We start from the raw sequence: 115343 nt of genomic DNA on the forward strand, positions 1-115343 counted from the left end.
TGAATCTTGATTTCACGTACCACCATAGATAATGTTTTCGAAACCGCCCGTGTTGAGGAGGTGATTGGTGATTTTGTACATTTAAAGAAATCTGGCAGTAACTTTAAAGGCTTGAGTCCTTTTAGCGATGAGCGTACTCCAAGTTTTATGGTCTCGCCTGTTAAGCAGATTTGGAAGGATTTTTCCAGCGGAAAAGGAGGAAATGTAGTGGCGTTTTTAATGGAGCATGAGCATTTTTCATATCCTGAAGCCATTAAATACCTGGCGAATAAATACGGAATTGAAATCGAGGAAACCGAACAAACGTCCGAACAAAAAGAACAAGCGAACGAAAGGGAAAGCTTGTACCTGGTGAGTGAATTTGCAAAAGAGTATTTTCATAAAACCCTTCTTACTACCGAAGAAGGAAAAGCAATTGGCCTAAGCTATTTTAAAGAACGCGGTTTTACTCAAGAAACTATTGATGCCTTTACATTGGGATACTCCCCAGATAGCTGGGATGCTTTTACGAATCATGCGATTAAGAAAGCGTACAAATTAGAATTCCTTGAAAAAACAGGGCTTACGATTGTAAAAGGCGAAAAACAATTTGACCGGTTTAAAGGTAGAGTGATGTTTCCTATCCTAAGTATGAGTGGAAGGACCTTAGGTTTTGGAGGCCGCATTTTAACCAATGATAAAAAAGCGGCTAAATACCTAAATTCGCCCGAAAGTGATATCTATCATAAAAGTAAAGTGCTGTATGGAATTTATCATGCTAAAAAAGCGATTGCCAAAGAAGATAATTGCTATTTGGTTGAAGGATATACCGATGTTATTCAGTTTTACCAACGAGGAATAGAGAATGTAGTTTCTTCTTCTGGAACTGCGCTCACACCCGAGCAAATCCGCTTAATCAACCGATTGACAAAAAACATTACCGTGCTGTTCGATGGGGATGCAGCAGGATTGCGGGCTTCTTTGCGTGGCGTGGATCTCATTCTTGAACAGGGAATGAACGTAAAGATTTGTACCTTCCCCGAGGGTGAGGATCCAGATAGTTTTGCGAAGAATAATTCTCTGGAAGAAGTCACGCTTTTCTTAGAAGAGAATGCACAGGATTTTATCGCTTTTAAAGCTTCTTTATTAGCTTCGGAAGCTAAGAACGACCCCATAAAAAAGGCGGAAACCATTAGAGATATGGTGGTGAGTATTGCAAAGATCCCAGATGTGATAAAACGCGAAGTGTACATTAAAGAATGTTCGCGCATTATGGACATTAGTGAAGAAGTGTTATTTAATACACTGGCACAGATCCTTCAGAAAGAAAATAGAGATTCTAAAAAGAAAAGTAAGCAACAACAAGATACACTAGAGGTTGTTACAAAGGAAAAAGAGGTCGTAAAAAAGGTTGATGTTCAATTTGAATTGGAACAAAAAATAATTGAATTGCTTTTGCTCTATGGAAATGAGGAAGAACAATTTGAAGATTTGATACTGGAAGCAGATGAAGACGGTAAAATTTCTTTTAAACCCGAAACAGTGACTGCAAAGGTTTTTGAAAAAATCTACCTTGATTTGCAGGATGATGAGATTGAATTCGCAAATTCAGATTTTAAAGAGCTGTATTACGAAATTATTACAAAACTAAATCAGGAACAGGTCTTCGAGCTTACTTCATTTGTAAATGAACTTCAACCTGAAAAGGCTTCAGCCATCACCCATATTTTAATGGAAGATGAAAAATATCAATTGCATGACTGGGAGCGAAATGAAATTTACGTCAAGGAAAAGAAAAGTTCTATTTCACAAATGGTTAGTGAGACTGTTTTAAATCTTCGGCGTGAACTGCTTGCTCAAAAGATTGGAGAACTTTCAGACGAAATGAATGCTTTAGAAGCTTCAGAAAAAGAAAATAGCCTACAGGATATTGTAGACTATATTTCGCTTAAAAAGGTACTGTCAGAAAAATTGAGAAGGGTTCTTTAACTACCCAAACTGAAACATTCTAGACTGGTGGATCAAATCGGCAAGATTGTCCACTTTTAATTTTTTCAACAAGCGGGTCTTATAGGTGCTTACCGTTTTCTCGTTAATATCTAACGCATATGCAATGTCTTTGTTACGCTTTCCGCTGGAAAGAAGGTTCAATACTTCAATCTCGCGTGAGGATAATTTTTTGTAACGGCTTATAGCACTGGTTTCCCCTACATTTCTACTTGTAAAGGTAGAAGTTAGTTCTTCATTCAGGAAGATTCCGCCTTTCGCTATTTGCTTTAATGCTTTTAAGAATATTTTTGTGGATGCAGTTTTAGGAACATAGCCAGCAGCTCCAGATTTAATAGAACGCAATGCGTAAATTTCTTCTGGATGTGTTGAGAAAATCAAGACGCGCATTTCAGGAAATTCACTTTTAATTCCTCGTAAGGCATTAATTCCGTTCATCTGCGGCATATCAATTTCCATTATTAATATGTCAGGCTGCTCACTATGGAGCGTCTTATATAGCTCTTGCCCGTTATTAACTTTTCCTATGATATTGTAATCTGCATTTTTTTTCAACATACAAGTAATCCCTTTGCGGGTTACTGGATGATGATCTGCAATAATAATTTTCTTCATTTATGTTTTTATAACAATACACTTAATTCAAGTGGGCTTGCTAAAGTGCGAGGTTTTGTAATACAATTACTACAAGGTAAAACTAAAGAAAAAGATTATTGTTTGTGGGATTATTCGTTCAAACACTTATAAATTCGATAAAACGTAGTTTTTATTTTAATTTCGATGGAATTTCACATACCGGGATGGGTTGCATCTTATGTTGATTGGCGCGGTTCCGGCTCATAAATAATTCGAACACAATTTTTTCGCGTCCTTTAAAATTATTTGCAGTTTTTCCTTCCTCTTTCATTTGCATCGCCCACTCCAATTCATCATAGGAAGCCCCTATTTGATCCTCATCTGTTCTGCTATCGCCAAAAAGTCCGTCTGTTGGCGCAGCTTTTTGAATGCTCATGGGTACGTCAAGATATTTTGCTATTTCATAAACTTCGCTTTTTAATAAGTCTGCAATAGGACTCAAGTCGACTCCGCCATCTCCATATTTTGTAAAAAACCCAACACCAAAATCTTCGACTTTATTTCCAGTTCCTGCCACAAGATAACGATGTAGCCCTGCAAAATAATACAAAGTGGTCATACGTAATCGGGCTCGTGTATTCGCTAAACTCAAATCAAGAAATTCATCCCTTGAGGTTGGAGGAATTTGAGTTTTAAATTCTTCGAAAACTGGAGTGAGATCCACTCTCACATCACTAACATTTGCAAAGCGTTTTTTTAATTGTGAAATGTGTTCTTGAGCTCTTGATACCTGACTTTCGGCCTGATGAATTGGCATTTCAACACAGAGGGTTCGCAGTCCTGTTTTGGCGCATAAAGAAGAAGTTACTGCGCTGTCGATTCCACCACTTATCCCCAACACAAAACCTTCCATTTTTGCATTCGTAGCATATTCTTTAAGCCAGTTTACAATATGGTCTACTACTTTTTCGGTCTTCATTTTATAAGGATTTGTGAGTTTATAATGATAAATTTGTACCAAATGTAAATTAAAAACAAAATTTATAAAAACCAATTGCGTTAAACAGTTGCTAAAGTCTTTTTAATGAGGAATTATCTATTTCTATTCTTTACTATTTTATTACTAAGTTGTGAGGATACAAACAAACTTGAAGCTGAGATTGAGGCTATCCCTATGGAAGTGAATATTCTTCGGTTTGATAAAGAATTCGCCGCTGTGGATGCTTCTAATTTGGAAGCTTTAAAAAGGAAATATCCTGTGTTTTTTCCTGAACAATTCCACGATAGCATCTGGCTTGGAAGAATTAACGATACGCTTCAGCAGGAATTAAATAATGAAGTGCTTACGAAGTTTCCTTCAGAAGAATTTTTGGAAGACCAGATTGTTCCACTCTTTCAGCATTTAAAATATTATTTCCCAACTTTTGAAGCCCCTACCGTTGTAACAGTAACCTCCGATGTGGACTACCAGAATAAGGTGATCATAGCAGATAGTTTGTTAGTGTTGTCGCTTGACACGTACCTTGGTACAGATCATGAATTTTATCAAGGGATAAAAAAATACATCGCACAAAATTTAAAAGAATCGCAAGTTGCACCGGATATTGCCGAGGCGTACGCACGTCAGTTGATCCCGCCTCCCAGGACACGTGATCTATTGTCACAAATGATGTATTATGGTAAAGAATTGTACCTGAAAGACCTATTGCTTCCACAGGTAAAAGATTCAGAAAAAATTGGGTATACTGAAGAACAGCTCCAATGGGCTTCTGAAAATGAAATTGATATGTGGCGGTACTTTATAGAAAATGAAATGCTATTTAGTACAAATGATAAATTAGCTGCCCGTTTTATACATCCAGCCCCCTTTAGTAAGTTTTACTTGGAAATTGACAATGAATCACCAGGTATGATTGGTCGCTATTTAGGATGGCAAATAGTACGATCTTATATGAACAATAATGATGTTTCTTTAGAAGCGTTATTACAACTGTCTGCAAAAGAAATTTATACCCATTCAAAATACAAACCAGCAAAATAGTTATGGCAAACCATACCTCAGAAATTAAAATTAAAGTAGCATTAGACGACAACAAAGTTCCAGAAACCTTGCATTGGACGGCTCCCGATGGCGGAATTACAAACTCAGAATCGAAGGCTTTATTTTTATCGGTTTGGGATCATAAAGCAAAAGAAGCATTGCGAATTGATTTGTGGACCAAAGAGATGCCTTTGGATGAAATGAAAATATTCTTTCATCAAACACTGCGTGCCATGGCAGACACTTATATGCGGGCTACCAATGATGATAAAATGACGGCAACCATGATCGATTTTTGCGATTATTTTGCTGAAAAACTAGAGCTAGAAAAAAAATAGTGAAGCTCATCTTTGTCTATAATGCTGCTTCAGGAATTGTTAACGAATTGCTGGACAGCGCTCACAAAGTCTTGAGTCCAAAGACGTATTCGTGTCATCTATGTGATATTACGTATGGTGTATTTTCTGAAAATGCTGAATGGAAATCATTTCGAAAAGCTTCAGAAATAGAAATGGTTTTTTTGCATAAAGATGAATTTTTAAAACAGTACCAGTCAAAGTGGTTACCAAAGTACGATTTTCCCGTCATCCTTTCCGAAGAACAAAATGAGCTTAATATTTTTATGTCTTCTGAAGCATTGAATTTAGTTGAAAATAGCAATCAACTAATTGCTTCTATAGAGCGTAATTTATAAGGGGGCACCTGTTTCTGATTGCTCATGAAACTGCTCATTAATGGTGTTAATATATGCTAGCATCTCGTCACGACCTGTATCATGGCTAGATGAGGTGACAAAATATAACGGCATTTCTTCCCAGGTTTCCAGTAACTTTTGCTCGTAGGCTTCAATGTTTCGTTGTAAAGCATTAGGTTTTAGCTTGTCTGCTTTTGTAAAGGCTATATGAAACGGAATCTGTTGTTCATCCAGATACTGCATGAATTCAAGATCGATAGGTTGAGGCTCATGTCGGCAATCGATGAGAACAAATGCTAAAACGAGTTGTTCTCTTTTTTCGAAATAATTGGTGATAAATTTCTGAAAAGTCTTTTTGGCTTTTTTGGAAACTCGTGCATATCCATAGCCTGGTAAATCAACGAGAAACCAGTTCCCGTTGATTAAAAAATGATTAATAAGCTGTGTTTTTCCAGGTCGTCCAGAAGTTTTTGCCAGACTTTTACGCTGCATCAACATATTAATGAGAGAAGATTTTCCCACATTACTTCTGCCAATAAAAGCATATTCGGGTAAGTTATTTTTAGGACATTTTGCCACTTCACTATTGCTCATGACAAATTCAGCCGATTTGATTTTCATTCTGATGAATTTTATTTCCTAAAACTTTCGCTCCTGCAGCCAGGTATGTAAAAGCTCATTAAAAGTGTGTGGGTGTTCCATCATAGCAGCATGACCACATTTTTCAATCCAGTACAGGTCGCTGTCGGGTAATTTTTCATGAAATTCGTCTGCGACACTTGGAGGTGTAACATTATCGTTTCTTCCCCAGATAATGCACGTAGGTGTTTCCATAGTAGGAAGATCTTTTCCCATATTATGTCGTATCGCACTTTTTGCGATGGCCAGTGTTCTAATTAATTTCTGACGGTCATTGACAGTAGCATATACTTCGTCAACAATTTCTTTGGTAGCAACTTTAGGATCATAAAAAACATTTTCTGCCTTTTTCTGAATATAATCTCTGTCACCACGCTTTGGATAGCTTTCTCCCATTGCACTTTCGTACAATCCGCTGCTACCTGTTATAACCAACGCTTTAATATACTCAGGATATAATTTTGTACATAAAAGACCAATATGACCTCCTAAGGAATTTCCGAGTAAAATGACATTCTTCAATTTTTTATGATCTAGAAATTCCTTTACATATTTTGCAAAGTTCTTAACATTGGTTTTTAAAACCGGCATATCATAAATAGGAAGCTCAGGAATTAGAATTTTATATCCCTTTTCTGGGAAAAAAGTAGCGACCCCATCAAAATTACTTAGGCCTCCCATTAATCCGTGAAGTATAACTATGGGCGTACCTTCGCCAAGCTCAACATACGTAAATTTTCCTTCTTTTTTTAATTGGTCGGTCATGAAATTTCTATGGTTAGAAAGGGCAAAAATACACTTTTTTTTACGGAAGTAATTCTGTCTTTCAATTTTAAAAATAGTACAAATAATGCAACTTTCCATTCATTTAGCTTTTCAATTTGTTGAAAACAGTGCGATCTCTTTATTTTCAAATACTTACCGCAGTTTTTTTTGTCTGAAAAACCTTCTGGTGGTAAAACTTATCAACAAAGTGGGAAATAGTGGTAAAAAGTGGGAAATACTTTTTATATTTGAACGTTGTCACTTTATAAGGTCGCATAGAGTGCATTACGGCGATAACCAAAAGATTTTTAACCTTCTAGAATTAAATGCTCAATTTAATAGGAACATACGAGTGCAAAGCAGATACAAAAGGGAGGCTTTTAGTGCCTTCTCCTTTAAAGAAGCAGCTTACACCAGTAATGACTGAAGGGTTTGTTATAAAACGAGCTGTTTTTCAACCATGCCTGGAGTTATACCCTATGGAAGAGTGGAATGCCTTGATGGAAAAAATGGGGAAGCTAAATCGCTTTAATCGTAAGAACAACGATTTTATTAGACGCTTTACAGCGGGGGTAAAAACAGTAGAACTAGATTCGGCAGGGCGATTGCTAATTCCTCAGGATTTACAATCATTTGCTAGAATTACAAAAGAAGTGGTCCTTTCTTCGGCAATCAATATTGTGGAGATCTGGGATAAAACAAAATACGAACAGGCCATTAACGATGCTGCTAACGATTTTGCAGATCTGGCAGAAGAAGTAATGGGAGATGCAGACCCAATTGATGGAATATCATAATGCGGTTTTATTAACCGAAACAGTCGACGGATTAGACATCCAACCCAATGGGGTTTATGTGGATGTCACTTTTGGCGGCGGGGGTCATTCTAGAGAAATTCTTTCAAGACTTGGAGCGCATGGAAAACTTATTGCTTTTGATCAAGATACAGATGCGCTTGAGAATGCTATCGACGATCCAAGGTTTTTGTTGATTAATGAAAACTTTAGATTTCTCAAGCGCTTTTTACGTTTTCATGGATATAAAGAAGTAGATGGAATTTTAGGAGATTTTGGAGTCTCTTCTCATCAGTTTGATGTAGCAGATCGCGGATTTTCGACTCGTTTTGAGGCCGATCTTGATATGCGAATGAACCAGAAGAGTGCTTTTTCTGCTTACGATGTAATTAATACATACGAGGAAACAGAAATACGTAAGGTGCTTTTTCAGTATGGAGAGTTGAGAGCTGCTGCCGGTATGGCACGTGTCATTTGTGAAGCTAGAAAAAGTGAGCCTATTAAATCAAGTGAACAGCTTAAAAAGGCTTTAGGGAGATTTCTTCCGAAGCATAAAGAAAATAAAATACTGGCTCAGATTTATCAGGCCATTCGAATAGAAGTAAATCAGGAGTTAGATGCCTTAAAAGAATTTCTACTCCAAACTGTGGAGGTGTTAAAGCCAGAAGGAAGACTTAGTCTTATAAGCTATCATAGCCTGGAAGATAGGTTGGTAAAACGGTTTATGCGGAATGGCATGTTTGAAGGAGAGCCCGAAAAGGATGTGTTTGGAAGGGTAGAGGTGCCTTTAAAGCCGGTTGGGAAATTTATAATTCCTTCCGAAGAAGAAATAAAAAAAAATAACAGAGCAAGAAGCGCAAAGCTTCGCATTGCCAAAAAACTATGAAAAAGAGCCTTTCAAATATCATTAAAGGAACCTTTTTGGTGAATGATGACGCTTTTAAAAACTGGCGTTTTATCATTTTTCTAAGTGCTTTGGCTCTTGTGATGATTGCTAGTAGTCATATAGCAGACAAAAAAGTACATGACATAGCCAGGCTTAGCAATGATGTAAAAGAGCTCAAAAGCGAATACTTGGATGTGCGCAAAAAAGTGACACAGATCAAAATGGAAAGTAAAATTACAGCTGCCATGTCAATACGAGGCTTGCAGCCCAGTGAAACACCACCTAAAAAGGTGATTATTAAAAAACAACAATAGCGGTGTCAAAAAAAGAGAAGAACATATTAAACCGCTTATATTTTGTCGCTGGAGGTATGTTCCTCTTTGCGATATTAATTGCTTTAAAATTGGCAGACATCCAATTTGTTGAAGGGGATAAGTATCGTGAATTAGCCGAAAAAAACACTACTAAAAATTTCACAATTCCTGCCAATCGTGGAAACGTATATGCAGATGACGGTAGTCTACTCGCAAGTTCTGTTCCTAAGTACGACATTCGATTTGATGCGATGACGGTCTCTTCAGCCGATTTCAAAGAACACCTCGTACCACTCTCAAAAGAATTGAGTAAAATGTTTGGGAAGCCAGCTTCCTATTATCAAAATCTTTTCAGAAAAGCCCGTGCTAATAAAAACCGGTATTTATTGGTGGTAAAGGATCTCGGCTATTCAGACTATATCCGTGTTAAAAATATGCCTTTGTTTAGAAAAGGCCCTAACCGTGGTGGCTTTATTGCAGAGCCTCGTACCGTACGTGAGCATCCAATGGGAAAGATTGGAGCAAGATTGGTTGGAGATGAAGACCGAAACAACCCTGGATATTACGCAGTAGGTTTTGAAGGAGCATTTCATGAATATTTACAAGGGAAGGAAGGAAAACGCTTAAAGCAAAAGATCTCCAGAGGTCGCTGGAAACCTGTTTACGATGAAAATGAAGTAGAGCCACAGGATGGATATGATGTCATTTCAACCATAAATGTGAACATACAGGATATTGCGCATCATGCCTTACTGAAACAACTAGAATATTACGAAGCAGATCATGGTTGCGTGATTGTTATGGAGGTTGCCACAGGAGAAATCAAAGCTGTTTCTAATTTAGGTAGAAGTCGTGATGGGAGTTTTTATGAGCGTTTAAACTATGCAGTTGGAGAATCGACCGAGCCGGGTTCAACCTTTAAAACTGTGGCTATGACTATTGCGCTGGATCAAAAAGTTATTGATACAAGTACCGTGGTGGATACCAAAAATGGCCGGGATCGTTTCTACGGAAGAACCATTAGTGATAGCAAAACTGGTGGATATGGGAAAATTTCTGCGGCAAGAGCACTGGAGGTTTCTTCAAATATTGGACTTGCCAGATTAATTGATGATGCGTACAAAGACAATCCGAAGAAATTTACAGATAAGGTGCGCGAGTGGAATATACATGAGCGATTAGGTATTCCAATAAAAGGAGAAGCCGCTCCTATTATTCCGCAGGAAGGAGATGATATTTGGAGTAGAAATGCACTTCCTTCTATGGCATATGGGTATAACCTTCAAATGACACCCCTTCAGATTTTGACATTTTATAATGCTATTGCAAATGATGGTAAAATGATCAAACCACGTTTTGTTGAGGAGATAAGAGCGTGGAACAAAAAAATTGAAACCTATGATACAGAGGTCATAAATGAGCAGATAGCTTCTCAAGGTACTATTGATAAAGTTCAAGAAATTTTAAAAAATATCGTAAAGCGAGGCACAGGTTCCAGTCTCTATTCTGAAAATTTCTCTATGGCTGGTAAAACAGGAACCGCAAGAACAGATTACGCGAATATTGAAGAGTGGAATAAGGATCGAAAATATGTATCGTCTTTTGCAGGGTATTTTCCGGCAGAGAACCCAAAGTATTCCTGCATTGTAGTGATTCATAAGCCAAGTACAAAAAAAGGGTATTACGGCGCCGATGTAACAGGGCCCGTTTTTAAACGTATTGCTCAGAAAATATATACCGACAGTCCGCTAAAAACGGAAATTGAAAATAGTATTCCCAACGAAGGTGTGGTTGTAAAAGATTATGAGTCATTTTATGCAAAAGCTCAAAAAAAAACAACTCAGGTTCCAAATGTAAAAGGAATGGCAGGTATGGATGCGGTGTCATTGTTAGAAAATCTAGGTTTTAAGGTAAAGATAACTGGAAACGGGACGGTAATTTCACAATCCATTCCAGAAGGAGAAACACCAGGGCCAGGAACACAAATACAATTAAACTTATCGTGAACTTGCTAAAAGACATACTCTATAAAGTTTCGCTCAACAAGGTGGTGGGAAATACCGCTGTGGCAGTTCGGGATCTTACTTTTGATAGCCGAAAGGTAGGTTTGGATGACGTGTTTATAGCGATTAGAGGAACGCAAAGCGATGGGCATGAGTATATAAAAATGGCAGTAGATAAAGGAGCGATCGCCATTGTTTGTGAAGAAATGCCTGCAAATTTTGTCAACGGAATTACCTATGTTCAGGTAACTGATAGTCAACAGGCACTGGCAATGATGGCAGCTAATTACTTCGGAAATCCTTCAGAAAAATTAAAATTAGTTGGAGTTACCGGAACCAATGGTAAAACGACAATTACCTCTTTATTGTATAATCTCTTTACTGAAGCTGGCTACGAATGCGGCTTACTTTCCACAGTAAAAATACTTGTCGGAAAAAAAACATATAAAGCAACGCATACCACACCTGATAGCCTTACAATTAACAAGTATTTACAAAAGATGGTCGAGGCTGGAGTTGAATTCTGTTTTATGGAGGTAAGTTCACACGGGATTCATCAAAAACGTACGGAAGGCCTGCAGTTTAAAGGAGGAATTTTTACAAATCTATCGCACGATCATTTAGACTATCATAAAGATTTTAAGGAATATCGTGATGTGAAAAAAGTGTTTTTTGATCAGTTGCCTAAACAGGCTTTTGCTTTGGTGAATGCAGATGATAAAAACGGGTCTGTGATGCTTCAGAATACTAAAGCCAAGAAATACACCTATGCCTTAAAAAGGTATGCCGACTATAAAGCACAGATGCTCGAAAATCAATTTTCAGGATTGCTTCTAAAAATTAATAACAACGAATTATGGACCAAACTTATTGGAAGTTTTAATGCCTATAATATGCTGGCGATTTACGCAACGGCAGAATTACTGGGATTGGAGCAGATGGAAACGCTTCAGTTGTTGAGTACACTACAAAGTGTAGATGGAAGATTTCAGTATACCGTTTCTGAAAGTAACATTACTGCGATTGTCGATTATGCGCATACCCCAGATGCATTAAAAAATGTGTTGGAAACCATTAATGCCATAAGAACGGGTAACGAAGAACTAATTACAGTTGTAGGTTGTGGAGGAGATAGAGATACAACAAAGCGTCCTAAGATGGGGAAGATTGCAGCAAGCTTAAGTACCAAGATTATTATTACAAGTGACAATCCGCGTACCGAAGATCCTGAAGCTATCATTGAACAAATTGAAGCAGGGGTTCCAGCAGAGCATTTTAAGAAAATGCTATCAATAACAGATAGAGAACAAGCAATCAAAACTGCCTGCCAGATGGCAGCTCAAAATGATATCATTCTCATTGCGGGAAAAGGTCATGAAACGTATCAAGAAATTCAAGGAAAGCGAACCGACTTTGATGATTTTAAAATTGTAAACCAACTATTAACCGCCCTAAAAAAATAAGATGTTATACTACTTATTCGAATATTTAGAAAGTAATTACCAAATGCCAGGGGCGAGTTTGTTCGGATTTATCACTTTTCGAGCAGCGTTGGCAATTATCTTTTCTTTGATCATTGCGACGTTCTTCGGAAAGAAAATCATTCGGATTTTACAGCGTAAACAAATGGGTGAAACTATTCGTGACCTTGGGTTAGAAGGGCAAAACGAAAAGGCTGGAACTCCAACAATGGGTGGGCTCATTATTATTCTTGCTACGCTAGTGCCTGTGTTGTTGTTTGCCAAGCTTGAAAACATTTATGTAATCATGTTATTGGTAACTACCGTTTGGATGGGGGCTATAGGGTTTATCGATGATTATTTAAAGAAATTTAAAAATGATAAAGCAGGTTTGCCAGGTAAATTTAAGATTATTGGACAGGTAGGATTAGGAGTTTTTGTAGGAGCTATCATGTTTTTTCATCCCGATGTGACTATTAAAAGAGAAAAGATCAACCCAAAATTTGAACAGGAAGAGATCACACAGAACTCACCCATTGAGTTTTATCCGGCCGAAAAGTCCTTACAAACCACCATTCCTTTTGTAAAGGAAAATGAATTTAATTACGAAACTCTCGTAAACTGGTTGGGTGTAAATGCAAAAGACTATGTGTGGCTCATATTTATCCCTATAGTCATCTTTATCATTACAGCGGTTTCAAATGGCGCCAATCTAACCGATGGGATTGATGGTCTCGCGGCAGGAACTTCGGCAATAATTGCCGTTACTCTAGCACTCTTTGCGTGGGTTTCTGGAAATGTTGTGTTTAGTGATTATCTCAATGTCATGTACATTCCAAATACAGGAGAGGTAACCATTTTTATTACTGCATTTGTAGGGGCATTGATAGGATTTTTATGGTACAATGCGTATCCGGCGCAAGTATTTATGGGAGATACAGGGAGTTTGACTATTGGAGGAATTATAGCGGTGATTGCTATCATCATCAGGAAAGAATTGTTGATTCCGTTGCTTTGTGGAATCTTTCTGATTGAGAATTTTTCGGTAATGCTTCAGGTGAGTTGGTTTAAATATACACGAAAAAGGTTTGGAGAAGGACGAAGAATTTTCAGAATGTCACCACTACACCATCACTATCAGGTAAAAGGATTTCATGAAAGTAAGATAGTAACACGGTTTTGGATTGTTGGGATTTTTCTGGCGATACTCACCATAGTGACCTTAAAAATAAGATAAGGCGTGTAAGACTTTTATAAAAAGAGAAATGGATAAAAGGTTAGTTGTTTTAGGAGGCGGAGAAAGTGGCGTAGGAACAGCTATTCTTGGAAAGCAAAAAGGATTTGAAGTCTTTGTTTCAGACTTCGGAAAAATAAAAGAAACATACAAACAAGTTCTTATACATCATGAATTAGATTGGGAAGAGCTAGGACATACCGAAGCTAAAATTTTGAATGCTGATGTGGTCATGAAAAGCCCTGGTATTCCTGAAAAAGCACCGATTGTACAAAAGCTTTTAGAAAAGGGGGTGAGAGTCATTTCTGAGATAGAGTTTGCTTCAGCATTTACAAAAGCCACTATTGTAGGGATTACAGGAAGTAATGGAAAAACTACCACGGCCACCTTGACCTATGAAATTTTAAAAGAAGAATTGAATGTCTCTTTAGGAGGAAACATTGGTAAAAGTTTTGCAGAGCAGGTTTCTTCTGAAGCTTCCGAAGTAAAAGATAAAAAAAATTATGTGTTGGAACTAAGTAGTTTTCAATTAGATGGAATAGAAACTTTTGCGCCACACATTGCAGTGCTAACCAATCTAAGCCCGGATCATTTGGACCGATATGAATACAGTTATGAAAAGTATATCGCTTCAAAATTCAGGATAACAATGAATCAAACTGCTGCAGACTATTTTATATATGATGCAGATGATGTTGAAATAAAAAAATGGATGGAGAAGCATCCTATAAAAGCAAAAAAGTTGCCGTTTTCACTTCAGAAAGAAGTAAATCAAGGCGCCTATATAAAAGATAAAAAAATAATACTAACAATAGATAATACAGAATTTACTATGCCAATCGCAACACTAGGATTACAAGGACAACACAACACAAAAAATGCCATGGCAGCTTCTACGGTTGCCAAATTGTTGGGAATCCGAAAGGAAACCATACGACAATCATTAGAGCATTTCCACGGAGTGGAACATCGTCTGGAGAAAGTCCTTAAAATTAATAATGTCATGTATATCAATGACAGTAAAGCAACCAATGTTAACGCAACGTTTTATGCGTTAGACAGCATGCAGACCCCTACCGTATGGATTGTAGGTGGGGTCGATAAAGGGAATAATTATGAAGAACTGCTTCCGTTGGTAAACGAAAAGGTAAAAGCGATTATTTGTTTAGGAGTAGATAATGAAAAAATCAAAAAAGCATTCGGAAATGTAGTTGAAATGATCGTAGAAACAGCCGGAATGGAAGAAGCAGTAAAAGTTGCTTATAGATTGGCAGAAAGAGATGATACTGTTTTATTAAGCCCGGCCTGTGCAAGCTTTGACTTATTTACAAATTATGAAGACAGAGGAAGACAGTTTAAGGATGCTGTACGACACCTTTAAAAGTAGAAAATAGAAAGTAGTGAAAAGTATATTCAGAAATATAAAAGGAGATAAAGCTATTTGGGCAGTTGCGGGCCTCTTGGCACTCTTTTCCTTTTTGCCTGTATACAGTGCCAGTAGTAATCTGGCGTATTTGTACGGTGATGGAAATACACTCAAGTTTCTCTTAAAGCATTTTGCACATTTGTTACTAGGATTTGCCATTTTGTACGGCGTTCATAAAATTCCGTATAACTATTTCAAAGGCCTTTCAATCATTGCATTGCCCATCGTCGTTATACTGCTTATTGTTACGATGGCACAGGGGACAACCATTGATGGTGCCAATGCCAGTCGGTGGATTCGAATTCCTTTTGTAGGAGTAACGTTTCAAACCTCTACGCTGGCTGGAGTGGTCTTACTAACCTATGTCGCCAGATATTTGACACGGATAAAAGACAGAGAAGTAACCTTTAAAGAAACCCTATTGCCTTTATGGGCGCCTGTGTTTTTAGTATTAGCTCTAATTCTTCCTGCAAACTTTTCGACCACTGCCATCATTTTTGCCATGGTCGTGTTATTAGTGTTTATAGGTGGCTATCCTTTAAGATACTTAGGGGTTATACTGGGAGTCGGATTGGTAGTTTTAACTCTTTTTATTCTCACAGCAAAAGCATTTCCAGGAGTGTTTCCAAACCGCGTGGATACTTGGATGAATAGGATAGAAAACTTTACAGACAAAGAAGATACCGAAGGAGATTATCAGATTGAAATTGCAAAGATCGCCATTGCATCAGGTGGAGTGACAGGTTTAGGGCCAGGAAAGAGTGTTCAGAAGAATTTTTTACCACAGTCATCATCCGATTTTATCTATGCGATTATCGTAGAAGAATTTGGACTGGCAGGAGCTTTCGGACTGATGTTCTTGTATTTGTTATTGTTATTCAGATTGGTCGTAGTCGCACATAAGTCAAGCTCCATGTTTGGTAAGTTATTAGTAATTGGAGTAGGGTTGCCCATCGTGTTTCAGGCATTGATTAATATGGCTGTTGCGGTGGAGTTATTTCCAGTAACTGGACAAACATTACCCTTGATAAGTAGTGGAGGAACCAGTATCTGGATGACTTGCCTAGCATTAGGGATGGTCTTAAGCGTTGCAGCTAAAAGAGAAATTCAGAAAAAAGAAATGGAAGAAGTGGAAAATCCGTTGGATATCCTATCGGAAGCTTTATAAAAATTAAATAGTATTAAAACAGAGAAAACATACAGGTTTATAGTAAGCGGTGGCGGTACCGGAGGACACATCTATCCAGCCATTGCCATTGCAAACGAACTGAAATTACGCTACCCTAAAGCCGAATTTCTTTTTGTGGGCGCAAGTGATCGTATGGAAATGGAAAAAGTACCACAAAACGGGTATAAGATTGAAGGGCTTTGGATTGCAGGTTTACAACGTAAATTAACGCTAAAAAACCTACTATTTCCATTAAAACTGGTTTCCAGTTTATTAAAATCTCGAAGTATTATCAAGAAATTTCAACCCGATGCAGCGATTGGAACCGGTGGCTATGCCAGTGCCCCTTTATTGAAAGTTGCAAGTAGTAAAAACATTCCGTGTTTAATACAGGAACAGAACAGTCACGCAGGAATTACAAATAAATGGCTGAGTAAAAATGTAGCTACCATTTGTACGGCGTATGAAGGAATGGAGCGTTTTTTTCCTTCGGAAAAGATAGTGTTAACCGGAAATCCTGTACGCCAAGATTTACTGGATATCGCAAGTAAAAGAGCAGAAGCGCAGCAGTATTTTAAACTTGATGCTACAAAAAAAACCATATTAGTGCTGGGCGGAAGCTTAGGGGCGAGAAAGATAAATGAGTTGGTCGATGGCGTATTGCCCTTTTTAAAAGCAGAAGACATTCAGTTGATCTGGCAATGTGGAAAGTTATACGAGGACAAGTATATCTTAAAATCGGATGGAAAAATACAAGTGCATACATTTTTAAACAGGATGGATCTTGCTTATGCAGCTTCAGATATTATTATAAGCAGAGCAGGTGCTTTGTCGGTTTCAGAATTGTGTATTGTTGGGAAACCCGTGGTGTTTATTCCGTCGCCCAATGTTTCAGAAGACCATCAAACAAAAAATGCATTGGCTATTGCAGAAAAAGGCGCAGCGATCTTACTAAAAGAAAGTGAAGCAGATTCTAAATTTCAATCTGTAGTGAGTGACTTGCTGAAGGATGAACTCCTTCAGAAGAAACTTTCTTCAACTATTAAAAAACTAGCAAAACCCAACGCTGCAAAAGATATTGCAGATGAGGTAGATAAATTAATACAAAATAATCACAAACACTAAACAGATTCCCGCCTTCGCGGGCATATATGAATATACTTAAAAACATACAAAACATTTATTTCGTAGGCATTGGTGGCATAGGCATGAGTGCGCTGGCTCGCTTTGCGCTGCTGAAAGATGTGAAGGTTTTTGGATATGATAAAACACCAACCAAGCTAACAAATGAGTTGGTAAACGAAGGAATGCAGATTACTTTTGAAGATGCTGTTTCAGAACTCCCTGAAGCTGTCTTGGATACCGCTACAACATTAATTGTATACACGCCTGCAATTCCTAAGCACAATAAAATATTGACCTACTTTCAGAATAACAACTACAATGTTATTAAGCGCGCCAAATTTCTGGGAGAGGTTACACGAGACACTTTATGTTTGGCGGTCGCCGGCACACACGGGAAAACAACTACTTCGGCTATTCTAGGTCATGTATTGGCTTCCTGTGATATGCCGGTCACTGCCTTTTTAGGTGGAATCGCAGAAAATTATCACTCTAATTTTATAAGTAAAGGAACCGAAATTTCGGTGGTGGAAGCAGATGAGTTTGACCGTTCTTTTTTAACCTTATCACCAGATATAGCCTGTGTTACGTCTATGGATGCAGATCATCTGGATATCTACGGAAACGCAGGCGAAATAGAAAAATCCTTTGTCGCATTTTCAGAATTAATTAAAAATAAAGAGCATTTGCTATTTAAAAAAGGGTTGCCGCTAAAGGGTCAGGAAGTGGCTATTGAAGAGCCTGCTCACTTTGAAGCACAAAACGTACGTATAGAAAATGGAGGCTACCTTTTTGATTTAAAGACACCTAGTGCTACACTTAAAGATTTACAATTTTATATTCCCGGACATCATAACCTACACAATGCTGTAACAGCTTTAGGAATGGCACTTTTAGCAGGCTCCCCAGCCAAGTGCCTTCCTCAGGCTATTTCGAGTTTCAAAGGTGTCGAAAGGAGATTTTCGTACAAAATACGAAAAGATGACCTTGTTTTAATTGATGATTATGCACATCACCCAACCGAAATTAATGCATTGTTTCAGGCAGTAGCAGAGATGTACCCAACTGATAAAAAAGTGATTGTTTTTCAGCCACATTTATTTAGCAGAACCAGAGATTTTGCAGAAGGTTTTGCTGAAAGTTTGTCAAAATTTGATGAAGTGTTTTTGTTGGATATTTACCCGGCACGCGAAGAACCTTTAGAAGGAGTGACGTCACAATGGCTCCTTGAGTTGATGCATGCTAGTGGAAAATTAATTAGTAAATCTGAAATTGCTTCGGCATTAAAAAAATCTGAATGTAAAATTAAATTGATAGTAGGCGCAGGTGATATAGGGGCAGAAGTAGATATAGTAACTAAAATTTTGAGCGATGAAGATTAATTGGGGACTTATAAAATTTCTGGTACTCACAAGCCTAGTTGTGTTTCTTTTCAGTTTTACAAAAAAAAGAAATGCGACTCGAAATCTCTCAAAAATTGACATCGAATTTTTGGATGATAACGAGCCATTTATCACCAGAAGCACGGTTAATAAATTGTTAATACAAAATCATGACAGTGTTACGGGTATCGTCAAAGAAGCCTTAGTTTTGAAGGAAGCCGAAGCCAGATTGAGAGAAAACAAGATGATTCGTGACGCAGAAGTGTTCATCACGGTTGACGGCGTTTTAGGGGCAAGAATCGAGCAGCGGAATCCTATCGCAAGGGTTGCCGCGTCGAATGATTATTACCTTGATGCCGATGGCAAAAACATGCCACTCTCGAGGGTGTATTCAGCAAGAGTGCCTATTGTAAGAATGAATTCAAAGGTAGAAGTGGGTGCTTTAACAACCTTGCTTTTAAAGATGAGAGATGATGATTTTATGAAGATGAGTGTGGTAGGCTTAAATGTTTCCAACGACGGATTGATAGAAATGCAACTTCGGAAGCAGGATTTTAAAATCATATTTGGGAAAGCTGAAAATATTGAAAAGAAGTTTCAGAATTTTAAAGCCTTTTATCAGAAAGCAAAAATGGATAGCACATTACAGAGTTACAAAACGGTTGATTTACAATTTGGAAGTCAGGTAGTAGCTACAAAAAAATAAAGACTATGGAACAAGAAAAGATCGCTGTAGGATTGGACATTGGAACGACCAAGATTGTTGCCATGATTGGTAAGAAGAATGAGTACGGCAAGGTCGAGATATTGGGTATTGGAAAGTCTAAAAGCCTTGGCGTACATCGTGGTGTGGTTAATAACATTACACAGACCATTCAGTCGATACAGCAAGCGGTCCAAGATGCTGAAACCTCTTCTGGGATGAAGATCAATGATGTGGTCGTAGGGATTGCAGGGCAACATATTCGCAGTCTTCAACACAGCGATTACATTACCAGAAGTAATAGTGATGAAGTGATTGATGAAGCAGATATTGATCGTCTTTGTAATCAGGTGCATAAGCTCGTAATGTTACCTGGCGAAGAAATTATTCATGTATTACCTCAGGATTTTAAAGTAGATGGACAGGCCGAAATTAAGGAGCCTATCGGAATGTACGGAGGAAGATTAGAAGCTAATTTTCATGTAGTTGTAGGGCAGGTGGCTTCTATTAAAAATATTGGGCGTTGTGTAAAAAGCGCAGGTCTGGAACTCAGCGGAATTACCCTCGAACCATTAGCTTCTGCAAATGCTGTTTTGAGTCAAGAAGAAAAAGAAGCTGGCGTTGCTTTAATTGATATTGGAGGAGGTACGACCGACCTAGCCATTTTTAAAGATGGAATTATACGTCATACTGCGGTAATTCCTTTCGGTGGAAATGTGATTACTGAAGATATCAAGGAAGGTTGTAGTATTATCGAAAAGCAAGCTGAATTGTTAAAGATAAAGTTTGGTAGTGCCTGGCCAGGAGAGAATAAAGATAATGAGATAGTTTCTATACCAGGATTACGCGGACGTGAACCTAAAGAGATTACGTTAAAAAATCTATCTAAGATTATCCATGCCCGGGTCGTTGAAATTATTGAGCAGGTATATCTCGAAATTAAGAATTATGGGCATGAAGAACAGAAAAAGAAACTTATTGCAGGAATTGTATTAACGGGTGGTGGCGCGCAATTACAGCACTTAAAACAACTTGTTGAATACATCACAGGAATGGACACACGTATTGGGTATCCTAATGAGCATTTGGCTGGGGATAGCGATAGTGAAACAACCAGCCCATTGTATGCAACAGCTGTAGGGCTTGTTATGAATAGTTTAGAGAACAGAACAAAACCAGCCCAATCAATAGAAAACAAGGAAGAAACCGTACCACCAGAAATGGCAACCGATGAAGATGAAGTGATATTAGAAGAAGAAAAAGAGACTTCAGTGAAATCTGGGAAACGCTTTTTTGATAAATGGGCAGAGAAGTTTAAAGAGTTTTTAGACAATGCCGAATAAAAAAATTAAAAGAAAATAATAATAGATTTCCACGTAGCGGAAATAAACCTCACAAAAACAATAACTATGAGCAGCAACACAGAATTTGACAACATTTCGTTCGATCTGCCAAAAAATCAATCTAACGTCATCAAGGTTATTGGTGTCGGCGGTGGCGGAAGCAATGCTATTAATCACATGTTTAATCAGGGGATTAAGGGCGTAGATTTCGTCATTTGCAATACAGATGCCCAAGCCCTTGAAAATAGCTCGGTACCTATCAAAATTCAATTAGGGGTAGATCTAACCGAAGGTCTTGGAGCAGGAGCCAATCCTAAGATAGGAGAACAATCTGCTGTGGAGAGCATGGCAGATATTAAAAGCATGTTAACGAGCAATACCAAAATGATTTTCATTACTGCGGGTATGGGCGGAGGAACAGGTACTGGTGCTGCGCCTATCATTGCTAAAATGGCAAGAGATATGGATATTCTAACTGTTGGGATTGTCACCATTCCGTTTCAGTTTGAAGGTAAAATACGAAACGATCAGGCATTAATTGGAGTTGAGAATTTACGTCAAAATGTAGATTCGTTAGTTGTCATCAACAATAATAAATTGCGTGAAGTGTATGGAAATCTAGGTTTTAAGGCTGGTTTTTCTAAAGCTGATGAAGTATTAGCTACTGCAGCTCGAGGTATTGCAGAGGTTATTACACATCATTATACTCAAAATATTGACCTTAGAGATGCAAAAACTGTATTGTCGAATAGCGGGACAGCAATTATGGGAAGTGCTACCGCAACTGGAGCTAACAGAGCTCACGAAGCAATAAGTAGAGCTTTAGACTCTCCATTGTTGAACGACAATAAAATCACAGGTGCTAAAAATGTACTCTTGTTAATTGTATCTGGAACCGAAGAAATCACGATTGATGAAATTGGTGAGATAAGTGATCACATTCAGCAGGAAGCTGGTCATAGCGCTAATATTATTATGGGGGTTGGAGAAGACGACAGCTTGGAAGCCTCTATCTCTATTACAGTAATTGCCACAGGATTTGATGCAGAACAACAACATGAAATAACGAATACTGAAAGTAAAAAAATAATTCATACACTGGAAGAAGAACAAAAAGCAGAACAGGAATTATCGCCTAAGACAACAGCTTCACCAGTTCATTTACCTGTTGCTGAAAAAGTTGTACCAGTACCAGAGCCAATTATAAAGCATACTTTGTTTGAAGATGAAGAGGTAGCGGAAACACCTTCAGTAAAAAATATAGAAAGCAAAGTAACTGAAGCTCCCGCGACTCCAACTCTTCCATTTGAAGGATATATAGCTACTTCAGAACTGATAAAAAATATCAACGTAGAATACAATAATGTTGAAGTACACCATTTAGCCGAATTTGAGCAGTTGGTCATCAATGAGATCGATGTAAACGATTTTGTGATTGTGACTCCTAAGAAAGAGCAGCCAATAAAAGAAGTAGCTGTGAAAAAGACAGAAGAATTTTCTATTGTAGAAAAGAAAACAGAAATAAAGAACACAAGAGAAGTGGCCGAAGAAGCAGACCAGATGTTAATGTTTGATATGCCTATGGCAGCTTCGGAAAAGAAAAAGGTTGAAACAAATTTTCAGGAATCAGAAGATGAATTTGAAATTATGACTTCTTCGGTTGAAGAAATTGAAGTTAAAGATCATATTGAAGTGGTGCCTGTGGATGAAGTTTCAAAAGAGGGCGTAAAACGGTACAGTCTTGATGATTATCAGGAAATAGAAGATAGTTTGATGCGTGCTAAACCTTCCAAGAAGAGTGAGGAACTTTCAGAAGAAGAAGAAATCGTATTTGAAACAAAAACTGTAGAAACTCCTTCGGAAACGGAAGAGGACGATAATGGTCCTATTGATCCAATGAATACTCCAATTTCCAGATTATTAAGAGACCGAACTGAGGAGCGTAAGCGAAAGATGAAGGACTTCAACTATAAATTTAGGAACAGTGCTTCAAAGATTGACGATATTGAAAAGCAACCTGCGTACAAACGAGCAGGAATAGAATTAGACGATAAAAAAGCTAGTGACTCCGGATTGTCAAGAACTTCTGTCAATACAGACGATGACGATATTGACTTGAGAAGTAACAATTCTTTTTTACATGATAATGTAGATTAAATACAATCGTATTTATTTTTATAAAGAAAACCTCCTATGTTTTATTCTGGGAGGTTTTTTTCTGAATTAATAGTATCTTTGCGGCAATTAAAATTGAAACGCTATGAGTTTATCTGAGGAGATCATGAAGGCAATGAAATTTGCAATGAAGAATAAAGATCAAAAGGCTTTACAAGCACTTCGGTCTGTGAAAAGTGCTATTTTATTAGCACAAACTGAAAGCGGTGCCAAGGAAGATTTAAATGAAGAACAAGAAATAAAGATTCTTCAAAAATTGGTAAAACAGCGTAAAGATAGCGCTGCAATTTATAAGGAGCAGGGAAGAGAAGATCTTGCAACTCCAGAATTGGAAGAAGCTGAGGTTATAGCGAAGTTTTTACCAGAACAATTAAGTGAAGAAAAGGTTGAAGAAATTGTAGATGCTGTTATTGAACAAACCGGTGCGTCCTCTATGGGTGATATGGGAAAAGTTATGGGCTTGGTCAATGGTAGAATTGGTGGACAAGCAGATGGAAAGACCATTTCCAGTATTGTAAAGAAAAAACTTTCAAATTAAAAGAAGGTGATTCCCGTTATTGTGGGAATATGGCCGCGTGGCGCAACTGAATAGCGCATCAGATTTCGGCTCTGAGGGTTGGGGGTTTGAATCCCTCCGCGGTCACTATATATAAAGAACCACGCTGGAAAAGCGTGGTTTTTTGTATAAACTTTGAAAGATGTAGAGGCTCCAATAGCAGTATTTAAGTTAATCTAATGGGGTAGGTATTTTTTTAAGATACCATACAGTAGCGTGCCGAGTAAAGCTCCCAGAATTACAATCCAAATTGAAAGGTACCCAGCGCCAGCCAATACATACATAGGTCCAGGGCATGCTCCCGCAAGGGCCCAACCCAGTCCAAAAATAATACCGCCTATCAAATATCGTGTGACTCCTTTATCTTTAGGCTGTAAACTCATATCGCTTCCATCCATTGGTTTTATATTTCTTCTTTTAATTATTTGAACGCCAAGTACTCCAAGTACCAAAGCTGAACCAATGATGCCGTACATATGAAAACTCCCAAACTGAAACATTTCATAAATTCGAAACCAAGAAGCAGCTTCCGATTTGAACATGACTATTCCGAAGAAAATACCAATAGCTAAATAGGTGATGTATTTCATATTTAAAATAATAAAGGATAAATTAAGTGCACCATGATTAGTCCACCAATAAAGAAACCAATCACAGCGATAAAGGATGGAAGCTGTAAATTACTTAATCCGGAAATAGCATGGCCTGATGTGCAACCACCAGCATATCGTGCGCCAAAACCAACTAAAAGTCCACCCATTAATAGGATTGCAATTACAAAAGGTTGCGATACTACTTCTGCAGAAAATAGTTCGGGTGGAAGATAACTATCCCCGGCACTATTTATAGAATAATCTGTAGCAAGTTGTTGAGCCACTACTGGATTGATTTCAACCGTATTGTTACTCATATAATTGGAAGCAATAAAACCACCAATAATCGCCCCCAAAACTACAGTAAGATTCCATCGATCTGATTTCCAATCAAATTTAAAGAAATCTGCTGCTTTTCCAGCTCCCGCTGCAGCACAAACTGTTCTTAAATTTGATGACATTCCAAATTGTTTGCCAACGAGTAACAATAAAAACATCACCAATGCTATTAAAGGCCCGGCTACATACCATGGCCAAGGTTCATAGATCCAATTCATCAAGAATTATTTTTGAAATTCCTTTACAGCATCACTTAAATCGTACACTGTAACATTTTTTAATTTTTTTTGAAGAATACTACTTCCCGCAGCACTTCTGTAACCGCCTGCACAATGAACCACAATGGGTTTATCTGTCGGAATTTTACTTGCAGTTTTACGCAGCTCATTCAATGGGTGGGAAATGGCAGTATCAAAAATTTTACCTTCTTCCACTTCACTCTTATTACGAATATCAATGATGGTATATTCTTCAGGATTTTTTTTAAAGTCTACCAGGTCTATTTTTTTTGAAACCATAAGGTTTTCTTCTGAAAGTGTAATCACTTTTTCCACCTGCTTTTCATAACCAATCTTTGCAACTCTGTTTAATAATTTGTCTTTGTTATTTTTTGAATCAATGACCAAGGTAAACCTTTCTTCAGGTTCAACAATTGCACCCAGCCAAGTTTCAAATTTTGCAGTATCTGATATTGCCTGAATATTAATACTCTCTTTTAAGTGCCCCTTTTTAAAACTTTTTTCATCCCGAATGTCTATACTTAAACCATTGGCAGTACTGTTTTCAAAAAATGAAATAGTTTCAATCGAAGGCTTTACATTTTCTGCTCCCATTTTATTAAGGTCAACGTCATATCCAAAGTAAGATGGAATAAAAGGTTGTCCATCTAATAAGGTATCTATAAATTCCTCTTTTGATTGTTCTTTAAACGCCCAGTTGCCCATGCGTTCATTGCCTAACGTGCTGCTATTTGCATCACTCATGCTCTTGCCACATAATGAACCAGCACCATGAGCAGGATAAATAATTGCATCATCTGGTAAATCTGTAAATTTCTCCTGAATGGTATGGTACATCATTTCGGCCAGTTCTTCACGCTTGGCTTTCATATTTCCTGCTTTTTCACGTAAATCTGGACGTCCTATATCTCCTATAAAAAGAGTGTCTCCCGTAAAAAGTACGGTATTGTCATTTTCGGAAGCTACAATGGTAATACTGTCTGGTGAATGGCCTGGTGTGTTTAAAGCTTTCAGCAGTATGGAGCCTAGTTCAATACTGTCTCCTTCATCAAAGGATTGATGTGGATACGCTGCACCTATTTTTTTACTATTATAAATAGTTGCTCCCGTTTTTTTATGTATTTCAAGATGAGAACTAATAAAATCGGCATGAGGGTGCGTTTCGATAATAGCTATGATGCTAGCATTATTCTCTTCTGCAAAATCATAGTATTGTTGCGGATTTCTTTCAGGATCTATTACCGCCATCTTATCCTCACTAATAATTGCATAAGAATAGTGAGAGAGCGGTTTATATTCAAATTGTTTAATTTTCATGATATTTTTTTGTAAAAGTAATAAGAGTTTTAAAGATTGTAAGTAACTAAAGTTACATGGTCAATTCTTTGTAAATAATATAAATACCCATTATCAAAACGAACCATCCAAAAGCTTTTTTTAATTTTTTTCCATCAAAAAATTTATTTGCCCAGATGCCCAGAAATATTCCTATTACTGAAATCGCCGTGAAAGAAAGTAAAAATATCCAGTCAATTTCATGATTCTGTATATCGCCAAGAAAGCCTATTAAAGATTTGATTGCAATAATAAAGAGTGATGTAGCAACTGCCTTTTTCATGGGAAGTTTTGCCAAAAGGACCAGAGCCGGAATGATAAGAAAACCTCCTCCTGCTCCAACTATACCTGTGATTACACCCACTATAAATCCTTCTATGATAATAAGAGGGTAATTGTATGTCACTTTTGTGTTCTTTTCCGTCTCATTTTGACTGTTGCGAATCATTGATATAGACGCAAGAAGCATTATGATAGCAAAGAACAACATGATAGACAGATTTTTTGTAACTATAAAACTGCCAATACTGAAAAGTTCTTCAGGAATTGCTGGAATCAAAAAGGCCCGTGTACCATAAACGGCTATAAACGCGGGAATAGCAAAAATGATAGCGGTCTTAAAATCTACCATTTTTGATATCATATTTTTAAGGGCACCTACCAGAGATGTAGTACCCACAACAAATAGTGAATAGGCAGTTGCTATAACGGGATCTAGTACTAAGGCATATACTAAAATAGGTACAGTAAGAATGGAACCTCCGCCGCCAATTAATCCTAAAATGAGTCCGATCAATAAAGCACCTACATAACCAAGAATTTCTATAATTTCCATGAATCCGTTTACTTATAGCGCAAATGTAATGAGCTTTAATGCTACACTTGGTAACAGATGTTACATGACTTCAATAAAACTACGATGCAATTGTATTAAGTTATTGTTTTCCATTTTTTTAAGCAACCGGGAAATAACCACGCGACTTGTATGAAGATCTGCTGCAATCTCTTTGTGGGTAGTGTATATTTGTTTGCTATTTAAGATCTTAACTTTTTCTTTTAAGTAATTATTTAGCCGTTCATCCATATTATTAAAGGCGATATTGTCAACACTTTCCAACAGTTCCATCATACGTGTGTGATAACTGTTAAACACAAAATTACGCCAGGTCTTATACTTGCTGGACCATTCTTCCATTTTGCCAATTGGGATCATTAAAAGTTTTGTTGAAGTTTCGGCAACAGCATGAATTTCACTTTTAGTATTTCCCATGCAACATGTCAATGTCATTGCACAGGTATCTCCTTTTTCGAGATGATAAAGTAGTAATTCGTCACCTTCGGTATCTGGACGCAAAATTTTAATATTTCCTGAAAGTAGAAGAGGCATCGATTTTATATATTGACCTGGCTTTATAAGGTCTTCTCCTTCTGAAGCTTCAGTATATGTTGCGACCTCATTTATTTCTTCAATAAGTGCAGGTTCAAACTGTGCGCCATAATATTTCTTTAGCTCTTCAATCATTATCTAACTTTTTCAGAACTAATTTAGCATTAATCTCTTTATAGCCAAGTTTACTAAAATCATGTACAACCCAATCTGCTTTGGAGTAATCTTGATTTTTTGAATGTAGACTGTCATATCCTATGCAAAAAATTCCTGCTGCTTTTGCTGCAGCAATACCATTGGTAGAATCTTCAATCACGACACAATTTTCTTTTTTGTGACCAGAAGCTTTAGCAGCTTTGATAAAAATTTCGGGATGAGGTTTTGATTCTTTCAAATCGGCACCACTCAATTTTGCAATAAAATATTGATTAAGATCAAAGCGATTAAATATACGATCGATATTAGGCATTGATGCTGAAGAAGCAAGGACTAGTGTTATCCCATTTTTATGTAGGTTTTTAATGAGGTGTAACACCCCATCTAATAGTGATAAATCAGTGTCATTTGCAAAAAGGTATTTAAAATGCTTCCGTTTAATTCTTACCAGGGTCTCAGCACTTTCTGAAAGTGAATATCGCTCACAGAGTGTTTTGCATATATTGATAGTGGATTGCCCTGTAAAGCTTTCATAGAGATCTTGAGAGACTTCAATATTGACATCTGAAAACATTTTATAATAGGCCTTTCTGTGAAGTGGTTCTGTATCCACTATCACACCATCCATATCAAATAACACTGCTTTTAAACTCATTGTTTTTTTACGAAGATATTATTTTGGTATAGTTTTCGCACCAAAACTTAAAGAAAATCAAAAGGATTTATAGCAGTGATGTGTGTGCACAATATTTGTAACAATTTAACGTTTAGCGTGTTAAACAGAAGTGATTTTAACATACATTTGCTTGAATTTATGAGAAAACCTAGCATATTACTAACTTAAACCCTTACATTGTATTTATGTATATGAAAAAAAATTTATATCCCCTTATATTAGTAATGTTAGCCTTTATTGGAATGGTTAACGCACAGGATTTACCACTCCAAAATAATGGTGAAGTTGACAAAATATCCGATCATTATTGTCAAGACTTACAATCAGCACTCGAGCAAGAGATAAGTAATAATAAAGTTTGGAAAAACCTTGTCGATAGAAATTTAATGTCTGTAGGAATCATCGATATGAATAATATTGATGATATACAATACGCAGGAATTAACGATACTAATATGATGTATGCAGCTAGTTTACCTAAAATTGCTGTGTTGTTAGCTGCCATGGATGCTATAGATAAAGGCCAATTAGCTAATTCTAAAGATATTCAAAAAGACATGCGTGCCATGATTAGTAAGTCGAACAATCAAGCAACGACCCGTATGATTGATAGGGTTGGGTACGAAAAAATTGAGGAAGTGCTACGTATGCCTAAACATGATCTTTATAATGAGGAAGTAGGGGGCGGACTTTGGGTTGGAAAACGATATGCAGCTGGAGGTAGAAGATATCCTGAGCCGATGAAAGGTTTGAGTCATGCTGCTACAACAAGACAGGTATGTAGTTTTTACTATCAATTAGCGATGGGAAATCTGGTAAATGAAACAAGATCAAGGCAGATGCTTAATATCATGGAAAAGCCAGCCCTACATCACAAGTTTGTAAACACTTTAATGCGCATCGCACCACAGGCTAGAATTTTTAGAAAATCTGGTTCTTGGAAGAACTACCATAGTGATTCTGTTTTGGTTTGGGGTCCAGATAGAAAATATGTAATGGTCGCTTTAATAGACGATAGTAGAGGAGAACAAATTATTAGAGATTTAGTAATTCCTTTAGAAAAAGTAATGAAAAAATCACGTTCTTTATAAAACAACACGAATTGCTGTTTTATAATGCTTAGAAACCTTTTTAAAAAGACTTTTGATATAAGAGATGGGGAAATCCGCATCTCTTTTTTTATGCAGTTATATATCTTTCTGCTTATCACTGTCCTTTTAATGGTGAAGCCTACCATTAATGCTTTGTTCCTTTCAAAACTTGGTGCAGAACATTTGCCTTATGGGTATATTCTTGTAGCTTTAATAGCAATTTTTACATCATATTTTTATAACAAATCTGTAAAAAAGTTTTCGCTTCGGAAAATTGCAATCGTCACCTTAATATTTTTCAGTATAGCCTTTATGCTGCTCAGTATTTTAATGTTTGGAACTGTTCTGTCAAATTGGGTGTTGTATTTTTATTACTTGAGTGTTTCTCTTTTTGCAGTGTTAGTGACGTCTCAATTTTGGATCATTGCGAACATGGTTTATAATGCTAGAGAAGCAAAACGACTCTTTGGTTTTATTGGTGCTGGAGCTATTGCGGGTGGAATTTTTGGAGGGTATTTAACAACAGTATTGGCCTCTTCCTTCGGAAACAGAATCGTAATTCTTGTCGCCGGAATCCTCATATTATTTTGTATTCCTATTCTTCAAAATGTCTGGAGATTAAGGATCGGGAAATTATCCAGCTATACAAGAAGTCAGCGTAAAACATCTGAAAATGAATCCTACGTTTCACCGTATAAACTTGTATTTCAATCTAAGCACCTAACGTATCTTGCTGCAATTGTAGGAGTAGGAGTAGTGATGGCAAAACTGGTGGATTTTCAGTTTAGTGATTTTGCGAACAGAGCAATACCAGATAGTGATGAACTTGCTTCCTTTTTTGGGTTTTGGTTTTCTACCTTTAATGTGGTTGCATTGCTTATTCAATTATTTTTAACCAATCGCTTATTGGCTTTGTTGGGAATTACTTCAAATTTGTTGATCCTTCCGTTAGGAATCGCTATTGGATGTCTCTTGTTTTTAACCTTTCCAGAACTTTGGGTTCTTATAATTATTAAAGGGATGGATGGTAGTTTTAAGCAATCTATTAATAAGGCAGGTATTGAGCTTTCTATTCTACCTATTCCCTACCATATAAAAAATCAAGCGAAATCTTTTATTGATGTTGTAGTCGATAGTATTGCAACTGGCTTGGCGGGTCTATTGTTAATATTCGTGATTAGAAAACTAGAACTAAGCACTTCATACATTACAGTTATCATTCTACTATTTCTGTTTATTTGGATGCTACTTATTTACAAACTACGGGAAGCCTATTTTGAGTCTTTCAGGAAAAATATAAAATCAAGCTTAACTTTTGATACAAAAACTCCGAAAAAAAGAGCTTCTGAAACACCTATTAAAACGAGCATACAAGTGCTTACAGAAGGCACAGAATCTGAAATTATTGCGCTTTTAGATAGGCTTAGTGATTACCGACTTAAAACATTTGAACCTTATGTTATTAAGTTGCTGGATCATCCCTCATCAGTTGTAAAGGCAGCAGCTATTGATCAGCTATATTATTATCGCAAGGGCACCGCACTTACTAAAATTAGAGAACTAATAAAAGTCAAAGATGATACTGTAGTGTATCATGCTATGGACTATTTGTTGCGTCATACCAATTTGAATGATGATAAAATCTTTGAATCGTATTTAAATCATCCCACAGATTATATATCCAATGCTGCTGTATTGTGTCTTGCAAAAGAATCTTCATCCAACAAAAAGCTAGCGCAAAAATTCAACCTTAATGAAAGGATACAAGGGAAGATTAGAGAATTGTCTTCTGCCGATAATGACTTGAGAAAAGAAGAAATTGCAGAACTACTTATCGCAATTGGATATGCAAAAGAACATCGTTTTTATTCTTTTATTTCTGCTCATTTTAATAATAAAGATTCTTATGTCGTGAACTTTGCTATAGAAGCAGCAGGAATCACAGCGCATGAGCCATTTGTCAATCAGTTACTTTCCTTTCTTGCTGAAAAGCAATTTCGAAAGCCTGCAAGAAAAGCCTTGCGAAAGTATGGCGTTGCAATTACCAGGACTATTTTAAAACTGGATATGTCTGAAAGTTTAGAGTCAGAAATCAGGCCTTATATCCCTAAAGTAATCCAGTCTTTTAAAAGCAGAGAGTCTGTAAAAGTATTGATGCGTTTGCTTCAGAGTAAAGATTTTATCATTAGACTTGAAGCAGCAAAATCTTTAAATGAACTACAGAAAAACGCTCCTAATCTAAAACTTGATCAACGAGCTTTAACAAAAATAACTCTTCGTGAAAGTGTGTATTACAGAAATTCTCTAAATGCGATCGACACCCTAAGACAGATCCTTGAAACCTCTGGTGATGCTATTGATAAAGATACAGATAGAGAAACCGATTTATTAATAGCAAGGGAAAGCCTTATGGATGTTTTGCATCTTCAGCTAGACCAAAGTTTGGAATGTATTTTTAAACTTCTTAGTTTAAAATATGATCAAACCGATATTGATACAGCATATTTCGGACTTAAAAGTGAGTTGAAGGACACAAAAATAAATGCAGTGGAGTTTCTTGATAATTTACTACAGTCAAAATTAAAATCGAAAGTATTACCACTTATCGAGTATCATGTTATTGATCATTCCGAATACAACGTATCTTCTTTTGAACCTAAAACACTTTCAGAAAAAGTGATATTACTAATGTTACTTAAAAACAGGGGAACTAAAATGAAACTTGCCGTATTAAATGTGATGAAACATTCTGAAGATAAAAGCTATTCCAAAATTATTCAAGGGCTCGAAAATCATGAAAATAAAAAAGTGCGCCTTTCAGCAAAAAGCGCACTCAATATTCTTTTGCAAACAACTACTGACCAGTAATCACATCGTCAATTTTTGTAGCTAAATACATGTGGGCTCCAGCAGAATTAACACTTAACACATTAGTCATTAAACATACTATATATTTTTTGCCATTAGGATGTTCTACTGTAATCACAGAGTTCATATAATTAAATCTATTCCCTGCATAATCACCACATTTTCCAGGTTTAGATTTGTCGCAACTATAAAAGCTTCCCGATTTAAAGTACACCCTGGCACTATCCAACCGTGAAGATTTTGCATAACGAATACGTCTGTCTGTAATGTAAAGAATCCGTTTCATTTCAAGACTAGAAAGAGAATCTACTACATTGCCCTGTTCGAGTTGTACAAGGTATTTCATTAAGCCTTTTGGAGTACCAATACTTCCTCCTTTGCGACCTACATACCGGTCGGGTCCATTTGTAAAAACTCCGCCCAATCGCCAGTCATCTTCGGTGATCCCTAGTTCTCGCAGTGGATCATTTACAACTGCATTGGCAAGATTGGTAAGGCTGTCTCTGGGTGTTTCTTTAAAAAATGTTTCTGCTTCTTCTTCTGTCAATCTAGGATAGTCTTTTCCAAAATGTGACATTAGCATCGATTCACGATACAAAACACTTGCGGCTCCGTTGTTACTTACCGAGACCATATGATCTGCCCACTCGAATAACGTGAACTCATCACTAGCTATTACCGTTCGCTTAGTTAATTTTTCTTTGATTGGGTCATAAATTGGAATGGTATGATGATCTCCTATTCCCCAGATTCCCGAGCTAACCCTTTTATTACATAAGAGTGCAATTCGTGCATCAAAATCATCGGGATAGATGTTTTTTAGCTGCGTAAATAGTGCATTTAAAACAGCGATTTTTCCAACACTTCCAGGTTGATAGCCTACATTTTCACGATGCGAAGCATACTTTAAATTAGAAGGGTCCGTCATATCTAGAATTGCTAAAGAATAAGCACCACCTGGTGTAATACGGGCAATTTGTTTTGCAAATTCTGGGTCTTCTTTTAAAATTGAATCGATACTCAATCCGCTTTGTGAAGCAAGGTTTAATTCGATGTCATTAATACTTGCAAAAGCACCTGCTGGTATACGAGTATATTTTTCTCCTTTATCAAGGGTGTGTTGAATATCAAGTAATCTGGTAATTCTGGAACGTTCATAGCCATCAATTGGGTAAAAACCCATACTGGCAAATAGCCCTGCGAAGAGCAAAATAAATCCGATTTTCTTAGTCATAATTTAATTTTCTTTTTACCCAAATTTTCTTCGAGTAGTCAATAGTTGGAGAGATGGAAGTTAAATATTCTGAACTTTTAGCTTTTTTATTTTCTACAAAAGGTCTAATCTGAAACAACCATAATTTATCGTTTGCAAACCCTAGTTCAACATCCCACGCTCCTTGATAGTCTGTATTTGTTTCCTGCGGAATCTTTGTTCGTATTTGTGAAGCAATTTCTCGAATATCCTCTATATTCTTGTCATTTAAAATTTCATTTTCAAAAGTAGTCGTATTTTTTGTCGTTCCACCAGAAGCCGGTAGCCTCAAATAATTAGTTTCTCTGGCAGGCGCTAGTAAATAATTTGTATCTGCCGTAAGAAGTCTGGTTTCTGCAGATTGCCCATCTACTGCACCACCCGCACCACGGCTAAATGCTACAGTTAGATCCTTTTCGCTCCCTTTATTTATTCCTTTGGTAATCATTACACCACTATATTCGACATCCACACTAGGGATAATTAAAATCGAAGGAAATACATTTTCAGGATTGCTCAAATATTTCTGCCGCCATTTAAAACTACGTTCGGTGTAGGGGGAAGCCCATACTTTTTTAATGCCTTCGATGATGTTCTCTTCTGAAAGTATATTAAATAGGGTCAGGTTGAGTCCTGCACCAGTAAATTCTTTTAAGTCTTCCATGTTCGTGTCGCTTCGTAAAAATACGGGTACATTTCCAATAGAATTACCAAAAGCATCTTTAAAACCATCCTGAAGTTGCTTTACAAAGATGGCATCCAGCGAGATCTTTTCAATAGCCCTTTTAAGGTTGTCAAGCCTTTTTAACTGAAAGTCTTCTACTTCTTTTTCGGCAATACCGTCCCTGCGCATGATGGTAGCTTCAGAGAATGTGGTGTTTAAATAATTCCAATAACTTATGCCTTCGCCTGGCATTTGTTGATCCATATGCTTTCTGAAAATTCCGAAGGGAATTACCAATCCTTCTACTACATTTTCAGGAAACATACGTTTTAACTGTCCCAAATTAGCAGCTTTAGGACCACACAATTTACCTGAATCGTCTGCATCTACAGTACGCATATTAAGAACCTCACAAACATCAAGTCGTATTTGCTCTACAGGTACTGCGATCTTATTCTCACTTCGTTCTTGTTTGCTGAAAAGTTCTTTTTCTACAGAAGACATATCGCTTTCTTTTTTTATGATGACGTTCCCTTTTTCAGAAACAGCGTAAAAAACGTTGGCACCATCATATTTTGAAAGTGCTTTCAGATTTTCTCCTGAAAGTGCTGCATTCGGAATTCCTAGATTTCTTGCTAGTAGTTGCACATGAGACACCAGATTTCCTTCAGAAACTGTCATAATACCCGCCACAGGTTTTAGGTCACTAGGCGGTTTTTGAAACACGTAGATCTTGTCGGTATCAATTGCAATTCCTTCGGGAGATTCTTCAACTACTACAAGTTCTCCAAAGGCATATCCTGGATTTAATCCGCGAATGCTGGTTTGCGATGTAATATCTAAAACATCATTGGAGAGTGCCGAAATCTCACTTATCATGGCGCCTAGGCGACTCACGCTTTCCCCCAAATTCAATGCTACCGAAGATCTTATACGGTCGTCGATAAAGCTATATGCCATGGGTTCAAATTTTGAATAGGTTTCCACCACATCTCCGTAAGTAGCTTTTACCATACCGGCACTCCATTCTACAATCCCTCTGGAAGTTTGTAAAAATTGGTTAAGCTCATCAATAGTAACGTCTGCTGTTCCTAAGTGTACCTCAAGCTGAGACTTTACTTTTTCGTATTCCCAAAGTTCGATAAGACCAGTTCCTGCTGCTGCCAGGCTTAGATGTCGAATTTTCTCCATGAGTTCTAATACCGTTTCTGGATCCCATTCCTGTGTTTTTTTTAAAAGGACATCTTCTAAAGAATTGGAGAGATCCAATAATAAAAGACGGTCGATACCCGAGGTAGTTTCAGTAATATTGGTGCGTATCACACACAATATATCTGCTAAGGCAGGAACTGTTCTTTCTGGACTTTCAGTGTCTTGATAGGTGTTGAGAAAATCCAGAAGTCTTGCTCTGGTTGAATTGTTTTTTGAAATGCGTTCTACTTGGTTTCGTAATGTTTCCACATTTAATGGCGCGTAAAAGTCTGCCATAGTAGCCTGTAATTCTGAAAGTTCGGTTTTTAGATTTTGCGGAAGGTCTTTTTCGTATTTGAGCTGAAAGTTCTTCACCATTTCAATGTCTTCTACAGTTGGATTACCATGTATTTTAATTCGTGCATCCATAAACTTAGGAAAAGCATCTGCCACAATTTTAGATTGTGCTCTCATAAGTTGTGCTAAGTTATTGTCTCCATCATGCGGAATATCCCGTAGAGATTGACGAAGTAAAAAATACTGATTAGTAATACGCGTATCCCTTGGTAAAAAATTCTGATAAAATTCAATTCCCCAAGCTTGTTCATCTTCACTTTGTATGGCTCCTCTGTAATATTGTGATTTTCGCTGTACCCAGCCATCATCAATACTTTCCAGATACTTATTAAGTTGGTATTGTTTTAAACGGCTTTGGTTATTCGCTTCATCCCAAAAGTCGGTTCTGTTAGTACTTGCCAGAATTTCACCAAAAAAGAGATGGTATTTTTTTGCAAGTTCTTTAGTATCATCTCGATAACTTGCATGTTGTACAGCATTATCTTTATCTTTTGGGCAAGGATCTCGGGCTTCTCTCACTTCTCCATCACTACAAAACCAATTAATAGACTTGTAAGGACCTCTGTCGTTTTTCTTATAAAAATCAATTTTTTCTTTAATATAATTTACAGGGAGATCTTGCGCAGCAACAGAAAATATGTTTACGAGCAAGAAAATTAAAACTAAAAATTTCTGAAAAAGTGTAAAATGCATTTTAAGAGGAAGTTAAATGTAAGTACTTAATATACAAAAATAGTCTTCAAAATTTTGAAGACTATTTGAAAATGTAATTGTGTGATTTTATAATTTCTTTCCTGTAAGTAATTTATACAATATCATTATAACTGCAATTACTAATAAGATGTGAATTAAATTACCAACAGCGGCTCCAAAACCAATGAAGCCAATAAGCCATCCAATAACTAGAATCACTACGATTAACCATACTAAATCTCTCATAAATTAGGTTGTTTTAATTGTTAGATATTAAAGATATTAAATAAAACTGACCAATAATTTCTGTTAACAGAATTTAACTAGAAGTAATAATAAATAGTAAATTATAGGTGAATAGCGCTATAGGTTTATTTGATAACGCTAATCATCATCTAAATTAAGTCGTTCTTTTTTTGTGATTTGTTCTAAACTCAGATGGAGAGATGGAATACATTTCTTTAAATACCTTCGAAAAATAACTTTTGCTAGAGAGTCCAATACGTTCTACAATTTCAGAAATATTAAAATCTGTTTTTGTCAATAGTGTTTTTGCCAGATCAAGTCGCTGTTTTTGAATGTACATATTTACTGTGCAGCCATATAAATATTTGAAACCGTGCTGTAGTTTATTTACATTGATGCCCAAATTTTCTGCCATAACGTCTATCGTTTCCAGATCATTTAAGCTGTTTTCAATTAGGGAAGCAGCATTTTTTACGATATCAAGTTCACTCCTACGCAATAAAGATCGATTTTTAGAATCATTGTGGTCATCATGGTATTGAATTATCTGATTGGTAAGGATTTCATACGCCTGTCCCTCCAAGAAAATTCGTCTCACAAAATCATTATTTTCAAATTCTTCAATGCGTTTAAACAAATCTGCTATATACAAACTATAATCGCCACTGTAATAAAATTGATTGGTTGCTTTATAATCTGTAAAAAGCGTTTTCAACTCTGGGTGAAGACTAGAGAGCTCACAACGTACTTTTTCCTGAAACTGTTCTCTATCAATTTCTAAGCTTCCAATTTGAGTTTCGGTATTTGCTTTAAAATGAAGAATGTGCCCATTGTAATTTTTACTTGCAACAATAGCACTTTGGTATTGATTAATGGTATTTAATTCTTCGCCATTTTGAAATCTATGTGATAATTCACCATTTAGACAATAAAGAAATTTTAAAGGATGTGTTTTATTAACATTGAATTGGATTTCAACATCATTAAAGAAAGTACATTGATAAATTAATATGCCAAAACCGCCATCAAAATTAATTCCTTTTATAAATCCTTTACCAATATTTTCTGGTAGGTTTAGGTGATATTCACCACAATTTTCATCGTATGAGCTTCCAAATGCTTCTGCAATATCTCTAATTACCTCATAAAGAGGTAAGGACTGAACCTGAATTTTTTTCACAATTTAAATTTGATACAATATACAACATAATTTTATTTTGAAATTATAATGAAAAAAGAAAAGTCCTACAAACGTAGTGTCTGCAGGACTTGGTTTCTTGTATTTAATAAGACTACTCTTTTGTCTTTTGCTTTTTTATTGTTTTTTCATCAATATCAAAATCGTTTGTCTTTTGATTTATATTTCCGGTAGGATTTGTCGGATTTGTTTGTTCTTTTTTCCTTTCAAATTTCCTTTTCATGATACTTCTTTTTAATGTTTAACTAAAAATAAAGTTTTTAATCCACACTTCATCTTAATACAATTGTAAAGCTTCGTTAAACCTTTCTTATAGCTTCAATAAATGTTGTAATACCCTTTATGCCCTTTTCTGAAAGCATTTTAATAAACGCACTTCCTATGATGGCACCATTAGCATTTTTGGTCGCCTGATTAAATGTTTCAGCATTATTAATGCCGAAACCAACGATGGTGGGATTCTTAAGTTTCATACTAGCTATTCTGTCAAAATAGTCTGTTTGTTCTTTTTCAAATCCGGAAGTTTTCCCTGTAGTGCTTGCGCTACTCACCATATAGATAAATCCGTTACTGGCCTCATCGATTTGGCGTATCCTTTCTTCGGAAGTTTGGGGCGTTATTAAAAATACGTTGACAAGTCCGTATTTCTCAAAAGTGCTTCGATACTGCAAATTATATTCGGCTAACGGGAGGTCGGGTAGAATTAATCCATCAATTCCGATTTCCTGGCATTTTTTACAAAATGCTTCCACTCCGTACTGAAGTATTGGATTAAAATAGCCCATTACGATCAATGGAATGGAAACTGTTTGTCTAATGTCTTTTAATTGTTCAAAAAGCAGGGAAGTGGTCATTCCGTTTTTGAGTGCCTGAGTAGAACTAGCTTGAATGGTTGGACCGTCTGCTAATGGATCACTAAAGGGCAATCCGATTTCAATCATGTCGACTCCAGAGTTCTCTAATTTCTTAATGATGGAAACCGTATCATTGAGGTTTGGATACCCAGCTGTAAAGTAGATGGATAATAATTTTTTATCTTCCTGTACTCTTTTGTTGATTCTGTTCATATTTATAATTTTTTTTCATTCCCACGAAGGTGGGAATCTAACTCACTACATTGTAAAATCAATCCAACATCCATGCTAGATCTTTCCAATCTGGATTTAGGTCATTTATTAAATTTTCTTTCCATTCTCGATTCCATTTCTTTAATTGCTTTTCTCTTCTGATTGCATTTTTTACGTATTGTGTTGATTCAAAATAAACTAAAATAGTGGTGTTATATTTTTTTGCAAATCCTTTTGAACTAGGATACTTGTGTTGTTTTAATCTTTTCTTCAAGTTATGGGTGATGCCTATATATAAAACGCTGTGATTCTTATTGGTAAGTATGTAGATATAATATAATTGATCTTCCATGATTGTTAAGATTTCCGCCTTCGCGGAAATGACCTAAACTCTACAATTTAAAATATTCTATATAGGTGTTCAGATCTTTATCTCCACGACCACTTAAATTAACCACCACCACATCGTCTGGCAAGAATTTGCGTTCTTCAAAAATGGCCAAGGCATGGCTGGTTTCAATCGCAGGAATGATTCCTTCCAGTTTGCTTAATTGCAAACCAGCTTTCATCGCAGCTTGGTCGGTAATACTTATAAACTCACCTCTGCCGCTGGCAAATAAATGGGCGTGCATAGGACCCACCCCCGGATAATCGAGTCCTGCCGAAATTGAGTACGGCTCGGTAATCTGCCCGTCTGTTGTTTGCATTAACAACGTTTTGCTTCCATGGATGATGCCCACTTTTCCTAAGGCTGAGGTTGCGGCACTCTCTCCACTATCAATTCCTTTTCCAGCAGCTTCTACTGCGATAATCCCTACATCTGGATTATCAAGATAATGATAATAGGCTCCGGCTGCATTGCTTCCGCCACCCACACAGGCTACTATAAAATCGGGATAATTTCTACCTTCTTTTTCCTGTAATTGAATTCCGATTTCTTTAGAGATCACACTTTGAAACCGCGCCACCATATCGGGATAGGGATGTGGCCCAACGACACTTCCAATGATATAATGAGTGTTCTCAGGATTGTTAATCCAGTCCCGAATGGCTTCATTGGTTGCATCTTTTAGTGTTCTACTTCCGCTCTTTGCCGGAACAACCGTAGCACCCAGCATTTTCATACGTGCCACATTTGGAGCCTGTCGTTGGATATCGATCTCACCCATATAGACAATGCATTCCAATCCCATTAACGCACAAACTGTGGCGGTGGCAACGCCGTGTTGTCCTGCCCCAGTTTCGGCAATGATTCGGGTTTTGTTAAGGCGTTTCGCCATTAAAATTTGTCCGATGGTATTGTTGACCTTATGTGCTCCAGTGTGGCAAAGATCTTCTCGTTTGAGATAGACTTTGGTGTTATACTTTTCTGAAAACCGTTTTGCATAATACAACGGAGTAGGGCGTCCTACATATTCTTTCAGCAACGCATCAAACTCTTTTTTAAAAGCGGGCTCCTGCATGACCTTTAAATAATTTTGACGTAATTCCTCTACATTGGGATAGAGCATTTCCGGAATGTAGGCCCCGCCAAAATCTCCATAGTATCCTTGTTCATCGACGTTATAATTCATATAGTTTTTACTTATTTGGTTCTATAATCGTTGCTAATTCTTCTTTAAACTTTTTTAATTTCTGAATGTTCTTCAATCCTGGTGCATCTTCAAATTTACTATTGACATCTACTGCCATTAAAGGAATATTGGATTGTATTAATTTTTTAATTTCTGAAACTTCTTCCAAGCCTATGCCACCACTTAATACAAATGGCTTTTTACTAGGATACTCTTTTAAAATCTCCCAATTAAAGGTGATTCCGTTGCCCCCTTTGGCAGCTCCTTTGGTATCAAATAAAAAAGCATCAACAAAAGGTTCGTAGGCTTTTACTACCGAAAAATCAAAACTGTCTTTTACAGAAAACACTTTCCAGATATCGGTATCTTTTATATTGTGCACTCCCTGATTGGGGTGCGCATCGCTAGACCTTTGTGCTTCGAGACTAATTGCGTTTTTAAGCGATGCACAATTATACGGACTTTCATCGCCGTGTAATTGAACGACCTGAAGATTGAATCTTTTAATTTTTTCGAGTATAAATGCTTCTGAAGCATCTACAAAAACTCCCACATTTTGTGAAGCTCCAGGCGGATAGAAAATCCTTTCGGCTGTATAATTTCGCGGACTTTTTTCGTAAAAGATGAAGCCAAGATAGTCAGGTCTCAGTGCTGCAACTTCGGCCGTATTCTCATTCATTCCGCATATTTTAAGTCCGATGTTACTCATACTACGCGTTTAATTTTTTTATAAATGCTGAGGCTGCTTTTCCAGGATCATCTGTTTTCATAAAATTCTCGCCAATTAAGAATCCTTGATACCCATAATTTTTTAACTCTTTTATAGCTTCAATAGAACTAATTCCGCTCTCTGAAACTTTTACAAAGTTACTTGGAATAGCTTCGGAAAGTGCTTTGCTACTATCTAAGGATACGTCAAATGTTTTTAAGTTTCGGTTATTCACGCCCAGCATATCTACGGAAGGATGTAATGATTTTTGTAATTCTTCTTCATTATGCACTTCTAGTAACACATCCAACTGAAGCTTTTTAGCAAGGGTCGAAAATTCTTTGAGTTCTTTTTCAGAAAGACAAGCAGCGATTAATAAAATGGCATCGGCGCCATAGGCTTTTGCTTCAAAAATCTGATACGGGTCAATGATAAATTCTTTGCGAAGTAATGGAAATGACACTGCATTTCTCGCTACCAATAGATCATCTAAGGAGCCTCCAAAAAAATTAGTATCGGTTAAAACTGACATGCCAGTTACACTCGCAGCTTCATATCCTTTTGCCACCTCCTGCACCTGTACGTTATTATTAATTACCGATTTGCTGGGTGATCTGCGTTTATGTTCGGCTATAATTCCGGTGGAAGCATTTTTAAGTGCAAGCGAAAGTGAAACAGTTTCACGCTCAAACAAAGTAGCCTTTTCTAAGATCGAAATTGGAAAAGCTTTTTTCCTAGCTTCAACTTCTTTCCGTTTATAGATTGTTATTTTTTCTAGTATGGTCATATCATTTTTTGTGAATTATCCCCTTGAGGGGACTTTAGGTGTGTTCTTAAAATTTATTAAATAATTAAAAACATCCCCCTTATTCCCCTTTCAAAGGGGGATTCGTATAATTCTACTTTTCTTTACTGAGTTTCTGTAATTTCTTCAATTTTTCCAATGCTTTTCCGTTGTTCAATGAATCCTGTGCTTTTTCAAATCCTTCGGTTACTGTGCAATTTTCGACCACTGAAATCGCAACTCCGGCATTGGCACAGACCACATTATTTTGAGCTTCGGTGCCGTTTCCGTTTAGGATATTCATAAATATTTCGGCGGAACTTTCTACGCTATTTCCGCCGTAGATGTCAGATTGCTTAATTTGTGAGACCTTAAAATCTTCCGCAGTGATCACTCTTTCCGAAGCATTTGTAATCATTTTTGCAGGCCCGGTAAGTGATATTTCATCATAACCGTCCATTGCGTGTAAAACCGCGTATTTTTTATTTTCCTTTTGGTAGAGATACCCATACATTCTTGCCAGTTCCAGGTCAAAAACCCCTACTAACTGATTTTCAGGAAACGCCGGATTTACCATTGGGCCCAACATATTAAAAAATGTTTTTACGCCTAATTCACGCCGAATGGGAGCCACATTTTTCATCGCAGGGTGGAATAGGGGAGCATGCAGAACACAGATGCCAGCCTCGTCCAGCGAACGTTTTAAAAAGTCAGAATCATTACTAAACTTTATCCCCAAGTGCTCCATCACATTGCTGCTGCCACTTACCGAAGAAACTCCGTAGTTACCGTGCTTGGTAACAAGCACATCTGCTCCTGCAGTAACAAAAGAAGCTAAGGTTGAAATATTGAAGGTGTCTTTACCGTCACCGCCTGTTCCACATAGGTCAATTGTATTGTAGTTGGACACATCAACTTTAAGACACAAGTCTAATAAGGCATCCCGGAACCCTTCGAGTTCTTCGAGACCCACACTTCGCATCATATAGACCGTAAGAAATGCTGCTATCTGACTTTGGTTGTATTTTCCTTCGGAAATCGAAACCAATACATTGCGTGCCTCCTCTTTTGTGAGTTGCTCGTGATTGATTAATCTGTTTAAAATATTTTTCATAAACCCTCTCTCTATCTCTCCCAAAGGGAGAGAAGTTACTTATCATATTATTTTTGAACCCAATTTTTCATCATTTTTTTGCCATCGGGTGTTAAGACACTTTCTGGGTGAAATTGTACTGCACAAATATCAAATTCGCGATGACGTAGCGACATTATTTGTCCGTTTTCATCAACCGAAGTAATCTCTAAACTTTTAGGAAAATCCTCTTTGTTGACCACCCAAGAATGATAACGACCAATTTCAAATTCTTTATTAATATTTTTAAATAATGCATTATCGTTTACCGTTTGCATTGCCATTGTTGCTACGCCATGATATACTTCTTTTAAGTTTATCAGGCTTCCGCCAAATACTTCACCAATAGCCTGTTGCCCCAAACAAACACCTAGAATGGGTTTTTTGCCGGCATATTGTTTGATCACTTGCTTTAATAAACCTGCTTCGTCAGGAATACCAGGGCCTGGCGATAATAAGATTTTGTCGAAACCTTCAAGGTCATCTATGTGAAATTTATCGTTACGCCACACGGTTACTTCACAATCCATTTCTTCCAAATAATGTACGAGATTGTACACAAAGCTATCGTAGTTGTCTATGACTATTATTTTCATCTTATATAGTTTCAGCTAGTTCAAGTGCTTTAGTTAAAGCACCTAATTTATTATACACTTCCTGTAATTCATTTTCTTCATTACTTTCGCTCACGACTCCGGCACCTGCCTGATAATGTAATGTGTGATTTTTACTCACAAAAGAACGAATGATTATCGCATGGTTAAAGTTTCCGTAGAAATCCATAAAACCAATCGCGCCTCCATAAAACTCACGGGAAATGTTTTCATATTTTTCCAGTAATTTCATGGCATTATGTTTTGGAGCACCACTTAACGTTCCCGCCGGGAAGGTGTCTGCTACAATCTGCATCGTAGATGCGTTATCATCCAAGGTAGCAACCACTTTACTTACCAGATGTATCACATGTGAGAAAAACTGAACCTCACGATATGTCTCAACAGTTACTTCACTTCCATGACGGCTTAGGTCATTTCTAGCCAAGTCAACCAACATCACATGTTCGCTGTTTTCTTTAGTATCTGCAGCCAATTGTTTTGCAAGTGCTGCATCCTCTTCATCGTTACCAGTACGCTTAAAAGTTCCAGCGATGGGATGAATTTCGGCTCTGTTACCACTTACTACTAATTGAGCTTCAGGAGAACTGCCAAAGATTTTAAAATTTCCATAGTCAAAATAAAAAAGATACGGAGACGGATTTACACTCCGCAGGGCGCGATACACATTGAATTCGTCTCCTGTAAAACCTTGTGAAAATCGTTTGCTAGGCACAATCTGAAAAACATCTCCACGCAGGCAATGCTCCCTACACTTTTGTACCAAGGCTTTAAATTCGTCATCTTTCAGGTTAGTTTCTCGTTCGCCTTTTAGATTGAAAGGATATTCGGCAAAGTTTTTTGAGTTTAGATACTGTTCAATCTGAGGAATATTACTTTCGGAATTATAATTATGTGAAAAAATATAGGCTTCATTATTAAAGTGATTGATGGCAATGATATTCTGGTAGACTGCATAATACATATCTGGAATGTTGATGCCACCTTTCTTTTTTAAGACTGAAATATCTTCAAAATAGCGTACTGCATCGTATGCCATATATCCAAACACTCCATTGTTTATAAATTTAAAGGAAGCATTTTCCGAAGCAAAAGATTGCGTAAAATCTTCTAACACTTTAGGAATCGAAAGTTGTGGCGTAACGTGATTTTCTTTTTGAGATCCATTTGGAAATTTCTGCGTAATTACTTCATTTTCAATTTTAATAGAAGCAATAGGATTACAGCATATATAACTGAAGGTATTGTCGTTGGCTCTATAATCACTGCTTTCCAATAACAGGCTATTGGGGAATTTATCCCGAAGCCGAAGATACACCGATACAGGTGTGAGTGTATCTGCAAGCAGCTTTTTAGAATGTGTTGTAAGATTGTATTTCATAGTTAATGTATCTTATTGCATTTTTTTAATCCTGCCTTGACAGAAATTAAAAAAGCCTGTCGTGAAAGACAGGCTTTTTGTATAGGATATACATATGGGGTCTAGCTCACGACTGTTGCTCGTAATTTATTCCACCACCATGTATGTGTATTTGTCATTGTAAATTTTGTTGGTTCAAATATAAAAATCATAATTGAAACAACCGCTTAAAATTGATTTAAAATTTTAGGGTAACGTCTAGTTCGAAATTATCGGCAATCGTGTTATCTCCTAAATTGTCGAAGAAACTTCCACTTCCATAGCGTACATTGAATTTGGTTCGGTCAATTTTTAAACTGGTAGCGGCAAAATCTGCACCCATGTCAAGATCGAATTCAATAGGAAGTGTCGTACCTTTTATAGTAATATCTCCATTAACAATATAACCATCCGCATTTTTAGTAGCGCTGTTAATCACTAATGTTGCTGTCGGGAAATTTTCTACCCCAAAAAAGTCATCACTTTTAAGGTGGCCTTCCAATTTTTCTTTTCCTTCGCCTGCTTTTAGATCGGTTACATTAATAGAGGTCATATCTACGACAAACATTCCTCCAGTTAGTTGATCGCCATCCATTTCAAGGTATCCTTCTTGTAGATTGATGGTTCCTGTGTGTGAACCCAATACTTTTTTACCTTTCCATGTAATGGTGCTTGTCTCCACATTAATTGTCTTTTTCATAGTTGTTGTAAATGCTGTAGCGCCAACGGCTACGGTTAAAATTAATACTGATTTAAAAATAGTTTTCATAGTGTTTACTTGTTAAGTGAATATTTATTTTAATTTGTCTAATAGGTCATTGAGGGTTTCTAATTCGGAAGTAGTAAGATTACTTAATATGTTTTTATTGTTTTCTTCGGTAATTGGATCGAGCGTTTTTAATAGGTCTAATCCGCTTTCTGTAATCGTTATTTCCACTTTTCTTCTATTTTCTGGGCAGACACGTCGCTTGGCCCATCCTTTTTTTAAGAGTTTGTCTACAAGGCGCGTAGCATTGCTACTTCTGTCCACCATACGTTCTTGAATCGTAGAGAGGTTTGCAGGGTTTCCTTTTTGTCCACGAAGTATTCTGAGCACATTATATTGTTGTGTACTCAATTCATATTCTTTAAACACTCTTGCGATGTGTTCTTCGACAACACGAGAGGTATACATAAGATTTACTACTGTTTTGGTAGTTAATCCCATTTTGTGGATAGATTTTATAGCTTCTTCAATATTCATTCTTGTAATAACAATATTTGTACATACAAATGTAAAGAATTTTATATATTGTATATTACATTTAACACAATTTTAATTTCAGAAAAAATCTAGTATCAAGATTAATATATAATGTAGTGTTAAAAATGAATGTCAATACTTTCAGTTATATTATTTTTAACCCTATGAAATACATCTTTTTATCTGTAATTGTGCTACTGATTTCTTGTGCAGAATCAAAAAAAGAAGAGCCTGCAGCTTTTGATTCTGCTTTGGTTGGAGAAACTGCTAACATGCCTGAAGAGACAGCGCAATTAGCTATACCGAGTTATAATTTTGAAGAATTCGAGAAGTTTCTTCAGAAAAAAAACGATACTACGTACGTAGTAAACTTTTGGGCAACGTGGTGTAAACCGTGTATAAAAGAATTACCCTATTTCGAAAAAATAAATGCGGATTACGCAGATGATAAGGTTAAAGTTATTTTGGTAAGTCTGGATTTTCCAGATGTTTTAGAAAAACAAGTAATTCCATTTGTAGAAAATAGAGGCCTAAAATCTCAAGTTATTTTGCTAGATGATGGTGACGCCAATAGTTGGATTCCCAAAGTGGACAAGAACTGGAGTGGTGCTATTCCAGCAACAGTTATATATAATAAGAATCGTAGAAAATTCTATGAAAAAGAATTCACATACGAAGAATTAGAAACAGAAGTTAAATCAATTTTATAAAAATACACACCATGAAAAAAACAAGAATAGTAATAGGAACTTTGGTTCTAGCAATTTCTTTTGCGTTTACAAGCTGCCAAGAAAGCAAAAAAGAAACCTCGAAAGATATTGCAAAAAATGATAGAGTATATATTCCAACCGAAGTTAAAGAATTACCTAATCCAAGTGCAGTTAAAGGATATACTATAGGGAGTGAAGCAACAGACTTTACTCTTAAAAATGTGGATGGTACTATGGTAAGTTTAAGTGATTATAAAGACGCCAAGGGATTTATTGTGATCTTTACTTGTAATACATGTCCGTATGCAGTTGCCAGTGAGTCTAGAATCGTTGGGCTGGATAAAGAGTTTAAAACAAAAGGGTATCCTGTTATAGCTATTAATCCGAACAATCCGGAGGTGCAACCAGACGATACATATGAGTTGATGCAGAAAAAAGCAAAAGAAGCTGGCTTTACGTTTCCATATTTGTACGATGAAAGCCAGTCAATATATGCAGCGTACGGCGCTACCAAAACGCCTCACGTATACTTATTACAAAAAGAAGATGGCAAAAATATTGTGAAGTATATAGGCGCCATTGATGATGATGTTCGTAACGCAGCAAATGTAAAAGATCGGTTTTTGGCAAATGCGGTCAACGAACTATTAGCCGGTAAAGAAGTTTCGGTCAAAGAAACTAAAGCGATTGGTTGCTCAGTAAAGCAATAAGCTCTTAAAAAATTGGAACAAATTCGGTTTTGATACGTCTGTTGTATCGAGACCGAATTTTTTTATTCAGTAGCATTAGAATTTGTATTTTTACTGAAATTTTAAATAAAACTTAGCATGGATCTACAACAAAAACAATGGGCAGAACAGTTAGCAGAAGACCCTGCAGCCGTTATCCTAGATGTTAGAACAGATGCGGAAGTAGAAGAAGGAATGATCCCTAATGCGAAGCAAATGGACATCTACAATAGCGCAGCCTTTATTGAAAACGTAAAGCAATTAGATACTTCAAAAAATTATTATGTATACTGCCGTTCTGGAGGCAGAAGCGCTCAGGCATGTGCAATATTGAGATCCTTGGGAGTTGAAAATGCGTATAATCTTATGGGGGGATTTGAAAATTGGGAAGGAGATAAAACTGTGTAATGAAATATCTATTTGTATTATTTACCCTATTCTTTTCATTACAAAGCTGTCATGAAGATACTTCAGTTACTGTAAATCGGGTCACTCCTCAAGAAATGAGAGCCGCGCTTCTTCAGGATGCTACCATTCAATTATTAGATGTTAGAACTCCGACTGAATACGAAGCCTCTCATCTTAAAAGCGCTCAGAATATTTGTGTAACAGATTCAGATTTTATCGAAAGAGCTGAAGAATTAGATAAAGATAAACCCGTATATGTGTACTGTAAAAAAGGAGGCCGAAGCGCAAAAGCCTCTAAAATTCTGAAAGAGCTTGGTTTTACTAAAATTTATGATTTAAATGGAGGAATTACTGCCTGGGATGCAGAAGGCCTTGAAACTGAAAACTAATAAAAGTATTCTTAATTTCTTTAACTATTTGGTAATTATGTAGTTAAAATGAAGCTAAACAGCTTCTATTTCTGTAGCTGACTAAAAACCTATCGTTATCTTAGTATAAGTAAAATCTTATGCTATGAAAAATCCAAATCAGATTATCAAAGAAGAAATGCGTAAACTTATTAAAAAGAGTTGTAAAAATGAATCTACTCAAAGCGAGTATTATAAATTTCAGAAAGCATTATTAAAGTTTTATTTTAATACGATTGATGTAACTATCGATTATGAGTCACGAGTTATCTCATTATGGAACTCTAAGCCTAGAAGTATGGATGCGATACGTTTGTTTGATATCAATGAAGCAGTTTCAGAGAAAGTGAGATATACCAATTTAGAAGAAACATTAAAAGGATGCTTAGAAGACGGAGACAATGCCTCAAGGTTCTATAAAACGATGTTGTTTTATTACAATAATGTAAAAGAAGAAGTTTTGGATGGCGCGGTAAGTGCATAAAGTATGTATGATATTATCATTAAAAAAAGCCCGATGTTAAAAACATCGGGCTTTTTTTAAATTTAGTTAGATAGTAAACTACATCGCTTTAGATCTAAACGAAATAATTTTACCAACTTCTTTTGTGTCGTTTTTCCCATCACTCTTCTTCGAGGATGGGGTTGCGTTTCCCAACGCCTCATCTCTGGTAGAAGCCTCTTTTTTAAATGGATCATTTTTGTGTTGCTCGGCCTGTTTCATATACCAGTTAAGTTGATCCCGTTGCTTTTCAAGTATTTCTATGATCTCACTAGGCAATTTTGCTGAAAGTATAAGATCATCATATCTTTTTACGTTATTTCGGTCTCTTGCAATACACTGGTTAATAATCACGTCAGAATTAAAGTGTTCTAATGCTTCTTTAATTTCATGCCAGGTTCGATCCAAATTACCTTTATCTGCATCTTCTTTTAGAGGCTCAATATCTCTTCCATGTAATTCATTAGAGATACTATGGCTCATTCTATTTCTTTCAACAGCCATATAATTTAAAAAACGTTTAAGTTCTGTAGTTTGTGCATCTTGAGCTGCATTATAATACAGTTTTTCTGCTTCAAAACTGGCTACTAGAAGTCTATTAAGTTTATTAAAATCAGTGTAATTTTCTTTCATGACAATACAATTTGTTCAAAAGTAAGTTAAAGGTACCCATTAGAAATGCACTTTATAAATTTTTTAAGCTAAATTTTAGTTAACAATTGAAACACTGTTATAACTTTATCGTCTTTACGGGGAACAGCAACTAAATTAAACCATCACTATTGTCTAATTCATTACTTGTTGAACAATGCAAGGAGCATAATCCTAGAGCACAAATGGCTTTGTATAAGCAATACTGTGACGGAATGTTTATTGTTGCGAGCAGGTACTTAAAAGATACTGCAACTGCAGAAGATGCGTTGCAGGAATCATTTATCAAGGCGTTTAAAAAGATACATCAGTTTAAAGGTGATGTCACTTTTGGAGCCTGGTTAAAACGGATTGTCATTAATACGTGTCTCGATACCATCAAAGCGAGAAAACTGGAAGTGCAGTCCATCAATGAAGAGACAATGAGCATTGTCGATGAAGAGGAAGACTGGTCTGTGCCCGATGCTACCACAGTAGCTGCGGTGCATGAAGCCATAGAAAAATTACCAGACCATTACAGTAAGGTGGTGCAGCTTTTTTTAATAGAAGGCTATGATCATCAAGAAATTGCTGTGATACTTGGTATTTCTGAAAGTGCTTCGAGAACAAACCTTCATCGCGGAAAAATTAAATTAAAAGAAACCTTAAAACATTTGCAATATGGCACAGGATCTTAGAGATATGATGCGAAATACTAAGCATGCTACACCTTCTTTAACCGAAGGTCATGAGGCTCGTTTTGCCGAAAGGCTTGCAGAGGCATTCCCTCAAAATGAGGGTGCTTCAAAAAAGAATGGACCTACATTTTCATGGCTTAAAATAGCTTCTATTGCCGTTACATTTATAGCTGTGAGTATTTTTGGATACTATAGTCTTTCAGAAAAAAGCGAGATTACGGTAGCAGATACGTCACCGGCTATTAAAACAACCGAAGTCGCAAAGCAAATGACATTAGGGGATATTTCTCCAGATCTAAAAAAGATCGAGGACTTTTATATGACGGGTATTAATGTGCAGCTTAGCTCGCTGGAAATTACACAAGATAATAAAGACCTTATCGACGGGTATATGGAACAATTGAGCGAACTGGACAAAGAATACAGCTTTCTTAACGAAGAGCTTACAACCATGGGACCATCTGAAGCAACCATCACTGCATTAATAGATAATTTAAAATTAAGATTAGAGCTGCTGTTCAAACTTAAAAACAAATTAAAAGAACTAAAAAATCAAAACAATGAACAATACAATAGTATACAAACGTAGCATTGTAAGCATTTTTTTGCTTGTCGTCTCATTTGCAATTACTGCGCAGACCAAGTATAAAGAAAGCTTTGATGTACATGGTGAAGATGTTGTCGTGGCTGTAAACACAGCGTACACGAACATCATTTTTGAAACTTGGAACAAAAATAAGGTAGAAGTTGAAGCCACAGTTGAAGGGGAGAACCTTACCAAAGAAGAGAAAGCAGAAATTCTTGATAGTTGGAATTTAGAAGTCCTTGGAAATAGTAACAGAGTTGTTATTTCTAGTTTTCCTCAGCAATCATGGGGGAATGTAAATGCTTTATCAAATCTTGATGCCCTTAAAGAACTTGAATTTCTTGGACCTATGCTTAAGGATATGCCTATGCTTACTACTATGAAAGTGCCTGCATTTCCTGAAGATCTTATGCGTGACTTCGGAAACTTACAATTTGATTATGAAGCTTTTCAGAAAAATGAAGAAGGGTATATGAAAAAATGGGAGCAAGAAGTGAAAGAAAAATTTGGCAAGGACTTCGAAATGAAAATGGAGAAGTGGGCTAATGAGTTTGCAAATGAATGGAATGAAAAGAATGGGGGTAAGATCTCTGAAGAGTTGCAAAGTAATATGAAAGCCTGGGAAGAAAAGTTTGGCAAGGAAATGGAGAACTGGGGTGAGAACTTTGGAAAAGATATGGAAAAGTGGGCAGAGGAGTTTGAAAATACCTATGGTAAGGATGGAAATTTTACCAAAAAAATTATCACAGATCCACAGGGAAATAAGACCATTATTTTACGAAGCGATACCACAGGTAAGGTAAAAAATGTAAAGGCTAAAAAGACGATCATCATCCGGATGCCTAAAAATGCAAAGACAGAGATTGATGTTCGTCATGGTGAAATAAAAATGGCAGATGTCATGAATGTGAAAGCGAAACTAAACTATTCGCCATTTACAGCTAACAGTATTGATGGGGGGGAAACCCTCATCAATGCTGCTTATGCTCCTGTTATAATCAATAATTGGAAGCATGGCACTTTGTACGTAAAATTTGTAGATAATTGCACTATTAGTACGATTGACCGTATCAATTTGCGCGCTAATTCCAGTGACATTTTAATAGGGACCATAGTAAAAGATGCAGATCTAACGGGTTCTTTAGGGAATATTAAGATAGATAATATCGCAAGTACCTTTCGAAAAATTAGTATTACCCTTAAAAATAATGATGCTATCCTAATTACACCAACCTCTGATTTTACCTTCTATTTTACAGGGAAGAAATCTACGCTTCGATATCCAAAATCATTACAGTTGACAAATACCAAAAGAGGAGAGAATGTTTATGTTCAAGGATTTAAAACCAATAGAAACCTCAATAAAACAATTACCATTAATGCCTTGTACAGCAATCTTCAAGTACAGTAATCCCTACTACTTTCTCATCAAAAATAATGCTCCTATTGCAGAAGTTATAAAACCACCCGCAAAAGCACCAATGGCAGCTTGCCAGATATAACTTGTAATATTAAAATACGCATTCGCCTTTTCAATAGACATGAGCTCATTCGTTACCGAATAATTCCGCACTGATTCGAAATACTCTGGTGTAATATAGTTATGGGTGATATATTGTGCTAAAGGGGAAAGTAACGTTACAAATACTGCCATGAGTAAACCAGATAGAAATCCTTGTTTCCATGTCATTTTTCCTTTGTAAACACGTCGTCTGGTTTCCCGCATTGCAAGTAAATAGATGATCACGGCAAATGGAAGAAAGAATAAGGTTAACCACCAATGATCTGCGATACTTTCATCGTGCCATCCTAATGTTTTCTCTAATAACATCCAGGCAAGCGACATTATGGTAAATATGATTGCCCACTTTAATTCTATTTTAACCCTTTTCATAGTACAATTTTAGATAACTAAGGTATTAAAAAAAATCCCGAAGTTTTCACTTCGGGATTTTTAATATACGATTGACTTCGTTAGTCCACTAACACCCATTCACCTTTCGTTAATAAAGGAAGGGCCTGTTTGTACTTTAACGTCTTGTTTTCACCACTCATCACATTCTTGATCGTCACTTTATCGTTTCTTCCAATTTTAGGTTGATCTCTAACGATAGTTTCGGTTACTTGCTGGCGTTGTGGCTGAGTGTTTCCTGCAGCTCTCGCCTGTGCAGCACGTTCGTCCATATTTGGAATTTCGTCTTTCTGTTCGCTTAACTTTTCTTTTGATTTTACTTCGCGGGCTTCTTGTATCTGTTGTTGATTTTCCCTCGGAAGCTCTCCCTTAAATAAGAACGAAATCACTTCTTTATTTACCTTCTCGATCATTTTCTTAAATAATTCGAAAGCCTCAAATTTGTATATTAAAAGCGGATCCTTTTGTTCGTGCACTGCAAGCTGAACCGACTGCTTTAACTCATCCATTTTACGTAAATGTGTTTTCCATGCATCGTCAATAATGGCTAGTGTAATATTCTTTTCAAAATCATGAACCAATTGCTTTCCTTTGGTTTCATACGCTTTTTCTAGATCTGTTGCTACATTGATAGTCTTAACTCCGTCTGTGAAAGGAACCAGAATTCTTTTGTATTTATCCTTTTGAGTTTCATACACATTTGAAATTACAGGAAATGCCATCTCTGCATTGCGCTCCATTTTATCATTGTAGTGCTGGTAGGCCGATTTGTAAACTTTTCCAGCAATAGCCTGCATGTCCATTTTCTCAAACTCAGCTTCAGAAATTGGAGAACTCATAGAGAAGTACCGTATGAGTTCGAACTCAAAGTTCTTATAATCCTGAGCCATTTTATTGCTTTCGGTAATTACTTCCGCAGTATCATAGATCATATTGGCAACATCTACACGTAGTCGCTCTCCAAACAATGCATGGTAACGACGCTTGTAGACTACTTCACGCTGCGCGTTCATCACATCATCATATTCTAGTAACCTTTTACGAATTCCGAAGTTATTCTCCTCTACTTTCTTTTGAGCCCGTTCGATAGATTTGGAAATCATAGAATGCTGAATGACCTCTCCTTCTTTTAAGCCCATTCTGTCCATCATTTTGGCAATTCGCTCGCTACCAAATAAACGCATTAAATTGTCTTCTAACGAAACGTAGAACTGTGAGCTTCCTGGATCCCCCTGTCGACCAGAACGACCTCTTAACTGTCTGTCTACACGGCGGCTATCATGACGTTCGGTACCTACAATTGCGAGTCCGCCGGCTTTTTTCACTTCATCACTCAATTTAATATCGGTTCCACGACCTGCCATGTTTGTTGCAATAGTTACCATTCCGCTGTTTCCTGCTTCAGCAACTACATCTGCTTCTTTTTTATGCAGTTTTGCATTCAATACATTGTGTGAAACATTTCGGATGCTTAACATTCGGCTTAACAATTCACTTATCTCAACCGAAGTGGTACCAATCAATACAGGTCTTCCGGCTTTTGCAAGATCATTTACCTCGTCAATAACAGCGTTGTATTTTTCACGTTTGGTCTTGTAAATTTTGTCTTCTCTGTCATCACGGGCAATAGGACGATTGGTTGGAATTTCAACTACATCGAGTTTGTAGATCTCCCAAAGCTCTCCTGCTTCGGTTACTGCCGTACCTGTCATCCCACTTAATTTGCGGTACATTCTAAAGTAATTCTGAAGCGTAATGGTTGCAAACGTTTGCGTCATTGCTTCAATCTTGACATTTTCTTTTGCTTCAATCGCCTGGTGTAATCCGTCACTGTAACGACGGCCATCCATGATACGACCTGTTTGTTCGTCAACAATCATTACCTTATTGTCCATTACTACATACTGCGTATCTTTTTCAAATAAGGCATATGCTTTTAATAACTGACTCAAGGTGTGAATACGTTCACTTTTAATCCCGAACTCTCTAAATAATACTTCTTTTTCTTCCGCCTCTTCTTCTGGGGTTAAACCTTTGCTTTCGATCTTAGCAATTTCGGCACCCATTTCTGGCATGACAAAGAAGTCTGGATTGTCATTTCCTGAAAGATAGTTAACCCCCTTGTCTGTTAATTCTATCTGATTGTTCTTTTCGTCAATAACAAAATACAACTCCGCATCGATCTTTGGCATCTCACGGTTGTTGTCCTGCATGTAGAAGTTTTCGGTCTTCTGAAGCGTTTGTCGTACTCCTTCTTCTGAAAGGAATTTGATCAAAGCCTTGTTTTTTGGCAATCCGCGAAATACTCTATAGAGGTGAAAACCACCTTCTTTGAGATCACCTTCAGCAATAAGTTTTTTAGCTTCAGCAAGGACGCCTGTTAGGTATTTACGTTGTACATCAACGATATCCTGAATTTTAGGTTTTAACTCATTAAATTCATGACGGTCTCCCTGTGGTACCGGTCCTGAAATAATTAAAGGCGTACGAGCATCATCAATTAAGACACTATCCACCTCATCGACAATGGCGTAATGGTGTGGACGCTGTACCAAATCTTTCGGCGCATGCGCCATGTTATCACGTAGGTAATCAAAACCAAATTCGTTATTGGTTCCGTAGGTAATATCTGCATTATATGCCTTTCGACGTGCTTCACTGTTTGGGCGGTGGTGGTCAATGCAATCGACACTCATTCCGTGGAATTCAAAAATAGGCGCCATCCATGCGCTATCCCGTTTTGCAAGGTAATCGTTCACAGTTACAAGATGCACGCCGTTTCCGGCAAGTGCGTTTAAGTATACGGGAAGTGTAGCAACCAATGTTTTTCCTTCTCCCGTCTGCATTTCTGCTACTTTTCCTTGATGTAAAGCTACCCCGCCAATCAATTGCACATCATAATGTACCATATCCCAGGTCACTTGTTTCCCTGCTGCATCCCATGAATTGTTCCAGATTGCTTTTTCACCATCCAATGTTACATATTCTTTTTCTCCAGAAAGTTCACGGTCAAAAGGAGTAGCCGTCACTGTAATGGTTGTGTTATTTTTAAAACGCTTTGCAGTTTCTTTTACGACAGCAAAGGCTTCGGGAAGTATTTCATTTAATGTTGCTTTTTCAACTTCATACCGTTCATCTTTTAGCGCGTCAATTCTATTATAGATATCTTCTTTCTTATCGATATCCTCCATGGCTTCTGCTTCAAGCTGAAGGGAGTCAATTTCATCCTGTATGGCTTTTTGGTCTTCCTTGATCTTGTTTCTAAAGGCATCAGACTTCGCTCTTAACTCATCAATAGAGAGCTTTTCTATAGCTCCCTCGTGTTTTTTAATTTCATCAACATACGGCTGAATGTCGCCAATATCTTTTTTGGATTTGTCTCCTACAAATACTTTTAATACGCTATCTAGTAATCCCATTATATTATTGTTATACGTGCCGAAGCACGTTTTATAGTTTGTTGTTATGTATTTCTTTTAAAAAGAACTAAAATAAGCTACTTTTCAAAGATAGGTGTAAACCTAAAAAAGTCCCTGTAAACAGAGACTTTTTTTATGATGTTGAGATACTGTTTCAATCTCTTTTATTGTATGTAGGCGGTATACGCCTTTACGTTAATATTCGTCTTCGTTCCACAAATAGTCATCATCTGTGGGATAATCTGGCCAAATTTCTTCAATTGAATCGTATGAGTCTCCCTCATCTTCAATCGCTTGTAAATTTTCTACTACTTCTAGTGGGGCTCCTGTTCTAATCGCATAATCGATTAGTTCATCTTTTGTTGCCGGCCAGGGTGCATCGCTTAAATAGGATGCTAATTCTAAAGTCCAGTACATAGTACTAATTGTTTTTAATTTGCTGCAAAAATAATTTTTTAGATTAAAAAGTCAAGAAAAATCGTAATTATTTATGCTGTATTTTCAAGAACGTTTATAAAAAACTGTAATACAGTAGGTTATAATTTATATTTAACTAAAGATTACAGTTTCTCAGGGATCCACTTTATCTCTTGAGCTTGCAAGTCTAAGGACAACTTTCGTGCCAGCACAAAGAGATAGTCAGAGAGTCGGTTTAAATACATTAAAACACGTTCGTCGGTAGGTTCAAATTCGTGTAATTGAGTAGCCAGGCGCTCTGCGCGACGACACACACAACGCGCAATGTGACAATATGACACTGTTGTGTGTCCGCCGGGTAATACAAAGTGCGTCATTTGCGGTAACGACTCATTCATTCTATCCATTTCGGTTTCGAGGCGTTCAATCTCTTCCGAAGAAATTTTAGAAATATTGAGACGTTCTTTTCCGTTTTTTAAGGTCGCTTTTTCAGGATCTGTGGCAAGAATAGCGCCTACAGTAAATAATTTATTCTGAATGTGTACCAATATTTCTTTTGATCGGGGGTCAATTTCCTGGTCGCGTATCAAGCCAATGTATGAGTTAAGTTCATCTACCGTTCCGTAGCTTTCAATCCGAATATGATGTTTAGGGACTCGTGTGCCTCCAAACAATGCGGTCGTTCCTTTGTCTCCTGTTTTGGTGTAAATCTTCATATATAGTTATCGGTTATCGGTTATCGGTTGTCGGTTATCGGTTGTCGGTTATCGGTTGTCGGTTATCGGTTGTCTGTTCTCTGTTGTCTGTTCTCTGTTGTCTGTTCACTGTTGTCTGTTCTCTGTTGTGAGTTGTTTGCCTGCCTGCCCGAGGCACCTGCCTGCCAGAGGCACGACAGGCAGGTTGTGAGTTGTTTGTTGAAATTTTATTTTTGCTTACTGCTTACTGCTTACTGCTTACTGCTTACTGCTTACTGCTTACTGCTTACTGCTTACTGCTTACTGCTTACTGCTTACTCTTTTTCTCTTGTTCTTTTCGGCGTTCGTAATAATTTTTTCTGAAGCTTCTGCGTCCGCGGGAGCGCTGTCGTTTGGAAGTGTACCTATTCCAATACAAGACGATTGCTAGCAATACGACGCCACCAATGATAAGAACCACAGGGTTTGAAAGATCCAAAAATTCCATAGCGTGAAGATACAGTCTAGGGGTTCAAATTCCAAAGAATGAAATCCTAAATTCTGAAACACTCTGTTATGAGTTGACAGTTCTCAGTTCTCAGTTCTCAGTTGTCAGTTGTCAGTTTAATACCAAAATACCAAAAATCTACCCTACTACTATACTATCTCGTTCTGTTATCACTTTCTACGATACCATCCCGAAGTCTGATGATTCTATGAGCATGTTGCGCGATATCCTCTTCATGTGTAACTAGAATTACTGTGTTTCCTGAAGCATGAATCTCATCAAATAAATTCATGATCTCGACAGATGTTTTAGAATCTAGGTTTCCTGTAGGCTCATCGGCAAGAATAATAGAAGGTTTGTTGACCAGTGCGCGACCTACTGCCACACGTTGTCGCTGTCCTCCCGAAAGTTGGTTGGGTCTGTGGTCCATACGGTCTGCCAATCCTACATCGGTCAATACTTCTTCAGCACGTTTGGTACGGGCACTTTTAGAAGCACCGGCATACACCATGGGTAAGGCTACATTCTCTAGAGCTGTAGTTCGCGGTAAGAGATTAAAGGTTTGAAAGACAAAACCAATTTCTTTGTTTCTGATTTCGGCCAATTCATCATCAGACATATTACTCACATCGGCACCGTTTAGTTCGTACGATCCTGACGTAGGTGTGTCAAGACATCCTAGAAGGTTCATTAAAGTAGATTTACCAGACCCCGAAGGCCCCATTAATGCGACATACTCTCCACGCTCGATGTCTAGGTCAATTCCCTTTAACACCTTTACAATTTCTTGCCCTAATGGGAAGTCTCTTCTAATATCTCTGATCTTGATAACTAAACTCATTGATTGTGCTTCTCTTGGTTGAAATTATGATTTGGTCATATGACGCAAAGTGACTTTGGTTGTTACACTCTAATAGTAAAATGTTGTTTTGGCTGTGTCTTTCTGAAAGTTACGATTCCCCATTGAAAGGTATCAATACTTACGGTAACTTGTGGGTGGTTGCTTATTTGCTGCCAAGCTTCGGTCATGGGTCTGCTCCAATAAATATCATCAAATATAACAATACTGTCTTCTGAAACGTTTGGCAGCAACGTTTCAAAATATGCAAGTGTTTTTTCTTTGTTATGATTTCCGTCTATAAAGACAAGTTGGTAGTTTTCTTCTTTTATTTCAGAAAAGAAGGTTTCAAACCTGCTGTTGTTTAGCTGAATATTTGTAAGCTGAAAGCTTTGAAATAATTCCTTCGCTTTTCTCGCAGTATTTGGGCAGCCTTCTACCGTTACAATGTTCGCATCTGGATTTCCAAGGGACAAAGCCGCTGTTGCAAGACCTAATGACGTTCCTAGTTCCAAGATCTTTTCCGAAGAAAAATACTGCGTCAGTCTAAAAAGTAATCGTTGTCTTTTCTGGCTCATCCCAGCATATCTGGCAATATCACTGACTTTTCTTGTATTGCTTTTAAAAACTCTGGAACCTTGTCCAAAGTCAGTTACTTCGATGACTGAAGTGTCTTTTTTTAACAGATTTCTATATTGCTTTAATCGTTTGTAGGCAGGATATTGAGTCTTGTCGTAAAAGCATTTAGTGACTACATCATAGACAAAAGGAGAGTGGACTCCGTGCGCGTTGGTGCTGCGGAAGAGGAATTTTAGGTAGGACTTGAGTTGGTGCATTTTTTGTTGACGGTTTTCAGTTCTCAGTTCTCAGTTGTCAGTTGTCTGTTGTTGGTTTCCAGTTGTCGGTTGTCTGTTGTCGGTTTCCAGTTGGCGGTTGTTTTTGCACCCCTAATGAGCTACGCTCGGTATCTTCAAATAAGTCTTACTTATTTTCGATAATCCTCAAGGGAACAACTTGTTTAGTAATATTAAAAATAGATAGCATATATTTATATAAAATGGTAAAATAAAGTTTAAAAAAAGTAGCTTATTTTCTATTAATTTCATTTTAATTGTCCCCTTGAGGGGACTTTAGGGGTGTCTTTTTTTTTTGCTAATAAATTGGATATGGTTTCTTCTAGTACTAATGATACACTAAACATATTTTTCTTGATTTCTGAGTCTGAAAATCTTACAAAAGAAACTCCGTACTTTTCTATTGCCTGTTGTCTTTCAGAATCCTCTGTAAATCGGTATTCATGAGTTACGCCGTCTATTTCAATTACCAGTTTTATTTCATGACAATAAAAATCTACAATATATTCCAGCATTGGAACTTGTCTATGAAACTGAACTCCAAGAGCTCTTTGTTTTATAGCCTTCCACAAAATGATTTCGGATAGCGTGCTGTTTTTTCTTAATTGTCTAGCGAGAGGTTTTAATTTTGAGTTATATGGGATGATTGGGTTTTTCAAATATTATTATTATTTGCAGCTTTAAAGATATTGAATTTTTTAGTGCAATGACACCCCTAAAAACCTGACTATCGTCAGGGTCCCCTCAAGGGGACATTTTATGTAGTTTTTCAAATAAGCAATATTTATTTTTGATAATCTCATGGGGACAATTAAAAGAGTTCCCCCTTTGAAGGGGGAAACTGTCGAAGACAGTCGGGGGATGTTTTAGAAATTTTACAACTTCATTAAAAACACCGCTTATAATGATGCCTCCCTCTCGCTACGCTCGTCGGAGGCAAGTCAAGGAGTCATTTTATACAGTTTTTCAAATAAGCAATACTTATTATCAATAACCTTCTAGGGCACAACTTGTTCAGTACTTTTAAAACACATAACATTCTTTGAAAATGGTAATAGGAAGTTTAAAAAAAGGAAAGTTTTATTTTCTCTTAATTTAATTTTGATTGTCCCCTTGAGGGGACTTTAGGGGTGTTTTATAAAGTTTAAAATGTTATTGCATTTTTGAAGATAGTTCAAACCAGCGCTCGGTTTTTTGTTCGATGGTATCTATGATCTCCTGAAGTTTTTTAGATTGTTTGTCAATTTCTTCTCCATCCCAATTTTCAGTAGCGAACTTATTTTGTAGTTGCTCTCTGTCTTTTTCTAAGTTGGCGATCTGTTTTTCTAATTTACTAAATTCTTTTTGCTCATTATAGCTTAATTGTGGTTTGCTCGCATCCTTTTTCCAGTCATTCTTAGGTTTGCTTTCTGTCTTCGTTTCCTGAACTTCTTTTACAGCACTGTCTTCGTACACTCTGTAATCTGAATAATTTCCTGGAAAATCCTGAATAACCCCTTTTCCTTTGAATACAAATAAATGATCCACGATCTTATCCATAAAATAGCGGTCGTGAGAAACTACGATCAAACAACCCGGGAAATCCAGTAAAAAGCTTTCCAATACATTGAGGGTGACAATATCCAGATCATTGGTAGGCTCATCCAGAATTAAAAAGTTGGGATTTTTAATAAGGACGGTGCAGAGGTATAACCTCTTTCGCTCGCCACCACTTAATTTTTCTACAAAATCATATTGTTTTTTTCTATCAAATAAAAAGCGTTCCAATAACTGTTGGGCTGAGATCTGTCTGCCTTTTTTTAACGGAATATAATCACCAAATTCCCTTACTACATCAATAACTTTCTGTCCTTCTTTAATTTTTATTCCTTTCTGAGTGTAATATCCGAACTTAACGGTTTCTCCAATCACTACTTTTCCGGTGTCGGGAAGTATGCTTCCAGTGATCATATTGAGGAAGGTAGATTTTCCAGTTCCGTTTTTACCAATAATACCTACCCGTTCTCCTTTAATGAAGTTGTAATCAAACTTGTTGAAGAGCTCTTTATCATCGTAGCATTTTGACACATTATGTAGTTCGATTACTTTGGTGCCTAGACGTTCCATATTGAGTTCTAATTGCATCTCATGGTCATTTCGTCGTTGGTGTGCCCGTGCTTTGATGTCGCTAAAATCATCGATACGCGACTTGCTTTTTGTCGTACGGGCTTTGGGTTGGCGTCGCATCCAGTCCAATTCTTTTTTATAAAGTTGCTTTGCTTTGGCGGTTTCGGTAGACTCGGCGTCAATGCGGGCGTCTCTTTTTTCCAGATAATAGCTGTAATTTCCTTTGTAACTGTATAAATTTCCTTCATCCAATTCTACAATTTCGTTGCAGACACGCTCCAAGAAATAGCGGTCGTGAGTGACCATAAACAAGGTAAAGTTTTCTTTGGCAAAGAGTTCTTCCAGCCACTCGATCATTTCAAGATCTAGGTGGTTAGTAGGTTCATCCATCACCAATAGGTCTGGTTGCGTTAATAGTGCATTGGCTAAGGCCAGTCTTTTTTTCTGTCCGCCACTTAGAGTTTTCACTTTATGGTCTAAGTTTTCTAGCTTCAGTTGGAAAAGGATCTGCTTGTAGCGGGTTTCAAAATCCCAGGCATTATGGGCATCCATTTGATCGAATGCCCTTTGATAGCTTTCGGTTTCTTCTGGATGTAGTATTGCCTTTTCATAATTTGAAATCACTTTTAATATCGGATTGTCCCCTGTAAAGATGGTTTCTTCGACGGTTAATTCTGGGTTGAGGTTGGGTTCCTGAGAGAGGAAGGCGACTTTTAAATTCTTCCTGAACACTACGTCACCTTCATCCGGAGCATCCTCTCCAGAAAGAATATTCAGTAAGGAAGTTTTACCCGTTCCATTTTTGGCGACAAAGCCAATTTTTTGTCCTTCATTGATTCCGAAGGAAATGCCTTTAAACAAGACACGTTCCCCATAAGACTTTCCTACATTTTCGACAGATACGTAATTCACAGGTACAATTTTTTGCAAAATAAACTGTTTTTAGTCAGTTAACATAGTAACAATGGCTTTAAAATACTTTAAAGCCAATCAATATATTTTATAATTAGACACATTGCGTTATATTTGTCCAAGACAAGCGCCACCCTAAATGAAACTCACATCACTCCTTGTATTACTTTTGTTGTTAGTAGGGTCTTCCTGCATCTCCAGAAAGCAAATTACGTATCTTCAGGAAAATGAAAATACCCGTGATACGATCTATCCTATTTTAAAGAAAAATGAGCCTTATCGTTTGCAGGTGAATGACCTTTTAAGTATTCGTACGAAGGCATTAGATCCTGATTTTAAGGATATTTTTAATCCTGTGGGTGAAGCCGATCCTAATGCTACTGGTGAAGAGCGCTTATATTATGATGGCTTTGTAGTCAATCCTCATGGAAAGATACGAGTGCCTATACTGGGTGAATTACCCGTACTAGGGATGACGGTCGATGAAGTGCGAGAAGACATTGAAAGACGGCTGTTAGCAGATTACTACAAAGAAGAAGCCAATGTTTTTGTTACGGTAAAATTAGCAGGTATTCGCTATACCATTGCCGGGGAAATTGGAGGTTCAGGATCTAATATTATTTACAGAGATCAAGTGTCAATTGTAGAGGCAATTGCCAATAGTGGAGGAGTCCCGCTTACCGGAGACCTTTCAGATATCATAGTCATACGGCAATATCCTACCGGACAAAAGGTACATCATATCGATCTCACAAGTATCGATGCGATGAATTCTCCGTATTATGATATCAAGCCTAATGATCTTATTATTGTCAATCCATTACCGCAAAAAACTATTGGTACGGGTACTACAGGATTACAATCCTTTACCACCATATTAAGTGTAGTCACTGCACTTACGGGTGTTATTTTATTGTTTATACGTTTATAAAACTATGGATCAGGAATTTGAAATAGATAAGGTTGAATCCACTTTTGATTTCAAAGGGTTTTTGGTTCGCCTATTACGACACTGGCCTTTATTTGTTTTTTCTCTAGCTATCGCTTTTGGTATTGCGTATTATATCAATGTTCGTAAACTTCCTGTGTATGCAATGGGAAGTATGATTACTGTAAAAGACGATCAGAATCCTTTTTTTACGACTAATACCAGTTTAACCTTTAATTGGGGAGGGACTTCAGACAAGGTTAATAATGCCATGATCGTATTAAAGTCACGTTCCCATAACGAATCGGTAGTGGAGCGTTTGCAGTATTATTTGAACTATCAACGGGACGGAAAATACCAGCGTGTTGATGCCTATAAGCAAACTCCCTTTTTTGTGGAGGTAGATACGTTACGCCCTCAAATACTTGGTAACGATATCACAGTTCGTTTTAAAGACAGTGTTACCTTTCAATTAGAAACTGTTTTTACTGAAGGAAATGTTACCCTTCAGAATTATTCTTCGAAGGAAAAAAGTGTTCGGTATTTTGCTGCGGAAACTTTTAGCCAAGAATTTAAGATCGGTGAAAAAATCGAGTTGCCTTTTTTTAGCGGGCGTTTTGCTCCTAATCCAGCCATTAATGTGGTGCCGAACAAACCTTATTACATCAATTTTACCAATTTTGACTCTGCAGTAGCCCGCTATTCTAATGTCAACATCTCACAAAATCCTCCCGGTTCGTCGGTACTTCGCTTGAGCATGGTAGGAACTAACAAGGCTAAACTAGTTGACTATCTTAATAATACTGTGAAAGTATTACAAGATGAAGCTCTAGAAAGAAAAAATCTTTTTGCTACTAAAACGATCAAGTTTATTGATAGTATGTTACAGGAAAAGAGTGGTGAATTGGTCGATGTGGAAGCAGAACTTAATGCGTTTAAAAATAAAAATGCTGTTTTGAGTCTGGAAGCCGAAGGACAGAACATTCAATCCCGCTTAAATTCTTTAGATACGAGAAAGGACGGGGTACAGCAAAAATTGAATTATTACAACACACTGGAAGCCTATTTGACGACACGAACCGATTACAGTAGTGTGCCTGCACCTTCAGTTGCTGGGATTACGGAAGGAAGTATTGTAGCGGGTGTTTCTAAAATTACCGATCTCGCTCAAAACCGAAGTAAATTATCTTACTCGTTTAAAGAAGACGCTCCTGTGTTTGATGATATCGACCGGCAGATCAATGCGATTAAAACGGTTCTTCTAGAGAACATTAATTCTTCTAAGGGATTAATACGACAAGAATTAGCGACCATCAACAGAGACATAGGACAGTATGAAGCAGAAATTCGAAAGCTTCCGAAGGAACAACAAGACCTTATTAAAATTGAACGAAAATATAGTTTAAGTCAGGGGACGTATAATCTATTCTTGTCTAAGCGTAGTGAAGCTAATTTGGTCAAAGCTGCCAATGTAAGCGATGTGTTGGTGATTGATCCTGCCAAAGATACGGGGGGTGGCAAAGTAGGTCCTAATACGCAGCTTAACTATATTATGGCAGCCTTGTACGGATTTATCATTCCCTTTGTTCTCGTGTTTGTGCGCGTGTTTTTTGATACGAAAATTCATACCGTAAAAGATATAGAGCGGTTGAGTAGTATTCCTATTTTGGGCGTTGTAGGGAAAAGTCGTGTGGCGAGTAATCTCGCTGTGATTGAAAAACCAAAATCGTCGGTTGCTGAATCCTTTAGAGCGTTGCGATCCAGTCTTCAGTTTATGTATAAAAAACAAGGGATCGAAGGCACTAAAACGGTGTTGGTTACTTCTTCTGTGAGTGGTGAGGGAAAAACATTTACTTCTATCAATATAGCTTCGGTATTTGCGCTTAGTGAAAAGAAGACTGTCTTGCTAGGGCTAGATCTTCGGAAGCCTAAAATATTTGGAGATTTTAAGATTGATAATACCAAAGGCGTTGTGAACTATCTAATTCGGGATGCCGATCTTTCAGGCATTGTTCAAAAGACTGAGATTCCTTACTTGGATGTGATCACTTCCGGACCTATTCCTCCCAACCCTTCTGAATTGCTGATGAGCGAACGTATGGAAGATCTTATTGAAGAATTGAAGCAAACCTACGACTATATCATCTTAGATTCTCCTCCGGTAGGATTAGTGACAGACTCCCTAGAATTATTAAAATTTGCAGATGCGACCATCTATATGGTACGTCAGAATTATACCAAGCGCGGCATGTTCTCTATGATCAATGAAAAATACAAACGTGGAGAAGTTTCGAATATCAGTTATGTCTTTAATTTCTTTCAGCAGAAAGGAACTTATGGCTATGGGTACGGGTATGGTTATGGCTACGGCTATGGTGCGTATAGTAATGGCTATCATGAAAATGAACGGAAGCGATCGCCTTGGAAAAGGTTGCTAAGGAAGTTTAAGAGGTAAAGGGTTGATGGTTGTCGGTTGTTGGTTAATGGTTGATAGTTGATGGTTGGGAGATGGAAGCTGGAAGCGTGAAAAGTGAAACGTGACTGGTGAATAGGTGTCAGTTGTCGGTTGTAAGCGTGAATGTAGGAGGTGAATGGTGAAACGTGAAAAGTGTTATAAAAGCTGAGATATAAATTTGCTAACGAAACAACAACATATACAAAAACGAATCTTTGATGTTTTGCTGGCGTTGGTATTGTTGCCCTTTTTGATCTTACCCATTATTATTTTGTGGGTGTTGGCTTCCATAAGTACGAAACAGAATGGTTTGTTTTTTCAGAAACGAATAGGAAGGTACGGAACCCCATTTTTTGTTTATAAACTACGTTCTTTACAAGGTAAAAATCATCAAAGTATCAACGAAATGAAAGCGTTGGAAACTTCGTTTGGTCGATGGCTACGCCGAACGAAATTAGATGAATTACCACAACTTTTTAATGTGCTTTCAGGTACAATGAGTTGGGTAGGGCCTCGCCCTGATGTTCCTGGGTATGCAGATTTGCTTGAAGGAACAGACCGCAATCTTTTGCAAGTACGCCCTGGAGTTACCGGTCCCGCTACTTTAAAATATAAAAATGAAGATGTGTTGTTACTTCAACAAAAGGACCCCAATCTTTATAATGATACAGTGATCTGGCCAGATAAAGTACAAATCAATAAACGCTATGTGGAAACGTGGAGTTTTAGTGGAGATCTGAAGTATTTGTGGAGGTCGGTATTTGGGGCGTGAGGAGTGAATGGTGAATCGTGAAACGTGAAACGTGAAACGTGATGCGTGAATAGTGAATGGTGAGTGGTTGTCTGTTGTGAGTTGTCGGTTGTCTGTTGTGAAACGTGAAGAGTGAAATATGAGACGTGAAAAGGCTTAGCATAAAGTTAAAAGATTGCTTTGCTGTTATATATTTAGTCGATATTCGATAGTTGGGAGATGGAAGCTGGAAGCGTGAAAGGTGAACGTGAAAAGTAGGAAGCGGGAAGTAGGAAGTTGGAAGTAGGAAGTAGGAAGTAGGAAGCTAAGAGTTATATATCTTTCCGAGAATACTTTTAGAAAGATTTAAATTTATAGTTGGTTGAATTTTTTTGTTGAGTATTTTAATTTTATGGATTGTCCCCTTGAGGGGACTTTAGGGGTGTTTTTTAAATTCCTTTAGATTAATAAATTAACTGGCCTTTGAAGCTAGAGAATAAATAAATAGAATGAGTAAAAATTTTAATACCCATCCAACCATAGCAATTATAGGCTTAGGCTATGTAGGCTTGCCGCTGGCGGTTGCATTTGCATCAAAATATAAAGTGATTGGTTTTGATATTAATGCCCATCGGATTGCTGCTCTGCAAAAAGGAATCGACCATACCTTAGAGATAGAAAAAGACCAATTAGTAGGTGTGCTTTCTTCGGAAGGTGATACAGGTCTCTTTGTAACTGATTCTGCGGAAGCCATTACCGAAGCAACCGTATATATCGTCACCGTACCTACGCCTACCAATAAATATAATCAGCCAGTATTGACTCCGCTTCAAAAAGCAAGTGAAACAGTAGGGAGTGTTCTTAAGCAAGGAGATGTAGTAATTTATGAATCGACGGTCTATCCCGGAGTGACCGAAGACATTTGTGTACCCATACTTGAAAAAGTTTCAGGACTTCAGTTTAATAAAGATTTCTATGCGGGCTATTCACCCGAACGTATTAATCCGGGGGATAAAAAACATACCATCACAAAAATCTTAAAAGTAACGTCGGGTTCTACTCCCGAAGCAGCGAGCTATATTGATGGTTTATACGCTTCCATCGTCACTGCGGGAACCCATCTGGCACCTTCTATTAAAGTAGCAGAAGCTGCTAAAGTGATCGAAAATTCGCAACGTGATATTAATATTGCATTTGTTAATGAACTGTCTAAGATCTTTAGACTACTGGATATCGATACGCAGGATGTATTGGATGCCGCTGCCACCAAATGGAATTTTTTACGCTATACACCGGGGCTGGTAGGTGGCCATTGTATTGGAGTTGACCCTTATTATCTTGCTCAAAAAGCACAAGAAGAAGGCTATAATCCCGAAATCATTCTGGCAGGTCGGCGTATGAATGATGGGATGGGAAATTATGTGGCTCAAGAGGTGGTAAAATTAATGATCCGAAAGGACGCGAAAGTAAAAGGAGGAAATGTGTTGGTCTTAGGAATTACCTTTAAAGAAAATTGTCCCGACATTCGGAATAGTAAAGTGATCGATGTGATCACTGAATTGGAAAAATACAATCTGAATATCGATGTGTACGATCCGTGGGCGAATGCCGAAGAAGTTTCAGCAGAATTTAATTTACACCTTTCTGAAGCTTCCGATTTAAAATTCAATTATGATGCGGTGGTTTTAGCTGTATCGCATGCAGAGTTTTCAGTATTTGATATAGAAGCGCATACGAATGATCCTTGTGTAGTATTTGATGTGAAGTCGTTTTTGCCAAAGGGGAAGGTTGATGGGAGGCTTTGAAACGTGAAAGGTGAGACGTGAGAAGTGAGTCGTGAAAGGTGAGACGTGAGAAGTGAGACGTGAGACGTGAGTCGTGAAAGGTGAGAAGTGAATTTTTAGAAATTAATTTTATGGATCATAAAGAGTTAGATGTTTGGAAAAAGGGAATGCTCTTAGTTGAAAAAGTTTATACAGTTTCTAGTGCTTTTCCAGATTCTGAACGTTTCGGCCTTACTTCACAGATCAGAAGGGCTGCTGTTTCAATACCGTCTAACATCGCAGAGGGAGCTGCAAGAAAAAGCGATAAAGAATTATTACAATTTTTGAGTATAGCCTTAGGTTCTCTAGCAGAAGTAGAAACACACTACTTAATTGCTTTACGATTAAACTTTCTTGAAGAAGATATTTCTTTAGCTAATTTAATTACTAAAGAGAAACAATTACTTTTAGGGTTTCGAAATTACATAAAAAAGAAAATGAAATAACGATTCACGATTCATGTTTCACGATAATTCAAATCATAGTGTACAACGAACCATATCATAAAAGAAATCTTTCAAAACACTCCTTCCTAGTAACCGGAGGTGCAGGTTTTATAGGGAGTAATCTGGTTGCGTATTTGCTTCAGCATGGAGCAAAAAAAGTTCGGGTGCTGGATAATTTGGCAACAGGAAGCCTTCAGAATATAACTCCTTTTAGAGATCATAGTGCTTTTGAATTTATGGAAGGGGATATACGTGATCTGGCGACTTGTAAAAAGGCGATGAAAGGTATTGATTATGTGTCGCATCAGGCGGCATTAGGGAGTGTGCCACGTTCTATTGATGACCCTATTACCTCCAATGACGTCAATATTACTGGTTTTTTACATATGTTGGTGGCACAAAATGAAAGTGATACCGTGCAACGAATGGTCTATGCAGCTTCCAGTTCTACCTATGGCGATAGTTTGGCATTGCCTAAAATAGAGTCTGAAATTGGGAATCCGTTATCACCTTACGCCGTCACTAAATTGGTGAATGAATTATACGCAGACGTATTCTATAAAACCTATTCCACCCCTACCATCGGATTGCGGTATTTTAATGTCTTCGGTCCGGGTCAGAGTCCGAATGGTGCCTATGCAGCCGTAATTCCCTTATTTATGCAGGCATTAAAAGACGGTACGCCCCCAACCATTCATGGTGATGGAGATCAAACGCGTGATTTTACCTTTGTAGCCAATGCGGTAGAAGCCAATATACGAGCCTTCTTTTCTGCTGAAAATTCTGTAAACGAAGTGTATAATATTGCCTATGGAAACCGAATTTCCCTCAATGAACTTTGGAGTTCTTTACAAACTATTTCTTCAGTTACCCTGGATCCTGTTTACGGTCCGCCACGAGTAGGGGATGTACGAGATTCGTTAGCAGATATCAGTAAAGCGAAACGTTTGTTGGGGTATGCCCCGCAGTTTTCTGTGGAGGAAGGGTTGCGGGTAACGTGGGAGAACTTCTAAGCGTGAGAGGTGAGATGCCTGCCTGCCAGAGGCACGACAGGCAGGTGAAGCGTGAATTGTGATTTGGTTGTTGTAGGTTGGAGTCATTTCGAGTATCACGAGAAATCTCACATTATTTTATTATATGTTCTTTTTCTTGTGTCTTCCTCTCTCTTCGTTCGTCGGAGACAGTAAAAGAACCAAAAAGTCTAGACTGAAGAAAGTCACACTAAATTGTACGAGTAAACACTACACGTTCCGAAATTAATATATTACTATTTCAACAGTGCATTCCTCTCTCCGCTAAAGCGGATCGTCGGATGCAAAGAATTTTATGTGCTCCTTTCTTAGGTCGTTGTTTCAAGCCTTTGGTTTGATAGGGTTTATGTAAATACTACCTGATGTCATTTCGAGTATCACGAGAAATCTCACATACTTTTCTATTTCTTCATTTTTTTCAATGATAAAAAAACGAAGCAAAAAAAATCTAGACTGAAGAAAGGAATTCTAAATTCTACGAGTCAACACTACACGTTCCGAACTTGATGGTTTTACCATCTTCAAACAGCGGAACGCGTTTTACGCTTATTGCTCTTATATTTTACGTCCTTTATTTTGCTTGTCCAAAATAAAGTACCAAACAAAAGGACACCTTTTCATAGGAATTTAGAATAGTTCCTTCTGACCTATTCTAACCAAATCAAAAACTCCGCGGTAAGCCTCTTCGGGCTTACCTGAATTCCGGAGCTTTTTGATTTATATTCTGATGAAAAGGGAGTCTTGCATTTGAGTTTTGGGATTGTCCCCTTGAGGATTATCGAAAATAAGTAAGACTTATTTGAAGATACCGAGCGTAGCTCATTAGGGGTGTTTTGTTGATATCGAGTAAAAGAACCACCCCAATTTTCAGTATACTGAAAATTACCCTGTGGATTTCTCTCTCCGCTAAAGCGGATCGTCGGATGCAAGAATAGGAGGGGAGTAGTCTTATATAATAAAAGGCGCCCAAAAGACGCCTTTGGAAGTAGACTTGTTTGTAATTACAATATCTCAATAATGGTGAGGACATTATAGGTGCCATTGTTTAACTGGTACTGTACCGAGTTAATTTCCTGAAAGAACTCCAGTTGCAAAAAGTAAAACTGATTGCCAGTACCCTGCGGAACTGAAACTGGTGTCAACGTCACATTTGAACTGCTTCCGTTAATGGGCGTATTGACTTTCGGACTGAGAATCAATTCGCTTTCTTCTGTTTCAAAATCAAGGTTTAAAAAACCAGCCGTGAAACTTACATGGGTTGCTCCCGGAGGTGCTACCACATTCTGATTCGGAATCACTCCCGTGATGTCAATCTGACCTGTCGCAGTATCCAACGCAAATTCGGTAAGCAAGACACTTGAAAGTGTGGCTTTCGAATTAAAGTCAAACCCCTTAAAGTAGGCTTTCCCCTCGTTTGTTGTGAGTCCGATGTGGACCTTTCGCTGTCCGCGGACCGAGGTAGTGTCCTCATTTTTCACTAGACTCATTACTTTTACAAGTCTGGCGACAATGGTATTGTCTTTTGCACTTGACAATAGAGGCACTATGGCCCGCCTTAGAATTTTCCCAGCCGTTGCCGAATGTCCAAATTCGGTTCCGTTTTCACGAGTTCGAATAAATGCCGGATCGTTATTAATCCGATCTCTGTTCACGCCCCCTTTACGGCGTACTAAATACCCCTCTTTTCCCTTGTAAAAGGTAAGATCGTCCAGGGTTCCTTCGATCTTGATTAAGCTTTTTAATTTAGCCATGATTTTTATGGTTTAAATTAACTACTAGTTGTTTTACCGCTTTCAGAAATGAGGTAACCCCCTTTCTGTCAATTCGATGTGGTAAACATATCGCCTTGATCTTAGTCTGCCATGGCTTGTTCTGTGTTTAGAACTTTCTACGTCATCAACTAATTTTTAATCCCTTTTATCCCGTCATAGCTTCTTTAGATTATAGTATCCCATTTATACTATTTTATGCCGTTTTCTGTCATTTATTGTATTTAATAAGCTGAATTATGCTTTGCATTTTCCATACACTCCCCATACACTATCTATGGAGTATCTATGGAGTATCTATGGAGGAGGGTTGTGAAACGTGAATAGTAAGATGTGAGTTATCAGTTGTCGGTTGTGTGTTGTGTGTTGTGGGTTGTGGGTTGTGGGTTGTTTGTTGTGGGTTGTGAATCGTGAGATGTGATTAGGTTTTTGTCGGTTTTCGGTTCTCAGTTCTCAGTTGTTTGTTGTTTGCTGTTTGTTGTTTGGATTAGGACTTTAAGGTTTATCTGATTGTACATTCGTTTTACGATTCACGATTCACGAATCATTCATTTCGAACCCCTTTCTTAAGCCTAGATCCAAGAGCAATTTTTAAAGCATTAAAAAATTTTGGCACGCTGTATGTATAGGTAACCATATGAATACTAGTTTTTTACTTTTTTTGGAGCCCCATATCCTATTTGTTGTGAGCCTATTTGTTGTTAGTAACCGATTGTATGATGAAAAATTTACGATACGTAGTCTATCCGAAAGATCTGATCCCATTATTGGGTCGGGAAGACAGCTATTGTAGAGAATGGGTGAGGATCATTAAACGAAAAGAAAACCTCGAAAAACATCAAATCCTTACCTATGTTGAAGTTGCGAAACACTTACGACTTTCTGAAGTAAATATTCTTAGAGCGATTAATCATGTAGATGTTGATTTAACTACAGATAAGGAGAAAGAAAAAGATTGAATTTTTCCTACTTTTACACCTCTTTTTGTTTTATAGAAGTGCTTTGGTGAATTTATTCTATTTTTACAGTTCATCCATTTTGTTTAATCCTTTTGGACAGCATTCCTTATGCTTTTTAACTCCTTAGATTTTGCTAGTGTCTAACGTTTTTTTTATAATATTTAGGATAAAAGGGAAAAGAAGTTTAGAGTTCGATTTTTTCAATCTTTTATTTCCAATGGTGAGATGCACGAAGAAATCCATTTTCTTTTACAAAACAGACATCACATTGCCCTAGGGCCTTATCTAAAGGTCTTCTTAGAAATCCTGGAAAGTCGTATGCCACATACCCTCTTTCATACATAAAGCTAATTACTTCAGCAAATTCAGGCATTTTTTTACCACTACCAAATGCAAAAAGTGACACTTCCAGTATAAATACTTCTGTTTTTCCAAAAAGCGATGTAGCTCCCTTTAGTGCTTCTAATTCAAACCCCTGAATGTCTAATTTTACGAGTTGTGGAATTTCAAAGGTACTATCTGAAATAATATCATCTAAAGTAATAATTTCAATTTCTCTTTGTTTGCCTTCTTTTTTTAATTCAGGATTTGCATTGGGAAGAAACGAAGAACCAGCAAGATCATCATAGACTGTTAATACAAGTGTCTCTTTTTTACTCCCAGCACCTGCTAAGTAGTATAGATCTCCAGGGAAATCTGAAATAAATTGTTGTAAGCCTTCCTCCATTTCAACTTGCGGTTCAATTAAGCAGAATGTTGCGTCTGGAAAGAACCCTTTTGCAATACGGCTCCAGCTCGTCCTGTTTGCGCCTACATCCATAATATGAGTACATTGAAGTCCTCTTTCCTTCAAGTCCCTTAAAATAGAATACATAGTAGCAACTACATACTCTGGAGTTTCCACTTTTTTTTTGGGTTGAATTTTTGTTAATTTATAACCGTTCTTACGGAGCCCTTTCTTAACTAACTTCTTTAGTATTTTGATCATTCGTTTTTAGTAATCAAGAGGTAATAACACCCTTGTTTGATGTAAAAGTACTATAAATTTTATTGCTATGAATAGGGTGAATTTGTAAAGATAAACTGTATATAAAATAATTTCCTTCTTTTATAGGTGTCAATAGAATTAGTATCTTAGCCAAGAATAAAATCTACTGGTTATTAACTCAAGAGAAAATGAATCGTGGTTGTTTGAGATCTCAGCAAAACGGAAGTTGATTGATCTCAATTTTCGCGAAATATGGAGATACCGTGATCTTCTATTTTTATTTGTTAAAAGAGATTTAGTGACTGTCTATAAACAGACCGTTCTAGGGCCTTTATGGTTTTTTATTCAGCCGCTGTTTACTTCTGTTATTTTCACTTTGGTTTTTAATAATATAGCTGCAATTGATACGGGTGTTGTCCCTGCCTTTTTATTTAATCTTGCTGGAATTACTGCCTGGAATTATTTTAAAATATGCCTGATGGGTACCTCAGGTACTTTTCGAGCTAATGCTGCTATTTTTGGTAAGGTCTATTTTCCGCGTTTTATAGTCCCTATGTCCAAAGTGATATCCAATCTTGTAAAATTTGGTATACAGTGTCTCATTCTAATTGGTTTCTATATTTATTATGCAGTATATTTAGAGATACCTATCGCACCAGATCGGTATTTATGGTTATTCCCAGTATATGTAATTCTAATGGCTATATTAGGCTTAGGGCTGGGAATGATTATTACAACGTTTACTACTAAATATCGCGATATGTCTATTCTTATAGGATTTGCCGTGCAATTACTAATGTATATTTCTGCTGTTCCTTTTCCTATTAAAGCATTAAAAGAAAAAGTACCCGAATATAGTTGGGTGGTCGACTATAATCCTATTGCCTATCTTATGGAAGGATTTAGACGTAGTGTCTTTGGAACCGATTTACTATATTTTAGTTGGAATTCATTTTTTTTAATCATTATTACCTGCATAGTTACTTTTTTTATAGGACTTACCATGTTTAATCGAACCGAAAAAACATTTATAGATACCGTGTAATGGGAGTGATTTTAAAAGTAGAAAATATTAGTAAACAATATCGGCTAGGAACGGTAGGTACTGGAACCATTGCTCACGATCTAAATCGTTGGTGGCATGCCATACGAGGTAAAGAAGACCCTTATTTAAAAATTGGTAGTGTAAATGATCGTAATGCTCAACCTACCGAAGAGTATGTATGGGCGTTAAAGGATATTAACTTTGAAGTAAAGGCTGGTGAGGTGTTAGGAATTATTGGTAAAAATGGTGCTGGTAAATCTACTTTGCTAAAACTATTATCCCGTGTTACTAGCCCCACTACAGGTGTTATTAAATCTAAAGGGCGTATCGCTTCTTTACTCGAAGTAGGTACCGGTTTTCATCCAGAATTAACTGGCAGAGAGAATATTTATTTAAACGGAGCCATTCTTGGAATGACCAAAGCTGAGATCGCTTCTAAGATCGACGAGATCGTAGATTTTTCTGGGTGTGAACTATATATAGACACCCCTACAAAACGGTATAGTAGCGGGATGACGGTACGTTTGGCTTTTGCAGTCGCAGCTCATTTAGAACCCGATATCTTGGTAGTGGATGAAGTATTGGCGGTGGGCGATGCTGAATTTCAAAAAAAAGCAATTGGAAAAATGCAGGAAATTAGTGGTGGAAAGGGTCGTACCGTGTTATTTGTGAGTCATAATATGGCAAGTGTTGCGACACTTTGTACTAGAGGAATTGTTTTGCAAAATGGCTCAATTTCTTTTAACGGAGATGTTAATCAGGCAATTTCTTCTTATCTATTAGATGAAAGGGGTACTTCCCATACTAATGTTTTGAAATATATTGATAATAACATACCCGAAAAGAATGGAGTAAAGTTACTAAAAGCGATAGTTAGTAGTGATCTTGTAAATACTAATCAGCCTATTAAAATAGATGATGAGATTTTTATGATTTGCGAAATAGAGGTTAATGATACTCGAAGAAATATAAATATAGGATTTCAATTTCTTGACTCAAATGGAAATGTAATCTTCATGTCGCAGACAAGAAAAGCCCAAAGGCCCAATAATCTTAAAGAGAAACCTGGACTAGTAAGTTTTATTGGGAAAATACCTAAAGAGATGCTAAATGAAGGAGAATTTATTGTAAATATTTATGTTGTTGAAGGTACACAAGATGTTTTGATTCTTGTGAAAGACTTGTTGACTTTTAATGTTTTACCGATGGCACGAAGAGAAGGAGAACGATTAGGGAAGAATGCTGGAATTTTTAAAACAAACTTTCCTTGGGAAATGAAAGTTTTGGATATAGAATCATAAAAATTTAATTTGAAGTATAAAAAAATTTTTAAAAACCTAGTAGGTTCAGATAATTTAAATGTTGTAAAAAAGACTCAATTTACGAATGAGTTTCTTTATATATCGGCATTTCCTAAAAGTGGCTCATCCTTTATTTCACTTGTTTTAAGTCATTTGTTAGATACAAATTTTGTTGATTTGATTTATTCACATTATAGGGAACAAGATTTGTATGAGCCAAAATTACAAGAATATTCAGATCGCAATACTATATCGAAGCATCATACTTTAGCTACAACTCCTAATATAGATTTATTTCTAAAATATAACATTGCTCCAATAATACTTTTAAGGAATTTACCAGATATAGTAGTTTCATTGAGAGAACATATATCTAAAACAATGAGATGGCCTCACTTTTATGTCCCTGATAATTTTAACAAAATATCTATAGAAGAACAACATGATTTGCTAATTGATATAGCATTACCTTGGTATTTATTCTTTTATACTAGTTGGACAAAGGTAAAAGATCAGAAGTTGATGCCAGTTAAATTCATTCAATATGAGCAATTTCATCAAAATCAATTAAATACTTTCAAAGAAATTCTTGATTTTTGGAATTTAGAATGTAGCGAATCTAAGATTACTGAAAGCATGGAAGTTATATATAACTTGTCTAGTGATAAGAATCGAATTAATAAAGGAGAGATGAGTCGTGGAAGTAAGATTTTATCTAAAAGTCAATTGGAACGAATAGTTTTGTTGACAAAGCATTATCCAGATTTTAATTTCAATCCTATTTTATATTTAAATAACTAACTATGTATAAGTTCATTTCATACAGCCAACACGCTGATGACTATTTGGCATGGCAGATTTTAGGCAAAAAAAGAAATGGTGTTGTCGTGGAAGTAGGAGCTTTTGACGGACAACATTTAAGTAATAGTTACAGTCTTGAACAATTGGGATGGCAATCTATATGCGTGGAACCCAATCCTGATATTTTTAAAATACTTAAAAAAAATAGGCCTAATTCAAAAGTTTTTGAATGTGCAGTTGTGGGTGATGAAACTATAAGAGAAATCGATTTTTACAGTGAAGAAATTGGTGTTTTATCTGGCTGTAATTATGATGAAGAAGATATTAAAAGAAGATATAAGAACCGTGGCTTAGTATATAAAGAACCTGAAAAGATTAAAGTCAAGGCAAAGACATTAAAATCTATTCTAGAAAATTCGGAACTAAAAAATAATAAAGTAGATATTATATCTATAGATGTTGAAGGATTTGAAATTGAAGTTTTAAAAGGTTTAGAAATTGATAACTTTGATGTTGGATTATTTATTATTGAAGCAAATACGGATATCGAAATTGATGCAGTTCTAAACTATTTTAAAACATATCCAAAATATATTAATATTGGTTCAAATAGACAAAATTTGTTTTTATTGAACAAAGAGTGGGTTAATAAAGAATGGCTAAGAAATCTAGATTTTGTTAATTATATTAAAGCGGTTCAGAAACATCCAATAAGTGAAGATTTAACATTAGATTCAGTACCTCCAAAGTTTAAAACAACTAAAGATTTTCAGAAACTTTTAAGAAGATTCAAGCTCTTTTAAAGATTTTAAAAAGGATAACATTTGATATAATTAATTCTGAAGTTAAAATGATGAAAATAGTACATATCGTTAATCCTGTGAACGTTGGGCCAGCATCAGATTTATTTAAAGCACAGCCTATTACCTTTGAGTCAATGCGAAAAGCAAAAGAATTTTCTAAAGGAGCGATAGAAGTAGCTCTGGTTACTACCCAGTATTCAGAAGATCATGATATTATTCCTGCCTATTTTTATAAAGCTCCAGATCTAAAACATTCCGTTATGGATGTTGATGATTTTAAAAAGACACGTAAGCTTCCTTTTATAAAAGATATTTTAGATCGAGCTGTGGAAAGTTCATTGGATGCAGAATATATTGTATACACAAACGTAGATATTGCCCTCTTGCCGCATTTTTATCTTTTTGTAAAAGAAAAAATTGAAATAGGGTTAGACGCATTTGTTATTAATAGGCGGACCATCTCAAAAGAATACGATTTGGATACCCTAGCATCTGCTTACAGCGATTTGGGTGTAGAACATCCTGGATTTGATTGTTTTGTAATACGTAAAGATTTGATAGCTTCCTTACATCTCGGGTCCATATGTATTGGGGCTAACTGGATAGGTAGAACCATGTTTGCAAATCTCATAACCTATTGTAATAATTATGAATTATTTAAATATGAGCACCTAACTTTTCACATAGGAGAAGATGGCGCTTGGCTTGTTTCAGATTTTTCAGAATTTGATACCCACAATAAAAAAGAACTTTATCGGATAATCAATGAGCTTAAGAATGAAGCAAAAAGCGCAAGTACAGTTGCTGGATTACAAGAGATTAAATCTTTTATGGATAATTATGGATTAAATCCAATGATTGAAAAACCACCCTATAATCCAAATATCTGGACAAGACTTAAGAAAAAAATTAAAAAGGGTATAAAAATAATCTTTGATAAAAATTAGATTGAGTATTTTCATCACAACAACTAATAGTAAATAAATTTTCTTTTAACAAGTTCAATTAAAATGATAAATGTTACCCAGACTTTTTTACCACCCCAAGATGAGTTTCAAATCATATTGGAGCGAGCATGGTCAAAAGGCTGGATGACAAACCGAGGTGAGTTAGTAAAAGAATTAGAATATAAATTAAAAGAATATTTAAAGGTTCCAAATATCATTGCAATGACCAATGGAACGCTTCCCATTCAGATAGCTATTAAAGCATTAGGCTTGACCGGTGAAATTATTACTCCAGCCTTTAGTTATGTTGCAACCACATCTAGTATCGTTTGGGAAGGATGTATACCTGTATTTGTTGATATTCATCCAGAATATCTTACTATTGATGAGACATTGATTGAAGCGGCTATCACTCCTTTAACGACGGCAATTTTAGCAACACATGTTTTTGGAAACCCCTGCCATGTAGAAGCAATTGAAAAGATTGCAAAAAAGCATAATTTAAAAGTGATTTATGATGCAGCACACTGTTTTGGTGTGGATCATAAAGGGAAAAGTATCTTTGAATATGGAGATGTAAGTACTTGTAGTTTTCATGCTACCAAATTATTTCATACAGGAGAAGGAGGTGCTTTAGTTTGTAAACCAGAACTATTTGATTCTATGTATTTTGGTCATAATTTTGGACATGATGGACCTGAAACTTTCAGAGGTTTAGGAATTAATGCAAAAATGAGTGAACTACAAGCGGCTATGGGCTTGTCTGTACTTCCCTATATGGATAAAATCCTGACAAATAGAGAGCATGTTGTTGCTTATTACAATGCTCATCTTGCGAATTGTGGATTGAAAATAAGAGCAAATTCTAAATGGAATTTCTCTTATTATCCTATTTTGTTTGATTCTGAAAGACAATTACTTAAAACCGTATTAAGATTAAATGAGGCTTCTATTTTCCCAAGAAGGTATTTTTATCCAAGTCTGGACAGCTTAAACTACACAACTGTATCTAAAGTTCCAGTCACCCATGAAATCACTCGGCGAATTTTATGTTTACCACTTTCACATAATCTTAAAGAATCAGATTTAAAACGAATTGTAGACATTATTAATAATACAAATGACTGATGAATCACCAGTCCCCATTTTTTATACTTGCAAATCCCAGAAGTGGCTCATCCCTTCTTAGAATTATTTGTGATTGTAATAGTAAACTTACCGTGCCACCCGAGAGTGGATTTCTTTTATGGTGGAAATCCAAATATGAAAATATATCTACAAAGGATTTAAGAGATCCAATACAAATTGAGAAGTTGGTGACAGATATCCTTAGTTCAAAAAAAATTGAAACATGGCAACTTGAAAAAGAGCAACTCATACAATATCTTATATATCATAATCCAGTTTCATATGCTCATGTTGGTTCGCTTGTATATTATTTTCAGGCACTTATGAGAAAAAAAAAGCCAATTGTCTGGGGTGATAAAAACAACTATTATATACATCACCTATATGATTTGATTGAATTGTACCCTGATGCCAAGTATATACACCTTGTGAGAGATGGAAGAGATGTAGCTTGTTCCTATAGAAACTTAACATCAATTGTCTCAACGAGTGATTATTTTCCCAATTTACCCGTTGATATAAGTGAAATTGCCAAGGAATGGGCGGATAACAATCGCCGAATAGAACTTTTTTTGAAAACTAATGCTAAGAACAACTTTCTTTTAGTTAAATATGAAGACTTAGTTAGATCTATGAAGGATACATGTATAAAAATTAGTGAATTTCTCAATGTACCTTTTGATAAAACGATGTTAGAGTATAATGTTTTGAATAAAAAAAACAATCTTGAACCTTCACAAACCGTGGATTGGAAAATGAATACATTGAAAAAACCTGACACTAGTAGGATACATCAATATAAGTTGCAATTTTCTGCTGAAGAATTGGATTTATTTAATTTACATGCTGGAAGTGCTTTAAAAAACTATGGATATGTCTAAGAATACTCCATTTATTCTCAGTGTCAGACTCATGACCTTTAATCATGTCGACTACATTTTGCAGGCTATGGAGAGTATTGATTCTCAGAAAACTGATTTTGATTTTGAAGTAGTAGTAGGAGACGATTTTTCTACTGATGGAACTATTGAAATAGTAAAATCATTTCAATCAAAAAACCCCAAAGCACATTGGAAAATTATTTCACGAGTTAAAGGAGATCAATATTATCTAGATCGACAAAGCAACGGAAGAGTTCAAAATTTTTATGATATTTTAATAAATTGTTCAGGGAAATATATTGCACTGCTCGATGGAGATGATTATTGGACGGATGATTTAAAATTACAAAAACAGGTAGATTTTCTTGAATCTCGGAAAGAAGCGGTGGGTTGTTTTCATAATTCTATAGTAGTTGATGAAACTAACAAATTAAAATGGGCTAGATATTTTGAAGGTGTTGATGGAAGGTCTTATAACCAGTATGATTCTGTAAGTGGATTAAGAAGTGCTTACAGTACTGGATCTCTTGTGTTTCGTAATGATGCAATTAAACCTTATTTAGATGATTTCTTAAAAATTGGAACCGATTTTATTTTGGAGGTACTAATCACAAATAGGGGTGATTTATTTTTTATGGATCAAAATATGTCAGCTTATAGATTTCATGAGGGAGGTGTTTGGCAGGGTAGTTCAAATGAAAAAAATGAGATGGAGATTATAAAAAGATTTTTATTTTTATTTCATCATGAACCTTATAGGAGTAGGTATAATTCACTTTTATGGAATGAAATAATGGATAGATATCATAATCTTCTTAGTCAAACAAAGGATCAAGAATCTAAGCAAGCAATTAATGATAAAATCTATAAGTTTTTAAATTATTCGGAACTACGAACCTATAAATATTTTTTTAATAGAATGAAAACTTCAATGAGGTACCGACGAAAAAAAATTATAGCAAGTTTTAAAAAATAATTTTTTAAAATATTTGATAAGTCCAAAATGTGTGTTTTTTCCATTATCATACCAACATTTAATTCAGGTGTAACCTTACCAATTGCTCTCGAAAGCATTGTGCAACAAACAGAGCAAAGCATAGAGGTTTTGATTATGGATTGTCTATCTACGGACCATACCCTGGAAATTGCTAATACATATGAGACTAAATTCTCATGTATGAAAATTATTTCTCAAAAGGACAAAGGTATTTACGATGCCATGAACAAGGGAATCGACAATGCAACTGGAAATTGGATACTTTTTTTAGGAAGTGATGATTCTTTATATGATTTAAGTGTTTTAGAAACTGTAAAAAAAAAGATTGACAATACAAATGCTAAAGTCGTCTATGGTAACGCTAAGATTCAAGGTGATACAGGATGGGCAAAAGATGGAGAAGTCTATGCGGGAGCATTTAATTTGTCCAAACTTTTAAATCAAAATATTTGTCATCAAGCTATATTTTATAATAAAGATTTTATCAAAAATGAGATAGGTTATTTTAACTTAAAATATACAAAAAGCTCTGATTGGGATTTCAATTTACGTTGTTGGGCTAAATCACCTTTTCAGTATATAGATTTAATCGTTGCAAATTTTAAGGCTGGAGGATTTTCAACCCATGCTACAGATACGGGAATTTTAGATGATTTTATTGATAACGTTAGAAGATATTTTGGGATTAGTTTATTTCATCCTTTATTAAATAATCCTACATTTGGATTTTATGGAATTGTGCTCACAAAACAACAAGAACAACACCCCTTTCGCTTTAAGTACGAAAAATTAAAGAAACGGTTCTTTACAAAAATTAGGTAATTACTAGATGAATATTACTACCAAGTTTGCATTTACAATTTGCTCCAATAATTATTTGGGACAAGCAAATGCGCTCAAAGAATCTTTCTTAACGCATAATCCAACGTTTACTTTTTACATTATATTAGTTGATAAAAGGTCGGAGCAAGTTGATTATACAAATTTTAACCCAGCCCAGATTCTTACCATTGCAGAAATTGATGGCTTGGATTTGCCAGATTTAATATCTCGATATGATATTATTGAATTAAATACCTCTATAAAGCCAAGTGTTTTCAAGCATATAATTTCTAATAATATAAATGCAGAGGTCATCTATTATTTGGATCCAGACCTTTATTTCTATGACACTTTAGAAGAGGTTACTACAATTTTAAAGACTAAAAATGCGGTTCTAACCCCACATATTCTTAGTGAAATTCCAAGAGATGGCATGTTGCCAGATGAGAATATATTTTTAAAATTTGGAATATATAACCTTGGTTTTATTGGTATAAATGTAAATAGCGAATTTTCACTTAAAATGCTTGATTGGTGGGAAGAACGGACTATCCATCATGGCTATAACTGGCCTAAGATAGGATATTTTGTGGATCAATTATGGATGGCTCTTGCCCCCATATTTTTTGACAATGTTGAAATTCTAAAAACCTTTAATTATAATATGGCTCCTTGGAATCTACATGAGCGTCGTATTATATCAATTAAGGGAAATAAGGTATTATTGAACGATGAAACCAATCTTGTTTTTTATCATTTTAGTAAGTTAGCGAATAATGACAAAGACATCTCTAGAGAATATAACAGGTACACTTTTGAAGATTTTCCTTTATTAAAAGAATTATATAACAACTACCAAAAAACGATTGAATCTCATCATTATACCAATTATAAGAATATCCCTATTGGGTATGATGTTAGGCAGATAGTTTCTAAAAAGTATGTAAAAGGTTCGCTATTAAAGCGATTGTTAAAACGGCTGGCATTAATTTTAAACAATACTGCCGACAAGGCTTAGTTCATGATTTCAGTAATTACAATAAATTTTAATAATAAGCTTGGGCTTGAGCGCACTTTAAAAAGTGTTATCTCTCAAAGAGATTTAGATTTCGAATATATTGTAATTGATGGAAATAGTACTGATGGCAGTAAAGATTTATTAGAATTAAATAAAAATGCAATCTCTATACTAGTAAGCGAGCCTGATTCTGGGATTTATAACGCTATGAATAAAGGAATACGTTTGGCTTCTGGAGACTATCTTCTATTCTTAAATAGTGGTGATGTTTTATTTAATGATACAGTTTTGAACAGAGTTTTTAATTCTTTAAATAATGATATAGATATCTTTTATGGAGACTTAATCTTAATTAATAATTTTAATGACATTGAGGATATATATCCTAATAACATCTCTTTTGCCTTTCTCTTTGAAAAGTCACTGCCGCATCCTGCGACATTTATCAAAAAGGAATTATTTTATAAATACCATTACTACAGTGAAAATCTTAACATTGTTGCTGATTGGGAGTTTTTTATGTTAGCGATTATAAAATATAATGTCAGTATTAAACACCTTGGATTTTTCATCACGAAATTTGATACAACTGGTATTTCTAACCAATCCAAATATAGAGAAGCTATTATAAAGGAAAGGGATTATGTTATGATGCAACATTTTCCATTACTCATTGAATTGTTAAAAGATTTCAATTTATTTAATTCTAATAGATTTAAACTTTTACGAATATTGGAAGGCTCTAAGCTTGCTCAAAAATTGAACTCCCTCTGGTTGCGATTGTTGCTATTTTTTCTGAAAGGAAAACGATTAAAGGACCTATAATGATCCCAAAAAAACTTCATTACTGCTGGTTTGGAGGTGGTCCAAAACCGATTTCTTTTCATAAATGTCTGGAGAGCTGGAAACACTTTTGTCCCGATTTTGAGATCATCGAGTGGAATGAAACCAATGCTCCCAATAAAGGACAAGCTTTTTATAAAAATGCCCTACGAAAACAACAGTATGCGTTTGTGGCTGATACTGTACGAGCGGAAGTCTTATATATCCATGGGGGTATTTATTTAGATACCGATATGCTACTTCTAAAACCATTAGACCTATTGTTACCCTATCAATTCTTTAGTGGCGAAGAGGTAGCTGGAAGAGTCGCGTATGGCTTATGGGGTGCTACCCCAAAGCATCGGTTTTTAAAAGCCATGAAGTCCTTTTACGATACTGCTTATTTTAATGAATTTTCACCGCCAGTTATTACGCATGCTTTTAAAGATTTAGTGCAACAAGAGAATTTAAAATCGAATGAAGTTATTTTTCCACCCGAAATTTTTTATCCGATTCCTTATGAAAACAGAGCAGCAGCGTATAGCTCTTTTATTACCGATGCAACGATGGCTGTGCATTTGTGGGATCATTCTTGGAACATAACAAAAGAGGAAACTAAGGGAACTTTACTAAAAAAAATCACGACGGTCTGTTCGGATTATTTATTTTATGGGTACCCCACTCCTTATTTAAAAAGGTATGCAAAAGAATTTGGTCGTAAATTGTATCATAAAATTTTTACATGAAAGTCCTTCAGATTACCACTTCTTCTAAAGGTGGCGCAGGTATTGCGGCATTGCGATTGCATAATGCCTTACGGGCGTATGGTGTTGCTTCCGCATACCTATCGAAGGACCTTACCATTGATTTTCATGGAAATCACATCGCTGATGAATTTTTTGCCTATCAGAAGCCTAGTATTTTTCAGAAAGTTTTCAGAAAAATAGAGCATAAATTTTTCCCTAGTGCTGAACAGAAAGTTCAAAAACAACTCCAAAAGTTAAAGGAAGATCTTACCTATGAAATGCTTTCGACTCCCTACAGTAGTTATCCTCTAGAAAAACACCCATTAGTGCAAGAAGCTACCATCGTTAATCTGCACATGGTAAGTGGTATATTAGCGTATAAACGGTTCTTTTCTATTGTTCAAAAACCTATGGTTTGGACGTTGCACGATATGAATCCATTTTCGGGGCTTTTCCACTATCAAGGAGATACTGATCAAAATTCGAATGTATTTTCAGAAATTGAACATCAGATTCGTGCCTATAAAAAACAATGTATTCAGAAAAGTAGTCTTAAAGCAGTGGTAGGTCCGTCACAATGGATGACAGACCTTGCTATTCAAAGCAACGTATTTAAGTCCGAGACTACTTTTAAAACGATTGCAAACTCTATAGACAAGGAATCCATAGACGTTTCAGGATTACATAAATTAAAAACAAACTTAGGAATTGCTGATGACCGCTTGGTCTTGTTATTTATAGCGCATGATGTCAATAGCCCCAGAAAAGGAATGGATGTATTGGTGGATGCCTTACACCGTATTGATGCCTTACCAATTACACTTTTGGTGGTAGGGAAAGGGAGCGTAGTTGTACCGAAAGAAAACATAAAAACGGTATCTTTGGGGGTAATCTATGATCCACACAAGATGCAGGAATTGTACACCCTAGCCGATGCTTTTTTGTTGCCCAGCAGGGAAGATAATTTGCCCAATGTCATGTTAGAATCCTTTATGGTGGGAACCCCTGTTCTAAGTTTTAAAATAGGAGGAATGGCAACCCATATACAGGAAGGCATTACTGGGATGCTGGCTCCTGATATCACTGCGGAACGTTTTGCCAACACCATTGAAGATTTTGCTAAACAGCACAGTCAGTATGACTCAGAAGTCATTAAAGCCTACGCAAAAACACATTTTAGTCCAAAACTACAAGCTGAAGGCTATACCGAACTTTATAAGACGATTCTCGTATGAGTCCGTTTTTGTCCATCATCACCATCAATTATAATAATGCAGCTGGATTGCAGCAAACGATCGATTCAGTACTGTCCCAGACGTATACTGACTTTGAATATATCATCATTGATGGAGGTTCTACCGATGGGAGTGCCGAAATAATTACTCATCATAAAAAACAATTTTCGTATTGGATTAGTGAGCCTGATGATGGAATTTTTAATGCAATGAATAAGGGGATAGATAAAGCGAGGGGTACCTATCTTCAATTTTTAAATAGTGGTGATGTTTTTACTTCTCCTTCAGCTTTACAAGATTTTGTGAATCACCCCCACTTCACAGGCGATATTATCTATGGTGATTATAAATTTGAAGATGGTGAGAAAGTGTATCCAGATCAGCTTTATCCAGCTTACTTTATGAAAACTTCATTGCCCCATCAAAGCACACTGTTTAAGAAAACTGTGTTTGATCGAATGGGAGGGTATGATGAACGTTATAAAATTGCTTCAGATAGAGCATTTTACATTCAGTGCTTTTTAAGTGCCCAATTTACATTTACCCATATTCCTTATTTTTTGGTTTTATTTGACCTAGCTGGGGTTAGTAATGATGCTTCTTTTTTGATCGCAAAAGAAAAAGAGGATGAGCTTATATTCAGAAGCTTATATGGAAAAGAATATGACAAACATCAAAAGGTATTAGCGCTGGAAGAACAACAAAAGCAACGAAAAAAGAACTCGTTCTTTGGGATTGCTAACAGAATTTTAAGAAAAATTAAAAGCTATGTCAAGCCCACTCGTTAGCGTTATCATACCTACGTACAACCGACCAACCTTTTTAAAGGAAGCGATAGACAGTGTGGTAGGGCAAACCTATGTGCCTATTGAGATTTTGGTAATAGATGATGGATCGAACATTAATTATGCAGAAGAGATATGTAATCATTATAAAAACTGCACCTATTTATACAAAAAAAATGGAGGTTTGTCTTCGGCGAGAAATTTTGGGATTAAAAAATCCAACGGAGCTTATATTGCATTTTTAGATGATGATGATTTTTGGAGAAAAGATAAGATTGAAAAGCAAGTTGCGATTTTAGAAACCCATAAAGAGGTAGACTTGGTGCATTCAAGTGCTATGGTCGTCACAGAGCTGGGAGAAAGTACAGGGAACATCATCGGGGCATCCAAAACTAAAGTTTCGAAAAGATCAGGAAATGTATTCTGGAACGCGCTGGGAGTTTGGGTGGTTAAATCACCGACTCCTTTACTAAGACGAACCGTTTTTACGAAAGACCTACTGTTTGATGAAACTATTAAAGTGGGAGAAGATATTGATTTTTATCAGCGACTTTTTTACAGGCATCAGATCTATTATATAGACGAACCTTTGGCATTTTACAGAGAGTTTGATAATCCGGTTCGTTTATCAAAACAAAGAGAAAAGTATATAGGAATTGAAAAGAAAATGATTGCTAATTTTAGGGAAATGGGTGTTCATTCTCCTATAATTCTTCATAAAATTAAAATTAGACTTGCAAAGCAAGCCGTCCGAAATTGGAATAGTGTATATCCCAACGATTTGATTAAAATCAATTATCTTACCTTGTTTTTAAATCCTTCAAAGTATATTTGGGAAATATCAGACTTTTATGCGAATAGGTCAAAACCCAGAAAACAATAAAAAAATAGTATCAGAAGATGTCTATCACCACATTATTGTACCTGTGTATGTGCCCCGATTAGATGATTATTTTAAAGATTCCTATAAAATCACTAGACTCTGTATAGGTTCTATTAATGCGACGAGACACTATAAAAGTAAATTGACGATTGTAAACAATGGATCCTGTGATGAAATTACGTCCTATTTGAATGGTTTGTATGCTTCGGGATTTATAGATCAACTTATTCATCATAAAACAAATAAAGGAAAGATTGATGCAGTCATTCCTGTTGCGAAGCAAGCTACTGAAGCACTTATCACTATTACAGATGGAGATGTGCTTTTTAAGCCTGGATGGATGGATGCCGTAGAACGTGTGTATGTAAATTTTCCTAAAGCAGGTATGGTTTCTCCAGTACCCCACGGAACCCTTTATAATCACTTTACGGCTCATACTTTATATGATGCTTTTTTTAGAGGGTTATTAAAGTTTCAAAAGTTATGTGACCCTGAAGCTATGCTTCTTTTTGCAAAAAGTATTGACAAAGAAACCACCATGTATGCAAAATCTATTCGCTTACAATACCAACTCACCCTGCGTAAAAAGAATGCAAATGCAATTGTAGGTTGTGGTCATTTTGTAGCTACCTTGCGTAAAGAAGTTTTTAAAAAAACACCTAAAGTAATGAGTCATTGGGCTTATTCAAGCAGTGCTGATAGAGACTATATTGATATTCCAAATGAAAAGTCAGGATTCTGGCGACTCGCGACTCCTGAAAATTACGCGTATCACATGGGAAATATTCATGAAGAATGGATGGATGAGGTTACTTACAAACCTGAACAAAAACAAGTTTTACATATTATACCTAAAGCACAGCATAATTTTATCCCTTATTTTGTAAAAAAGGTATTTGTAAGAATTTTGATGAGTCGCTATGTAAAACCATGGTATTTTAAAAAATTAGGATTAGTAGAGGGTTACAAGGAATATTAAAAAAGTATCTTGTGAATTGAAAAGGAGAAATCAAGTAGTAAATAAATGAAATTATTTGTAAAAAAAATTCTAAACTATTTTCTTCATTCAAAGGAAAAAAAGAATGGGTCCATTATTTCAGGTTTTTCAAGAGGGCTTCATAATGTCACCTTTGAAGGAAAAAATGCTGTGCCAGACCGGTGTAATTTTTCTGGGACTATTTTTCTTGGATATGCGACTACCCTAGGCTACAATAATTTTCTTCATGGGGATATCACTATTGGAAAGTATTGTCAGTTAGGTGCCGATGTTGCCATTCATTCTACCAACCATCCCGTTACATATATGTCAACTTATATTAATCAGAATCTTTTTGAAGGAGCCTTAAAACAACTTAAGGAAGTAAAAAAAATAACGATTGGGCATGACGTCTGGATAGGCCATAATGCCATCATTGTTGGGAATGTGAGTATAGGTAATGGAGCCATTATAGCCAGTGGAAGTGTGGTAACTAAGGATATTCCTCCTTATTCTATTGTGGGTGGCGTCCCCGCTAAAATTATTAAAAAACGATTTTCAGATTCTGTAATAAAGGAAATTGAAGTTTTATGCTGGTGGGATATGGATTCCGCTACATTAGAAAGGCATAAACATTTGTTCTTTAAAGATTTTTCAGAAGCTACGACTATCTTTACCCCTTAGATTAATATAAAAACAATATTTTGACCACTATTATTGCCGAAATCGCACAAGCCCATAATGGCAGTTTTTCTAAAACACTTGACTATATAGATGCTCTGGCAGGCACAGGTATTGATGTTATCAAGTTTCAAACTCATATTGCTGAAGCAGAAAGTAGTGTTCATGAGCCTTTTCGAGTGAAGTTTAGTGATGATGCTACACGCTATGACTACTGGAAACGAATGGAGTTTACAAAAGCCCAATGGGCTCAATTAAAATCCCACTGTGAAGAAAAGGGAATGGAGTTTATGTCTTCGCCTTTTAGCAATGTTGCGATAGATCTGTTGGAAGACATAGGTGTAGTTCGTTATAAAGTAGGCTCGGGAGAGGTCAACAATTTTTTATTATTAGAAAAACTGGTGCAAACTGGAAAACCATTGATTATATCTTCTGGAATGAGTTCCTATACCGAACTTGATGCTACGGTTTCTTTTTTAAAGTCAAAAGGAGCTCAATTTTCTATTTTACAATGTACGACCAGCTATCCTACGGCGCCAGAACAGTTTGGTTTGAATGTGATTAAAGAGTTAAAAGAACGATATGGTGTACCAGTAGGTTTTTCAGACCATTCTGCCGATATAGGCACTGCTATTGCAGCAGTAGCTTTAGGTGCGGAGATTATTGAATTCCATGCAGTATTTAGTCGGAGTGATTTTGGTCCAGATGCGAAATCCTCTTTAGAGATTGCTGAAGTTCCTCAATTGGTTCAATCGATTCGAAATTTAGAAGTTGCCAAAAAACATCCGATAGATAAAAGTTCAAACGAGCAGTTCACGGATTTGAAACGAATATTTGAAAAATCATTGGCGGTCAATGCATCGCTAAAAAAAGGACATCGATTAACTTTTGAGGATCTTGAAGCTAAAAAGCCAAAAGGTTTTGGAATTGATGCTTCTAGGTTTGAGGAAGTACTTGGAAAGACCTTGAGGAATGATTTGAAGCAATGGGATTTTTTGAATAGTGAGGATCTGGAATAGGGTCTTTCTTTATTTTTTACTGTTATGAGATTCCTCCCTTCGGTTCGGAATGACTGGGTTGTGATCGGGATGACTGTGGTGTTTTTTCTCACTGTTATGAGATCTCTCCCGATGGTCGAGATGACACGAAGGGTTGCGGTAATGTTTTAGTCATTCCGACAGAGCGAAGCGACGAGGAATCTCATTCTATTGAGTTGTTTAGGTAATTTTTCTTACTGTTGTGAGATCTCTCCCGATGGTCGAGATGACAGGAGCGTTCGAGATGACAGGAAGGGTTGAGGTGAAAGAGGGTCGAGATGAATTTTAGTCATTCCGACAGAGCGAAGCGACGAGGAATCTCATTCTATTGAGTTGTTTAAGGAATTTTTCTAACTGTTATGAGATCTCTCCCGATGGTCGAGATGACAGGAAGGTTGAGATGACAGGAGTTCGAGATGACAGGAAGGGTTGAGGTAATGTTTTAGTCATTCCGACAGAGCGAAGCGACGAGGAATCTCATCTTAGTTATGTCTTATCTTGCTCACTCTGATGAGATCTCTCACTAGCGTTCGAGATGACAGGAAGGTTGAGATGACTGGGAGGTATTTTTGCTTACTGTTGTGAGATTTCTCCCGTTGGTCGAAATGACATGAAGGTTGAGATGACAGGAAGGGTTGAGGTAATGTTTTAGTCATTCCGACAGAGCGAAGCGACGAGGAATCTCATTCTATTGAGTTGTTTAGGTAATTTTTCTTACTGTTATGAGATCTCTCACTAGCGTTCGAGATGACAGGAAGGTTGAGATGACTGGGAGGTATTTTTGCTTACTGTTGTGAGATTTCTCCCGTTGGTCGAAATGACAGGAAGGGTTGAGGTGAAAGAGGGTCGAGATGAATTTTAGTCATTCCGACAGAGCGAAGCGACGAGGAATCTCATTTTAGTTATGTTTTATCTTGCTCACTCTGATGAGATCTCTCACTAGCGTTCGAGATGACAGGATGGTCGAGATGACAGGAGCGTTCGAGATGACAAAGCGACGAGATGATAGAAGTAATCGAGATGACGTACCGATTATTTTTAATACTTTTATATTCTCAAATTCTAAGCATGCCCAAAAGAAAAATATGTGCTGTTATTACAGCGAGACCTTCCTATAGTCGTGTAAAAACCGTGTTGCAGGCAATCAAGGAACATGAAGCCTTAGAATTACAATTGGTTGTTGCAGGGTCTGCTTTATTAGACCGCTACGGGAATGCAGTAGATTTTATTGAAAAGGATGGTTTTAGTATTGACGAAAAAGTTTTTATGGTGCTGGAAGGTGAGAATAAAACAGCCATGGCAAAAACAACTGGTTTAGGCGTCATGGAATTGGCGAATGTTTTCTATAACCTTCAGCCGGATGCTGTATTGACGATTGCAGATCGATTTGAAACCATTGCTACTTCTATTGCTGCTGCCTATCAAAATATTCCATTGATCCATTTGCAAGGGGGAGAAGTTACTGGAAATATTGATGAGAAAGTGCGACACGCTAATACTAAACTGGCAGATATTCATTTTGTTACTTCTGAAGATGCTAAACAACGTGTGATAAGTATGGGAGAAGATGAAGCCTATGTATTTAATACAGGCTGCCCTTCTATTGACATTGCTTCCGAAGTTGCCCAACAACCTAGACTAGATTTTGATCCATTTGAAAAGTATGGAGGTGTTGGAGGTGTTTTTGATCATACCAATGGCTACTTAGTAGTTATGCAGCACCCTGTAACTACCGAATACGATCAGGCAAAACAGGATGTGCAAAAAACATTACGCGTTATAGATTCTTTAGCAATGCCTACCTTTTGGTTTTGGCCTAATGTAGATGCTGGTGCCGACGGCACCTCCAATGGCATCCGTTCGTATCGTGAAAATTACGATCCAAAACATATTCATTTCTTTAAGAATATGGAGCCGACCGACTTTTTAAAACTATTAGTCAATAGTAACTGTCTAATTGGAAATAGTAGTGTAGGTATCCGTGAATGTGCTTATTTAGGGGTTCCAGTGGTGAATATCGGAACCCGACAAAACAGACGTCTAAGAGGCGATAATGTGGTAGATGTGTTGTATGAAGAAACCGCTATTAAAAATGCTATTACAGCACAGGTATCAAATACTTCAATTAGGAAAAGCACCATTTATGGGAATGGAAATAGTGGCAAAAAAATAGCCGATATCCTTTCCAACATTACACTTCGTTTTCATAAAACGATTACGTATTAATGAACATATTAGGGCTCATACCAGCAAGAGGCGGAAGTAAAGGAATTCTGCATAAAAATAGAAAGTTATTAGCGGGTAAGCCCTTATTGCAATATACCATAGATGCTGCGCTGGGTGCTACTGAGTTGGATGCAGTTGTTTTTTCTTCGGAAGATGATACGCTTATTGAATTAGCTGAACGTTCAGGCGTTCGAGTTCCTTTTAAACGTCCAAAAGAGCTTGCTACTGATACTGCCAAATCAATCGATGTTGTGTTACATGCGTTGGGAGCCCTTTCAGAAAAAGGAGAACATTATGATGCTGTTTGTTTGTTACAAGTGACAACCCCTTTTAGAACTGCAGCCGATATCGATGCAGCTCTTCAGAAATTTAAACTATCAAATGTTGATTCCTTGATCACCGTGCTGGAAGTACCTCATAAGTATAATCCACATTGGGTTTTTGAAGCGGAGAATGAAACCTTGCGCATTGCAACAGGTGAGCAAGAAATTATTTCGAGACGACAAGAATTACCACCAGCCTATATTCGTGATGGTGCTATTTATATAACAAAAACTGAGGTGTTACGCGATAAGAAGTCTTTTTTTGGAACACGTTTAGGGTATCTACTTTCAGATGATTCCAAACATGTAAATATTGATACCATGGAGGATTGGGGAAGGGCTGAGAGGATACTTTCTGGGGAGTCGTTAGAATAATAAAATTTCTTGGTTGAACATTTCTTTTTATACGAATGAATTATACGATTAAGTTTTATAAGCATTTTGATGTATTACTTATTTTTGGGATATGTATTCTCATCTTTTCTTATTTAATAAGTTTTGTAGCTACAGATATCCAAGCCCATGTGGAATTTGTGAAAAAAATAAATGATGATACTGTAGCCTATCCTCCCAATTTTTTATTCTATTATTTAATTAACCTATTTTCTGGTTTTAGTTCAAAATCAAATTTTCTTTATCCAGTTTCTGTTGGTTTACTTTCTTTATCATGTACTGCCAAATATTATATTTCCAAGAAAATTATCATTCAGTTAACCAGACTTGCATTTGAACAATCGAAATCTTTAGTCTTTATCTTGATTTCGATTGGATTATTTTTTTGTTTTGCAATTCCAGATCCAGCATCACTATTTTTCTTAAAAAAGATGTATTTAGGTAAAATAGTGCCAACGGTCTGGCACAATTCAACTACCATATTAGTTTTTCCATTTGCAATACTTTTATTTTGGAAGCAACTTGAAGTTTTTAAAACAAATACAGTTCTCAAGACAAAAACGGTTTTATTTCTCAATCTTTTAGTTGTCATAAACATTTTAATAAAACCCTCTTTTATTTTTTGTTATCTCCCGGTAACATTTGTATTTATTCTACTCAATTTTAAGAAAAAAAGGCTAAGATGGCTATTCATAAGATGTTTACCTTTAATGACTGCTGCTTTATTGATTTTATTGCAATACTATCTTATTTATGCTTTAAATATTGGTTCTTTTAAACAAGAAAAAAGCGGTGTTATGCTTAGCTGGCCTTTTGAAGTATATACATTTTGGATTCCTTGGTGGCTTATCCCTATTTCTTTTCTATTATCACTTGCGTTACCTATAGCAACCCTAGTGTGTTATAGAGAGGTCTTAAAATATAAACCTTTTTTGTATGCTACTGCATTGATGATAACAGGGCTTTTCATTTCTGCTTTTATTTTGGAATCTGGTCCAAGGATGTCCCATGGTAATTTTACGTGGCAAAATATTGTTTGTTGTTTCCTGTTGTTTTTAGCTACAGTTGCCTTTTTAACGCCGAAGTTTTTGCGCATATCACCTTGGAGTAAAAAAACAAAATTTTTATTTATTTTATTTGTTTTGCATAGTATATCTGGGGTTTTGTACCTTCTCAAAATTTTAATTACCAATCAATATATTTAAATGATACTAAGAAACATTTTATGGTTTAAAGAATCCCTTTATATATTTCATACATTTATACTCATTACAATCTAAAAATCAGCTTTGTTATTTTGAAATCATCAGACATCATTAGTGTAGTATTACCTGTTTATAGGAATGAGAAATGTCTCGATCAAATTACAAATCGGCTTCTAAAAATGTTTACAAGCATTGAAGTTGAAGGCGAAATTATATTTGTAAATGATGCAAGTCCAGATAATTCATGGGGTATAATTAAAAAACTTGCGTCTATTCATAATGAAGTTACAGGACTTAATTTGAGTAGAAATTTTGGGCAACATTATGCAATTTCAGCTGGCTTAGCTCACTCTAAAGGCGATTGGGTAGTTGTTATGGATGCTGATCTTCAAGATCTTCCTGAAGAAATTCCTAAGCTATATGACAAAGCGAAAGAGGGTTTTGATATTGTGTTAGCAAAGCGATCCATGCGAAAGGATCATTGGTTAAAAAAACAATTTTCAAGACAGTTTTACACTGTGTTGTCCTATTTGTCTGGAGCTAAATATGACGGCAGTGTTGCAAACTTTGGAATCTATCGTGACATTGTGATTGATGAAATCGTACGCCTTCCTGAGAAAAATAGATTCTTCCCTTCAATGGTCAAGTGGGTAGGATTTACTTCAACATCTATACAAGTAATACATAATCATAGAGAAATAGGAACGTCATCCTATGATTTTAAAAAACGATTCGATCTTGCATTGGATATTATTCTGTCTTATTCAGATAAACCTCTTAGGCTTGTTATCAAGCTTGGAGTTATTTTAATGTCATTGTCTTTAATTTTTGCAATTATAATTTTTGCAAGATGGCTGCAAGGTGATATTGAAGTGTTAGGGTATACCTCTCTAATTTTAAGTATATGGTTTCTGTCAGGAATTATCATTCTTATATTAGGTGTTACAGGGCTTTATATTGGTAAAATCTTTGAAAATGTTAAAGACCGGCCAACGTTCATTATTAAAGATAAAGTATGATGATAGAACCACTTCATTGGGATTCTACATTCTTTGATATTCGTGTAGGAAAGATTGCTAGTAGCAAAGAAGCTTTTCAAATTCCAGAAGAGATTCCTTTTGACTTACTTTATTTAGAATCAAAAAATGAATTTGTCCCAACCCTAAAAAATTTTACTTCTACGCTCACACAAGCTAAGGTGCTTTTTGAAAAACAATTAGTAACTCCCACTAATGAAGTTAAGGCTATTTATTCATTTTCAGAATTGGACATTCCAATACAATCATTATATCCATTAGCCTATGAAAGTGGTGCTTTTAGCAGATTTAAATTGGATCCTAATTTTTCGCGAAAACAATTTAAGAGACTATATAAGGCATGGGTAGCAGCTTCCTGTACTGGTACTTTTGCGCATGATGTTCTAATGTATTTAATAGAAGAGAAAGCAGCTGGCTTTGTTGCGTATTCCATCAGTGAAAAAAATGGAACCATAGGCCTTATTGGGGTACATCCAGAATATCAGGGAAAAGGAATAGGCTCAAACTTACTACAAGCAGTAGAGAATGAGTTAGTCCAACTTGGTTGTTCTACGCTATCAATCCCAACTCAGGTTAGTAATAAAAAGGCTTGTTCCTTTTATAAAAAAATGGGATATTCAGAAAAAGAAATTACCTTTATCACACATTATTGGCGCCAATGATTCCTTTTAATAAACCCTATCTTTCAGGAAATGAGCTTGCATACATTGAGGATGCTGTAGCTCGTGGAAAACTTTCGGGCAACGGATATTATTCTCAACGGTGTCAGGCTTTTTTTGAAACTACTTATGGGTTTAAGAAAACTCTGCTTACAACCAGTTGTACCGATGCGTTAGAAATGGCTGCTATCTTGTTGGATATTCAACCTGGTGATGAGGTGATCATGCCTTCGTATACCTTTGTTTCTACTGCTAATGCTTTTGTGTTACGAGGAGCGAACATTGTTTTTTGTGACTCCAGACAAGATCATCCTGGGATGGATGAATCTATGATCGAATCGCTTATAACCTCGAAAACCAAAGCCATAGTGGTGGTTCATTATGCTGGCGTTGCTTGCGATATGGATGTGGTCATGTCACTTGCCTCAACGTATGATTTATTTGTGGTAGAAGATGCGGCACAAGGTATAGATAGTCTTTATAAGGGAAAACCTTTGGGAGGGATAGGACATCTAGGTACTTTTTCTTTTCATGAGACCAAGAATCTACAGTGTGGCGAAGGTGGACTGCTTATTATAAACGACGAACGATTTGTTGCACGTGCAGAGGTCATCTGGGAAAAAGGAACCAATAGAAGTGCTTTTTTTAGAGGAGAGATTGATAAATATGGATGGGTAGATATTGGTTCTTCTTTTTTACCCAGTGAATTGAATGCTGCGTACCTTTTTGCTCAATTGGAATCTTTACCAAAAATTCAACAAGAACGAAAAGCGATCTGGACTAATTATTACAAAAGTCTTCAGGTATGGGCAAAACAACAGGATATTAAATTGCCTTATCTTCCAGACTTTGCTACTAACAATGCTCATCTATTTTATATGATATGTACTTCTGAAGCACAGCGAACTTCACTTATTAAACATCTAAAAGATAACAAGGTTCATGCTGTTTTTCATTATATCTCCTTACATAGTAGTCCGTTTTTTAAAAATCAATATTTAGGTGCTCCCTTACATCAAAGTGATTCCTACACTCGTACCTTAGTTCGATTGCCTCTATATTATGAACTTAATATTGATGCAGTAACCTCTTCATTGCTTACGTATGGTCGCTAAGAAAAGTATATGGGCACTATATATTTCTGTTATAGTATATGTCTGTATCTCTTTGATTTATTTTTTAAGTAAACCCGCAGGAGTGGGGGATGAAGCATTGTTTATACGTGACCTTGCGTATGTAAAAACCGAGGGTTTGTGGGCTGCTATCGCAAAAGGAGTCTCTATTCCCTATGTATTGCTACCCTATCCTTTTTCATTGGTATTGCCAGATTTTGTGGCCTTACGACTTGTCAATGTGTTGCTATTTGGATTGTTGTTATTGTATTTTCATAAAAGAATAGCCTTCCGAAATGGAAGGTTCTATGCGTTGCTGCTTTTCTTTTTTAGTACGGTGGGTTATTTTATGGCGGGTACCAACGACACCCTTTTTTCAGTAAGTCTGGGGGTATTTTTGATTGAAACCTATTTACTTCTCTCACGTAAGACCTCCACTTTTGTTTGGTGGGGAAGTGCCATTGTCATTGCTTTTTTTACACGGGCTCTTATCCTATTGTTTTTGCCCTGCATTCTACTCGGAATTATTTTTTTACTACTTAAAAAAGTAGGTACTATAAAGACCTTACTATTCCCTGCCATCTTAGCTATTGTATTTTTACTGCTGAATATCCCTTCACTTCTACAGAATAAAAACCTCTCGTATGATCAAAAGCTACCCCCATCTGGAATTGAAGCAACCTGGACACAGCGACAGTATTATGCACAATTGTTAGTGAATGAAGGATCATTAGCCAATTATCAGCATCCTTCCTGGGAAGAAACCGATGCTTACTTACAACTCCATGGAACACAATCCTTACCTGCAACAGAAATAGAAGCCATACTTTTTGACATTCCCTTTACCATAAAAGAGTTTTTTAAAGAACTGTTATTTTTCGGCATCTATGGCTCTAGACAAATGGGCTTGATGTTAGCCGTCGTATTAGGTTTGGGAATACTAGCACTATTTAGATTAAGAACCATACACCCTGCAGATTATATACCGCTTTCTCTTTTGGGTACGGCTTTTATTTTTTGTTTGCTGATTATTTCTTTTTTGGAATTGCGATGGTTTGCACCGCTATTTATTGCCAGCATTTTTATGTATTTTCAATATAGTAAAGATGGAAAACTCCCCCAGATAATCATACAGGCTAATTATATTGTAGTAACTTTGTTAAGTATCTACGGCTGTTATGGGTTGTTTCTAAAATTGTAGGCTTGATTTCCAAAAAAAATATCCTCCTTCTCGTCCCAGACGGCACCGGAATTAAAAATTACCTGTATTCTTCGGTATTTAAGCATGCAGATGCTAGTTTGCATTTGTATCATAATTTTGATGGCGATACCCTTACCGAACTCAAGAACCATATATCCCTTGATTCAACCTTAGAAATTCCAGCCTATAAAGAGTCTGTAAAAGAAAAGTTTTTACGGGAATTAATTCATTTGGCGCGTATCCAATACAATGCTAAAAAAGCTGAAAATCCTTCTATTCTTAGCTTCTTTAAATCAAAAAAGGGTTCTGTAAAACTGATTTTTTTTTACAAAGTAGTACAGCTTTTAGCTACAACAATTACCACCTATCAAGGCATTTTAAAGCTTGAAAAAAAGTACCAGAAAGCACTACGGAAAAATCCGTTGTACCCTCAAGTTTCTGAACAATTACAAACGTTACAACCCGATGTGCTGTTTTGTACCCATCAACGGGCATTAAAAGCGCCTGTGGTTTTTGCAGCCGCTCGTGATCTCGGAATTAAGACTGCTACGGTCATCTACTCCTGGGATAATATCCCCAAAGCACGATTGGCCTTGCAAGCCGATCTGTATCTGGTCTGGTCTCGTTATATGAAAAAAGAGTTGCAGTTCTTTTATCCTGAAATCGCTTCAGAAGGTATTAAAGTCACCGGAACTCCACAATTTGAATTCTATAAAGACGAAAGCAATATCATTCCGAAAACTGAATTTTACAGCAGCTACGGACTTTCAGAATCCAAAAAAATCGTTTGCTTTTCAGGAGATGATGTCTTGACCTCTCCGCATGATCCTCAGTACCTCGATGATATTGCATCGGCCATTGTTTCCGAAGGCATGGAAGATCGTATTCAGATTGTCTTTCGAAGATGCCCCGTAGATGTCTCCGGGAGGTATGATTGGGTGTTACAAAAGTTTCCGAAGCTAATTATCGACATGCCACCTTTATGGAATTTTAATTCAGACCTCTGGTCGGCTGTGTATCCAACGTATCAGGATATTTCTTTGCTGGTGAGTCTTGCCTATTATGCCGATGCCGTCGTCAATGTAGGTTCGACCATGGCATTTGATTTTGGAATGTTTGGGAAGCCTTGTATCTTTATCAATTATGATACCGTGCCAGATAGACATTGGTCTGTGAAACGGATTTATGCGTATCAGCACTTTAGAAGTATGCCTTCCAAAGATGCCGTGTATTGGTTGTCTGACAAAGAAAATATTATAGCTATACTTACAAGGGCAATTGATACGCCAGCAACTGCCATAGCCCAATGGTTTGATGTAGTCGTAGAAGATGCCGAACGGGCATCTCAGCAAATTCTAAAATCAATCGTTTAATGCATATTGTCTTTCTTTCTTCGGAATATCCACTCTGGTCCCCAGGAGGCATCGGGACGTTTTTGCAAACTTTTGGACGTGCTTTGGTTGCCGAAGGGAATACCGTTTCCATTGTTGGTGTTGGAGAAACCCATACAGAAGAAGTACTAGAGGATAAAGGGGTTACACTGTATCGCTTACCCAAACGAAAAGGGAAATTACCTGCCTTTATACATAATAAAAAAGTGCTGAACAGTAAACTAAAATGGTTGCATTCCCAACATCCTATTGCTATCCTGGAAGCTGCCGAGGGCGGACTCGCCCTCATCTCTAAAAGATTTCCGGCTACAAAAATCATACGACTTCATGGAGGACATCATTTTTTTGCGGAAGCAGAAAAGCGTCCCATCAACTGGCGGAAAGGATTGCTTGAAAAAAGATCTTTTAGTAAAGCAGATGGGTTTATTGCCGTTTCTGAGTATGTGAAGTTACACACAGCTAACTACCTAAGGTATCGAAATAAACCTGTAAAGGTTATCCATCATCCTATGGACACTACAATTTCAGTTCCAGATGTAGAAGTTGATCCCCACCGAATTTTATTTTCAGGGACTGTTTGTGAGAAAAAAGGAGTCCGAGAATTAGTACAGGCGTTTGCATTGGTGAGAAAAGAGTTTCCAGATTTGCATCTTGATATCTTTGGAAGGGACTGGTATTATCCAGACGGGCGTTCGTATATCACCCAACTACAAAAGGACCTGGAGCCTTCTTATTTTGAAAACGTACTTTTTCACGGGAGTATAGATCGAAACTTGCTCTTTGAGAAATATGCCGAAGCCTTGCTCTGTGTTTTTCCATCGCATATGGAAACTCAAGGTCTGGTGACCCTAGAAGCAATGTTGTTAGGGAAACCGGTTGTTTTTACTGAATATGGTCCTGGGCCTGAAACCATACTACATAAACAAAATGGGTTACTATGCGATGTGTACAACCCAGCCGATATTGCCGAAAAGATGATCTGGTGTATAAAGCATCCTGAAAAAGCCAAAGCATTGGGAGAAAATGCAAGGGCTCATGTGCGTATCACCTATGATAAAATGAGTATTTTAGAGGAAAATATCACATTCTATAAAAAATGTATGGCGCATGGGTAAGTTTGCTACCGACATCGCAAAATATAAAAAATATTCTGGTAAAAACAGTTTGGTGTTATTGCTTACGCAACAAGGCCTATGGGCACTCTTTGTGTACCGTACAGGCAACGCGATCTATAGAAGTGCTATTCCCTCTTTTGTAAAATCATTTGTATTACTTTTTTGGGTGCTTTGGCAAAAGTGGATCGAAATTGTAACTGGAATTTCCATCCCGTATAGTGCTAGTATCGGACATTCTTTTTATATCGGGCATTTTGGTGGCATTATTATTAATGCGAATGCTAAGATTGGAACTAATTGTAACATCTCTCAAGGAGTTACTATTGGTGTGAGCGGAAGAGGTAAAAAACGCGGTGTGCCTGTAATTGGTAATAATGTGTATATGGGTGCCCGTGCTACGATTGCCGGGAATATCACTGTGGGAGATGATGTTGTGATTGGAGCTAATTCCCTAGTTGTGAAGGATGTTGTTAACGGAATCACCGTTGTTGGCGTTCCTGCAACACAAGTAAGCACTCATGATTCCAGCGCCTATATCTAATGAAACTATTAGTCGTCACATTAGCACCTACACTCCAAAAACAGGACGGCCTGTATTCCTATGCGCCCTATGTAAAAGAGATGAATTTGTGGTTTTCTCATGTAGATAAGGTTACGATTGTGTCGCCTACGAAGTATGAGAAAAGCTTATTGTTGGCACCATTTCTTCGGAAGGATGTCAATGTGGTTTCCATTCCGTGGATCTCTTTTAACAGGATAGATGCCGCGCTAGTTTCGGTTTTGCTACTTCCTTATATTTTTCTGAAGCTCTGTAGTGCTATGGCAAAAGCAGATCATATTCATTTAAGGTGTCCGGGGAATATCGGATTGTTAGGTGCTATGGCTCAGCTATTCTTTCCGAAGAAAACAAAAACCGCAAAATATGCTGGTAACTGGGATCCCAAAGCTACACAACCTTTAAGTTACCGCTTGCAAAAATGGATCCTTTCCAGCCCCTTACTTACCAAAAATATGCAGGTATTAGTGTATGGCGATTGGCCCAATCAGTCAAAAAACATTACCCCCTTCTTTACTGCTTCTTATGCTTCAGACAAAGTAAAAGAAAGTACACCAAAAGCCTTTGCAGCGCCCTATCGATTTATATTTGTGGGAACCCTTGCTGTAGGAAAGCGCCCATTGTATGCCATCCAGTTAGTGGAGAAATTACACCTAAACGGAATCGCCTGCCGTCTTGATCTCTATGGCGATGGGGCAGAACGTACCGCTTTGGAAACCTATATTACGGAACATTCCCTAGCCGAATTGATTATCTTACATGGGAATCAGTCAAGTGAGGTTGTTGAAGCTGCGTATCAACAGAGTGACTTTTTACTATTGCCTTCCCAATCGGAAGGGTGGCCCAAAGTAGTTGCCGAAGCTATGTTTTGGGGCGTCATTCCTTTAGTGACCAGAATATCTTGTGTTCCCTGGATGTTAGGTCAAGGAAAACGTGGCCGGTTTTTGAGCTTAGATTTAGATCAAGACAAGCACACTATAGTTCAATTGCTCCAAAACAAAGAAACCTTGCAAACTATGAGTAGCGAAGGACAAAAATTTGCACAGCAATACACACTGGATTCTTTTGAAGCAGCTATTAAAAAACTACTGGTATGAGAGTGTTACAACTCATCGATTCGTTGAATGCGGGTGGTGCCGAAAGGGTCGCAGTCACCATCGCAAATGCTCTTACATCCCATATTGAAAAAAGCTATCTGTGTACCACCAGAAAAGAAGGTGCTTTAAAAAGTACGCTGCATCCTGAGGTTGGATATCTTTTTTTAGAACGAAAAAAAACGCTAGATGTAAAAGCATTTACTACCTTAAAAAAATATGTGCTTACCCATAAGATTACGACGATACATGCCCATGGGACCTCCTATTTTTTAGCTGCCTGGTTAAAATTACGAATTCCTTCCCTTACACTTGTGTGGCATGAACACTATGGTCATAGGATTTATAGTGGTCAGAAAGATTTTAAAATGCTTTATTTTTGTTCCTATTTATTTTCGACAATCATTACAGTTACTATCGAATTACAGGAGTGGTGTCAAAAGAATTTAAAGGCAAAGCAAGTCGTTTATGTGCCTAATTTTATTGCCTCGGAAAGTTTTACTAGAGATATTCCTGTAAAATCGAATACTATTGTGTGCCTTGCTAATTTAAGAGCCCCTAAAAATCACTTACATTTGCTGAAAGCTTTTTCTGAATTGCACAAGCGGTATCCTACCTGGAAATTGCAGTGTATTGGAGCCGATTATAACGATGCGTATTCCGAAAAAATCAAACAATTTGTTGCGCACCATCACCTTGGACATGTAGTGAAGTTATTAGGAGTCCGAACTGATGTGCCGCAACTTCTTGCTAACGCCAAAATTGGTGTGCTTTCATCTATTTCTGAAGGCTTACCGATGGCATTGCTAGAATACGGTGCTGCTCAATTAGCGGTTGTAGTCACCGATGTTGGCTATTGTAAAGAAGTGGTGAGCGACTTTGGGAAAGTGGTTGATGTAAATGAAATAGCGTCTATGGTTACTGTATTAGAAGACTATATGTCGAATGCTGCAGCGTTACAAAGAGATGCTGTTTCCTTTCAGAAACATATAAAAACAACCTATTCTGAAACAGCTGTGCTGCCACAACTAGTATCAAATTATATATAGAATTTTTTGAGCCCTTTAAAAAAAATAACATACGTTCAACTGGTCGCGCTTCACATCGCCATCGGTTTTATAGCCTATCTGGCGAGGCCCTCGGCTAAGTTATTTTTAACCGCTGGCATCCTTTATTTTTTATATAAAATGGTCACTAATAAGAATAGAGGGGATGAGATCTTATTAGCTGCTGGATATATTACAGGTTTCGAAGTGTTTAACAGGATGACGGGCGGATTTACCTTTTCGTATGAATTTGCCAAATATGCAGTTATTGGATTTCTGACTTTAGGGATGTTTTACCGTGGGTTTAATAAAAAATCGTGGGCCTATGTGGTTTTCTTGTTACTGCTAGTACCTGGCATCTTATTTTCGGTCATTAATTTGAATTACGATAGTCCTGTGCTGAATCTCATCGGATTTAATTTAAGTGGTCCGGTCTGTCTTGGAATCTGTGCGTTGTATTGTTATGAACGCAAGATGCCTTTTCAACGATTACAAAATATCTTATTGGCTGTGATGCTTCCTGTTGTTGCTATGGCTACGTACCTGTATTTTTATACGCCCAATATTAGAGATATACTGGAAGGCACCCAATCTAATTTTGAAGCTTCGGGAGGATTTGGGCCTAATCAGGTAGCTACAGCCCTAGGGTTAGGGATGTTTATTCTGGTTTCCCGACTATTCTTAGTACGAAGTAAATTTGTAAATATAATTGATCTTGGTTTATTGGTTTTAATAGGCTATCGAGGAATCGTAACCTTTTCTAGAGGAGGCATCTTTACTGCGGCTATATGTGTAGGAATCTTTTTACTATTTTTATTTATACAGTCCAATGCCAAAGGGAAAGCACGTATTTTACCAAGAGTAGGAATTGTGGCTGCTGCAATTGCCATTATTTGGTTTATAAGCTCTATAGCAACGTTGGGATTAATTGATAAACGCTATAGCAATCAGGATGCAGCGGGTAGAGTAAAACAGGATGTGACCACAGGTAGGGTAGATATTGTATTAACCGAATTGGATGCGTTTTTTAAATATCCTTTAACTGGCATTGGTATCGGAAAAGCAAAGGAATACCGTATCGAACAAACAGGAGTATTGGTTGCGTCACACAACGAAATAAGTCGGTTGCTATCTGAGCATGGACTCGCAGGATTGTTGGCTTTGATCATACTTATAGTCACCCCTTTGTTTTATTGGCTCCGAAATCGAAGCAATGTCTTTTTATTTGCTTTTTTGGCGTTCTGGTTTTTAACCATCAATCACTCCAGTATGCGTATCGCAGCTCCTGCTTTTATTTACGGACTTTGTTTAATTTCTATCGTACATGCAAAAAAGAAAACTACTATACATAGGAAATAAACTCTCCAACAGTGGAGCTACGAGCACCTACATAGAAACCCTAAGTGGTTTACTGCAAGAGGAAGGGTATGTTGTGGTTTCTTCTTCTTCAGAAAAAAGTAAAGTACTACGAATGCTTGCTATGATACGAACCGTATTACAGCACAAAAAAACTGTTTCTAAAGTACTGATCGACACCTATAGTACCCAGAATTTTTACTATGCAGTGATCATTGCAAGATTATGTCGTTTATTCAGTATTCCTTACATCCCTATCCTTCATGGTGGTAAATTGCCAGATCGATTGAATAAAAGTCCGAAACTGTCTAAAAAATTATTTAGCAAAGCCGAAGTAAATGTGGCACCTTCCCGATATCTTTTTGAAGCCTTTTCAAAGGCAGGATATGAGAATCTGCAGTTAATTCCAAATGTTATTTCCATAGCAGAACTTCCTTATACACTTCGGAAAGAAACAAAACTCCAATTGCTCTGGGTACGTTCTTTTTCTAAACTATATAATCCGATGCTGGCTTTGCAAATTATTGAATTGTTGCTTCAAAAGGGATATACGTCTTCACTTACGATGGTTGGTCCAGCTAATGATGGGACATTTGATAGATGCCGAGCTGTTTCCGAAGAAAAGAACCTACCCATTACCTTTACAGGGAAATTATCTAAAAAAGAATGGACCGCACTTTCTAAATCTCATGATCTTTTTATCAATACCACGAATGTAGATAATACTCCGTTGAGCCTTATAGAGGCCATGGCGTTAGGATTACCCATAGTTTCTACCAACGTTGGGGGAATCCCTTACTTAATTACCCATCGTATAAACGGTTTATTGGTCGCTCCAGATGATGCTAACCTATTTGTAGAAGCCATCTTACAACTCTACCAAAATCCTACTATGGTTGAAGCCCTTTCAACTAATGGCAGAACGACTGCAGAAGGATTTGACTGGCAAACTATTAAACATTCATGGATTGCTCTTTTAGACTCCTAAAAAAAGCCTATTTTTAGAGTTCCAAATCAGTTGTATGTCTCAAAAGTCAACCATCCATTTTGATATTTCAGAGCGTAAAATTTTGCTGCGTATCCTCGATATTGCCAGTGTACTTGCGTTGCTGTATGTGATTGGGTTGATCTTTAAATTTGATTATTTTTTAATTAATAAAGAACATTGGGTCTGGTCTATTGTACTTGCGATCTACCTAACCTTATTTGCCAGTATTTTTGAATTGTATAACCTTCAAAAAGCCAGTAAATTTGAAGTAGTGGTGCAGAATGTTATTTTAACCTCTTCGGTTACGGTATTATTCTATTTGTTGACTCCCTTTTATACCCCTACACTTCCTACCAATAGGCTACAGATCGTTTATTTTTATATGGCTATCAATATCGCGCTCTTTGTTTGGCGGTATGCGTATATCTCATTGATCTCTACACCACGATTTTATAAACGTATCTTATTGATATCAAATTCTGAAGACCAGCATGCTATTATTGAATCGTTGCATAAATCAGATCCCAATTATAGAGTAGTGGGGACCATTGCGACCGATATTGACTCACAAGAAGTTACTGTAGATTCGATCATTGAATTTCCTTCCGAAGGAATTTACCAAACAGTTCTAAAGCATCAGATTTCTGAAATTGTTGTAGGTGATACTCAAGGAGAAGGTGTGCCAGTCGAAATCAATAACCAGTTACTACGATTGCTTGAACTTGGTACTCCCATTCGTGAATATACACAAGTGTACGAAGAAATTAACAGGCGTGTGCCTGTGCACCATGCGGAGAAAGATTTTTATCGTTATTTTCCTTTTAGCCGAAGCAACCAGAATAAACTGTACTTGTTCTTTCATCGTGTGTTGGACTTGCTTTTTTCTGTTCTTGGGTTGGCCTTTGGATTACTGATCTTTCCTTTGGTCATGGTAGGTAATTTATTTGCCAATAGAGGTCCGTTATTCTATTCGCAAATACGTGTTGGGAAAAATGGAATGCCTTTCCGAATCTATAAACTGAGATCGATGATCGTCGATGCCGAAAAACACGGTGCTCAGTTTGCAGAAAAAGAGGATGTTCGAGTCACCCGATTTGGAAGTTTTCTTCGGAAAACGAGGTTTGATGAAATTCCGCAGTTTATCAATGTAATCAAAGGCGATATGAGTGTGATAGGACCGCGTCCTGAACGTCCTGTGTTTGTAGAAGAACTTTCGAAAAAGATTCCTTTTTACGAAGTGCGTCATCTGGTAAAGCCTGGTGTTACTGGCTGGGCGCAAGTAAATGCTTCGTATGGTACGACAGATGCTGATGCGTTGGAGAAGCTTCAGTACGACCTCTACTACATTAAACACCGACGGCTTTTTCTGGATATTAGTATTGTGATCAAGACACTGAGTACGATTATTTTTTATAGGGGGCAGTAGGGTGAAGCGTGAGATGTGAATCGTGAATGGTGAGACGTGAAGCGTGAGACGATAAAGTGGGAAGCTGGAAGTTGGAAGTGTGAAGAGTGAAGCGTGAAGTTGGAAGCTGGAAGTGATAAGCGTGAGACGTGAGCTTTCAAATGTGAGAGGTGAATCGTGAAACGTGATAAGTCTTCAGTTTACAGTCTCAGTTAGCAGTACGTTATATTTCTACTTTCTACTCACTACTAAGCTGGTTTTTCTTTTCAGATAATACACTACATAAATATAGCGAATCGCTAACGCCATAAACAGTGGTAGAAGACCAATAGCAAATTCTTGTACGCCTGTGATCCAGTGGATGGTCAATAGGAGGAATAACAATAATAGAAATATAATATATCGGGATACCCATGCTTTTGGGTTGCGTTTGGCAATTGCGGCTGTGACTAAAATCGAAAATGGAAATGCCCACAATAGATTATAATTATTGGCCGTAGCCGAATGATCTGTTGCAAACCAAAGTAGTGCCAAAATAATTCCTACAACACCCGTTATAAAAAGTAGTCCCGCATCCAAAAATCTGCTACGTGTTTCTCTTTTTAAATCTCTAAATGTGATCCAAAGTACCCATATGGAAATCACACTAAAGATAAATAATGGACTCAACAGATAGTTGCTTCTATGGGTTACCGGATTGTTTTTAAAAAGAAAATTAGTTTCCTTAACCAACGGTTGTGTTTTGCCATTTGCATCAAGAGTTGCAGTTGTAGCAGCTTGATACACATAGTTGGGTAGAAACTGATATTGCCATGCCGTTGCATCCCTGTCGGTGACAGCACCCGTTGCTACATCCATACCAAGACTTCCCCAACTGTTACAATGCACATTTTTTTGAATCAGTTCCCGAAAGGTGTATTGCTCTTCCACAAATGAATCGTTGTATTGCAATCGGTCACCCAACACTTCTTTTAGCACATCTCGCATTCGGGTGGCACAATTATCAAAAAAGAAATCGTATTTATAGGCCTTGTTTTCGTCTTTGGCGTTGTTCTGAAGGAAGTTAAAAACCGCTTCTTTATCTGAAAGTGAGAGCTCTAAAACTTGCTCTTTGATCCACCTGTTTTGCCTTTTATAACTTGCCAGAAACTGTTCATAGTTATAAAAGCTTAACTCATATAATAATTTTCCCTGAGCAAACTTGGTGTAGAAATTTGGGGTTTCAAAATCGTAGGTGCCATAATTATACACAATATCATATCCTAGGGTGTTGTCTTTAACCCGAAAAGCACTGTGTCCAAATTTGTCATATAACGCCTCTCCAGGCCCTACGGTTAAAATACTAATTTCGGAATCTTCAGAGATAGGAATGTACTGAGCGTATAGTGTGGTATTCAGAAGAAAGAAACAAAAAAGAGGAAGTAATTTTTTGAACACAAGGAGTTATATAAATTTTTCCGTAAAAATAGTAAAACACCCCTAAAGTCCCCTCAAGGGGACACTTTATTTTAAGATGAATTTATAATCTCTACGAATAATTTCACAATTATCAAATTTTTTTTATTGCAAGAATGAGAGAAGCTTTATTATGGTATTGTCCCCTTGAGGGGACTTTAGGGGTGTAATTGAAAGTGTTAGAATCATGAAACGTGATTCGTGAAACATGAAAAATGATTCGTGAAAGGTGAGATGTGAGACAAGTTGTTTGTTGACAGTTTTATGTTATGGGTTGACAGATGTCACTAATTAATAATTATAAGAAATAGTATTATTAACCATTTATCTAAATATATCCCAATCCAAGGTCAGAGAGAATACATTTGAATAGAGGGCGGCACTCTGGTCGCCAATGTCTGTCAAGGCATAATCTACCTGAATGCCTTTATACTTAAACCCTACTCCTAAGTTAGGCTGAAAACCTACCGATTCACTACCGTCGAGTTGCCGAATGTTTTGAAAATTCCCTACCCCAGCACGCACATAGACCATATCGATATACCCAAATTCGAATCCGCCAGAAGGCGTGATACTCGCAAAACCTGAAGAAAAAATATCATTGGTTTCGGCAAACCGAACGTTGAGGTCCACTTCGGTTAGCAATGAAAAATCATAATGGAAGACAAACTTTTTTGAAACCCCTAATTGTAGCTTCGGGATGGTAATTTCTGTGGTTTCTGGTAAATCCTGATTTTGATCTTCTACCGCTCCCTGAATGTCTGCAAACTTAGCTTCGTCAATACTCCAGGCATTAAAGGTAGTGGTAATATCACGCGCCATCAATCCGAATTTTAAATCATTCCCCGCTTCAAACTGAATTCCCGCATCAAGTCCAAAGCCCCAAGAAGATGCAAAGTCACCAATGATACGTCGTATTACTTTAGCATTCACCCCAAAATTTAATCCGTCGAGCGGTAAGGCCCGTGCATACGAAAAGGTAACGCCATAATCTGCTGTTGAAAATAACCGAATTCTGTTATAGTCAATATTCCCCTGTTCGTCGATTAGCTGAGTGGTGTTTAAAATGTCATCCACTCCAAATCGGATGACCGACAAGGCCACCGCACTTTGGTCATCCAGCGGCATTGCAAAGGCTGCATAATCATAGTTAGCGATATTTGCAAAATAGGAGGCGTGCATTAATGACAACTGATTGTCTTCAAGATGTACCAGACCGGCAGGATTCCAATACCCAGAATTCACATTGGAAGTAGAGGCTACCACTGCATTTGCCATCCCAAAAGAAGCTGCATCGACTCCAATATTCATAAATTCATTAGAATATTTTCGTGTAGTCTGTGCAGAGACTACCGTTGAAATGGTTAAAAACAGGATAAAAAGGTTCTTCTTCAAGCTTAAAAATTTGCGCAAATATCTCACTATTTTACAGAATAGTAAACTATAATTTAAAGGACATATTGTGTAATATAGCCTTTGGACGGAAATACTTCGCTATTTTTACATAGATTTGATATTTTAATACATATTCTTCCTAACGTTATAAAATTCGTATGCTATTGAAACAGATTCCAAACCTAATTACTTCTCTCAATTTAATGTGTGGGTGTATTGCTGTTTTTTTTGCCATTGGGGGCGACTTGGTGACGGCCTCTGTATTTGTTTTCCTCGGAATTTTCTTTGATTTTTTTGACGGATTAGCAGCGCGTCTTCTGAAGGCACATAGCGATGTTGGACTGCAACTCGATAGCCTGGCAGATATGGTTACTAGTGGAGTAGCGCCAGGAATTGTGTTGGTTCAGTTATTTTCTGAAGCCCTAACAGGAGGCCCTATGGAGATTACAGCTCTTTTTTCTGAAAGCTCCTGGAATCAAAGTTTCTACAATTACATTCCATTTACAGGTTTATTAGTCACGGTTGCTTCGGCATACCGATTGGCAAAATTTAATGTAGATACGCGTCAGACTTCCAGTTTTATTGGCTTGCCAACCCCTGCAAATACTCTGCTTCTTTTTAGTTTGCCACTCATACTGCATTTTCAATATTCTGAAACAGCCGAAACTATCATACTCAACCCTTGGTTTCTTTCAGGGCTCACAATACTAAGTTGCATCCTATTAAATGCGGAGTTACCCCTGTTCGGCTTAAAATTTAAAACCTGGGGATTTAAAGAAAATGCTGTTCGGTATATATTCTTATTTCTCTGTTTGGTATTGCTTTTTTTACTTCATTTTGTGGCGATACCTGTTATCATCCTACTTTATATTCTGATATCGTTGTTCTGGAGAAGTGAGTCGTGAAACGTGAGTCGTGAAAGGTGAAAAGTAAGATGTGAAACGTGAATGTGGAAAGCGAAACGAGAAGCTTTTTTTGTCTGTTTTTTTTTAACATACTTCTTTACCCTCTGTTAATCTATTGGTAAAATCTTCGCCATTGGTTACTATTTCCTTTTGTTTAAACTATCTTTAAGAAAAATCAACATTAATTAAATAGAAAACCGTCTAAACGGGCAAGAGATATGAGTGAAGTAAAAGCATACGCAGCCAAAAAAGAATCTGGTGATTTATCCCAGATCGAAATTGAAAGAAGAGAAACCACCAAAGATGATGTAGCTATTGAGATTACCTACTGCGGGGTGTGTCATAGTGATATTCATACTGTGCAAAATGATTGGGGAGGGGCAATGTATCCCGTAGTTCCTGGTCATGAAATTATTGGTCGTGTTACACGTGTTGGAGACAATGTAAAGGATTTTAAAAAAGGAGACTTAGTTGGAGTGGGTTGTATGGTCGATTCCTGCCAAACGTGCGCTAGTTGTAAGGAAGATTTGGAGCAGTACTGTGAAAATGGCGCAACAATGACCTACAATGGAGAGGACAAGCATTTGGGCGGACATACTTTTGGAGGCTATTCTGAAAGTATTGTAGTTAATCAGAAATTCGTATTAACCATACCAGAGAATCTAGATGAAAAAGCTGTTGCCCCTTTATTATGTGCTGGAATTACCACCTATTCTCCATTACGGCAATGGGATGTAAAGAAAGGTGATAAAGTAGGTGTTATTGGATTAGGCGGTCTTGGGCATATGGGAATTAAGTTTGCGCATGCCATGGGCGCTCATGTGGTCATGATCACTACATCTCCCGGAAAAGCTGAAGATGCTAAAAAATTAGGAGCCGATGAGGTGCTGATTTCCAAAAATGAAGAAGAAATGGAAAAGCATGCTAACTCCTTTGATTTTCTGCTGAATACCATTCCGGTGGGTCATGATACCAATCCGTATATCAATTTGCTGAAACGAGATGCCACGATGGTTTTGGTGGGTGCCATAGAACCTCTAGATCCTATTCATGGTGGAGGTCTGGTGCTGAAGCGTAAGCGATTGGCAGGTTCGTTAATTGGCGGTATCAAAGAAACTCAGGAAATGCTAGATTTCTGTGGAGAACATGATATTGTAAGTGATGTGGAGATGATCGACATCGAAGAAATTAATACTGCTTACACTCGAGTGAAGGATAATGATGTGAAGTATCGTTTTGTGATCGATATGAAATCGTTGAAGGAGAGTTAGTTTTGCTAGAAGCTAGTAGCTAGAAGCTAGAAGCTAGAAGATAAAAGATAAAAGATAAAAGATAAAAAGTAAAGAGCAGGTTTCGTTTTGAGGCCTGTTTTTTTTATATAGTGAATTGTGAAACGTGAATCGTGAATCGTTTGAGTGTTGTGGATTGGCAATTTTATAAATAATGAGAGGTCGTTAAAAGGGGATGTATATTGTTATCATACACCCCTAAAGTCCCCTCAAGGGGACAGTCCAAGTATTAAACTGTAATATACAATTCGACGTATTATATGTAGCAGATTTTCACATTCATTGAGTAAAATTGTTGCCGAGCAAATTGTCATCTCAAGGGGACAGTCCAAGTATTAAACTGTAATATACAATTCGACGTATTATGTGTAGCAGATTTTCACATTCATTGAGTAAAATTGTTGCCGAGCAAATTGTCATCTCAAGGGGACAGTCCAAGTATTAAACTGTAATATACAATTCGACGTATTATGTGTAGCAGATTTTCACATTCATTGAGTAAAATTGTTGCCGAGCAAATTGTCATCTCAAGGGGACAGTCCAAGTATTAAACTGTAATATACAATTCGACGTATTATATGTAGCAGATTTTCACATTCATTGAGTAAAATTGTTGCCGAGCAAATTGTCATCTCAAGGGACAGCTAAATATTAAGCAATTTTATACAATTAGATACTTTTTAAAAAGTAGGAATTTAAAAACGAATGCTTCGAGTTAAAATAACACTAAATAAATTGTCCCCTTGAGGGGACTTTAGGGGTGTTATTCAGAATCTTGGCTTTTGTGATATCTACCAAACTAAAAATTCAATTTCTTTTTTCGAAGCTCAAAATTTTGTCCCAGATATACTTTACGCACCATTTCGTCTGCAGCCAGTTCTTCTGGTTCTCCATGTTTAAGAATACTTCCTTCAAACATCAGATACGTTCTATCTGTAATAGCCAGTGTTTCCTGTACATTATGATCGGTTATAAGAATCCCAATGTTCTTATTTTTTAATTGAGCAACAATCCGCTGAATGTCTTCTACCGCTACAGGATCTACTCCGGCAAAAGGTTCATCCAATAAAATAAAATGAGGATCGGTGGCTAGTGCTCTGGCGATTTCGGTTCTACGGCGTTCACCACCACTTAACAGATCACCTCTGCTTTTTCGGATATGCCCTAAACCAAATTCTTCAATAAGCTGGTCTGTTTTTCGTTGCTGCTCTTTTTTTGAAAGCTTGGTAAGCTGCAATACACTCAAGATATTATCCTCAACACTTAATTTTCTAAAAACCGAAGCTTCCTGAGCCAAATATCCAATTCCGTTTTGAGCACGTTTGTACATAGGATATTTAGTGATTTCGGTGCCTTCTAAAAAGATATTTCCTCCGTTAGGCTTTATCAGTCCTACAATCATATAAAATGAAGTTGTCTTCCCAGCACCATTTGGCCCTAATAAACCTACGATCTCTCCCTGATTTACTTCCACAGTGATTCCTTTAACGACTTTTCTGCCCTTATAGGATTTTACAAGATTTTCAGCTTTTAGTTTCATGTGTTCTTTCCGCGCAAGCGGAAACCTTTAAATTGATTCGAAATTTGTATCGGCAATTCTTAAACGATAAATGTACGGCTAAATTTTCCGAAGCTAAAATTAGTTGTTTTCTAACGCTTCCCAATACTCATAAGCACGTCTTAAATGTGGAATCACAATAGTACCTCCAATAAGCAAAGACACACTTAATGCTTCAACGACTTCTTCTTTTGAAATGCCAAGTTTAAAACAAGCCTCTAAGTGGTAGCGCACACAGTCATCACATCGAAGTACCATACTGTTGCCTAATCCTAGTAATTCTTTAGTTTTTTTTGGGAGTGCACCTTCAGCAAAGGCATTGGTATCCAGGTTAAAAATACGTTTGATAATTTTATTATTATCTGCCAATAGCTTGTCATTCATTTTAGAACGATAGGCATTAAACTCTTCAACGATGTTTTCTTTCATATACTAGTATTTGGAGCGCTGCATTTCTTTTTGTCGTTTGCGTTCTGCTCTTTTTTGATTTCTAACTACTGCTTTTGAAATAAAAATACTTATCTCATATAAGATAATCACTGGTACAGCAACAATAACCTGGCTCGCGATATCGGGTGGGGTTATCACTGCTGAAAGTATTAACACTCCAACCAAAGCAAACTTTCTGTATTTTCGTAATATGTCGGGTGTGACAATGCCAATCTTTGTTAAGAAGTAGATAATGATAGGCAGTTCAAAGATCAATCCGCTGGCAAGTACCGAAGCCCTTATTAAGCCAATATAGCTACTTAGGTCAAAATCGTTAAATACTTTTTCACTCACCTGATAACTACCTAGGAAGTTGATTGACAAAGGCGTTACTACATAATACCCAAATAAAACTCCAATAAAAAACAGGAACGAAGCGATAAAAATAAACCCTCTACTGGTTCTGCGTTCGTTACTTTTAAGACCTGGACTTACAAATTTCCAGAACTCCCAGAGAATATAAGGGAATGCAATAATAAATCCGGCAGTGATAGACGTCCAGATGTGTGCCGAAAACTGCCCGGCAGGAGTTCTGCTTTGTATTCTGAAAGGTAATTCATTAAAGCAAAAACTATCTTCAAATCCTAGATATGTCGCAGCTCTGCAAAGTAACTGGTAGGTTGGGAAATCTGCACTTGCCGGCCCCATAAGAAGTGTGTCGAATATAAACGACTTTGCAATAAAGGCTGCCACTCCAATAATCACAACTGCAATAGTTGCCCGAA

The 115343-nt window shown here is 36.8% G+C and carries 112 protein-coding genes and 1 tRNA gene (1 of these 113 running past the window's edge); 71 read left to right on the plus strand and 42 right to left on the minus strand.

What is annotated here, in order from left to right:
• The first annotated feature begins 6 nt into the window (after nt 1-6).
• Complete coding sequence (gene dnaG, locus ACFQO1_RS03700; protein WP_380216625.1) at nt 7-1968, plus strand: DNA primase; 1962 nt, start codon at nt 7-9, stop codon at nt 1966-1968.
• On the opposite strand, the gene ACFQO1_RS03705 is transcribed toward dnaG, so the two are convergent.
• Both ACFQO1_RS03705 and nadE read right to left on the minus strand, forming a co-directional pair.
• Nucleotides 1969-2601 carry a response regulator gene (locus tag ACFQO1_RS03705; protein WP_380216626.1) on the minus strand — a complete coding sequence of 211 codons (633 nt, stop codon included), beginning with the start codon at nt 2599-2601 and terminating at the stop codon, nt 1969-1971.
• 151 nt (nt 2602-2752) lie between these two features.
• Nucleotides 2753-3541, minus strand: coding sequence for an NAD(+) synthase (gene nadE / locus ACFQO1_RS03710; RefSeq protein WP_380216627.1), 789 nt, complete (start codon nt 3539-3541; stop codon nt 2753-2755).
• A 105-nt stretch (nt 3542-3646) separates the two neighbouring features.
• On the opposite strand from nadE, the gene gldB reads away from it, so the two are divergent.
• Genes gldB through ACFQO1_RS03725 form a run of 3 tightly spaced genes read left to right on the plus strand, consistent with a single transcriptional unit; the run spans nt 3647 to nt 5297 of the window.
• Nucleotides 3647-4603 (plus strand): gliding motility lipoprotein GldB, encoded by a 957-nt coding sequence (gene gldB / locus ACFQO1_RS03715; RefSeq protein ID WP_380216628.1) that lies wholly within the window; start codon nt 3647-3649, stop codon nt 4601-4603.
• Between the two features lie 2 nt (nt 4604-4605).
• Nucleotides 4606-4941 carry a gliding motility protein GldC gene (gene gldC / locus ACFQO1_RS03720; RefSeq protein ID WP_380216629.1) on the plus strand — a complete coding sequence of 112 codons (336 nt, stop codon included), beginning with the start codon at nt 4606-4608 and terminating at the stop codon, nt 4939-4941.
• Complete coding sequence (locus ACFQO1_RS03725; RefSeq protein WP_380216630.1) at nt 4941-5297, plus strand: GTPase; 357 nt, start codon at nt 4941-4943, stop codon at nt 5295-5297. The genes gldC and ACFQO1_RS03725 overlap by 1 nt, the downstream gene beginning before the upstream one ends.
• Here ACFQO1_RS03725 and yihA read toward each other — a convergent pair.
• Both yihA and ACFQO1_RS03735 read right to left on the minus strand, forming a co-directional pair.
• Nucleotides 5292-5918: a ribosome biogenesis GTP-binding protein YihA/YsxC gene (gene yihA, locus ACFQO1_RS03730; RefSeq protein WP_380216631.1), complete on the minus strand. Its 627-nt coding sequence runs from the start codon at nt 5916-5918 to the stop codon at nt 5292-5294. The two genes, ACFQO1_RS03725 and yihA, sit on opposite strands and share 6 nt — an antisense overlap.
• An 18-nt stretch (nt 5919-5936) precedes the next feature.
• Nucleotides 5937-6701 (minus strand): alpha/beta fold hydrolase, encoded by a 765-nt coding sequence (locus tag ACFQO1_RS03735; protein ID WP_380216632.1) that lies wholly within the window; start codon nt 6699-6701, stop codon nt 5937-5939.
• A 326-nt stretch (nt 6702-7027) separates the two neighbouring features.
• On the opposite strand from ACFQO1_RS03735, the gene mraZ reads away from it, so the two are divergent.
• The 15 genes from mraZ (at nt 7028) to ACFQO1_RS03810 (ending at nt 23354) form a co-directional block, all read left to right on the plus strand.
• Nucleotides 7028-7498, plus strand: a complete 471-nt coding sequence (mraZ, locus tag ACFQO1_RS03740; RefSeq protein WP_380216633.1) for a division/cell wall cluster transcriptional repressor MraZ — start codon at nt 7028-7030, stop codon at nt 7496-7498.
• Nucleotides 7485-8381, plus strand: coding sequence for a 16S rRNA (cytosine(1402)-N(4))-methyltransferase RsmH (rsmH, locus tag ACFQO1_RS03745; protein WP_380216802.1), 897 nt, complete (start codon nt 7485-7487; stop codon nt 8379-8381). Before mraZ ends, rsmH begins: the two co-directional genes overlap by 14 nt.
• Nucleotides 8378-8695 (plus strand): FtsL-like putative cell division protein, encoded by a 318-nt coding sequence (locus ACFQO1_RS03750; protein ID WP_380216634.1) that lies wholly within the window; start codon nt 8378-8380, stop codon nt 8693-8695. The genes rsmH and ACFQO1_RS03750 overlap by 4 nt, the downstream gene beginning before the upstream one ends.
• A gap of 2 nt (nt 8696-8697) precedes the next feature.
• Nucleotides 8698-10701: a penicillin-binding protein gene (locus ACFQO1_RS03755; RefSeq protein WP_380216635.1), complete on the plus strand. Its 2004-nt coding sequence runs from the start codon at nt 8698-8700 to the stop codon at nt 10699-10701.
• Nucleotides 10698-12161 (plus strand): UDP-N-acetylmuramoyl-L-alanyl-D-glutamate--2,6-diaminopimelate ligase, encoded by a 1464-nt coding sequence (locus ACFQO1_RS03760; RefSeq protein ID WP_380216636.1) that lies wholly within the window; start codon nt 10698-10700, stop codon nt 12159-12161. Before ACFQO1_RS03755 ends, ACFQO1_RS03760 begins: the two co-directional genes overlap by 4 nt.
• Before the next feature lies 1 nt (nt 12162).
• Nucleotides 12163-13395 carry a phospho-N-acetylmuramoyl-pentapeptide-transferase gene (gene mraY, locus ACFQO1_RS03765; RefSeq protein ID WP_380216637.1) on the plus strand — a complete coding sequence of 411 codons (1233 nt, stop codon included), beginning with the start codon at nt 12163-12165 and terminating at the stop codon, nt 13393-13395.
• 28 nt (nt 13396-13423) lie between these two features.
• Entirely contained in the window at nt 13424-14773 is a 1350-nt protein-coding gene (gene murD, locus ACFQO1_RS03770; RefSeq protein ID WP_380216638.1) for a UDP-N-acetylmuramoyl-L-alanine--D-glutamate ligase, read from the plus strand.
• Nucleotides 14774-14792: 19 nt separating this feature from the next.
• Complete coding sequence (locus tag ACFQO1_RS03775) at nt 14793-15986, plus strand: FtsW/RodA/SpoVE family cell cycle protein (protein WP_380216639.1); 1194 nt, start codon at nt 14793-14795, stop codon at nt 15984-15986.
• A gap of 12 nt (nt 15987-15998) precedes the next feature.
• Nucleotides 15999-17111, plus strand: a complete 1113-nt coding sequence (gene murG / locus ACFQO1_RS03780) for an undecaprenyldiphospho-muramoylpentapeptide beta-N-acetylglucosaminyltransferase (protein WP_380216803.1) — start codon at nt 15999-16001, stop codon at nt 17109-17111.
• Between the two features lie 26 nt (nt 17112-17137).
• On the plus strand, nt 17138-18490 hold the full coding sequence (locus ACFQO1_RS03785; RefSeq protein WP_380216640.1) for a UDP-N-acetylmuramate--L-alanine ligase: 1353 nt from the start codon (nt 17138-17140) through the stop codon (nt 18488-18490).
• Complete coding sequence (locus ACFQO1_RS03790) at nt 18480-19196, plus strand: cell division protein FtsQ/DivIB (RefSeq protein WP_380216641.1); 717 nt, start codon at nt 18480-18482, stop codon at nt 19194-19196. The genes ACFQO1_RS03785 and ACFQO1_RS03790 overlap by 11 nt, the downstream gene beginning before the upstream one ends.
• A gap of 5 nt (nt 19197-19201) precedes the next feature.
• Nucleotides 19202-20536 carry a cell division protein FtsA gene (ftsA, locus tag ACFQO1_RS03795; protein ID WP_380216642.1) on the plus strand — a complete coding sequence of 445 codons (1335 nt, stop codon included), beginning with the start codon at nt 19202-19204 and terminating at the stop codon, nt 20534-20536.
• Nucleotides 20537-20602: 66 nt separating this feature from the next.
• Complete coding sequence (gene ftsZ, locus ACFQO1_RS03800) at nt 20603-22693, plus strand: cell division protein FtsZ (RefSeq protein ID WP_380216643.1); 2091 nt, start codon at nt 20603-20605, stop codon at nt 22691-22693.
• 103 nt (nt 22694-22796) lie between these two features.
• A complete protein-coding gene (locus tag ACFQO1_RS03805; protein ID WP_380216644.1) occupies nt 22797-23249 on the plus strand; it encodes a GatB/YqeY domain-containing protein in 453 nt (150 codons plus the stop codon).
• A 31-nt stretch (nt 23250-23280) separates the two neighbouring features.
• Nucleotides 23281-23354: transfer RNA gene (locus ACFQO1_RS03810), tRNA-Arg, on the plus strand.
• Nucleotides 23355-23443: 89 nt separating this feature from the next.
• On the opposite strand, the gene ACFQO1_RS03815 is transcribed toward ACFQO1_RS03810, so the two are convergent.
• From ACFQO1_RS03815 to ACFQO1_RS03840, 6 genes are read right to left on the minus strand one after another with little or no spacing between them, the layout of a single operon-like run.
• Nucleotides 23444-23857 carry a DUF6691 family protein gene (locus ACFQO1_RS03815; protein ID WP_380216645.1) on the minus strand — a complete coding sequence of 138 codons (414 nt, stop codon included), beginning with the start codon at nt 23855-23857 and terminating at the stop codon, nt 23444-23446.
• A gap of 2 nt (nt 23858-23859) precedes the next feature.
• Nucleotides 23860-24417, minus strand: a complete 558-nt coding sequence (locus ACFQO1_RS03820; RefSeq protein WP_380216646.1) for a YeeE/YedE family protein — start codon at nt 24415-24417, stop codon at nt 23860-23862.
• A 6-nt stretch (nt 24418-24423) separates the two neighbouring features.
• Nucleotides 24424-25755: an MBL fold metallo-hydrolase gene (locus ACFQO1_RS03825; RefSeq protein ID WP_380216647.1), complete on the minus strand. Its 1332-nt coding sequence runs from the start codon at nt 25753-25755 to the stop codon at nt 24424-24426.
• A gap of 52 nt (nt 25756-25807) precedes the next feature.
• Nucleotides 25808-26608: a sulfite exporter TauE/SafE family protein gene (locus ACFQO1_RS03830; RefSeq protein ID WP_380216648.1), complete on the minus strand. Its 801-nt coding sequence runs from the start codon at nt 26606-26608 to the stop codon at nt 25808-25810.
• A 60-nt stretch (nt 26609-26668) separates the two neighbouring features.
• Nucleotides 26669-27295, minus strand: coding sequence for a Crp/Fnr family transcriptional regulator (locus ACFQO1_RS03835; RefSeq protein ID WP_380216649.1), 627 nt, complete (start codon nt 27293-27295; stop codon nt 26669-26671).
• Nucleotides 27288-27971: an HAD family hydrolase gene (locus ACFQO1_RS03840; protein WP_380216650.1), complete on the minus strand. Its 684-nt coding sequence runs from the start codon at nt 27969-27971 to the stop codon at nt 27288-27290. The genes ACFQO1_RS03835 and ACFQO1_RS03840 overlap by 8 nt, the downstream gene beginning before the upstream one ends.
• Nucleotides 27972-28216: 245 nt before the next feature.
• Between ACFQO1_RS03840 and ACFQO1_RS03845 the strand changes: the two genes are divergently transcribed.
• On the plus strand, nt 28217-29083 hold the full coding sequence (locus tag ACFQO1_RS03845; RefSeq protein ID WP_380216651.1) for a serine hydrolase: 867 nt from the start codon (nt 28217-28219) through the stop codon (nt 29081-29083).
• A 90-nt stretch (nt 29084-29173) separates the two neighbouring features.
• The gene (locus tag ACFQO1_RS03850) at nt 29174-31951 is read left to right on the plus strand and encodes an Npt1/Npt2 family nucleotide transporter (RefSeq protein WP_380216652.1); all 2778 of its coding nucleotides are present in this window, start codon (nt 29174-29176) and stop codon (nt 31949-31951) included.
• Here ACFQO1_RS03850 and ACFQO1_RS03855 read toward each other — a convergent pair.
• The 15 genes from ACFQO1_RS03855 to ACFQO1_RS03925 form a co-directional block, all read right to left on the minus strand.
• Nucleotides 31938-33185, minus strand: a complete 1248-nt coding sequence (locus ACFQO1_RS03855; protein WP_380216653.1) for a serine hydrolase — start codon at nt 33183-33185, stop codon at nt 31938-31940. The genes ACFQO1_RS03850 and ACFQO1_RS03855 overlap by 14 nt on opposite strands.
• On the minus strand, nt 33178-36108 hold the full coding sequence (locus tag ACFQO1_RS03860; RefSeq protein ID WP_380216654.1) for a PEP/pyruvate-binding domain-containing protein: 2931 nt from the start codon (nt 36106-36108) through the stop codon (nt 33178-33180). Before ACFQO1_RS03860 ends, ACFQO1_RS03855 begins: the two co-directional genes overlap by 8 nt.
• Before the next feature lie 87 nt (nt 36109-36195).
• Nucleotides 36196-36354 carry a lmo0937 family membrane protein gene (locus tag ACFQO1_RS03865; protein WP_380216655.1) on the minus strand — a complete coding sequence of 53 codons (159 nt, stop codon included), beginning with the start codon at nt 36352-36354 and terminating at the stop codon, nt 36196-36198.
• Between the two features lie 154 nt (nt 36355-36508).
• Nucleotides 36509-37534: a helix-turn-helix domain-containing protein gene (locus ACFQO1_RS03870; RefSeq protein ID WP_380216656.1), complete on the minus strand. Its 1026-nt coding sequence runs from the start codon at nt 37532-37534 to the stop codon at nt 36509-36511.
• Nucleotides 37535-37646: 112 nt separating this feature from the next.
• Nucleotides 37647-37775, minus strand: a complete 129-nt coding sequence (locus ACFQO1_RS03875) for a hypothetical protein (protein WP_380216657.1) — start codon at nt 37773-37775, stop codon at nt 37647-37649.
• Between the two features lie 76 nt (nt 37776-37851).
• Nucleotides 37852-38619 carry a tryptophan synthase subunit alpha gene (gene trpA, locus ACFQO1_RS03880; RefSeq protein ID WP_380216658.1) on the minus strand — a complete coding sequence of 256 codons (768 nt, stop codon included), beginning with the start codon at nt 38617-38619 and terminating at the stop codon, nt 37852-37854.
• 58 nt (nt 38620-38677) lie between these two features.
• Nucleotides 38678-38971 carry a GIY-YIG nuclease family protein gene (locus ACFQO1_RS03885; protein WP_465262156.1) on the minus strand — a complete coding sequence of 98 codons (294 nt, stop codon included), beginning with the start codon at nt 38969-38971 and terminating at the stop codon, nt 38678-38680.
• A gap of 40 nt (nt 38972-39011) precedes the next feature.
• Nucleotides 39012-40193, minus strand: coding sequence for a tryptophan synthase subunit beta (gene trpB, locus ACFQO1_RS03890; protein WP_380216659.1), 1182 nt, complete (start codon nt 40191-40193; stop codon nt 39012-39014).
• A gap of 7 nt (nt 40194-40200) precedes the next feature.
• Entirely contained in the window at nt 40201-40902 is a 702-nt protein-coding gene (locus ACFQO1_RS03895; RefSeq protein ID WP_380216660.1) for a phosphoribosylanthranilate isomerase, read from the minus strand.
• Nucleotide 40903: 1 nt separating this feature from the next.
• Complete coding sequence (trpC, locus tag ACFQO1_RS03900) at nt 40904-41689, minus strand: indole-3-glycerol phosphate synthase TrpC (protein ID WP_380216661.1); 786 nt, start codon at nt 41687-41689, stop codon at nt 40904-40906.
• A gap of 112 nt (nt 41690-41801) precedes the next feature.
• The gene (gene trpD, locus ACFQO1_RS03905; protein WP_380216662.1) at nt 41802-42800 is read right to left on the minus strand and encodes an anthranilate phosphoribosyltransferase; all 999 of its coding nucleotides are present in this window, start codon (nt 42798-42800) and stop codon (nt 41802-41804) included.
• A 47-nt stretch (nt 42801-42847) separates the two neighbouring features.
• Nucleotides 42848-43414 (minus strand): anthranilate synthase component II, encoded by a 567-nt coding sequence (locus ACFQO1_RS03910; protein WP_380216663.1) that lies wholly within the window; start codon nt 43412-43414, stop codon nt 42848-42850.
• 1 nt (nt 43415) lies between these two features.
• Complete coding sequence (locus tag ACFQO1_RS03915; protein WP_380216664.1) at nt 43416-44813, minus strand: anthranilate synthase component I family protein; 1398 nt, start codon at nt 44811-44813, stop codon at nt 43416-43418.
• Between the two features lie 217 nt (nt 44814-45030).
• Nucleotides 45031-45600: a YceI family protein gene (locus tag ACFQO1_RS03920; RefSeq protein WP_380216665.1), complete on the minus strand. Its 570-nt coding sequence runs from the start codon at nt 45598-45600 to the stop codon at nt 45031-45033.
• Nucleotides 45601-45624: 24 nt separating this feature from the next.
• The gene (locus tag ACFQO1_RS03925) at nt 45625-46074 is read right to left on the minus strand and encodes a MarR family winged helix-turn-helix transcriptional regulator (protein WP_380216666.1); all 450 of its coding nucleotides are present in this window, start codon (nt 46072-46074) and stop codon (nt 45625-45627) included.
• Between the two features lie 164 nt (nt 46075-46238).
• Between ACFQO1_RS03925 and ACFQO1_RS03930 the strand changes: the two genes are divergently transcribed.
• The 5 genes from ACFQO1_RS03930 (at nt 46239) to ACFQO1_RS03950 (ending at nt 48811) form a co-directional block, all read left to right on the plus strand.
• Nucleotides 46239-46784: a TlpA family protein disulfide reductase gene (locus ACFQO1_RS03930; RefSeq protein ID WP_380216667.1), complete on the plus strand. Its 546-nt coding sequence runs from the start codon at nt 46239-46241 to the stop codon at nt 46782-46784.
• An 11-nt stretch (nt 46785-46795) separates the two neighbouring features.
• Nucleotides 46796-47494, plus strand: coding sequence for a thioredoxin family protein (locus tag ACFQO1_RS03935; RefSeq protein WP_380216668.1), 699 nt, complete (start codon nt 46796-46798; stop codon nt 47492-47494).
• Between the two features lie 117 nt (nt 47495-47611).
• Entirely contained in the window at nt 47612-47920 is a 309-nt protein-coding gene (locus ACFQO1_RS03940; protein ID WP_380216669.1) for a rhodanese-like domain-containing protein, read from the plus strand.
• A complete protein-coding gene (locus ACFQO1_RS03945; RefSeq protein WP_380216670.1) occupies nt 47920-48309 on the plus strand; it encodes a rhodanese-like domain-containing protein in 390 nt (129 codons plus the stop codon). Before ACFQO1_RS03940 ends, ACFQO1_RS03945 begins: the two co-directional genes overlap by 1 nt.
• A 124-nt stretch (nt 48310-48433) precedes the next feature.
• Complete coding sequence (locus tag ACFQO1_RS03950) at nt 48434-48811, plus strand: hypothetical protein (protein ID WP_380216671.1); 378 nt, start codon at nt 48434-48436, stop codon at nt 48809-48811.
• 78 nt (nt 48812-48889) lie between these two features.
• On the opposite strand, the gene ACFQO1_RS03955 is transcribed toward ACFQO1_RS03950, so the two are convergent.
• On the minus strand, nt 48890-49462 hold the full coding sequence (locus tag ACFQO1_RS03955; protein ID WP_380216672.1) for a DUF2383 domain-containing protein: 573 nt from the start codon (nt 49460-49462) through the stop codon (nt 48890-48892).
• A 149-nt stretch (nt 49463-49611) separates the two neighbouring features.
• Here ACFQO1_RS03955 and ACFQO1_RS03960 point away from each other — a divergent pair, with 149 nt between their 5' ends.
• From ACFQO1_RS03960 to ACFQO1_RS03970, 3 genes are read left to right on the plus strand one after another with little or no spacing between them, the layout of a single operon-like run.
• Nucleotides 49612-50157 (plus strand): RNA polymerase sigma factor, encoded by a 546-nt coding sequence (locus ACFQO1_RS03960; protein ID WP_380216673.1) that lies wholly within the window; start codon nt 49612-49614, stop codon nt 50155-50157.
• Entirely contained in the window at nt 50141-50746 is a 606-nt protein-coding gene (locus ACFQO1_RS03965; RefSeq protein ID WP_380216674.1) for a hypothetical protein, read from the plus strand. The genes ACFQO1_RS03960 and ACFQO1_RS03965 overlap by 17 nt, the downstream gene beginning before the upstream one ends.
• Nucleotides 50718-52154: a hypothetical protein gene (locus tag ACFQO1_RS03970; RefSeq protein ID WP_380216675.1), complete on the plus strand. Its 1437-nt coding sequence runs from the start codon at nt 50718-50720 to the stop codon at nt 52152-52154. The genes ACFQO1_RS03965 and ACFQO1_RS03970 overlap by 29 nt, the downstream gene beginning before the upstream one ends.
• Before the next feature lie 6 nt (nt 52155-52160).
• Here ACFQO1_RS03970 and ACFQO1_RS03975 read toward each other — a convergent pair whose 3' ends face one another.
• From ACFQO1_RS03975 to ACFQO1_RS04015, 9 genes are all read right to left on the minus strand, one after another.
• Entirely contained in the window at nt 52161-52637 is a 477-nt protein-coding gene (locus tag ACFQO1_RS03975; RefSeq protein WP_380216676.1) for a DUF4199 domain-containing protein, read from the minus strand.
• Between the two features lie 80 nt (nt 52638-52717).
• A complete protein-coding gene (gene secA, locus ACFQO1_RS03980) occupies nt 52718-56074 on the minus strand; it encodes a preprotein translocase subunit SecA (RefSeq protein WP_380216677.1) in 3357 nt (1118 codons plus the stop codon).
• Nucleotides 56075-56269: 195 nt separating this feature from the next.
• Entirely contained in the window at nt 56270-56491 is a 222-nt protein-coding gene (locus ACFQO1_RS03985) for a DUF2795 domain-containing protein (RefSeq protein WP_013070580.1), read from the minus strand.
• A 143-nt stretch (nt 56492-56634) separates the two neighbouring features.
• The gene (locus ACFQO1_RS03990) at nt 56635-57207 is read right to left on the minus strand and encodes a cob(I)yrinic acid a,c-diamide adenosyltransferase (RefSeq protein ID WP_380216678.1); all 573 of its coding nucleotides are present in this window, start codon (nt 57205-57207) and stop codon (nt 56635-56637) included.
• A 286-nt stretch (nt 57208-57493) separates the two neighbouring features.
• Complete coding sequence (locus ACFQO1_RS03995; protein ID WP_380216679.1) at nt 57494-57673, minus strand: hypothetical protein; 180 nt, start codon at nt 57671-57673, stop codon at nt 57494-57496.
• Between the two features lie 154 nt (nt 57674-57827).
• The gene (locus ACFQO1_RS04000) at nt 57828-58514 is read right to left on the minus strand and encodes an ABC transporter ATP-binding protein (RefSeq protein WP_380216680.1); all 687 of its coding nucleotides are present in this window, start codon (nt 58512-58514) and stop codon (nt 57828-57830) included.
• A 62-nt stretch (nt 58515-58576) separates the two neighbouring features.
• The gene (locus ACFQO1_RS04005) at nt 58577-59347 is read right to left on the minus strand and encodes an O-methyltransferase (RefSeq protein ID WP_380216681.1); all 771 of its coding nucleotides are present in this window, start codon (nt 59345-59347) and stop codon (nt 58577-58579) included.
• A gap of 266 nt (nt 59348-59613) precedes the next feature.
• Nucleotides 59614-60024, minus strand: a complete 411-nt coding sequence (locus ACFQO1_RS04010; RefSeq protein ID WP_380216682.1) for an endonuclease domain-containing protein — start codon at nt 60022-60024, stop codon at nt 59614-59616.
• 493 nt (nt 60025-60517) lie between these two features.
• Nucleotides 60518-62383, minus strand: a complete 1866-nt coding sequence (locus ACFQO1_RS04015) for an ABC-F family ATP-binding cassette domain-containing protein (RefSeq protein ID WP_380216805.1) — start codon at nt 62381-62383, stop codon at nt 60518-60520.
• 139 nt (nt 62384-62522) lie between these two features.
• Here ACFQO1_RS04015 and ACFQO1_RS04020 point away from each other — a divergent pair, with 139 nt between their 5' ends.
• The 6 genes from ACFQO1_RS04020 (at nt 62523) to ACFQO1_RS04045 (ending at nt 69778) form a co-directional block, all read left to right on the plus strand.
• A complete protein-coding gene (locus ACFQO1_RS04020) occupies nt 62523-63314 on the plus strand; it encodes a polysaccharide biosynthesis/export family protein (protein WP_380216683.1) in 792 nt (263 codons plus the stop codon).
• 4 nt (nt 63315-63318) lie between these two features.
• Nucleotides 63319-65766: a polysaccharide biosynthesis tyrosine autokinase gene (locus tag ACFQO1_RS04025; RefSeq protein ID WP_380216684.1), complete on the plus strand. Its 2448-nt coding sequence runs from the start codon at nt 63319-63321 to the stop codon at nt 65764-65766.
• 178 nt (nt 65767-65944) lie between these two features.
• The gene (locus ACFQO1_RS04030; protein WP_380216685.1) at nt 65945-66538 is read left to right on the plus strand and encodes a sugar transferase; all 594 of its coding nucleotides are present in this window, start codon (nt 65945-65947) and stop codon (nt 66536-66538) included.
• A 467-nt stretch (nt 66539-67005) separates the two neighbouring features.
• Nucleotides 67006-68301, plus strand: coding sequence for a nucleotide sugar dehydrogenase (locus ACFQO1_RS04035; protein ID WP_380216686.1), 1296 nt, complete (start codon nt 67006-67008; stop codon nt 68299-68301).
• Nucleotides 68302-68411: 110 nt separating this feature from the next.
• Nucleotides 68412-68765 carry a four helix bundle protein gene (locus tag ACFQO1_RS04040; protein ID WP_380216687.1) on the plus strand — a complete coding sequence of 118 codons (354 nt, stop codon included), beginning with the start codon at nt 68412-68414 and terminating at the stop codon, nt 68763-68765.
• Nucleotides 68766-68803: 38 nt separating this feature from the next.
• Nucleotides 68804-69778, plus strand: a complete 975-nt coding sequence (locus ACFQO1_RS04045; RefSeq protein ID WP_380216688.1) for an SDR family oxidoreductase — start codon at nt 68804-68806, stop codon at nt 69776-69778.
• Between the two features lie 1019 nt (nt 69779-70797).
• Here ACFQO1_RS04045 and ACFQO1_RS04050 read toward each other — a convergent pair.
• Complete coding sequence (locus ACFQO1_RS04050; protein WP_380216689.1) at nt 70798-71547, minus strand: hypothetical protein; 750 nt, start codon at nt 71545-71547, stop codon at nt 70798-70800.
• Between the two features lie 734 nt (nt 71548-72281).
• Here ACFQO1_RS04050 and ACFQO1_RS04055 point away from each other — a divergent pair.
• Nucleotides 72282-72524, plus strand: a complete 243-nt coding sequence (locus tag ACFQO1_RS04055; RefSeq protein WP_380216690.1) for a hypothetical protein — start codon at nt 72282-72284, stop codon at nt 72522-72524.
• Between the two features lie 208 nt (nt 72525-72732).
• Here ACFQO1_RS04055 and ACFQO1_RS04060 read toward each other — a convergent pair whose 3' ends face one another.
• Complete coding sequence (locus ACFQO1_RS04060; RefSeq protein ID WP_380216691.1) at nt 72733-73512, minus strand: FkbM family methyltransferase; 780 nt, start codon at nt 73510-73512, stop codon at nt 72733-72735.
• A gap of 172 nt (nt 73513-73684) precedes the next feature.
• Between ACFQO1_RS04060 and ACFQO1_RS04065 the strand changes: the two genes are divergently transcribed.
• The 33 genes from ACFQO1_RS04065 (at nt 73685) to ACFQO1_RS04225 (ending at nt 107548) form a co-directional block, all read left to right on the plus strand.
• Entirely contained in the window at nt 73685-74557 is an 873-nt protein-coding gene (locus tag ACFQO1_RS04065) for an ABC transporter permease (RefSeq protein ID WP_380216806.1), read from the plus strand.
• Nucleotides 74557-75858 carry an ABC transporter ATP-binding protein gene (locus ACFQO1_RS04070; RefSeq protein ID WP_380216692.1) on the plus strand — a complete coding sequence of 434 codons (1302 nt, stop codon included), beginning with the start codon at nt 74557-74559 and terminating at the stop codon, nt 75856-75858. The genes ACFQO1_RS04065 and ACFQO1_RS04070 overlap by 1 nt, the downstream gene beginning before the upstream one ends.
• Nucleotides 75859-75867: 9 nt before the next feature.
• Nucleotides 75868-76659, plus strand: coding sequence for a sulfotransferase domain-containing protein (locus tag ACFQO1_RS04075; RefSeq protein WP_380216693.1), 792 nt, complete (start codon nt 75868-75870; stop codon nt 76657-76659).
• A gap of 2 nt (nt 76660-76661) precedes the next feature.
• Nucleotides 76662-77462, plus strand: coding sequence for an FkbM family methyltransferase (locus ACFQO1_RS04080; RefSeq protein WP_380216694.1), 801 nt, complete (start codon nt 76662-76664; stop codon nt 77460-77462).
• A gap of 47 nt (nt 77463-77509) precedes the next feature.
• Nucleotides 77510-78409: a hypothetical protein gene (locus tag ACFQO1_RS04085; protein ID WP_380216695.1), complete on the plus strand. Its 900-nt coding sequence runs from the start codon at nt 77510-77512 to the stop codon at nt 78407-78409.
• A 63-nt stretch (nt 78410-78472) separates the two neighbouring features.
• Complete coding sequence (locus ACFQO1_RS04090) at nt 78473-79537, plus strand: DegT/DnrJ/EryC1/StrS family aminotransferase (RefSeq protein WP_380216696.1); 1065 nt, start codon at nt 78473-78475, stop codon at nt 79535-79537.
• Entirely contained in the window at nt 79537-80418 is an 882-nt protein-coding gene (locus ACFQO1_RS04095; RefSeq protein ID WP_380216697.1) for a sulfotransferase family protein, read from the plus strand. The genes ACFQO1_RS04090 and ACFQO1_RS04095 overlap by 1 nt, the downstream gene beginning before the upstream one ends.
• Nucleotides 80411-81394: a glycosyltransferase gene (locus ACFQO1_RS04100; protein ID WP_380216698.1), complete on the plus strand. Its 984-nt coding sequence runs from the start codon at nt 80411-80413 to the stop codon at nt 81392-81394. Before ACFQO1_RS04095 ends, ACFQO1_RS04100 begins: the two co-directional genes overlap by 8 nt.
• A gap of 27 nt (nt 81395-81421) precedes the next feature.
• Complete coding sequence (locus tag ACFQO1_RS04105) at nt 81422-82237, plus strand: glycosyltransferase family 2 protein (protein ID WP_380216699.1); 816 nt, start codon at nt 81422-81424, stop codon at nt 82235-82237.
• A gap of 7 nt (nt 82238-82244) precedes the next feature.
• Nucleotides 82245-83255 carry a hypothetical protein gene (locus tag ACFQO1_RS04110; protein WP_380216700.1) on the plus strand — a complete coding sequence of 337 codons (1011 nt, stop codon included), beginning with the start codon at nt 82245-82247 and terminating at the stop codon, nt 83253-83255.
• Between the two features lie 3 nt (nt 83256-83258).
• Nucleotides 83259-84080 carry a glycosyltransferase family 2 protein gene (locus tag ACFQO1_RS04115; RefSeq protein ID WP_380216701.1) on the plus strand — a complete coding sequence of 274 codons (822 nt, stop codon included), beginning with the start codon at nt 83259-83261 and terminating at the stop codon, nt 84078-84080.
• Entirely contained in the window at nt 84080-84823 is a 744-nt protein-coding gene (locus ACFQO1_RS04120; protein ID WP_380216702.1) for a glycosyltransferase, read from the plus strand. The genes ACFQO1_RS04115 and ACFQO1_RS04120 overlap by 1 nt, the downstream gene beginning before the upstream one ends.
• Nucleotides 84820-86058, plus strand: coding sequence for a glycosyltransferase (locus ACFQO1_RS04125; RefSeq protein WP_380216703.1), 1239 nt, complete (start codon nt 84820-84822; stop codon nt 86056-86058). Before ACFQO1_RS04120 ends, ACFQO1_RS04125 begins: the two co-directional genes overlap by 4 nt.
• Nucleotides 86055-86846, plus strand: a complete 792-nt coding sequence (locus ACFQO1_RS04130) for a glycosyltransferase family 2 protein (RefSeq protein ID WP_380216704.1) — start codon at nt 86055-86057, stop codon at nt 86844-86846. The genes ACFQO1_RS04125 and ACFQO1_RS04130 overlap by 4 nt, the downstream gene beginning before the upstream one ends.
• Complete coding sequence (locus ACFQO1_RS04135; protein WP_380216705.1) at nt 86827-87726, plus strand: glycosyltransferase family 2 protein; 900 nt, start codon at nt 86827-86829, stop codon at nt 87724-87726. The genes ACFQO1_RS04130 and ACFQO1_RS04135 overlap by 20 nt, the downstream gene beginning before the upstream one ends.
• Nucleotides 87695-88705 carry a glycosyltransferase family A protein gene (locus ACFQO1_RS04140; protein ID WP_380216706.1) on the plus strand — a complete coding sequence of 337 codons (1011 nt, stop codon included), beginning with the start codon at nt 87695-87697 and terminating at the stop codon, nt 88703-88705. The genes ACFQO1_RS04135 and ACFQO1_RS04140 overlap by 32 nt, the downstream gene beginning before the upstream one ends.
• Nucleotides 88706-88750: 45 nt before the next feature.
• Entirely contained in the window at nt 88751-89386 is a 636-nt protein-coding gene (locus ACFQO1_RS04145; RefSeq protein ID WP_380216707.1) for a CatB-related O-acetyltransferase, read from the plus strand.
• A 20-nt stretch (nt 89387-89406) separates the two neighbouring features.
• Nucleotides 89407-90402 carry an N-acetylneuraminate synthase family protein gene (locus tag ACFQO1_RS04150; protein WP_380216708.1) on the plus strand — a complete coding sequence of 332 codons (996 nt, stop codon included), beginning with the start codon at nt 89407-89409 and terminating at the stop codon, nt 90400-90402.
• 1086 nt (nt 90403-91488) lie between these two features.
• Complete coding sequence (neuC, locus tag ACFQO1_RS04155) at nt 91489-92646, plus strand: UDP-N-acetylglucosamine 2-epimerase (RefSeq protein ID WP_380216807.1); 1158 nt, start codon at nt 91489-91491, stop codon at nt 92644-92646.
• On the plus strand, nt 92646-93344 hold the full coding sequence (locus ACFQO1_RS04160; RefSeq protein ID WP_380216709.1) for an acylneuraminate cytidylyltransferase family protein: 699 nt from the start codon (nt 92646-92648) through the stop codon (nt 93342-93344). Before neuC ends, ACFQO1_RS04160 begins: the two co-directional genes overlap by 1 nt.
• Nucleotides 93345-93379: 35 nt before the next feature.
• Nucleotides 93380-94567 carry a hypothetical protein gene (locus tag ACFQO1_RS04165; RefSeq protein WP_380216710.1) on the plus strand — a complete coding sequence of 396 codons (1188 nt, stop codon included), beginning with the start codon at nt 93380-93382 and terminating at the stop codon, nt 94565-94567.
• Between the two features lie 92 nt (nt 94568-94659).
• Entirely contained in the window at nt 94660-95586 is a 927-nt protein-coding gene (locus tag ACFQO1_RS04170; RefSeq protein ID WP_380216711.1) for a glycosyltransferase family 2 protein, read from the plus strand.
• A complete protein-coding gene (locus ACFQO1_RS04175; RefSeq protein ID WP_380216712.1) occupies nt 95583-96266 on the plus strand; it encodes a GNAT family N-acetyltransferase in 684 nt (227 codons plus the stop codon). Before ACFQO1_RS04170 ends, ACFQO1_RS04175 begins: the two co-directional genes overlap by 4 nt.
• Complete coding sequence (gene rffA / locus ACFQO1_RS04180; protein ID WP_380216713.1) at nt 96263-97378, plus strand: dTDP-4-amino-4,6-dideoxygalactose transaminase; 1116 nt, start codon at nt 96263-96265, stop codon at nt 97376-97378. The genes ACFQO1_RS04175 and rffA overlap by 4 nt, the downstream gene beginning before the upstream one ends.
• A 52-nt stretch (nt 97379-97430) precedes the next feature.
• The gene (locus tag ACFQO1_RS04185) at nt 97431-98576 is read left to right on the plus strand and encodes a hypothetical protein (RefSeq protein WP_380216714.1); all 1146 of its coding nucleotides are present in this window, start codon (nt 97431-97433) and stop codon (nt 98574-98576) included.
• A gap of 2 nt (nt 98577-98578) precedes the next feature.
• Entirely contained in the window at nt 98579-99949 is a 1371-nt protein-coding gene (locus ACFQO1_RS04190; protein WP_380216715.1) for a hypothetical protein, read from the plus strand.
• Nucleotides 99949-101082 (plus strand): glycosyltransferase family 4 protein, encoded by a 1134-nt coding sequence (locus tag ACFQO1_RS04195; RefSeq protein ID WP_380216716.1) that lies wholly within the window; start codon nt 99949-99951, stop codon nt 101080-101082. Before ACFQO1_RS04190 ends, ACFQO1_RS04195 begins: the two co-directional genes overlap by 1 nt.
• On the plus strand, nt 101075-101623 hold the full coding sequence (locus tag ACFQO1_RS04200) for a serine O-acetyltransferase (protein WP_380216717.1): 549 nt from the start codon (nt 101075-101077) through the stop codon (nt 101621-101623). The genes ACFQO1_RS04195 and ACFQO1_RS04200 overlap by 8 nt, the downstream gene beginning before the upstream one ends.
• Nucleotides 101623-102735, plus strand: coding sequence for a glycosyltransferase family 4 protein (locus ACFQO1_RS04205; RefSeq protein WP_380216718.1), 1113 nt, complete (start codon nt 101623-101625; stop codon nt 102733-102735). Before ACFQO1_RS04200 ends, ACFQO1_RS04205 begins: the two co-directional genes overlap by 1 nt.
• On the plus strand, nt 102732-103781 hold the full coding sequence (locus tag ACFQO1_RS04210; protein ID WP_380216719.1) for a glycosyltransferase: 1050 nt from the start codon (nt 102732-102734) through the stop codon (nt 103779-103781). The genes ACFQO1_RS04205 and ACFQO1_RS04210 overlap by 4 nt, the downstream gene beginning before the upstream one ends.
• A 6-nt stretch (nt 103782-103787) precedes the next feature.
• Complete coding sequence (locus tag ACFQO1_RS04215; RefSeq protein ID WP_380216720.1) at nt 103788-105137, plus strand: O-antigen ligase family protein; 1350 nt, start codon at nt 103788-103790, stop codon at nt 105135-105137.
• Nucleotides 105103-106122: a glycosyltransferase family 4 protein gene (locus ACFQO1_RS04220; protein WP_380216721.1), complete on the plus strand. Its 1020-nt coding sequence runs from the start codon at nt 105103-105105 to the stop codon at nt 106120-106122. The genes ACFQO1_RS04215 and ACFQO1_RS04220 overlap by 35 nt, the downstream gene beginning before the upstream one ends.
• Before the next feature lie 34 nt (nt 106123-106156).
• Entirely contained in the window at nt 106157-107548 is a 1392-nt protein-coding gene (locus ACFQO1_RS04225; RefSeq protein ID WP_380216722.1) for a sugar transferase, read from the plus strand.
• A gap of 210 nt (nt 107549-107758) precedes the next feature.
• On the opposite strand, the gene ACFQO1_RS04230 is transcribed toward ACFQO1_RS04225, so the two are convergent.
• Together ACFQO1_RS04230 and ACFQO1_RS04235 are read right to left on the minus strand one after the other, a co-directional pair.
• Entirely contained in the window at nt 107759-108964 is a 1206-nt protein-coding gene (locus ACFQO1_RS04230) for a lipoprotein N-acyltransferase Lnb domain-containing protein (protein WP_380216723.1), read from the minus strand.
• Nucleotides 108965-109306: 342 nt separating this feature from the next.
• Nucleotides 109307-110377, minus strand: a complete 1071-nt coding sequence (locus tag ACFQO1_RS04235; protein WP_380216724.1) for a putative type IX sorting system protein PorV2 — start codon at nt 110375-110377, stop codon at nt 109307-109309.
• Nucleotides 110378-110535: 158 nt separating this feature from the next.
• On the opposite strand from ACFQO1_RS04235, the gene ACFQO1_RS04240 reads away from it, so the two are divergent.
• Together ACFQO1_RS04240 and ACFQO1_RS04245 are read left to right on the plus strand one after the other, a co-directional pair.
• Nucleotides 110536-111282, plus strand: coding sequence for a CDP-alcohol phosphatidyltransferase family protein (locus ACFQO1_RS04240; protein ID WP_380216725.1), 747 nt, complete (start codon nt 110536-110538; stop codon nt 111280-111282).
• Nucleotides 111283-111500: 218 nt separating this feature from the next.
• The gene (locus ACFQO1_RS04245; RefSeq protein ID WP_380216726.1) at nt 111501-112553 is read left to right on the plus strand and encodes an NAD(P)-dependent alcohol dehydrogenase; all 1053 of its coding nucleotides are present in this window, start codon (nt 111501-111503) and stop codon (nt 112551-112553) included.
• Between the two features lie 817 nt (nt 112554-113370).
• Here ACFQO1_RS04245 and lptB read toward each other — a convergent pair.
• From lptB to tatC, 3 genes are all read right to left on the minus strand, one after another.
• Nucleotides 113371-114111 (minus strand): LPS export ABC transporter ATP-binding protein, encoded by a 741-nt coding sequence (gene lptB / locus ACFQO1_RS04250; protein ID WP_380216727.1) that lies wholly within the window; start codon nt 114109-114111, stop codon nt 113371-113373.
• A gap of 99 nt (nt 114112-114210) precedes the next feature.
• Nucleotides 114211-114558 (minus strand): carboxymuconolactone decarboxylase family protein, encoded by a 348-nt coding sequence (locus ACFQO1_RS04255; protein ID WP_380216728.1) that lies wholly within the window; start codon nt 114556-114558, stop codon nt 114211-114213.
• Between the two features lie 3 nt (nt 114559-114561).
• Nucleotides 114562-115343, minus strand: the 3' portion of a protein-coding gene (tatC, locus tag ACFQO1_RS04260; protein WP_380216729.1) for a twin-arginine translocase subunit TatC. Its footprint extends 82 nt past the window's final position; only the last 782 of its 864 coding nucleotides appear in the window; its start codon lies beyond the right edge, outside the window; its stop codon occupies nt 114562-114564.

The organism is Jejudonia soesokkakensis (assembly GCF_042664795.1).
In the GTDB taxonomy this organism is placed as follows: Bacteria; Bacteroidota; Bacteroidia; order Flavobacteriales; family Flavobacteriaceae; genus Jejudonia; species Jejudonia soesokkakensis.

Coding starts and splice junctions, on each gene's coding strand:
- yihA (WP_380216631.1), bottom strand. CDS start 5,918: ATGAAAATCAAATCGGCTGAATTTGTCATGAGCAATAGTGAAGTGGCA.
- ACFQO1_RS03990 (WP_380216678.1), bottom strand. CDS start 57,207: ATGAAGATTTACACCAAAACAGGAGACAAAGGAACGACCGCATTGTTT.
- trpC (WP_380216661.1), bottom strand. CDS start 41,689: ATGACCATACTAGAAAAAATAACAATCTATAAACGGAAAGAAGTTGAA.
- ACFQO1_RS04020 (WP_380216683.1), top strand. CDS start 62,523: ATGAAACTCACATCACTCCTTGTATTACTTTTGTTGTTAGTAGGGTCT.
- ftsZ (WP_380216643.1), top strand. CDS start 20,603: ATGAGCAGCAACACAGAATTTGACAACATTTCGTTCGATCTGCCAAAA.
- ACFQO1_RS04130 (WP_380216704.1), top strand. CDS start 86,055: ATGAGTCCGTTTTTGTCCATCATCACCATCAATTATAATAATGCAGCT.
- ACFQO1_RS04110 (WP_380216700.1), top strand. CDS start 82,245: ATGAATATTACTACCAAGTTTGCATTTACAATTTGCTCCAATAATTAT.
- ACFQO1_RS04220 (WP_380216721.1), top strand. CDS start 105,103: ATGCAAAAAAGAAAACTACTATACATAGGAAATAAACTCTCCAACAGT.
- ACFQO1_RS04060 (WP_380216691.1), bottom strand. CDS start 73,512: ATGATCAAAATACTAAAGAAGTTAGTTAAGAAAGGGCTCCGTAAGAAC.
- ACFQO1_RS03935 (WP_380216668.1), top strand. CDS start 46,796: ATGAAAAAAACAAGAATAGTAATAGGAACTTTGGTTCTAGCAATTTCT.
- rffA (WP_380216713.1), top strand. CDS start 96,263: ATGATTCCTTTTAATAAACCCTATCTTTCAGGAAATGAGCTTGCATAC.
- gldB (WP_380216628.1), top strand. CDS start 3,647: ATGAGGAATTATCTATTTCTATTCTTTACTATTTTATTACTAAGTTGT.
- ACFQO1_RS03835 (WP_380216649.1), bottom strand. CDS start 27,295: ATGATTGAAGAGCTAAAGAAATATTATGGCGCACAGTTTGAACCTGCA.
- ACFQO1_RS03945 (WP_380216670.1), top strand. CDS start 47,920: ATGAAATATCTATTTGTATTATTTACCCTATTCTTTTCATTACAAAGC.
- lptB (WP_380216727.1), bottom strand. CDS start 114,111: ATGAAACTAAAAGCTGAAAATCTTGTAAAATCCTATAAGGGCAGAAAA.
- ACFQO1_RS03885 (WP_465262156.1), bottom strand. CDS start 38,971: ATGGAAGATCAATTATATTATATCTACATACTTACCAATAAGAATCAC.
- trpB (WP_380216659.1), bottom strand. CDS start 40,193: ATGAATTATAACGTCGATGAACAAGGATACTATGGAGATTTTGGCGGG.
- ACFQO1_RS03785 (WP_380216640.1), top strand. CDS start 17,138: ATGAATATACTTAAAAACATACAAAACATTTATTTCGTAGGCATTGGT.
- ACFQO1_RS04100 (WP_380216698.1), top strand. CDS start 80,411: ATGTCTAAGAATACTCCATTTATTCTCAGTGTCAGACTCATGACCTTT.
- ACFQO1_RS04025 (WP_380216684.1), top strand. CDS start 63,319: ATGGATCAGGAATTTGAAATAGATAAGGTTGAATCCACTTTTGATTTC.
- secA (WP_380216677.1), bottom strand. CDS start 56,074: ATGGGATTACTAGATAGCGTATTAAAAGTATTTGTAGGAGACAAATCC.
- ACFQO1_RS03950 (WP_380216671.1), top strand. CDS start 48,434: ATGAAAAATCCAAATCAGATTATCAAAGAAGAAATGCGTAAACTTATT.
- ACFQO1_RS03855 (WP_380216653.1), bottom strand. CDS start 33,185: ATGACTAAGAAAATCGGATTTATTTTGCTCTTCGCAGGGCTATTTGCC.
- ACFQO1_RS03865 (WP_380216655.1), bottom strand. CDS start 36,354: ATGAGAGATTTAGTATGGTTAATCGTAGTGATTCTAGTTATTGGATGG.
- ACFQO1_RS04255 (WP_380216728.1), bottom strand. CDS start 114,558: ATGAAAGAAAACATCGTTGAAGAGTTTAATGCCTATCGTTCTAAAATG.
- ACFQO1_RS04140 (WP_380216706.1), top strand. CDS start 87,695: ATGCGAATAGGTCAAAACCCAGAAAACAATAAAAAAATAGTATCAGAA.
- ACFQO1_RS04245 (WP_380216726.1), top strand. CDS start 111,501: ATGAGTGAAGTAAAAGCATACGCAGCCAAAAAAGAATCTGGTGATTTA.
- ACFQO1_RS04090 (WP_380216696.1), top strand. CDS start 78,473: ATGATAAATGTTACCCAGACTTTTTTACCACCCCAAGATGAGTTTCAA.
- ACFQO1_RS04035 (WP_380216686.1), top strand. CDS start 67,006: ATGAGTAAAAATTTTAATACCCATCCAACCATAGCAATTATAGGCTTA.
- ACFQO1_RS04145 (WP_380216707.1), top strand. CDS start 88,751: ATGAAATTATTTGTAAAAAAAATTCTAAACTATTTTCTTCATTCAAAG.
- ACFQO1_RS03805 (WP_380216644.1), top strand. CDS start 22,797: ATGAGTTTATCTGAGGAGATCATGAAGGCAATGAAATTTGCAATGAAG.
- ACFQO1_RS03915 (WP_380216664.1), bottom strand. CDS start 44,813: ATGAAATACAATCTTACAACACATTCTAAAAAGCTGCTTGCAGATACA.
- rsmH (WP_380216802.1), top strand. CDS start 7,485: ATGGAATATCATAATGCGGTTTTATTAACCGAAACAGTCGACGGATTA.
- ACFQO1_RS03925 (WP_380216666.1), bottom strand. CDS start 46,074: ATGAATATTGAAGAAGCTATAAAATCTATCCACAAAATGGGATTAACT.
- ACFQO1_RS04135 (WP_380216705.1), top strand. CDS start 86,827: ATGTCAAGCCCACTCGTTAGCGTTATCATACCTACGTACAACCGACCA.
- ACFQO1_RS04055 (WP_380216690.1), top strand. CDS start 72,282: ATGATGAAAAATTTACGATACGTAGTCTATCCGAAAGATCTGATCCCA.
- ACFQO1_RS03790 (WP_380216641.1), top strand. CDS start 18,480: ATGAAGATTAATTGGGGACTTATAAAATTTCTGGTACTCACAAGCCTA.
- ACFQO1_RS03735 (WP_380216632.1), bottom strand. CDS start 6,701: ATGACCGACCAATTAAAAAAAGAAGGAAAATTTACGTATGTTGAGCTT.
- ACFQO1_RS04080 (WP_380216694.1), top strand. CDS start 76,662: ATGTATAAGTTCATTTCATACAGCCAACACGCTGATGACTATTTGGCA.
- ACFQO1_RS04195 (WP_380216716.1), top strand. CDS start 99,949: ATGCATATTGTCTTTCTTTCTTCGGAATATCCACTCTGGTCCCCAGGA.
- ACFQO1_RS04115 (WP_380216701.1), top strand. CDS start 83,259: ATGATTTCAGTAATTACAATAAATTTTAATAATAAGCTTGGGCTTGAG.
- ACFQO1_RS04210 (WP_380216719.1), top strand. CDS start 102,732: ATGAGAGTGTTACAACTCATCGATTCGTTGAATGCGGGTGGTGCCGAA.
- ACFQO1_RS04205 (WP_380216718.1), top strand. CDS start 101,623: ATGAAACTATTAGTCGTCACATTAGCACCTACACTCCAAAAACAGGAC.
- ACFQO1_RS03910 (WP_380216663.1), bottom strand. CDS start 43,414: ATGAAAATAATAGTCATAGACAACTACGATAGCTTTGTGTACAATCTC.
- ACFQO1_RS04225 (WP_380216722.1), top strand. CDS start 106,157: ATGTCTCAAAAGTCAACCATCCATTTTGATATTTCAGAGCGTAAAATT.
- ACFQO1_RS04000 (WP_380216680.1), bottom strand. CDS start 58,514: ATGAGTTTAGTTATCAAGATCAGAGATATTAGAAGAGACTTCCCATTA.
- ACFQO1_RS03830 (WP_380216648.1), bottom strand. CDS start 26,608: ATGGAAATTATAGAAATTCTTGGTTATGTAGGTGCTTTATTGATCGGA.
- murD (WP_380216638.1), top strand. CDS start 13,424: ATGGATAAAAGGTTAGTTGTTTTAGGAGGCGGAGAAAGTGGCGTAGGA.
- ACFQO1_RS03840 (WP_380216650.1), bottom strand. CDS start 27,971: ATGAGTTTAAAAGCAGTGTTATTTGATATGGATGGTGTGATAGTGGAT.
- ACFQO1_RS03825 (WP_380216647.1), bottom strand. CDS start 25,755: ATGAAAATTAAACAATTTGAATATAAACCGCTCTCTCACTATTCTTAT.
- ACFQO1_RS04240 (WP_380216725.1), top strand. CDS start 110,536: ATGCTATTGAAACAGATTCCAAACCTAATTACTTCTCTCAATTTAATG.
- mraY (WP_380216637.1), top strand. CDS start 12,163: ATGTTATACTACTTATTCGAATATTTAGAAAGTAATTACCAAATGCCA.
- ACFQO1_RS04200 (WP_380216717.1), top strand. CDS start 101,075: ATGGGTAAGTTTGCTACCGACATCGCAAAATATAAAAAATATTCTGGT.
- ACFQO1_RS04085 (WP_380216695.1), top strand. CDS start 77,510: ATGATGAAAATAGTACATATCGTTAATCCTGTGAACGTTGGGCCAGCA.
- ACFQO1_RS03970 (WP_380216675.1), top strand. CDS start 50,718: ATGAACAATACAATAGTATACAAACGTAGCATTGTAAGCATTTTTTTG.
- ACFQO1_RS04125 (WP_380216703.1), top strand. CDS start 84,820: ATGAAAGTCCTTCAGATTACCACTTCTTCTAAAGGTGGCGCAGGTATT.
- ACFQO1_RS03820 (WP_380216646.1), bottom strand. CDS start 24,417: ATGAATTGGATCTATGAACCTTGGCCATGGTATGTAGCCGGGCCTTTA.
- gldC (WP_380216629.1), top strand. CDS start 4,606: ATGGCAAACCATACCTCAGAAATTAAAATTAAAGTAGCATTAGACGAC.
- ACFQO1_RS03705 (WP_380216626.1), bottom strand. CDS start 2,601: ATGAAGAAAATTATTATTGCAGATCATCATCCAGTAACCCGCAAAGGG.
- ACFQO1_RS04105 (WP_380216699.1), top strand. CDS start 81,422: ATGTGTGTTTTTTCCATTATCATACCAACATTTAATTCAGGTGTAACC.
- trpD (WP_380216662.1), bottom strand. CDS start 42,800: ATGAAAAATATTTTAAACAGATTAATCAATCACGAGCAACTCACAAAA.
- ACFQO1_RS03930 (WP_380216667.1), top strand. CDS start 46,239: ATGAAATACATCTTTTTATCTGTAATTGTGCTACTGATTTCTTGTGCA.
- mraZ (WP_380216633.1), top strand. CDS start 7,028: ATGCTCAATTTAATAGGAACATACGAGTGCAAAGCAGATACAAAAGGG.
- ACFQO1_RS04160 (WP_380216709.1), top strand. CDS start 92,646: ATGAACATATTAGGGCTCATACCAGCAAGAGGCGGAAGTAAAGGAATT.
- ACFQO1_RS04165 (WP_380216710.1), top strand. CDS start 93,380: ATGAATTATACGATTAAGTTTTATAAGCATTTTGATGTATTACTTATT.
- ACFQO1_RS03845 (WP_380216651.1), top strand. CDS start 28,217: ATGTTAGCCTTTATTGGAATGGTTAACGCACAGGATTTACCACTCCAA.
- ACFQO1_RS03750 (WP_380216634.1), top strand. CDS start 8,378: ATGAAAAAGAGCCTTTCAAATATCATTAAAGGAACCTTTTTGGTGAAT.
- ACFQO1_RS03850 (WP_380216652.1), top strand. CDS start 29,174: ATGCAGTTATATATCTTTCTGCTTATCACTGTCCTTTTAATGGTGAAG.
- ACFQO1_RS03985 (WP_013070580.1), bottom strand. CDS start 56,491: ATGTACTGGACTTTAGAATTAGCATCCTATTTAAGCGATGCACCCTGG.
- ACFQO1_RS03940 (WP_380216669.1), top strand. CDS start 47,612: ATGGATCTACAACAAAAACAATGGGCAGAACAGTTAGCAGAAGACCCT.
- ACFQO1_RS04005 (WP_380216681.1), bottom strand. CDS start 59,347: ATGCACCAACTCAAGTCCTACCTAAAATTCCTCTTCCGCAGCACCAAC.
- ACFQO1_RS04120 (WP_380216702.1), top strand. CDS start 84,080: ATGATCCCAAAAAAACTTCATTACTGCTGGTTTGGAGGTGGTCCAAAA.
- ACFQO1_RS03995 (WP_380216679.1), bottom strand. CDS start 57,673: ATGGAATTTTTGGATCTTTCAAACCCTGTGGTTCTTATCATTGGTGGC.
- ACFQO1_RS03815 (WP_380216645.1), bottom strand. CDS start 23,857: ATGAAATACATCACCTATTTAGCTATTGGTATTTTCTTCGGAATAGTC.
- ACFQO1_RS04175 (WP_380216712.1), top strand. CDS start 95,583: ATGATGATAGAACCACTTCATTGGGATTCTACATTCTTTGATATTCGT.
- ACFQO1_RS03875 (WP_380216657.1), bottom strand. CDS start 37,775: ATGAAAAGGAAATTTGAAAGGAAAAAAGAACAAACAAATCCGACAAAT.
- ACFQO1_RS03895 (WP_380216660.1), bottom strand. CDS start 40,902: ATGAGTAACATCGGACTTAAAATATGCGGAATGAATGAGAATACGGCC.
- ACFQO1_RS04050 (WP_380216689.1), bottom strand. CDS start 71,547: ATGGCTAAATTAAAAAGCTTAATCAAGATCGAAGGAACCCTGGACGAT.
- ACFQO1_RS03955 (WP_380216672.1), bottom strand. CDS start 49,462: ATGAAAGAAAATTACACTGATTTTAATAAACTTAATAGACTTCTAGTA.
- trpA (WP_380216658.1), bottom strand. CDS start 38,619: ATGAACAGAATCAACAAAAGAGTACAGGAAGATAAAAAATTATTATCC.
- nadE (WP_380216627.1), bottom strand. CDS start 3,541: ATGAAGACCGAAAAAGTAGTAGACCATATTGTAAACTGGCTTAAAGAA.
- ACFQO1_RS03975 (WP_380216676.1), bottom strand. CDS start 52,637: ATGAAAAGGGTTAAAATAGAATTAAAGTGGGCAATCATATTTACCATA.
- ftsA (WP_380216642.1), top strand. CDS start 19,202: ATGGAACAAGAAAAGATCGCTGTAGGATTGGACATTGGAACGACCAAG.
- ACFQO1_RS03965 (WP_380216674.1), top strand. CDS start 50,141: ATGGCACAGGATCTTAGAGATATGATGCGAAATACTAAGCATGCTACA.
- neuC (WP_380216807.1), top strand. CDS start 91,489: ATGCCCAAAAGAAAAATATGTGCTGTTATTACAGCGAGACCTTCCTAT.
- ACFQO1_RS04070 (WP_380216692.1), top strand. CDS start 74,557: ATGGGAGTGATTTTAAAAGTAGAAAATATTAGTAAACAATATCGGCTA.
- ACFQO1_RS04040 (WP_380216687.1), top strand. CDS start 68,412: ATGGATCATAAAGAGTTAGATGTTTGGAAAAAGGGAATGCTCTTAGTT.
- ACFQO1_RS03860 (WP_380216654.1), bottom strand. CDS start 36,108: ATGCATTTTACACTTTTTCAGAAATTTTTAGTTTTAATTTTCTTGCTC.
- ACFQO1_RS04095 (WP_380216697.1), top strand. CDS start 79,537: ATGAATCACCAGTCCCCATTTTTTATACTTGCAAATCCCAGAAGTGGC.
- ACFQO1_RS03920 (WP_380216665.1), bottom strand. CDS start 45,600: ATGAAAACTATTTTTAAATCAGTATTAATTTTAACCGTAGCCGTTGGC.